Raw genomic sequence first — 82,581 nt, forward strand, 5'->3', positions numbered from 1 at the left:
AAGGGGCGGGTGCTCTTAGCATCGCTCCATTATGAACAAAGCCTCCCGCGTTGGGGAGGCTTTGTCAGCAATCTGAGGGCCGGCATCAGCCGGCCCATTCTTCTTGCGCAGTAACGCTTTCGAGCTTTCGAGCTTTCGAGCGTTACAGGTACACGATCAGCGCCACGCCGGCGGCGATCAGGCCGAACTTGACCACGTAGTAAGCCGGCCGGCTCCACGCCTTGAAACGCCGGCGATACTGGCCGCAAATCCAGACAAAGCGGAACAGGCGGTTGATCATGCCGGTCTGGTCGGACTCTTCGTTGGGCGAGCTCGCCGCGGTCATGACCTTGCGGCCCAGCCAGCGGTTGATCTTGCCAGCCCAGCCGAAGCGCATCGGACGCTCGATATCGCAAAACAGGATCAGCCGATTGCTGTCGCTCTTGTTCTCCGCCCAGTGCAGGTAGGTCTCGTCGAACACCACGCCCTCGCCATCACGCCAGCTATGGCGCTCGCCGTCGACCTCGATAAAGCAGCGGTCGTCGTTAGGCGTGGCCAGGCCCAGGTGATAACGCAGCGAGCCCGCGAACGGATCGCGGTGCGGATTCAGCTTGCCGCCAGGCGGCAGCTCGGCGAACATCGCCGCCTTCACGCTCGGCAGGCCGCGCAGCAGCTCCACCGTGCGCGGGCACAGGACCTCGGCCGACGGATGGCGGGCTTCGTACCATTTCAGGTAGAAACGCTTCCAGCCGTACTTGAAAAACGAGTTGAAACCGGCATCGTTGTTCTTGTCGGCGGCCTTGATCTTGCGCATGGCAGCCAGGGCCAGGCCTTCGTCGCGAATCTCCGGCCACGCAGCGCGGATCTTCTCCAGCTCGGGAAAACGCTCGACGGGGATGTAGGGCGTGCGCGGCACGCCGGAAAAGATGTACATGAAGCAGTTGACCGGGGCCACCAGGGCCGAATGGTCGAGCAACTGGCGCCAGATGCGCAGCCTCACCTTGCCGCGGAAATGCACGTACAGGATCGCTCCCAGGTACGCCGCGACGATTATCCACTTGATCACCCGAAATCCTCCATATCAGCAGTACCGCGCGCAGTTGCATACGCGTAGCAACGCGACGGTGTCGGGGGCGAAAACCCGTAGTGTATCGAAATGGGAGGCGCCCTGCTGGATGATAGCGATACGCCACACGCCGATCCATCGCTCAGGATCGGCGGCGCAAGCGGCCTAAGCCGCCGGAGGGCGGCCCCGCCTCAGGGCGTGCCGCGGGATTGCCGGGCGATGCGCTCGATCAGCGCGTTGGCGTCGTCCGGCAAGCCCTGCAGCGTCAGCAGGCGCGCGTTGAGTACCATGTTCTCCAGCACCAGCTTGGCGGTGGAAGCCCACATGGTCGCCAGCAACGCGTCCACCGGCATGCCGGCCGTCTCCATGGCGCTGGAGCGCTGCGCCACCAGGCGGCACACCAACGCGCGCAGCGTGGCGTCGTCGAAAGGCAGGTCGGCATAGTCGATGGGGTCTTCCTTCTCGACTTCCACCATCAGTTGCAGCAGCATGTCTTCGGTCATCGGCAAGCTCCCAGGAAGGCTTCAAGGGTCGGATGGTCCTGTTGATGACGCTAATCCTCGGCCCTTGCGTTGTCAATGTGGTGGCCGATCGGCACTGGCGCATTGGCACAATGACGCAATGACAACAGGCACCGGGCCCGGCACCCGCACCCGCGCCTGGGACGGGGACAGGGACATCCGATGACTCAGGGTAAGCGATAGACAGGTCCCATCAATCAGCAATGAACAAAGCGTGTAAGCTCCGGTCTGATCTTTACTTCCAACCAAACACCAGAGTTCATGACCGAGCGTTTGTTGTCAGCCATGCGTCAATACGCATGGTTCAGTGGTGTCAAGCACCACGTGGTCCAAGGTGTCGAAGCGCTGGCTACCTTGCTCAAATCTCCCGCAGTCGCAGCCCGCGCAGTGGCTGCCATCGTTGCAGAAACCGAACAGGGCGTGCAGGTGTGGGTGTCCTACTTCGGCAAGCCGATGGATCCGCATACCCAATACGTGTTCTGGCCGATGCAGCGCGCGCTCAAGCCCGCGCGACGACGCGTAGCCATGGCCCCGCTGCCACCGCAGCACCGGGATCGCCGCTAGCCTCGCTGCACCATGCATCGCGAATGGCTGGCCGATGCCGGCGATTCGCGAGTATCAAGCCGAGGCATCCTGCCTCAACATCCCCTCCCCGCTTCGCTCCCCCGTTTCCCTCGTTTCCCACGCCGCCGCTCAGGCGTCGGCCCAGCGCCGCAGCAGGTTGTGATACACGCCGGTAAGCCCCACCACGGCCGCGTCCTTGTGCCCCAGTGCCTGGCCGACACGCTGGATCTGCGTATCGAGCTCAAACAGTACCGAACGCTGACCCTCGTCGCGCACCATGCTTTGAATCCAGAAAAATGACGACACGCGCGCGCCGCGCGTGACCGGGCTGACGTGGTGCAGGCTGGTCGCCGGGTACAGCACCATATGCCCCGCTGGCAGCTTCACGCGTTGCTGCCCGTAGGTATCCTCCACCACCAGTTCGCCGCCGTCGTAGTCTTCCGGCTCCGTCAGGAACAGCGTCGCCGAGAGGTCGCTGCGCACGCGGAAGTTGGTGCCGCGCAGGTGGCGGATCGCGTTGTCGATATGGTTGTCGAACGCGTGCCCGCCCTCGTAGCGGTTGAACAAGGGCGGATAGACCTTGAGTGGCAGCGCGGCCGAGATAAAGAGCGGATTGGCGCCCAGCGCATCCTGGATCAGGTCGCCTACCTGGCGCGCTACCGGCGAGCCTTCGGGCAGTTGGAGGTTGCGCTTGGCCAATGCCGACTGATGCCCGGAAGTGGCGTTGCCGTCGGTCCACTCAGCCGCGTCCATCCAGGCGCGGCATTGGGCAATCTGCGCCTTTGTCAGCACATCGGGGATCTGCAGCATCATGATTTCAATTACCTCGGCAAGACGGTTGGCCTGGGGCACCTTGCCGTGCCCCAGGCGAGCGCCGATTGTAAGAGAAAGCCATCGATCATACAAATGGGAATCATTATCAGTAACGACTGACCTTGACCTGACGCAAGCCCTGTACAGGGGAGCCGCCCTGTAGGCCTTGTGCCGACATGCGTCGGGCATGCGGCCTACTACAATGGATTGCACCCAGTCCACATTGCCAAGGAGACGGAAATGCCCGAACCGGTACACGACGAAGCGTTGGTCAACCTCTACCTCGAGCAGATTTCCGCCCTGTCGATCAGCGCCTTCGATGGCGCGGATGTGACCGAGGAACTGGGACAGGTCGTGCGCGAGGCCGTCGGTCAGTGCGGCGCAAGCAAGACCGCCCCGCAGGGCAATAACCTGCGCGTGCTGATCGAGCGCTTGACGGCCCGGTCCGAGGCAGCGGCGCGCGAAGGCCAGCCGCAAGTGCGAGACACGTTTTCGCGCGCGGCCGAACTGGCCCGGGCGCCCGCCTGAATCTCTGGCAGGCGCTGTGCGGGCGCAAGCCAGCGCGACACTGAACCACTCAGCGGATCACAGTCTCTTATTGTTATCGCCCGGCGCCCGCCGGGCGCGATCCGTTGGCGAACCCGAAGCCCCATGCACCGCGCCTTGCTCCGCTTGTTGTTAACTGTGACAGTGCTGTGCGTGGGCGCATGCGCCGGATACCCTTACTACGACCCTTACGACAGCTACAACCCCTACGATCCCTACGGGTTCCACGAGGGCGGCGTAGCCTATCCCGCTGGTACTTACGCCTACGGGTATGGGTACGACTACGCGCTGCCCTACTATGGCGGGTTCTACGGCCCCGCCTTCTACTACGGTTACGGCGGCTATCACGGCTATCACGGCTATCACGGCTATGGCTACTATCGCGGCCCCGGCTACCACGCGGGCGGGCCACGATACTACGGCGGCTATCACTATCACTCCGGCATGGCGCACGGCTACTACCATGGCGGTGGTGGCTGGAGAGGTACGGGAGGTACGGGAGGCGCACGAGGCGGACGCAGCGGAGGCGGCCGCGGGCGGCACTGATCAGCGCGAACCCATGGCGCACGCAATGCAAAGCGGCCCCGCGCAACGCTCGGGTTTCGTACCTTTGGGAATTTGCAGAACTTGGCCAGGACGGCCCGGAGACTAGCTTCGGAGACCAGAAAAGGTCTTTGGTTGCGGGGGCAGGACTTGAACCTGCGACCTTCGGGTTATGAGCCCGACGAGCTGCCAACTGCTCCACCCCGCGTCCGAGAGGCCGGATTATGGTGGATCCCGCCGCGCATTGCAATCGCTTTGTGACGTCATCGTGAAAAACCCGCCATCGAGCACACCTCGCGCACGGCAAGGACGACATGCCCGCTAGTCCGTCACCGGCCCCACCAGCCTATCCACGAGCTGATAGGCCGCAGCGAACGCAGCAACTTCGGCAGCGTGCCGGGTAGCAAACTGCGCGCCGTCGCCCGACAAGCGCTCAATGTCGCCGGCATCGGAGGGATCCGCGCCCTCCTGGCAGACGCGCACCTCGTACCCCCACTGGGCAACCTTGCCCAAAGCCGGAACGCCGCCATCGCCCGGCCTCGATATGAGGACATAGACGTCCATGCCCCGATAGGCTTCCACCCGCCAGTCCGCATTGCTCATTGGATATCCCCGTGGTTCTTGCCGCAAGCAAGAAGCATAGCGCTTGGCGCCCCCCCCGGCGCTCCTGAACCAGCCTAGGCCGCCAACACCAGCCCCGCAAGACGGTGCGCGCCTATACACCATGGCGCGCAGCGTGATAGCGCACCCCGCGCATAGGACTATCCGAATCGTCGAGGCAATGCCGGACAAACGCCAGCTGCCGCTGCAAACCCGCGCCAGGCCCGGCCCACATTGCCCGGCCCAGCAGGTAGCTCACCGCAACCTCCTGCCAGGACGCCATCTGCGCGAAGACCTGCGACGCCGCCTGCTCGATCACGGCCCAGGACTGCGCCTCGGTTTGCATGCCACAGTCGTAGGCGGCCCGCGCGACATGTATCGCCCGGCTCATGTCCCAGGCCAGCACGCCACGCGCAAGATCGACCCGCGAGCCGAGCAGGCGACTCGCGCGCAGGTCCGGCATGGCGCGCTCGAGATTGTCAATGCAATGGGCAAGGCGCACCGGATCGAAGCGATCATTGAGCAGCACGATCTCACGCTCGCGCGCCGTGCGCGGCACCGAGAACAGGATCCGGCAGACCTGCGGATACAGCGCGCGGTGCCCCTCCTCCAGCAGCCACGCCAGCGTGCCCCGCGCCTCGCCGGCCGTATGGATATGCCAGTCGGCAGCCAGCGCGCCCGCCTGCGTGCGCGAATCCACACCGGTGGCAAGGGTGCTGACGTTAAGGGTCAACCGCGCATCGTGCAAAAAGCCCACCAGCAAACTGCACGTGCGCTCGCCGATGGCCGACGCAGCCTTGCCCTCGATCGCCTGGCTACAGACACGGTCTTGCAAGACCGGCCCGCGCTCCGCCGCTGGCGGCAACGCGGCTGGCGGCATGCCCGGCTTGCGCTGACGGCATGCGGCACTGGCCACAACGGCGAGCACGGCGGCACAGACGAACCACGGCAACGATCGCATCGCAAGACGCTCCAGAGGAAAGCGCGATCGCTCGGCCCGGCAGATCGGGAAGCAGCAGCAAGAGAGCAATCCGGTTATGAACGCGCGAGGATGCGCACCGGAATAGAGATTAGCGAGAGGAAGCTCGGCAGACGATGAGACAAGTCTCAATCGCAGCGATTACCGTCGACGCGCGGCGGAACGCCGTAGAATGGCCAGACTAGGAACCGAGAGTGACAGCAGAAGCCAAAATGAAAAAAGAGCTTCCATTTCTGGAAGCTCTTTTTGCAATGAGTGGTGCGGCTGGCAGGATTCGAACCCACGACCCCTTGGTTCGTAGCCAAGTACTCTATCCAACTGAGCTACAGCCGCACTCGAGAAAGAAATTATAACGTACTTTTGAAATTTGGGAACCCCCCTGCCCCACTTTTTTTGCTTTTCCCGCCGGCAGGCCGCCGCTTCCTATAATGACAGCCCCGCAGATGTGATCGGATCATGAACAAGGCATTTGTCAAAGAGTCACCCGGCGACGAGGACGACGACCTTCCCGAAGGCGCCACCCCGCTGCCACCCGGCACCAAGAACTACATCTCGGCGCAAGGCTACCAGCGCTTGCGCGATGAACTGATGCACCTGATCGACACGGCGCGCCCGGAGGTGGTCCAGATCGTTTCGTGGGCCGCATCCAATGGCGATCGTTCCGAGAACGGCGATTATCACTACGGCAAGAAGCGCCTGCGCGAGATCGACCGCCGCATCCGCTTCCTGACCAAGCGCCTGGAGAAGGCTGAGGTGGTGGACCCGTCCCTGCAGGGCGACAACGACCAGATCTTTTTCGGCGCCACCGTCACCTATGCCGACCAGGCCGGCGAGGAAACCACCGTGACGATCGTCGGCACCGACGAGGTCGACCTCGACAGCAACCACGTGAGCTGGATCTCGCCGATCGCGCGCGCGCTGCTCAAGGCGCGCGAAGGCGATACGGTGCCGCTGCGCACGCCAGCCGGGGTGGAGCAGATCGATATCCTGAAAGTCAGCTATCCCGGCAGGGAAGCGTAACCGATCGCCGCCGCGCAGCCGGAAAAGCACTGAGCCCGGCTCGGCCGGGCTCAGTGCTTGCGTGCGGGAAGGCTGCGTCAGCCGTCGTTGCGGTCGCGGAAGATGCGGATGACGTCGGGGTTGCGCCGCAGAGCCCGCATCACGTTGGCAAGATGCAGGCGGTTCTGCACCTGGATGATGAACTGCATGTAGGTGGCTTCCTGATGGCCGCCCTCCTGCTGCTCCATCGCCACGTGCGCAACGTTGGCGTCGGCCGAAGTCAGGTCGGCCGCCACGCGGGCGACGATGCCCTTGACGTTGCGCACCATCACCTTGATCGACACATCGAACGAGCGCGTGGTCTTCTTCGCCCACATCACATCGATCCAGTGCTCCGGGTCCTTGCTGTGCAGGCGCTTGGCTATCTTGCAATCCTGGACGTGAATCTGCAAACCCTCGCCCTTGCCCAGGTAGCCGACGATGGAATCGCCGGGAATCGGCCGGCAGCATGACGAGAAGATCATCGACATGCCTTCATCGCCGGTGATCGGCACCGCGGGGGCTTCTTCGCCAGCGAAGGTCTGCACGGCCGCCAGCAGCGCGCTGTCGACATCGCCGGAAAGCTCTTGCAGCAGGATCTCCATGCGCTTGGCCACGACGGCCGGCACGCGCCGCCCCAGCGCCAGGTCGGCAAAGATGTCCTCCTTGTGCTTGTTGCCGGTCCACTGCACCATGCGGTCCCACACCGACTGCGGCAGCGCCTTGAGCTCGATGCCGAGCTGTCGCGCCGACTGCTCCAGCAGGCGTTCGCCAAGCTGGATGGCTTCGTCGAGCCGGGTGGTCTTGAGATAGTGGCGGATGGCCGCGCGCGCCTTGCCGGTGCGCACGAACGCCAGCCACGCCGGATTGGGCTTGGAGTACGGTGCCGTCACCACCTCGACAATATCGCCGCTCTTGAGTTCCGTGCGCAGCGGCAGCAGCTCGTTGTTGATCTTGACCGCCACGCACTGGTTGCCGAGGTCGCTGTGCACGGCATAGGCGAAATCGAGCGCGGTGGCGCCGCGCGGCAGCGCGCGGATATGCCCCTTGGGCGTGAACACATAGACCGCATCCGGAAACAGGTCGATCTTGACGTGCTCGAGAAATTCCTGCGAATCGCCGGTCTGGCTCTGGATATCGAGCAGCGACTGCAGCCACTGGTGCGCCTGCTGCTGGATATCGTTGGCCTGGTCGGCCTGATGCTTGTACATCCAGTGCGCGGCCACGCCGGCTTCCGCGATCTGGTGCATGTCGCGGGTGCGGATCTGGAACTCCACCGGCGTGCCGAACGGGCCCACCAACGTGGTGTGCAACGACTGGTAGCCGTTGATCTTGGGAATGGCGATGTAGTCCTTGAACTTGCCCGGCATGGGCTTGTACAGCCCGTGCAGCGCGCCCATCGCCATATAGGTGTGCATCTGGGTTTCGACGACGACGCGGAAACCATACACATCGAGCACCTGCGAGAACGACAGCTGCTTGTCGTGCATCTTGCGGTAGATGCTGTAGAGCGTCTTTTCACGCCCCGACAGCTCCGCCACGATGCCCGCGTCGCCCAGCGCCTTCTGCGCCGTTTCGAGAATGCGCTTGACCACCTCGCGCCGGTTGCCGCGCGCGGCCTTGACCGCTTTTTCCAACGTGGCATAGCGGAACGGCGAACCAACCTTGAAGGACAGTTCCTGCAGTTCCCGGTACGTGGTGTTGAGACCGAGCCGATGCGCGATCGGCGCGTAGATCTCCATGGTCTCGAGCGCAATCCGGCGCCGCTTTTCCGGCGGCACGAAATCCAGCGTGCGCATGTTGTGGGTGCGGTCGGCCAGCTTGACCAGGATCACCCGCACATCGCGCGCCATCGCCAGCAGCATCTTGCGGAAGCTCTCCGCCTGCGCCTGCTCGCGGCTCTGGAATTCGAGCTTGTCCAGCTTGGTCAGGCCATCGACCAGCTCGGACACCTTGGGGCCGAATTTTTCCGCCAGCTCGCTCTTGGTGATGCCCTGGTCTTCCATCACGTCGTGCAGCAACGCCGCCATGATGGATTGGACATCGAGCTTCCAGTCGGCGCACAGTTCGGCCACCGCTACCGGATGCGTGATATAGGGCTCGCCGCTCTGGCGATACTGGCCGAGGTGAGCCTCGTCCGAGAACTGGAAGGCTTCGCGCACGTGCGCCTGATCCGCCGGCTTGAGATAAGCAAGCTTCTCCATCAGCCGGGTGATCGAGATCACCTGCTGGCGCGGGGGCACTGCGGGTTGCGAGGTCGGGCCGAAGAAGTGACGATAGGACTGCGCCAGCACCGCGTCGATGAAGAGCGCATCGCCCGGCGCCGCGCCCTGCGGCGCATCGCTCAGCTCACTTTCGGCGGCGGTCTGGGCGGCTCTTGCCTTGCCTGCACCCATTGCGGGGGCAACGGCACGCTCGCCAACGACATCGTTGCCAAGCGGATCGGGAAGATTGGGAGCGCCGGTACGCGCCGTCACGGTCGACTGACCGGGCACGGCGCGCTTGCGCTGAACGGGTGGCACTGCATCGCCACTCGCGTCACCAGTGGCTTCTCCGCGCGATCGCGCCGGCGTGGCCGTGGGGCTGGCCGTCGCGACAGGGGAGGAAGGCTGGGAGGAAGACATGTGGGCGGCTTCTGTAATCTGGCTGGTTAAGCAAGTACGCGAACAAGTACGTTAGCAGAGTCTCAATGCAAAGGTACGCGTTGCTAGGACTGGCCACCGCCGCCCGAAAATCAGGTCGGTACCTTCTTGAGCATCTCGATGCCGATCTGGCCCGAGGCGATCTCGCGCAGCGCCACAACCGTGGGCTTGTCCTTGGCCTCGACCTTGGGAGTGTGACCCTGCACCAGCTGACGGGCCCGGTACGTTGCCGCGAGCGCGAGCTCGAAGCGATTCGGGATGTGTTTCAGACAATCTTCGACGGTAATACGCGCCATATGTAATCCACCTCGGGACAAAACCTTATGCGATGCCGGCTATTTTACAGCACGCGGCAAGAAACGTTCCCGCCGCGCTCCGGATCAATGAATACCGAGCTCGATGAAGAGGTCGGCGTGACGCGCCTTTTGTGATGAAAAACGCAGACGGGTAGCGCGGATGACGCTGCGAAGCTGTTCGAGCGCCTGCTCGAAAACCTCGTTGATGATGACATAGTCCGACTCGGACGCGTGGGCCATCTCGCTGCCTGCTGCCAGCAGGCGGCGCACGATCACGTTCGGCTCGTCCTGGCCGCGCTTGTTCAGGCGTTCTTCAAGCGCTTGCAGCGACGGCGGCAGGATGAAGATCTCCATGGCGTTGGAAAAACGCTGGTGCACCTGCTGCGCGCCCTGCCAGTCGATTTCCAGCAGCACATCGTTGCCCTGGGCCATCTGTTGCTCGATCCACACTCGCGAGGTGGCGTAGTAGTTGCCGTGCACTTCCGCCCACTCGAGGAATTCGCCGCGATCGCGCGCCGCGCGGAACGCGTCCACGGTGGTGAAGTGGTATTCGCGGCCATCCTGCTCGCCGGGACGCGGCGCGCGGGTGGTGTGCGAGATGGATAGGCGAATGGCCTGGTCCTGCGCCAGCAGCGCGTTGACCAGGGTGGACTTGCCGGCGCCGGAAGGCGCCACCACCATGAACAGGTTGCCGGGATAGGCGGTGTCGATGGCGACGTGGGACGACGTTTCACTCATGATGATTATTCTAGGTTCTGAATCTGTTCTCGCATCTGCTCGATCAGCAGTTTGAGTTCCATGGCGGCATCGGCCAGTTCTTTGGCCGCTGATTTGGAGCCCAGCGTGTTCGCTTCGCGGTTGAGCTCCTGCATCATGAAATCGAGCCGCTTGCCAACCTGCCCGCCCTTCTTGAGGATATGCCGGGTTTCGTTCAGGTGGGCCTGCAGGCGCGACAGCTCTTCGGCGATGTCGATGCGGATGCCGTAGACCGTGGCTTCCTGGCGGATGCGCTCGCCGATTTCGTCTCGGCTCATTGAGGGCATGCCGCCGGGCGCGACCAGGTTGAAGGCCTCCTGCAGGCGTTCGGTGAGCTTGTCCTGGTGATGGGCGATCAATTGCGGGATGGTGGGCGTGAGGCGCTCGACGATGGCCAGCATGGCTTCGATGCGCTCGTCCAGGGTGGCCTTGAGCGCGTCGCCCTCGCGGCGGCGCGCTTCCAGCAACTGGCCCAGCGCTTCCTTGGCTGCGCCCGTCACGGCCTCGCGCAGGGCGTCCTGCGACAACTCGGGCTCAACCAGCACGCCGGGCCAGCGCAGGATCTCGCCCATGCGCAGCGAGCCGGCTTGCGTGAAGGTGGCTGCTACCGTGGCCTCGATCGAGCGGATCTGCGCCAGCAAGGCGTCGTTGAGCGCCAGCGTGGTGCCGCCGGCGCCGGCATCGGCGCGCTGCAGGTTGATGCGGCATTCCAGCTTGCCGCGCGACAGCTTCGCCATGAGCATTTCCCGCAGCGCCGGCTCGAAGGCGCGGCATTCTTCGGGAGCCCGGAAAAACAGGTCGAGGAATCGCGAATTGACTGTGCGGAACTCCACCGAAACGGATGCGGTCCTGCCGGTTGGCGCGCCTTGCGCGTCCGTCAGCGGCGCCTGGCGCGTCGCCAGGCCGTAGCCTGTCATGCTGTGGATCATTAAGTAGTCTCGCGAAATGGCCATCTGGCCGCATGGGTTCAAACAGCCCGGGGAGCCGGCAGCCCCGCAACCACGCTGGTTGAACGCCGAAAAGAGAGGCCAAAATGGCCGCTATTGTGTTCTTTACAAGTCTTCGATTAGTCAGGACAATCCGGAGGCAATCAAGGTCCCGAATCCTATGACAGAGCCAAAGGGCGCATCACCTCCAAAGAGCGCACCGCTGCCCATCGGCACGCTGCTGTCCAACTATCGTATTGTAAAGAAGTTGGCCAGCGGGGGGTTCAGTTTCGTCTACCTTGCCACCGACGAGACTGGCTCCCCTGTCGCGATAAAGGAGTACCTGCCGTCGTCGCTGGCACGCCGCCAGCCCGGCGAGCTGATCCCGGTGGTGCCCGAGGAAAGCGCGGCGTCGTTCCGGCTGGGGCTCAAGTATTTCTTCGAGGAAGGCCGCTCGCTGGCGAAGATTTCGCATCCCAGCGTGGTGCGCGTGGTGAATTTCTTCCGAGAGAATTCCACCGTCTACATGGTGATGAACTACGAGCTGGGCAAGACACTGCAGGAACACATCCTGCACGCGCGCCAGCAAGGCCGCGCCAAGGTGCTGCGCGAACACTTCATCCGCAAGGTCTTCCACGACCTGATGAGCGGCCTGCGCGAAGTGCATATCCACAAGCTGCTGCACCTGGACATCAAGCCCGGCAACATCTACCTGCGCGAAGACGAATCGCCCATCCTGCTCGATTTTGGTGCCGCCCGCCAGATCCTGACCATGGAGGCCGCGCGCTTCCAGCCCATGTACACGCCGGGCTTTGCCGCGCCGGAGCTGTACGGCAAGCATTCCGAGCTGGGCCCGTGGACCGACATCTACAGCCTTGGCGCCACGCTCTACGCCTGCATGGCCGGCATGCCGCCCCAGGAGGCCAACCAGCGCGAGAAGGACGACCGCATGGCGGACTCCATCACGCGACTGCGCGCCAGCTATACCGACGGCCTGGTGGACCTGGTCGAATGGTGCCTGCGGCTGCCCCCTTCCGAGCGGCCGCAGAGCGTGTTCCGGCTGCAAAAGGAGCTGCGCGAACAAACCAATGCACTAGGCGAGCAGGCCGCCGCGCCTGCAGCCGCGGCCGCCGAGCGCCCCCTCGCAAGCCGGTTCCTGACGCTGCTGCGCAAGCGCGAGGAGCCAGCCGCGGCAGTCCAGGCCAAGGAGGCCGGCGCAAGCGGCGAATAAAGCACGTAGTGGCGCCATCCCCCGCGCCATGCGCAGCCGCCTCCGTGCCCCCCTTCTGCCACCATTTACAACTATGATGAGAACCGTCGCCTCGCGGCCCGCCCGCACGCTGTGCCGGTGGAGCGCGCGGATGACGCCGCCGTCTCTCAAGAACTGACTCCTACAGCCACCATGCGATTCTCCGTCTACCAGGAAAGCAGAAAAGGCGGCCGCCGCATCAACCAGGACCGCATGGGCTATTGCTTTACGCGGGATGCCCTGCTGATGGTGCTGGCCGATGGCCTGGGCGGCCACGCGCTGGGCGAAGTCGCCGCGCAGCAAGCCTTGCAGACCCTGGCGCGCCAGTTCCAGGCCCAGGCCCGGCCTTCGATCCGCAATCCTGCCGATTTCCTGCAGGACACCATCATGCTGGCCCACCGGGAAATCCATCGCTACGCCGAGGCCAACCAGCTGGCCGACGTCCCGCGCACCACTGTGGTCTGCTGCCTGGTCCAGAACGGCCAGATCCACTGGGCCCACGCCGGCGACTCGCGCCTCTACCTGGTGCGCAAGGGCAACCTGCTGACCCGCACGCGCGACCACTCCAAGATCGAGAACCTGCTGCAGCAGGAGCGCGTGCTGCCAATGGATGTGGCCAACCACCCCGAGCGCAACAAGCTCTACAACTGCCTGGGTTCGCCCAACCTGCCGCTGATCGATATCGGCGGCCCGCTGCGGCTGGAGCCGGGCGACGTGGCGCTGCTGTGCTCCGACGGGCTGTGGGGCAGCATCGAAGAGCAACTGCTGATCGAGAAGGTCACCAACTTGTCCGTGGTGCATGCCATCCCGGACCTGATCGAGCAGGCGCTGCACAACGCCGGCGACGGCGCCGACAACACCACAGCCATCGCCATGATGTGGGAACTCGACGCCCACCTGTCCAACGAGGACTCGGTCGCCACCGAGACCCTGCCGCTCAACACGTTCACCACCTCGATCCTGGAGAACAACGGCGGCGATACCGACCTGCTCTCCGAGGAGGAGATCGAGCGCTCCATCGCTGAGATCCGCGCGGCGATCGACAAGACCAGCAATTTCATGCGCTGAGCCCGGGCCAAAGTACCGCCCGCGCCGCAATGGCGCGGGAATTCGCACGCCCCCGCGGGGGGAGTTGGCGCAGGACGCGCACGCGCAGCCCGGCGGCGTTAAAATCCGGGTCCTGAATCGATTTCCGAGAAAACCCCCACATGCGACCCAGCGGACGCGCAGCCGATGCGCTGCGCCCTATTGCTCTGACCCGCCACTACACCCGCCACGCCGAAGGTGCTGTCCTGAGTGCCTTTGGCGACACCAAGGTGCTGTGCACCGCCAGCGTGCTGGCCAAGGTGCCCCCCCACAAGAAGGGCAGCGGCGAAGGCTGGGTCACCGCCGAGTACGGCATGCTGCCGCGCGCCACCCACACGCGCTCGGACCGTGAAGCCGCCCGCGGCAAGCAGACCGGGCGCACGCAGGAGATCCAGCGCCTGATCGGCCGCGCGATGCGCTCGGTGTTCGATCTGTCCGCGCTGGGCGAATTCACCATTCACCTGGACTGCGACGTGCTGCAGGCCGATGGCGGCACCCGCACCGCGGCCATCACCGGCGCGTTCGTGGCCGCCCATGACGCTGTTTCCGCCATGCTGCGCGACGGCCAGATCAAGGCCAGCCCGATCCGCGACTTCGTTGCCGCCGTGTCGGTTGGCATGGTGGATGGCGTGGCCGTGCTCGACCTGGATTATGCCGAGGACAGCAACTGCGACACCGACATGAACGTGGTGATGACCGGCAGCGGCGGCTTTGTCGAAGTGCAAGGCACCGCCGAGGGCGTGCCGTTCAGCCGTGCCGATCTCGATGCGATGACGCGCATCGCCGAGCAAGGCATCGCCGAACTGGTGGCGCACCAGCGCCGCGCGCTGGGCCTGGCCTGATACGGTGAACGCCATGCAACGCCTGGTCCTCGCCTCCAACAACCCCGGCAAGCTCGGCGAGTTTGGCGCGCTGCTGGCGCCGCTCGGCTTCGAGGTGGTCCCGCAGGGGCAGCTCGGCATTGCCGAGGCCGAGGAGCCCTACGCCACCTTCGTCGAGAACGCCCTCACCAAGGCGCGCCACGCCAGCCGCCTGGCCGGCCTGCCCGCGCTGGCGGATGACTCCGGCATCTGCGTCGACGCGCTGGATGGCGCGCCGGGCGTCTACTCGGCGCGTTATGCGCAACTCGTGGGCAAGCCCAAGTCCGATGCCGCCAACAACGCGCACCTCATCTCGCAGCTGGCCGGCAAGCTCAACCGCCACGCCTACTACTACTGTGTGCTGGTGCTGGTGCGCCATGCCGAGGATCCGCGGCCGGTGATCGCCGAGGGCGTGTGGGCTGGCGAGGTGGTCGACGCGCCGCGCGGCAACGCCGGCTTTGGCTACGACCCACACTTCCTGCTGCCGCACCTGGGCAAGACCGCGGCCGAGTTGAGCGCCGAGGAAAAAAACGCCGTCAGCCACCGTGCGCTCGCGCTCAAAGCGCTGACCGAGCGCCTGCAGGCCGGCGGCCCCGGGACTGGCTGCCCATGATCCCGATCGTTCCCCTGGCGTCCACGGGCGCCAGCGCCCCCGCCGATACCAAGTCATTGTGGCTGCAGCCGGGCCAGCTCGCGCTGCCCGGCTCCCCGCCGCTGTCGCTCTACGTGCATATTCCGTGGTGCGTGCGAAAGTGCCCGTACTGCGATTTCAACTCGCATGCCGTGCCCGGCGCGGCGGACAGCCACGACATCCCGGAAGACGCCTACCTGGACGCGCTGCGCGCCGACCTGGAGCAATCACTGCCGCTGGTGTGGGGCCGCCAGGTGCACACGGTATTCATCGGAGGCGGCACGCCTAGCCTGCTGTCGGCCGCCGGCATGGACCGGCTGCTGTCGGATATCCGCGCGCTGTTGCCGCTGGACGCCGACGCCGAGATCACGATGGAGGCCAACCCCGGCACGTTCGAAGCAGAGCGCTTCGCCAGCTATCGCGCCAGCGGCATCAACCGCTTGTCCATCGGCATCCAGAGTTTCAACGACCGCCATCTTGCCGCGCTTGGCCGCATCCACGGCGGCGCCGAAGCCCGCGCGGCGATCGGCATCGCGCTGGACAACTTCGACAACGTCAACCTCGACCTGATGTACGCGCTGCCTGGCCAGACGATGGCGGAATGTGCCAATGACCTGGAGACGGCACTCTCGTTCAACACCACGCACCTGTCGCTCTATCACCTGACGCTGGAGCCCAACACGCTGTTCGCCAAGTTCCCGCCGGCGCTGCCGGATGACGACAGCGCGTATGAAATGCAGGACCTGATCGAAGCACGCACCGCGCAGGCGGGCTACGTCCACTACGAAACCTCGGCCTACGCCCGGCCGCACCGGCAAGCGCGCCACAACCTGAACTACTGGCGCTTTGGCGACTACCTGGGCATCGGGGCCGGCGCGCACGGCAAGCTATCGTTCCCGCACCGGGTGCTGCGCCAGATGCGCCACAAGCATCCCGCCACGTATATGGCGCAGGCCATGGCCGGCAACGCAGTGCAGGAGCAGCACGATGTCGGCGCAGCCGACCTGCCCTTCGAGTTCATGCTGAACGCGCTGCGTCTCACTGACGGCGTGCCGGCCAGCACGTTCTTCGACCACACCGGGCTGCCGCTGCACACCATCAGCCGCGACCTGGCCGCCGCCGAAAAGAAAGGCCTGCTGGAAGCGGATCTCGCTACCATCAAGCCCACAGAACTGGGACGGCGCTTCCTGAACGACCTGCAGGAGATGTTCCTGAAAGGTTGATCGCATACCACGCTGCCACAAGCAAAACGGCCACCCGAGGGTGGCCGTTTTGCTCGCGTGCGCGGCGCGAAGGCACGCCGGTCAGTACGGCGTCGCCATGTCGTTGGCCACCTGGGCGCGGGAACCGATGCGCAGACTGCTTACGTTGCGTTGCGTCACGGTAGCCATGCGGCCATCGTCCAGCCGCACGTTGACGCGATACACGGTATCGGTGCTGCTGCCTGCGCGCTTCTCGATCTGGTTGCCCGCCACGCCACCCGCCACGGCGCCGCCGATGGTGGCAATGGTATTGCCGGTGCCCCCGCCGATCTGGTGGCCCAGCAAGCCGCCGGCCACGCCGCCGATTACCGTGCCGAGCAAGCCCGAGCTGTTTTGCTGCGTCGTCACCGGCTCGATCGATTCCACCCGGCCATAGAACACCGAATTCGCGGGCGCCTGGTAGGTGTTGGTGCCCGGGGGCGGGGGCGGTGCCTGATAGGCTGCTTGCTGCGGCGCACCGTAGCCACCACCATAGCCGCCGCCATAACCACCACCGGGCGCCGCGCAACCCGCCAAACCCACCACCGCGGCCGCCGCCGCCACGCCCAACAGAGTCTTGCCGTTCATTGGTTATTCTCCTCGATTGACTGCTACTGCATGGAACAGGAGGGAGCGCCCACATGGGCACGACTCCCCTCACGCATGATAGGAGCATGAATCCGGATTGAAGGTTCCGCCGTGTCCGACAGGCACCGACAAGGCCACAGGCATTTTCTCATGCCCCCAGGCCGCGCGGCCTTGCTATAATGCGCGGCGCTGGCCGTAGCGCCAGCATCGAAGCAGCATGCGGCACGGACAGGGGCCTTCCCTGTTCGCGCTACAATGCCTGCTCTTCCCCCGGGAAGCGTGGCCGAGTGGTTTAAGGCAGCAGTCTTGAAAACTGCCGATGGGGTGACCCATCCGTGAGTTCGAATCTCACCGCTTCCGCCAAATTTCCAGATTAAATCATTGATTTTGAATGGCTTTTTATGCCAAATGGCTGCCATTTGGTATGACATCATCTGCGGGATGGGATTGGAAGTCTTATGCCTCGCGCTCAGGCCACTGATCGCTGATTTGCCCGCTCAAACGTCCGATTGAGGATGGCGTCGTCCGGAAACATGCCGGCCGACCGCACTTGCCGCTCGGCCGCCGCTGGGTCGGTCTAGAAGTAGATGACGACGGGGCCTGAGAGTACTCGGGTACGACTGCCGACCTCCTGCGCTAAGCGCCGCCCCTAGTCGATAATCCCGCGCCAATAAGTACGATAGCGACGACCCAACGTAGGTCCGGACGGCGTGAATACATTGGTGCCGCTGACGGCCGCCTGGTACGTATTGCCGCCGATCTGGACCGAAATCGGGACCGGCGTGGGCGCGTAGCCGCCGCCGGTCAGCACTAGATAGCGATCTGCGGCCGTCAAGCCGCCGTCGCCTGTGAGATCACTGGTGGAAGCGGCGGTTAGGTAATTCATCATGTAGTACCGCGCTTCCCCGAGGTTTCCCGTACACGAATTGGTAGCCGCGGTAGCCGGGATGTTGGTGGTAAACATGACAGTGCCGGACAGTGTGGTGGAGCCACTGACAACCTTCTCCCCCGCAGCAAGCGTCACGTACCAGCCGCTTGCCGTCGATAGCGCCGTCGTGGCGGCGGCGATCTGGGCTGGGGTGCCGACCTGAACCAGATCGGCGGTGGCGTCATAGAGTTGGCCGGCAACGCCCGTCGTGGCGCCTGCCGCTCCTTCGGTGATGGGTGTCGAACGCACGGCGTTCAGGCTGTGGTCATCCTTGATCATGTAATACCGATTCTGGATGGTCGTATCGAACGGGTGCTCGCGGTCACCGGAGCCGATCAGCAGGCTATCGGTCGGGTTCAGCGCGGTGGCGGGCACAATGTCAGGCGCGTAAAGGAATTTGCGCGCAGCGGCCCCGCTTCCCCCGAGCGAGGCAAGTTTGTTCACGGTCCAGTTAGCCGGCGAGGCGTCGCCGATGTTAATGCGCCAGACATTGGCGCCGGTATCGACCGCGTAGAGACGATCGATATAGCCATCGCGGTTGGAATCGTAGATCGCGATATTGGCGGGAATGGCGTAGGTCATAAGAGGCACATTCAAGCCCGTTGAGCCGGTGGTCGCGGCCACGCCAGCCTGCCAGACCAGATTGCCAGTGGCGGCATCCAGCACCATCACACCGCGGCCCTGGGTAGCCGGCCCAGCCGTGCCTTGCACGATGGTGTCGTTGTAGGTGGCATCGTAGCCCAGGCCAAAAACAACTACCGGATTGCCCTGATTGGCCTTCACCTTCGCGACGCGCAGGTCCGACCAGGTCTGCCCCAGCTCACCGAAACCCGTATCGCTGGCGCCATGCTTCCACAGCAGCTTCGGGGCGGTTGGGTTGGTCACATCCAGGGCATAGATGAAGTTCCCGCCCCGACGCATGGTCAGGAACAGATATGCCTTGGTGACCGCCCCGGTGGTGGGGTCCGACTCCGTATAAGCCGTTGACGAGCCATCCACGAAATAAGGCTTTGGCGCAGAACTCGAAATCGACGGCGAGTGGTTGTACATCCTGCCGAACTTCGGGAAATGCTCGGACGGGATGAAGCTCCACAGCTCCGTTCCGCCGGCACTACTCTGGCCACCCTTGACAGCATGCAACATGCCGTCGTTGGCGCCGTAGAAGACCACGATGTCGTCGGCAGTGCGGTTGTAGTTGATCACAGCCGGCCGGGAGTGCAGCGCGTCACCGTGCGCAAAGCCACGAATATTGTAGACAGGCGGGGCGGAAGGATTGGCGACAAGGGGATCGTCCGCCAGGGTATTGCCCCCTCGCACCCAATTGATGACAGGCTCGGTATTGGCCCCGCTGGACAGGCCGAGCATTGTGGCTACGATCGAGGAATTGCTGGTGCTGAATGGCGTGCCAGACAAGGAAGAACCCGTCGTGCAACTGCCGGTGCAGGTATAGACGTTGCGGCTCGCCTGATTCTTCGCAAATGTGGTGCGCAGGTATTGCCCCACTCCGCCTTTTTCCACCAGGTCGCCGTCAGGTGAATCCGAACTGCCTCCCACGCCCTGCGAATCCACGTAGTAATTAGGATCCCAGAAAGTTGAGGGATTGGTCCAGAAGCTAATCACATTTGGGTTGACGAAGCCCGTTGTGCTGCTCAGCACCTTCGCGCCAACGCTATCGGCCATATACACGTTGCCGGTCGAGTCCACAGCCAGTTGGTACTGCTTCAGGTTGCCGACCCAGTTCGGTTTGGCATAGGCGTCCGGGCGGAACGTGCCCAGGTACACCTGGTTCAGATAGGTGCCACGCACGCTTACCGACACCGGCAGGGAAACCGACGCGAAGACTGAGTTCACCGCCTGGATCTGAGCCAGGATATTGCTCAACGCCACCGCCAGAGCGGTATCACTGCCGGCCTGGAAGTAGTCGCCGCCGCCATTGCCGGCGACGCTCTTCATCATGGCCGTGAAAGCGGTGTTCTGCTGCGCGTTGTAAGCGTCGATGGTGAAAGTGGTCACGGATCCGTTCGCAGCGGCCGCGCTACCGGCGCCGAGGTCCGGGCGCAACTTCAGGAAACGGGCCCAGGCAGCCTGGACATTCGAGATCGTGGAATACCCAGGGTATTTCGCCAGCGTGGTGGCGGCCGGGTCCGTGCTGGCAGGCACGGGCGGCAACTGGCCCTGTCGGTTGTTGCCGATGAAGATGATGTAGGTGTGCGCACAGCCGCTGCCGCCGGACGGCCTGTTGTAAGCCGAACCATTGGCAGAGCCCTTGTAGGCATAACCCGAGGACAAGCCGCCGATGGCGGAGGTTGTCAGATTGTCCTTGCTGGTTCCGGCATTGCCAGAGTAATCCGCGAGCGGGTCCATGCCCGCCCAACTGTTGGAACCATTGAGATAGAGCCAGGCTTCATACAAGGCGTTGGCGTAGTCGCCGGACGACTGGTCAATCTTTTCATCCGGAGCATTGACATCGATGCCGCCAACGATGTTCTGTAACGCAGTGTTATTGGCAGCCACGCTCATGTCGCGTATGCCATAGCGCAAGTAGCCGCCATCGCGCTTGTTGGCCAGGGACAACATCATCAGGCCCACATTGGCCGGCTGCTTCAGGCCAGCCACAAAGTTCTTGATGGCCGTCAGTTCCGCCTGGCCCTGCGTTGCCGATCCGACCCACTGTTGCGAGGCCTTCGACCAGTTCGCCGTGTTGTCCAGGATAAACAGGATGTTCGGCGCCGGCGATTTCACGCCTGGCGGCTGATTGAAGATATCGGTGTCATCCGTGCGGCCGGTGATCGACACTAGCGCCAGCGAGGCCAGCAAAACGAGCTTCAGCAGTCTCAACATATTCACGGTGGGCCCCCGGGGCACTACAAGTTGTTGTCTAGGGACAGGTCGCAGTCGCATTCATCCGCACCCTGGCACCTTGATGCACGGTGACGGTGGTGCCGCTTCGATTGTCGGTTGCAACCGCACTGATGTCCCAATAGGTATCCTTCGGCGCCGAGTCCGCGAAGTCGACGCTGTAACCGTCCGCCGCGGTCAACTGCAAGCAAGCCGGCTTGGCGGTCTGGACGGTGTAGTCCGCCACGCCGTCGTTATTGATATCGATGCTGAAAGTCTGCGCGGTGGGCGTGTAGAAATTGCTGACCGAGCCGATGATTTTCTCGATCGCCTGCTGCGCGGCGGCCGTAGCCTCGATTTTGGCTTGCTGGTTGCCCACGACTTTCAGGTTGGTCTTGCTCATGCGCACGGCCGAGACCACCATTAGTGTCAGGACAATCAACATGACCAGCCCCACCACCAGGCTCATACCAGCCTGGCGAAGCCTGCCCCGGAATGATCGAAGCCTCATCTTCACTCTCTCCGGCTGCTGGGGTTGATGACGCGCACGGTACCGGTGTAGACGTGCCGCTTGAAATTGTCCGAGAAGGGGCCTACTGAGCCGGCTACTCCCATGCTGTAGGTCTTCGCCGCCAAACCGCTGTCGACAAAGGCGGACACCTCCGTGTTGCGCGCAAGCAAGTTGACCTGCACGGCCATGACATTGGGCCAGTCGGCGAGCGCTGGCGCGGTGATGAAGGGAACGGCTGGCGCGCCCGCGCCGACAGCGTCGACGCCATAGTCCAGTTGCAGGTTCTCGATACCGTCGACCAGTGGCGTCGTGACCCAGCTCGACGCGCCGCCCGCTACTGCGATTTCCAGGCGTTTTAGCGTCGGCACCGGCTTGCCGCCATCCGCGCCCGCGGTGCACGTAGTGGCGCCAGCGGCCAGGAGGTTGCACGGGCTGATGAAGTAGATATGCTCGATGTAGCGGCGCAGCGCGGCCGGCGTGACACCGTCGTTTTGCACCAGGGTGTACACGGAAGGAGTTGCCGGTGTAGGGTCCGGACCGACAGCCGTCACCGGCGTACCGGTGGGGGTAGTCTGCACATAAACCTGGCCCGCTACGGCAGTGGTAAGCGTTGGCAGTATGTCGGTCGTTTCCAGACGGCGCACCACCAGGATATCCGTCCCTGCCACGTGATTTGCGTTCGGCAGGCAGGCCGACAGCGGAGCCGGTACGGTGGCTGGAGCATCGTAACCCTGCATGGGCAAGGCGAAGGAATTGCCAATGCTGGTCTTGTCGATTGCGCACGGATCCGGCAAGGCAGACAGGGCCGCAAACGTGCCGCCAAACTGGCCATAGTAGCCGGCATGCTGGATATCGTCCTCCAGCAGCGTAAATGCATAGCGACCGTTTTCAATCTGCCGGGCGGACTTGTCGAGCTCGGTGCGGGTGCTGCTCTGCTGGCTGATCAGCGCGGCGACACCTGCCATCAGGAACAGGCCGATCACGATCGCGATCATCAGTTCGACCAGCGAAAAGCCCGCGTTGCGGGAGCGCAAACGTAATGAGGCGGTTGACTTTGCCATGTATCGAGCCTCAGTTCAGGTTGGCAATCTGCAGTGTCGCGCTGACCACCCGCCGCCGCGCTTCGTCAGCGTACAGCCCCTTGCCGCAACCAAGGCCCGCGCCCGGCGCCACCGTCTTCCCCATGCCCAGCCAGGCCACGCTAACCAGATAGACGCCGCTGACGCTGTCATAGCTGACGCAGCCGCGCGCGCCGATCATGGCGCCGACGCTGCCACTGGCACTGGTTTCTGCCGCGCCGGCGAGCAGGCTGCTCCAGGCCGCAAGATCCCCGTTGGCCATGGTGTAGGCCTGGACAGTGCCAAGGGAGCAGGCCGGCGCGGCGGCCGCGCCAGTTCCAAGATAAGGCTGCCCGTTGACCGGATCGGTGGTGAAGGCATAACAGCCAGCGACCGACCGGTTGGCATTGATGCGGCCGATCATGTCCTGTAGCAGGATCAGGGCCTGGGTACGCTGGTACGACTCGGCCTCCGCGCGCTGGCTAGTCAAAATCAGGCCCACAAGACCCAGCAATCCGACCAGCAGGATGATCAGCGTCACGAGCGCCTCGATCAGGCTGAATCCCGACTCGCGGCATATCGGCGATAGCCTGCGCATCAGCAACTCCCTGCCTGGCTGCTTGGCAGCCCGCTCAAATCGACGTTGATGCAGCGCTGCGGTGCGCTGGAACTGGCTGCACTGATGCCAAAAGGACTGATCGTGGCAGCAAGGCGGCCATTGCCGTTGTAGACGAGTCCGGCCACGGGGCCTGTCATGGTCAGCCCCTGCAACGCCTCGTGCTGGCTGAGGGTGATGGTGCCACTTGTGACCGTCCAGCCGTTCTGCCAGCCGCCCGTCGCTGCAGCGACGGTAACACCGCTATTGCGTTTTATCGCCTCGCTGCGGGCGTAGATCAGTGTGGAGACGACATCATAGCCAGCCGCCCGGATCCGCTGCCCCAATATGAAATCTCGAAAATAGGGGGTGGCGATGGCCGCCAGAATGGCGACGATCGTCACTACGGCAATCAGTTCGATCAAGGTGAACCCCCGCTGCGTGCGTCTTCGCGCGTGCCGCGCTTCTACTGGGCTGGGCAAGATTTGTCCCTCCATGATCCACACTCACCAGCAACTGGCAACGGTGCCGCTGCCGCTGACCCCCTTGGCGCCCGCCTGGTCGACGGTGAGATTCATGCATTGGGTATCGTTGGTAGCCTGCGCGCCGGTCGGCGTGGCGGTCACGAGATACGTCGGCGGGGTAGCAGCATTGCTGGCTGCCACAGTGACGTTGTAGTTCTTCGCCACATTCGTGGGAACGGTGGCATAGCCGAGCGCCGTCATGGTGGTAGCGTATTGACGTGCGTCGAGGTTGTACTGCTCTTGCTGGTTGGCCACCCCAAGAATGAAACTCTGGGCGGCGGAGCGGTTGCTCCGGATCACGTATTGGATGTACGAGGGATAAGCGATGGCCGCGAGGATCGCGACGATGACCACCGTAATCATCACTTCGATCAGCGTGAAACCCAACTGTGCGCTGACCATGCGCAAAGCCGCTGCCGTCCTCGGTTCACCGGTGGTAAACAAGCGCGCAGAAACCATCACGCCTGCCGGCTCTCGGCAAGAAGACTGACCCATGATTGACCCCGAAGTACGTTTATTTTTTGTATTCCAGTGCTTCCGGCTGATTTTAATGTGTGCTTCCGGACGGACTGTGCTTAATTTAGCAATTTGTGTGTGCCTCCGCTACTGATTCGTACGGGCCAACAGGATATTTACCCGGCACGTAGCGAATTTCAGACAGCCGCCGGGTGCCGGGTGCCGGCACGCCCATGCCTTCGCGCTGCACGAGCGCAAAAAAGTGATCAAAGAGCATTAAAAGCGTGGGTAACGGAGCAGACGGACGAGCAGCCTCGGCCGATAGTTTTGTCGTTGATGCGCTAAGCTGCCGGCGCAGTCGCAACGCCCGCGCCTGTGAGCACCCAAGGTAACGCCGGATCTCGACAACGGTGGGGCAAACCCGGCCCGAGATTTCTCGGGTGAGCCGCGCCAGGTCGCCCTCCGATCCAGCCTGATGCAAGTCAGGCTCCGTCGTGATCGCCGGAGGCGTCGCGGCCACATGACTCGCCGTGACTTCCACGTGACTGGCGATTACCGCGACACTCGATCGTGGCGGAGCGGGCGTAATCGGAATAATCGACACTGAGTCACTGCCCGATAGCGCCAGCTGCCGGTGCAAGCACGCCGTGCTTTCCCACACCACCACGGTCTTGAGCGGAGGGGCCAAGTACAGCCCAACGATATCGCGCGTCTGCTCTGCAAACAACGGGTTGGTGGAGAATGTGAAGGCCCCATGCCTATGTGGGTACCGGGCGCGCTTGTCTGTTGACGAAAAAGCGCGTTCCTGATCGGCCCCCATGGCCTAGTCGGGCTGCGGCGAGTCATGGTCGCCGCTCAGCCTTCACAGGCGCTTCGGGATCGAAGGCCTGACGTTTTGTTCTGTATAAGGAAATAATCAAAGTCCGTATCGCCACGCTTGCCGGCAACCAGACTGACGCGTAGCGCAGAACCCATTTGCCTTGCCCTTTGGCATTTGATGGGCGGAGCACAAGACCCGTCACGTGCCATTCTCACCTGGATGACGCAGGATCACATTGGGCAGAATTTGGATACAAATTCAGCAATAAATTTCTTTAAAAATTCTTTTAATATTTGATTGGATTGCACTGGCCTGAATTCTCGCGGCCACCGCTTCCGCCAGATTCTTTCTCCACGGCAATGCCGGCGCTTCGTTACTCGTTGGGGATTATCCTCACGGTCCGCGCTGCCCGGTTCACCCTGGCTCGACCGGCGCCGTCAGCAAGCGATACGCCTGCTCCTGCGTAATATCCAGCCGGTAGTGCCGCGCCAGCATGCGCGCGAAGTGATGCGCGGCGCCCGGCTCGCAGTGCCTCAACTGCTCGCGGTAGGCCTCCAACTCGAAACGCAGCCGCCAGCGCGGGCTCGCTAGGTAGAGCACGCCCATCAGGCCGCACCAGCGCCAGAACTGGCGCACGTGCACCTTCTCATGCTCGATCAGCGCGTGGCTCACGCCGGGCCGCACCAGGATCAGCGGCCCCGGCGCGAAGCCATCGAACCCGCGCGGAATCAACCACCGGGACTTGGTCTCGATCAGCAGGCAGAGGGGCGATTTGCAGAAGCGGATCATGGCAGGTGACAGCGGCGAGATAGCGCAAGGCGCGCATGGGCGTGCATAGGCGTGTTAGCCCAAGCCTATCAGGTCGCGCAGGCCCGCGTCCAAACCTACCCGCCAAAATAAAAACGCCCCGCTTTTGGCGGGGCAAAGAGCAATCGTGTGCTTAGTCGATGCTGATCTTGCCGGCTTCGATCACGCCCTTCCAGCGCTGGAGTTCCTGCTTCTCGAACTGCTCGAATTGCTCCGGTGTATTGGCGACCACCTCGAAACCGTTCTCGGCCAGCTTCTGGCGCATCTGCGGCTCGTTGAGCGAGCCGACCAGCGCGGCATGCAGTCTCGTCTTGACGTCCTTCGGCAGCCCGCGCGGCGCGGCCACGGCTTGCCACGAATACACGTCCACGTCCTTCACGCCGCCCTCCGCCATGGTGGGCACGTTCGGCAGCACCGCCGAGCGCTTGTCGCCGGTCACCGCCAGCGCCTTGAGCTTGCCGCTGCGGATATGCTGCAGCACCGCGTTGACGTTCTGGAACGAGACGTCCACCTGGCCGGCGAGCAGGTCGGAGATGGCCGGCGCCCCACCCTTATAAGGAACGTGGAGGCCGTCGGTGCCGGACTTTTGCCAGAACAGCGCGGCCGTCAAATGGTCCGACGAACCTGCCCCGGAGCTGGCGAACGCCACCTTGCCCGGATTCTTCTTCATGTACGCGACCAGCTCCTGCAAGTTCTTCGCAGGGAAGTCCGGCTTGGTGACCAGCACGTTGGGGGCGCGCACGGCCACCGTCAGCAGGTCGAAGTCCTTGGCCGGGTCATAGCCCAGGTTCTTTTGCAGGAACGGGTTCACGGCATAGACGCCGATCGATGCCACCAACAAGGTGTAGCCATCGGCAGGCGCGCGCTTGACCATGGTCGCGCCGATGGCCCCGGTAGCGCCGGGGCGATTGTCGATCACGAACGGCTGGCCCAGCTTTTCATTGAGCGGCACCGCCAGCATGCGCGCGATGGTATCGGTGGAGCCGCCCGCAGGGAACGGCACCACCACGGATACGGCCTTCTGGGGCCATGCCGGCGAGGCGGCCGCGGCACTGGTCACGGCGCCTGCGGCGGCCAGTGCCGCCATGGCAGCGAGCGTGGCTGCGGCAAGCCGGCCGAACTTGCGCCGCGCGGGTGCGGCGAGCATGCCCGCGGCAGCCGGCCGGCCATCAAATTTGTTCATGGTTGTCTCCTTGTGCTTGGTGGTTTTCTTGTCTTGTATTCGTGCGGGGGCCGCAGATGCGGCTCACCGGACCATGCAGGGCGCCTTGTTGTTGAAGGTCCAGCCCGGGATCAGGAATTGCATGGCCACGGCGTCGTCGCGCGCACCCAGCCCCATGCTCTTGTAGCGCTCGTGCGCCAACGCGAGTTGCGCCATGTCGAGCTCCACGCCCAGGCCCGGCTCCGTCGGCACGGCCACCTTGCCGTTCTCGATCTTCAGTGGCGCCTTGGTCAGGCGCTCGCCGTCCTGCCAGATCCAGTGGGTGTCGATGGCGGTGACGCGGCCCGGCGCGGCGGCGGCCACGTGGGTAAACATCGCCAGCGAAATATCGAAGTGATTGTTCGAGTGCGAGCCCCAGGTCAGGCCCCACTCGGCGCACATCTGCGCCACCCGCACCGAGCCCTGCATGGTCCAGAAATGCGGATCGGCCAGCGGGATGTCCACGGATTGCAGGCGCACCGCGTGGCCCATCTGGCGCCAGTCGGTCGCGACCATGTTGGTGGCGGTGGGCAGGCCGGTGGCGGTACGGAACTCGGCCATGACCTCGCGGCCCGAGTAGCCCTCCTCCGCGCCGCAAGGATCTTCGGCATAGGCCAGCACGCCATGCTTGTCGCGGCACAGGCGCACGGCTTCGGCCAGCGACCACGCGCCGTTGGGATCCAGCGTGATGCGCGCCTTGGGGAAGCGCTCGGCGAGCGCCAGGATGGCTTCCATCTCTTCGTCGCCGCGCAGCACGCCGCCCTTGAGCTTGAAATCGTTGAAGCCATAGCGCTCATAGGCAGCTTGCGCCAGGCGTACCACGCCCTCGGCATTCATCGCGGCTTCATTGCGCAGGCGGAACCAGTCGTTGTCCGCCTCGGGCTCGCTGCGATAGGCAAGCGTGGTGCGGTTACGGTCCCCGATATAGAACAGGTAGCCCAGCATCTCCACGGCGTCGCGCTGCTGGCCTTCGCCCAACAGCGCGGCCACCGGCACGCCCAGATGCTTGCCCAGCAGGTCGAGCAGCGCCGCCTCGAGCGCGGTGACCGCATGGATGGCGATGCGCAGGTCGAACGTCTGCAGGCCACGCCCGCCCGCGTCGCGGCTGGCAAAGGCGGTGCGCACGCGATTGAGCAGCGCCTGGTGGTTGCCGATCGACTGGCCGGCGAGGAGTTCGCGCGCATCCTCCAGCGTCTGGCGGATCGCTTCGCCGCCGGGCACCTCGCCGACGCCCATATTGCCCGCGCTGTCTTTCAGGATGACGATATTGCGGGTGAAGAACGGACCGTGCGCGCCGGACAGGTTCATCAGCATGCTGTCGTGGCCGGCCACCGGCACGACGGTCAGCTCGGTGATGACGGGCGTGCCTGCCATGGGCGCGGCGCAAAGGGATGATTGGGTCATGTTGAACTCCAGCAGGAAGAGCGGCTCGCCGCCTTGGCTGCCGGCCCTTGCGGGTTGTCTCGGGTTGGATATGCCGGCTGCTGCCGGATCCTTGTGCGCGGTGCTTGCCAGGTCCCAAAGCGGCTGCTACAGCCCATGCAACGGGAGACACCTGTTATCGGTCGTCATATAACTTACGACGCAGTATAATGAGGCCATTGCTATCCGGTCAAGTCCCAGCCCATCACCATGTCAAACCCGATGTTTGCCTCCACTCCCCCGCTGCGGCGCCGCGGCCGTACGCTTGCCGAAGAGGCGGTGAGCAACCTGAGCGAGCGCATCCAGCAAGGCCAGCTCAAGCCGGGCGACAAGTTGCCGACCGAGTCCGAGATCATGGCCGCGCTCGGCGTCAGCCGCACCGTGGTGCGCGAAGCGCTGTCGCGGCTACAGGCCAGCGGGCTGGTGGAAACCCGCCACGGCATCGGCACCTTTGTGCTGGCGCGCAGCGCCGAGAACGGCTCGCCCTTTCGCATCGATCCCGCCACCATGGGCACTGCCATGGACGTGCTGGCCATGCTGGAATTCCGCGTCAGCCTGGAAGCCGAGGCAGCCAGCCTGGCGGCATCGCGGCGCAGCGATGAGCAACTGACGGCGATGCGTGGCGCGCTCGATGAGCTCAAGCGCACGGCGGCGGGCGGCGAGGATTCTGTCGGTGCCGATTTCGAGTTCCACCTGCTGATTGCGCGCGCCACCGGCAACCGCTACTTCACGGACATCATGGGCCACCTCGGCACCATGGTGATCCCGCGCAGCCGGCTGCATGTCAGCGCGCAGGAGCGGGAGCAGTACCTTGAGCGCGTCAATATCGAACACGAGAACATCTTTGACGCCATCGAGCGGCGCGACCCCGAAGGCGCCAAGGCCGCCATGCGCATGCACCTGACCAACAGCCGCGAACGCCTGCGCAAGGCGTCGGCGGCGGTGGAAGCCGGCTAGGGGCGGGCTGCCGGCGCATCCCGGCGGGATCCGGGATTTCCTGCTTGCCCAACGAGCGCCTCATGTTGTAGGATGTCTTACAATAAAGCGCGGCAAGGCTATGTCCCCATTTATGCGTCCCGCGTGTCAGCCCGGGACCACATACACGCCGCCTCTAGCGCAAGCTATGGCGCACTCCCCACTTGATTGCAGTTGAAAAGCAGGAAACGCTAATGACCATTACCGGCGAAATGCTGATCGGCGCCCGCGCAGTGCGCGGCACCACCAAGATCCTCCATGCCACCAACCCGGCCACGGGTGAAGTCCTGGCACCGGAATTCCATGGCGGCGGCGCCGCCGAGGCCGAGCGTGCCTGCGCGCTGGCCGAAGCCGCGTTCGACACCTACCGCAACACCTCGCCGGAGATCCGCGCCAGGTTCCTGGAATCGATCGCCAGCGGCCTGGAAGCCCTGGGCGACAAGCTGATCGAGCGCGCCCACGCCGAGAGCGCATTGCCTGTTGCGCGTCTGCAGGGCGAGCGCGCCCGAACCGCCGGCCAGCTGCGCCTGTTCGCCAGCGTGCTGCGCGATGGCCGCTGGCAAGCCGCCACACTCGACTCCGCCCTGCCGGAGCGCACGCCGCCGCGCCCCGACCTGCGCCTGCAGAAGATCGCGGTCGGCCCGGTGGCGGTGTTCGGCGCCAGCAATTTCCCGCTCGCGTTTTCGGTGGCGGGCGGCGATACCGCATCCGCGCTGGCGGCCGGCTGCCCGGTCGTCGTCAAGGCGCACTCGGCCCACCTCGGCACCTCCGAGCTGGTCGGGCGCGTGATCCAGAAGGCCGTGGCCGATGCTGGCCTGCCCGAAGGCGTGTTCTCGCTGCTGGTGGGCGCGGGCGTTGCCGTGGGCACGGCCCTGGTCGCGCATCCGTCGATCCAGGCAGTGGGCTTCACCGGCTCGCGCAGCGGCGGCCTGGCGCTGGTGCAAACGGCCAACAGCCGTCCCCAGCCGATCCCCGTCTATGCGGAAATGAGCAGCATCAACCCAGTGTTCCTGCTGCCGGCAGCCCTGGCCGCGCGCGGCGCGGAGATCGCGCGCAATCTGGTGGATTCGCTGGTGATGGGCGTAGGCCAGTTCTGCACCAACCCGGGCCTGCTGCTGGCGGTGGAAAGCCCGGCGCTGGACATGTTCCGCCAGGGCGCGGTTGCGGCGCTGGCGGAAAAGGCGGCGGCGACCATGCTGACGCCCGGAATCAGCCAGGCTTACGACAACGGCGTGGCCCAGCTCAGCGATATCGAAGGACTGGGCCGCATCGGCAGTGGCCAGGCCGCCAGCGGCCCCAACCAGGCCCGCCCCGCGCTGTTCGAGACCACGGCCGCGCGTTTTCTTGCGGACCACCGCATGGAAGCCGAAGTGTTTGGCCCATCCTCGGTGCTGGTCGTATGCCGCGACCACGAGGAGATGCTGGCGGTGGCACGCCGCCTGGAGGGCCAGCTGACCGCCACCGTGCAAGCGGATGCGGGGGATCATGCCGAGGCCGCCATCCTGCTGACCGTGCTCGAGCGCAAGGCCGGTCGCGTGCTGTTCAACGGCTATCCGACGGGCGTGGAAGTGTCGTACGCCATGGTGCACGGCGGCCCGTTCCCGGCTACGTCCGACACGCGCGCCACCTCGGTCGGCGCATCGGCCATCGAGCGCTTCCTGCGCCCGGTGTGCTACCAGAATGTGCCGGCGGAACTGCTGCCGCCCGCGCTGCAGGATGGCAACCCGCTGAACGTGTGGCGCCTCACCGACGGGCAACTGGCCCGCGACTAATCTCGCGCACCCATGGAAAAAGGGCCGGAAATCCGGCCCTTTTTCTATCTCCCTAGCTGAGCATTACGCAGCAATGCGCTCGATGGCAGCCGGCGCCTGCGGCGGCTGGATCACCGGCGCATTCCCGCGCGAGCGGCCCGAGCTGAGATAGTCGGCGATCGACTCCTGCGTGACTTCGCCCAGGTAGACGCCATCGGCATCGACCACCGGCAGCCAGCTGGTGTTGTGCTGGTACATGCGCGAGAGCACGATGCGCAGATGCTCGTCGAACGCGGCGGTCGCCATGAATGGCCGCGTCGCATCCGCGCATATGCCCTGCCCCGCGCGCGCATCGCGCCGCGTGACGTAGCCCAGCGCGTGCTGCGCATCATCCACCACCGGCAGGTGCCGCACGTCGGCCTCGTCCATGATGGCAAACGCCTGCGCCAGCGGCATGCCGGGGCTGCAGGTCTGCGCCATGGTGGCGGCATCGCCGGCGCGCACCAGCAGCAGGCGCTTGAGCGTGTTGTCGTGACCGATGAAGGCCTGCACGAAATCGTCGGCCGGACGCGCCAGCAGTGCGTCGGGATGGTCGAACTGCACCAGCCTGCCGCCGCGGAACACGGCCACGCGGTCGCCCAGCTTGATGGCCTCGTCGATATCGTGCGAGACCATGATCACGGTCTTGCCGAGCTGGCGCTGCATCTGGAAGAACTCGTTCTGGATGCTCTCGCGGTTGATCGGGTCCACCGCGCCGAACGGCTCGTCCATCAGCAGCACGGGCGCATCCGCCGCCAGCGCGCGGATCACGCCGATGCGCTGCTGCTGCCCGCCCGAGAGTTCGCGCGGATATCGTGTGAGCATCTTGCCGGGGTCGAGCTGCACCATCGACATCAGCTCGCGCGCGCGTTCGCGGCAGCGCTTCTTGTCCCAGCCCAGCAGCCGCGGCACCACCATGATGTTCTCCTCGATGGTCATGTTGGGGAACAGGCCGATCTGCTGGATCACGTAGCCGATCTTGCGGCGCAGCGTGACTTCGTCCACGCGGGCGGTGTCCTCGCCGTCGATCAGGACCCGGCCGGAGCTGGGCTGGATCAGGCGGTTGATCATCTTGAGCGTGGTGGTCTTGCCGCAGCCCGAGGGGCCTAGGAAGACGCAGATCTCGCCCTTGGGCACAGTGAGCGAAACGGCATCGACGGCGCGCACTTCGGCGCCGTCTTTTTGCCTGAAGGTCTTGGTGAGTTGGTCGAGTTCAATCATGTTCAGCGAATTCCTTTCGGTGTCAGCGCCCGCTGCAACCACTGCAGGCAGGCATCGGCCACGATGGCGAGCACGCTGACCAGCACCGCGCCGATCGCCAGCTTGCTCATGTTGCTCTGGCTGATCGCTTGCAGGATCAGCACCCCGAGGCCACCCGCGCCGATGATGGCGGCAATGGTGGCCACGCCGATATTCATCACCACGGCGGTGCGCACGCCGCCGAGGATGACGGGCACGGCCAGCGGCAGGTCCACCAGCCGCATGCGCTGCCAGGTGGTCATGCCGATGCCGCGTCCGGCTTCCTGGATGCCGTCGTCGACATTGGCGAGCGCCACGCAGGTATTGCGCATGATCGGCAGCAGCGAATACAGGAACACCGCGGTCACCGCCGGCACGTAGCCCAGCGCGTGGCCAAAGCGCGCGAAGATCGGGATCATCAGCCCGAACAGCGCGATCGACGGCAAGGTCAGCACGATGGTGGCCAGCGTCAGCAGCGGCGTGGCGAGAAAGCGAAAGCGCGCGCACAGGATGCCCAGCGGCACGCCGACGACGATCGCCAGGCCCACCGCGGACCCCACCAGCGCCAGGTGCTGGCCGGTGAGCTTGAGCAGCGTCGGCCAGCTGTGTTGGAGGTAAGTCAGCAAGTCCATGCGGCCCTCTTCAGATCAGGCCGTGGCCACGCAGGAATTCCTGCGCCACCTTGTCGACCGGCTGCTGGTCGATATCGACCTTGTAGTTCATCTCGGTCATGGCCGCGTTGTCGAGCCGGGCCGCCAGCGCGTTGAGCAGGCCCGCGAGCTCGGGATGCGCATCCAGCGTTGCCTTGCGCACCACGGGCACCGCGTTATAGGCGGGGAAGAAGTGCTGGTCGTCTTCCAGCAGCACCAGGTCGAAGCCCTTGACGCGGCCATCGGTGGTGTAGACGAGACCCAGCTCGACCTGGTCGTTCTTCAGCGCGGTGTAGACCAGCCCGGGATCGAGCTGGATCACGTCGCGGCGCGAGAACGGCAGCTTGTAGAGCCCCTTGAGCGGCTCCAGCCCGTCGGGACGCGCGGCGAACTCCATGTCGACCGCGAACGGATGGGCGGTGCCCTCGCCGGCGGCGCGCATCGTCTCGGCGAAGGCCGACAACGTGGTCACGCCAGCGGCTTCGGCGCGCTTTCTCGGCATCGCCAGCGCATAGGTGTTGTTGATGCCGGAAGCATCGAGCCATATCAGGCCGCGCGCGGCGTCGAGCGTCTTGACGCGCTCGTAGCTCTCGGCGGCGCCGAGCTTTTCCTCGACCTTGTTGAACACGATCAGCGCCGTGCCGGTGTAGTCCCACACCACGTCGAGCTGGCCGCTTTCCATGGCCTGGCGCATCAGCGTGCTGCCCAGGCCGGCGGTGAGCTCAGTGGTGAGGCCTTTGGCCTGCAGGTACTGCGTGGTCATCGACGACAGGATCAGCTGCTCGGTGAAGTTCTTGCCGCCTACGCGAACGGTGTCGGCGTGCGCCGGCAGCGCCATGGCTGCCACTGCGGCAAGCACGGCGACACTCGCCAGCATGCGTGCCTGGCCACGGGCCGCGCGGCCCGCGCGGGCCAGCGCGCTTGTGATGAAATGCATCGGTTTCTCCTTCATGTTCGGTGCGCCCTTGCGCGCCTTAGCGCGCCAGCCCGCGGCGGCGCAGGTAGCAATAACCGGCGGCGGCAAACAGGCCATCGAGAGCGAGTGCCAGCAGCGCGGTGGCCGCGGCGCCCAGCAACAGCAGGGGCTGGTTGTTCAGGTAGATGCCGGGGAAAATCAATTCGCCCAGGCTGTTGGCGCCGATCAGGAAGGACAGCGGCACCGTGCCGACATTGATCACCAGGCTGATGCGCACGCCCGCCAGGATCACCGGCAGCGCGTTGGGCAGCTCGACCCGGAACAGGCGCTGCATGGCGGTCATGCCAAGGCCGCGCGCGGCCTCGGTCAGTGCCGGGGAAACGCCGAGCAAGCCCTCGCAGGTATTGCGCACGATCGGCAGCAGCGAAGCCAGCCACAGCGCCAGGATGGCGGGCCGCTCGCCAATGCCGAGCACGGCCAGGGCCAGGGCCAGCACCGCCAGCGATGGCACGGTGTTGCCGATATTGAAGACCTGCATCAGGCGGTCGGCCCAGCGGCGCATGCACGGACGGCTCAGGCCGATGCCAGCCGGGATGCCGGTGACCAGCGCCAGCGCCATCGACCACGCCACCAGGCGCAGGTGGTCGGCAACGTCGTACCACAGGCGGTCCTGATATTGCAGGATGACATCCACGCCGATCCAGGTGACCAGAGCGGCCAGCGCGGCGAGCGTGAGACATCCCCAGGCCAGCGCCTGTACGGATTGCTTGGACATATTCCCCTCTGTCCGCATGCCAGATGTGGGCACGAGAAACCACATCCGGATTGACGGACGAACAAAGTGGGCTCAGGCGGGTACAAATGGGGCCCGCCGGCCCTGACTAGATTGCCTTGCCCGCCATGACCAGCAGATGAGCCGGTGGACGGGCGCCGGGTTTCACGCTGGAGAGCGGGAAACCCAATTGAAAGGACACCGTGCCGGTAAGGGCGGGAGTCCCGGGAGCGGCGCAACCCGCTGCGAGATGCAGGAACGGGAGGCCAGTGGCAGCGCAAATTTGGTGGTTCCGACGCGCCGCCGGATCAATCGGCCGGTGCCACGCTTGGGCAAGCAAGGAGTTGGGGCGGCACTCAAAAACGCCTGCCCGGACCCTGCCAACCCGACTTGATTACGCAGCATCGGATGACAACGAGAGCGCTATTATACCCAACTACAGCGATCTTGTCATCTTTACGCCTTCTCCGCGCTTTCGCGCCACTTTCTGGCCGTATTTATCAGGCTTCGCCCGGCATCCCGGCGTCACTCGCGTTGTTCCAGAATTGAAGCATCACAAGGGATCAGCCGTACCATGGGCAGAACAATCTTTTGCCCGGATGGCCTCTACCGGTTCTGGCCCAAACCCTTAAATTACGAGGGTAGCCTTTGGGGCCGCGCGCCATTGCCGCCATCCCCAGCCAACAGGAGATCGATCATGGAACAACGCACCGCCATCCCTACCGCCCCCACCGTCCCGGCCACCGCCACGGAAACCGTGCAGCGCTCGCGCGCGGTCGACCGCGTGGTGCGCGGCATCGCCACCTCGGACGGCGCCGGCGTCAAGCTCACCCGCGTGCTCACGCAGAACCTGCAGCGCCGCCTGGACCCGTTCCTGATGCTGGACGCGTTTGGCACCGATAGCCGCGACGACTATATCGGCGGTTTCCCCGACCACCCGCACCGCGGCTTCGAGACCATCACCTATATGCTGGCCGGCCGTATGCGCCATCGCGACAGCGCCGGCAACGAGGGCCTGCTGGAAAACGGTGGCGCCCAGTGGATGGTGGCCGGCGCCGGCGTGGTGCACTCGGAGATGCCCGAGCAGGAAGACGGCCGCATGGAAGGATTCCAGCTGTGGCTGAACCTGCCCGCCGCGGACAAGATGACGGCGCCCTGGTACCGCGACCTGCCGGCCGCCGCCGTGCCCACGGTAGCGCTGCCGGGCGGCGCCACGGTGCGCGTGCTGGCGGGCGCCTCGCACGGGGTGGCTGGCGCGGTCACGCGCCCGGTCACGGAGCCGCTCTACCTGGACGTCTCGCTGCCGGCGGGACAGACCTTCTCGCAAGCGCTGCCGCAAGGGCATAACGCCTTCCTGTACACCTATCGCGGCGAGATCGCGGTCGGCGCGGGCAGCAACGCCGCGGTGCTGGAAGCGCAGCGCATGGGCGTGCTGGACAACGCCGCCGGCGCTGACGGGGTCAATGTCACGGCCACGGCCGATGCGCGCTTCCTGCTGATCGCGGGCAAGCCGCTAGGCGAGCCGATCGCGCAATATGGGCCGTTCGTGATGAACACCCAGGAGGAGATCTACCAGACCCTGGCCGATTTCCGAGAAGGCCGCTTCAACCAGATCGCGGTCAGCCACGGCGCCTGACATGCTGTGAAGCACCCGGGGGCGGCATCGCGCCGCCGCCGTTCCGGTGTAGGCCGAGGCGCTCTGCTCTGGCCGCCAATCCGCCCCTTTTTTCCGTTCCGCCCCCTCCCCCTTCCCGCCAATCGGCCGTGCAGGCCGCCGTCGGCCGCCCGGCCGTCCGCGCCCCCGCCCAAATCGCCCGGCATGCGACTTGCAACCTGCCTGTATCCGTTGTGGGGCCGAGAATACTGGCCTGACCAGGTCGTCCGAACCCCACACACTTATATAATCCACGGTTAATAAACGGCATCACCGCCCAGTGATGGTTGCTGCAATGCGTAACGGCGATCCTGCCCCACGCACTGCCGCAGGTGCTGCCCGATACATAACGAACATTGATCCACGTTGCTGCCATAACAACTCGAGCCGCCTCAGTGACCTTAAGCACAACCCCAAGGCTGGCGCTTGCCCATATCAGCAAGCGCTACCCCGGCGTGACCGCCAACGACGACGTGTCCCTCGTTGTCGCCCCCGGCGAAATCCACGCCGTGCTCGGCGAGAACGGCGCCGGCAAGTCCACCCTGATGAAAATCATCTTCGGCGCGGTCAAGCCGGACGCCGGCGACATGCACTTCAACGGTGCACGCGCCGCGATCCACAATCCGCACGACGCACGAAACCTGGGCATCGCGATGGTGTTCCAGCACTTTTCGCTGTTCGATACGCTGACAGTGACCGAGAACATCGCCCTTGGCCTGCCCCGGAGCAGCAAGACGGCCGCCGGCAGCCCGCATGCGGGCACCAATATGAAGCAGCTGGCCGACCAGATCCGCGAGACCGCCCAGCGCTATGGCCTGCCGCTGGAGCCGAACCGCCATGTGCACACCTTGTCGGTCGGCGAGCGCCAGCGCGTGGAAATCGTGCGGGCGCTGCTGGCCAAGCCGCAACTGCTGATCCTGGACGAGCCAACTTCCGTGCTGACGCCGCAAGCGGTGCAGACCCTCTTCATCACGCTGCGCCAGCTCGCGGCGGAAGGTACCAGCATCCTCTACATCAGCCACAAGCTCGACGAGATCCGCGAGCTTTGCCATAGCGCCACGGTGATGCGCATGGGTCGTGTCACCGGCGTGTGCGATCCGCGCCAGGAAAGCGCGGCCTCGCTGTCGCGCCTAATGATCGGCGGCGAGCCGCCGCGCGAGGCGCGCGTGCAGACCGAGCCCGGCGCCTGCCGGCTGGCGGTGCGCGGACTCTCGCTGCCGCGCTCGCATGCGTTCGCGACGGAACTTGCCGGCATCTCGCTGGACCTGCGCGCCGGCGAGATCGTTGGCATCGCCGGCGTGTCCGGCAACGGCCAGCAGGAATTGCTGGCGGCGCTGTCGGGCGAGGATGTGCGCGCCGCGCGCGATGCCATTACGCTGGACAACAAACCGGTGGGCAAGCTGGACGCGCGCCAGCGGCGCCGTGCCGGGCTGGCCTTCGTGCCCGAGGAGCGCCTCGGCCGTGGCGCCGTGCCGGACATGAGCCTGGCCGCGAATATCCTGCTTTCGCACCAGTCCGCGCCCTATGTGCAGCGCGGCATGATTTCGCCCAAAGCCGCCGCCGGCCTGGCGCAGGCCGTGATCGGGCGCTTCCGCGTGAAGGCCAGCGGGCCGCACGCGCTGGCCAAGAGCCTGTCGGGCGGCAACCTGCAGAAATTCATCGTCGGCCGCGAGATCGAAAGCGGCCCGAAGGTACTGATTGTGGCCCAGCCGACCTGGGGCGTGGATGTGGGCGCCGCGGCGCAGATCCACAACGAGCTGCTGGCGCTCAAGGCCACCGGCTGCGCCTTGCTGGTGGTGTCGGAAGAACTGGACGAACTGTTCGCCATCTGCGATCGCCTGCACGTGATCGCCAAGGGCCGGTTGTCGCCGTCGATTCCAACCCAGGACGCCACGCGAGAGCAGGTGGGCCTGTGGATGAGCGGTCTTTGGGAAGGTGGGCCAGGCGGCCGGCGCGAACAAGAGGAGGCCGTGCACCATGGCTGATTTCCTCCTTCGCTCACCGCTGTCGCTGGCACCGCGCGGGCTGCCCTCGCGCCGCATGGCCTATGCCTCGCCCTTCATCGCGCTGGCCTTGACGCTGGCCTTCGGCGCGCTGCTGTTCCTGCTGCTCGGCAAGGATCCGGTAGCCGCGCTCAAGGTGTTCCTGGTCGACCCGCTCAAGGACCGCCGCGCCATCGGCGAGGTGCTGCTCAAGACCGTGCCGCTGGTACTGTGCGCGCTTGGGCTTTCAGTGTGCTATCGCGCCAATATCTGGAACATCGGCGCGGATGGCCAGCTCATCGTCGGCGGCATCTTCGCCGGCGCCACCGTGTTGCACTTCGATGTGCCGGGCAATGGCGTGAACGGCACCGTGGTGCTGGTGCTGGCCTCGCTGGCCGGCGTGGTCGGCGGCATGTTCTGGGCGTCGCTCACCGCCGCGCTCAAGGACAAGTTCAACGCCAACGAGATCCTGGTGTCGCTGATGCTGACCTATATCGCGCAGCAGTTGATGCTGTACGTGGTCAACGGGCCGCTGAAGGATCCCAACGGCATGAACTTCCCGCAGTCCAAGGTGTTCTCCTCCGAGTTCCTGCTGCCTAACCTGATGTCGGGCTCGCGCCTGCACGCGGGCTTTGTGGTGATGCTGGTGCTGGTGGTGCTGATGACCGTCTTCATCTTCCGCAGCTTCGCGGGCTACCGCCTGCAGGTGGGCGGCACCGCCCCGGCGGCGGCGCGCTATGCCGGCTTCTCGGCGCGCCGTTCGCTGTGGAGCGCGCTGATGATCTCCGGCGGCACCGCCGGCCTGGCGGGCGCGTTCGAAGTCACGGGCCCGATCGGCCAGTTGCTGCCCTCGATCTCACCCGGCTACGGCTTCACCGCGATCATCGTGGCCTTCGTGGGCCGCCTGCATCCGGTGGGCACCGTGTTCGGCGGCATCGTCATGTCGCTGTTCTATATCGGCGGCGAAATGGCTCAGTCGCGCCTGGGCCTGCCTTCGGCGCTGGGCTCGGTGTTCCAGGGCATGCTGCTGTTCTTCCTGCTGGCCAGCGATACGCTGATCGACAACCGCCTGCGCTGGCGCGCCAAGACCGCCTGAGCGGAACCCCCAAGACATGGAACAACTCGCCCCTCTTATCGCCACCGCGATCAACGCCGGCACGCCGTTGCTGCTGGCGGCGCTTGGCTTGCTCATCAACGAACGCGCTGGCGTGCTCAACCTGGGCGCCGAAGGCATGATGCTGGTCGCCGCCGCGTTCGGCTTCATGGTCGGCTACCAGACCCAGTCGCCGCTGATCGGCTTTGCCGCCGGCGCGCTGGCTGGCATGCTGATGGCCACGCTTTTCTCGTGGCTGGCGCTGGTGCTGGCCACCAACCAGGTCGCCACCGGCCTCGCGCTGTCGATCTTCGGCACCGGGCTGTCGGCATTCATGGGTCAGCGCTTCGTCGGCTTCGCCATGCCGTCGCAGGCCAAGTCGATTCCCTTCCTGGCCGATATTCCCTTCTTCGGGCCGGCCTTCTTCCAGCAGCACTGGATGGTGTATTTCAGCCTGTTCCTGTGCTGCGCCATCATGTGGTTCCTGTTTCGCACGCGCGCAGGGCTGACGCTGCGCGCGATCGGCGAATCGCCGGAATCCGCGCATGCGCTGGGCTATCCGGTGCGCCTGATCCGCTTTGGCGCGCTGCTGTTCGGCGGCGCCTGCTGCGGGCTGGCCGGTGCCTACCTGTCGTTGGTGTACACGCCGATGTGGGTGGAAAACCTGGTGGCCGGCCGTGGCTGGATCGCGTTGGCGCTGACCACCTTCGCCACCTGGCGCCCGGGCCGCGTCTGGGCCGGAGCCTGGCTGTTTGGCGGCGTCACCATCCTGCAGTTCTACCTGCAGGGCATTGGCGTATCGGTGCCGTCGCAGATCCTGTCGATGCTGCCCTATGCCGCGACCATCGTCGTGCTGGCGCTGATCTCGCGCAACCCGGCGTGGATCCGCCTGAACATGCCGGCCTCGCTGGGCAAGCCGTTCCGCCCGGGTGCCGCCTGACCGATCCCGCCGCCGCGCCTCTCCCGGCGCTGCGCCGTGTTTTCCGTTTTTGTTTCGCTTTTATAAAGTCCGTCAGAGACTTCAGGCTTCAATCCCTCGTTGTTCAGAGCCACAGTTGCAACCTTAATCAAAACATCGGTACTCAGTACCACGGTCATTACAAGGAGAAATCATGATCGTCACGCGCAGGAAAACCCTTGCCGCACTGGCTGCCACCGCCGTGCTGGCTCTCGCGGGCTGCGGCAAGAAAGAAGCCGAAAAGCCGGCGGAAAGCGCGGCTCCGGCCTCCGCTCCCGCTGCCGAGCAAAAGGCCGAGCCGCTCAAGGTCGCCTTCGTCTACATCGGCCCGGTCGGCGATGCCGGCTGGACCTACGCCCATGACGCCGGGCGCAAGGCCGTGGAAGAAAAATACGGCGACAAGGTGAAGACGTCCTTCGTCGAGAACGTGCCCGAATCCGCCGCCGATGCAGAACGCGTGTTCCGCGATCTCGCCGCGCAAGGCAACAAGGTCATCTTCGGCACCAGCTTCGGTTACATGGAATCGATGCTCAAGGTCGCCAAGGAATTCCCGGACGTGAAGTTCGAGCACGCCACCGGTTTCAAGACCGCCGACAACCTGGCCCAGTACGACGTGCGCACCTATGAAGGCGCTTACCTGGCTGGTGTGGTCGCCGGCAAGATGAGCAAGACCGGCAAGATGGGCGTGGTGGCATCGGTGCCCATCCCCGAGGTGATCCGCAACATCGACTCGTTCACCATCGGCGCGCGCAGCGTCAACCCCAAGGCCACCGTCAAGGTGGTGTGGGTGAACAAGTGGTTCGATCCGGGCAAGGAGCGCGAAGCCGCGACCACGCTGATCGGCCAGGGCGTGGACATGCTGATGCAGAACACCGACTCCGCCGCCGTGGTGCAGACCGCGCAGGAAAAGGGCGTGTACGCATTCGGCTGGGACAGCGACATGAGCAAGTTCGGCGAGAAGGCCCACCTGGCCGCCTCGGTGATCTCGTGGGGCGTGTACTACAACAAGGTGGTCGGCGACGTGCTGGCTAACCAGTGGAAGAACGGCACCACGTGGTGGGGCGTCAAGGAAGGCATGATCGACCTGAAGGGCTTCAACGCCGTGGTGCCGGATGACGTCAAGGCACTGGTGGAAGAGCGCAAGAAGGGCATCGCCGACGGCTCGGCTCCGATCTGGAAGGGTCCGCTCAAGGACAACACCGGCAAGGAACAACTGGCCAAGGACCAGGCAGCCGACGACGGCTTCCTGCACGGCATCAAGTTCTACGTCGAAGGCGTGGAAGGCAAGATCCCGGGCTGATCGCCAGCGCCGGTTTAGCGGTTGCCGGCAGCCTGCGCTCGCAGCGCTGCCGGCACGGTGGCGTGGCGCTTCCCGCGCCCCGCCACCTGCCCTGCACGTCCTTCACTGGATGTCCGTCACTGGATGTCCTTCGCGTCACCCCTCCCCCGCCTGAACGCCCCGCGGAACTTGAAGCGCCGAAGATTGGCCCAAGCTATCTGCGAGTGGCGCAATCGGCCACGCCGCTTGGCGTTTGTGAAAAGTGAAGGAGGCCTCTCATGTGGAAACGATTTTCGGCACTGTGGACCCTGGTGCGGCGCGACGGCCGCCTGCTGTGGTACGCGCTGCGCCATCCCGACGCCCCGCGCTGGTTGAAGCCGGCCGCGTTAGGCCTGGTGCTGTACGCCATTTCGCCCATTGACCTGATTCCCGACTTCATCCCCGGCCTGGGCCTGATGGACGACGTGGTGCTGATCCCGCTGGCGGTGCACTTCATCCTCAGGCGCCTGCCCGCGCACGTGCTGCGGCAGGCCGAGGCGCGCGCCGGCGCCCAGACAGTGCGAGCCCGCTAGCAGGCCAGGCGGCTCGCACCAGGCTTGCGCTTCAGGGCAGCAGGACGGTCGTGCCAGTGGTCTTGCGGCCTTCCAGATCGCGATGCGCCTGCGCCACATCCGCCAGCGCGTAGCGTTGGCGGACTTCAATCTTCACACGGCCGCTGGTCACCATCTCGAATAGCTCGGCCGCCATCGGCTCCAGCAATTCGCGATGGACCACATAGGTCATCAGCGTTGGCCGCGTGATGCGCAGCGAGCCCTTGTTGCCCAGCACGGACAGATCGAACGGCGGCACCGGGCCGGATGCATTGCCGAACACCACCATGGTGCCGCGCGGTTTCAGGCAATCCAGCGAGCCATTGAAAGTGTCCTTGCCGACCGAGTCGTAGACCGCGGCGACGCCCTTGCCGCCGGTGATTTCCTTGACTTTGTCGACGAAGGATTCACGCGTGTAGACGATGGTGTGATCGCACCCATGCGCGCGCGCCAGCGCGGCTTTTTCATCGCTGCCGGCGGTGCCGATCACGGTGGCGCCCAGCGCCTTGAGCCACTGGCTGGCAATCAGGCCAACACCACCCGCGGCGGCGTGCAGCAGCACGGTATCTCCTGCCTGCACGCGGTAGCTGTCGCGCAGCAGGTACTGCGTGGTCAGGCCCTGCAGCATCATCGCCGCGCCCTGCTCGAACGAGATGGCGTCCGGCAGGCGCACCACGATATCGGCCGGCATGACCCGCACCTGCGCATAGGCGCCCGTGGGACGGCCGGCATAAGCAACACGGTCGCCCACGTTCAGGTGCCCCACGCCGGCGCCAACCGCCTCCACCACGCCGGCGCCTTCCATGCCGAGGCCACCCGGCAGCGGCTGCTTGTACAGCCCGGTGCGGAAATACACGTCGATGTAGTTGAGGCCGACCGCCTCGTGCCGCACGCGCACCTCGCCGGGGCCGGGATCCCCCACCTCGACCTCAACCCACTGCATCACCTCCGGGCCGCCGGTCTCGAAAATGCGGATGGCTTTGCTCATGTCTCTCTCCTTGTCCTGTTGATGCGTGTTGGTACGGTGGGTATGTGTGGGGGCGGCAATGCCTCGGGCCGAAGCCGCTTACTCCGGATACAGGCGCCGCAGCTCCGCGATCAGCAGATCCGCGGTGGCCACATTGGTGGCACAGGGCACGTTGTGCACGTCGCAGGCGCGCACCAGGGCATTGATATCGGGCTCGTGCGGCTGCGGCGTCATGGGGTCGCGCAGGAAAATCACCACGCCCACGCGGCCTTCGGCCAGTTGCGCGCCAATCTGCAGGTCGCCGCCCCAGGGGCCGGAGAGCATGCGCGTCACCGTCAGCCCGATTTCGTCGCTCAGGCGGCCACCCGTGGTACCGGTGGCGAGCAGTTCGCAACGTGACAGGAAATCGCGATGGCGGCCAGCAAAAGCCACGATGTCATCTTTCTTGTGGTCGTGCGCAATCAGCGCAATACGAGGGGGAGTCATCGGCATCATCCTGGCCAATCAGGGAAAAACCGGGCCGGCATGGCCCGGCCGGAAAACGCCCGCGGCGCCGGCACGGCCGCCAGGCCGCGCGCGCGTCGCGGGTTGGGTGCGGCAGCGGCTTAGAACGTGCCGGGGTAAGCGCCGCCGTCGAGGAGCACGTTCTGCCCGGTCATGTAAGCGGCGTGGCGGCTGCACAGGAAGGCGCAGGTGGCGCCGAACTCGGCCGGCTCGCCAAAGCGGCGGCTCGGGTTCTGCGCGGCGCGGCGCTTCGAGACTTCCTCGATCGACAGGCCAGCCTGCCTGGCGCCGCCTTCCATGGTCTTGTAGAGGCGATCCGTATTGAACGGGCCGGGCAGCAGGTTGTTCACCGTCACGCCGTGCTGCGCCACTTCGCGCGCCAGGCCGGCGACAAAGCCGGTCAGGCCCGAGCGCGCGCCGTTGGACAGGCCGAGCACATCGATCGGCGCCTTCACGGCGCCGCTGGTGATGTTGACGATGCGGCCCCATTTGCGCGCGATCATGCCGTCCACCGTGGCCTTGATCAGCTCGATCGGGGTCAGCATGTTGGCGTCGATCGCTGCCAGCCAGGCATCGCGGTCCCAGTCGCGGAAATTGCCCGGAGGCGGGCCGCCGGCATTGTTGACCAGGATGTCCAGGTCGCCCAGCTTGGCGACGGCTTCCAGCGCCAGCTTTCGCCCCGCCGGGGTCGTGATGTCGGTGGCGACCGCCATCACGCGCCGGCCGTGGCGCGCGCGCAGGTCCGCCGCGGCTTTTTCCAGCGCCTCGGCGCCGCGCGCCACGATCACCACATCCACGCCTTCGGCAGCCAGCGCGTCGGCGCAGGCAAAACCGAGGCCCTTGCTGGCGCCACACACCAGCGCATGCTTGCCGCGCAATCCTAGATCCATCTCATCGACTCCTTGTGTCATCGAGGCGGCCACCCGCCTGCTTGTTATCCAGCGTATCCATCGCCTTGCCGCCGCGACGAGCAGCCTGGGCCTTGCCCGCGGCCCCGCTCTTGACCACCTTGCGCGCCGACAGCAAATATATCCCGCCCATCACCAGCGCGCTGCCGGCGAGCTGCACGCCGGTGATCGGCTCGCCCAGCAGCCAGAAGCCCAGGAACAGGGTGGATACCGGTCCGAGCATACCCGCCTGCGAAGCCATCGGCGCGCCGATGCGCGCCACCGCCACCATCGTCAGCGACACCGGCAGCACCGTGCAAAACACAGAATTGACTAGCGAAAGCCACATCACGGGGGCTGGCTGCAGCAGCTCCGACAGCGGGCGGCGCAGCACCAGATATTGCACCACGCAGCACGCGGTGGAAACGCACATCGCATAGGCCACCAGCCGCAACGAACCGATGCGCTGCACCAATTCGCCTGACGCGATCAGGTAGATGCCGTAGGTCAGTGCGCTGCCGAGCACCAGCGCGGCACCGAGCCACACCTGGCCGCCGCTCACGTCGAGATCATGCGCGAAAACCAGCACGATGCCTATATAGGCCAGCGCCAGGGACAGCCACTGCCGCAAGCTGATGCGCCGCTTGAACAGCACGGCGCTGGCCAGCAGCACGAAGGACGGCGTGAGGAACAGGATCAGCCGCTCGAGCCCGGCCGTGATGTATTGCAGGCCGAGAAAGTCGAGGAAGCTGGACAGGTAGTAGCCGATGATGCCGAGGAACACGATGCGGCCGCGATCAGCCCAGGACAGCGCCGGCAGGCGCCGCGACTGCCACCAGCCGATCGCCATGAACAGCGGCACGGCAAACAGCATGCGCAGGCTGATGACCATGACCGCATCGACCTGGTAGCGGTACATCAGCTTGGCGACGATCGCCTTGCCGGAAAAAAGGATGGCGCCGACGGCAGCCACGGCCAGGCCGGCGCGCTGCGCTGCCGGCTCGGCGGCAGGCACGGTGCGGGAAAGTTGGGATGCAGACAAGGGAGAAGCCGGATAGTGGGGCCGCGCGCCGCTGGACGCGGGCGGCCCGCCAGGGTCGCGAGCCATTGTATTCGAAAAGAGGCAACTGCATCCGAGGCACATTGTGCTGCGCACAGGTGTTGGGCGGCGTACCCCAACCCGCGTGCCCAAACCCATGCAGTGCCAATGGCGGCGGTGCCTGCTTCCCGTGCCTCGGCTTTCGCTATGTGGGACGGCGCACCTTCACGCCGTAGCCGCCCGGCTAAGCTCTGCCAAGGAGAGTCCCGCGCTGCGTGCCGCCTTGTGCCAACCGCAGCCCTGGCGAGCCGGAACCGGGAGACTGGTCGTGGATGGCACGGACCGAAGCAAGCAATACGATGTGCTGGACCTGATCCGGGCGCTGGCCGCGGGCCTGGTCTGCCTTGGCCATGTCCGCGCGCTGGTCATCGTCGACTATGCGGCGAGCGGGCCGCATGGCGGCGCGGCCGGCGTGGCGCTGCAGTTGTTCTATGCGCTGTGCAGCGTCGGCCACGAATGCGTAATCGTGTTCTTCCTGCTCTCGGGCTACCTGGTAGGCGGCACCGTACGCCGCAAGATGACGCGTGGCGACTGGTCCTGGCGCAGTTATCTGGCCGACCGCATGACGCGGCTATGGATCGTACTGCTGCCCGCGCTGCTGCTCGGTCTGTTCTGGGACAGTGCCGGGATCCACCTGGCGTGGGGGCCGTTCTACCAGGGCACCGAGGGCAACGCGGCCCAGCAGATCGATATCTCGCATAACCTCGGCGTCGCGGGATTGGTTTGCAACGCGGCGTTCCTGCAAACCCTTGCCTGCGATACCTATGGCTCCAACGGGCCGTTGTGGAGCCTGGCCAACGAATTCTGGTACTACCTCTGGTTCCCTGCGCTATACGGTGCCTGGCACCTGCGCCGCACGCCGCAGGCGTTGCTGTGCGTATTGGCGGTGCTGGTCACGATGGGCCTGTTCCACGGCCTGGTCGAAGGCTTCCTCTTCTGGCTGCTGGGCGTGCTGGCGCAAGCCCTGGAAGCGCGGCTGGCGCAGATCGCAGCGATCGCGCGGCGCAAGTGGCTGGTGCTGCCGGCGCTGCTGGTGTTCCTGGCCGCCATTGCACTGACCAAGCACAAGCCGTACGCCGATGCCGCTGTCGCGCTGGGCTTCTTCGTGCTGTTGCTGGCCGTGCTGTCGACCCGCATCCGCATCGGCCACGCCGGCTTGTCGCGCCTGGCTACGTTGGCGTCCGGGTTTTCGTACTCGCTCTACCTGACGCATTTCCCGCTGACCCTGTTCATCGCCGCGACCCTGGTCAAGGTCCGCCTGCCTGTCAGCGCCGGCAGCCTGGGCCTGGCCGCGCTGATCCTGCTGGGCTGCTATGCCTACGCCTTTGCCGTCTACTGGGTGTTCGAACGCAATACCCAGCGGGTGCGCGGCCTGCTCGGGCACCCGGCGCTGCCAGCGGCGCAGCGCGGGCAGAATATCTAGCCGCCATGCCGTTGCCTGGCTGGCAACCCTGGCAGCCAGCCTGAAACTGCCGTAAGCTCGCCGGTCGGCGCGTCAAACGCGCGCCGCATAAGAAAAACCAGGAGCATTCATGACGGCAGCACCCCTCGCTATTCTTTCCTCGCGCATTCCCGTTCCAGTCAAAAAGCAGACCGCCGCCCGCCCGCTGCTGATCGCCGCCGCGGTTGCCATGCTCGCAAGCGGCTGGCTGCCCTCGGCCGCCAGCGCAGCCGATTACCCCGTCAAGCCAATCCGCTTCATCGTGCCTTACGCTGCTGGCGGCACCACTGACCTCGTGGCGCGCACGGTCGGCCAGAAGGTGGCGGAGAAACTCGGCCAGCCCGTGGTCGTGGAGAACCGCCCCGGCGCTGGCGGCAATATCGGCATGGAGGCGGTCGCCAAGGCCGCGCCTGACGGCTACACCATCGGCTTCGGCGCCATCTCGACCAATGCGTTGAACCCGCATATCTACAAGCACGTGCCGTTCGACCCGCGCAAGGATTTCACCGCGGTCAGCCTGCTTGGCACCTCCACCATTGTGCTGGAAGTCAGCAACAGCCTGCCGGTAAAGAATGTGGCCGAGCTGGTCAGCTACGCCAAGGCCCATCCCGGCCTGACCTACGCCACCGCGGGCACCGGCACGTCCATGCACCTGGCGGGCGCGATGTTCGCGCAGATGACGCAAACGGGCCTGACCCATGTGCCATACAAGGGCAGCAGCCCGGCCATCAACGACATGCTGGGCGGCCACGTGCAGGTGATGTTCGACAACCTGCCCGCCTCGCTGCCGCACATCCAGGGCGGCAAGCTGCGCGCGCTGGCGGTGGCCGGCAAGAGCCGCTCGCCAGCGCTGCCGAACGTGCCGACGCTGGCCGAGGCCGGCCTGGCGGGCTACGCCGTCGAGCCGTGGTTCGGCGTGTACGGCCCGGCCGGGCTACCCGCGCCGGTGGTGCAGGCACTCAATGCCGCCTTCATCGCGGCGCTGGGCAATGCGGACGTGAAGGACAAACTCGGGCAGGCAGGCTTCAACCCCAAGGGCTCGAGCGCGGCGGACCTGCAGTCGCTGACGCTGTCCGAGTACGAGAAATTCGGCAAGGTCGCCAAGAGCGCCAGCATCTCGGTGGATTGAGCGCAGGCGGGGCTGCGCGCTTGCGGCGGGAGGATCGCCGGGGGCGCGCGGCTCCGCATCCATTACAATCCGGCTGCAACGGGCCCTCGCGCCCACTCCTGCCGACTACCCGCCATGAAGCAAGATCCGCGTTTCCCCAAGCTGTACATCCTCGATCACCCGCTGATCCAGCACAAGCTCTCCCATATGCGCGACAAGGACACCTCCACGCGCACGTTCCGCGAGCTGCTGCGGGAAATCACGCTGCTGATGGGCTATGAAATCACGCGCGACCTGCCGCTGACCACGCGCCGCATCGAGACGCCCTTGGTGGAGCTGGACGCGCCGGTGATCGCCGGCAAGAAACTCACCATCGTGCCGGTGCTGCGCGCCGGCGTGGGCATGAGCGACGGCCTGGTCGAGCTGATTCCCTCGGCCCGCATCGGCCATATCGGCGTCTACCGCGACGACCAGCACCGCCCGGTGGAATACCTGGTGCGCCTGCCCGACGTGGAAGACCGCAGCTTTATCCTGTGCGACCCGATGGTCGCCACCGGCTACTCCGCCGCGCATGCGGTGGATGTGCTCAAGCGCCGCGGCGTCAAGGATGATGCGATTACGTTCGTGGCGCTGGTGGCGGCGCCGGAAGGCGTCGAAGTATTCCAGAAGGCACATCCCGGCGTGAAACTGTTCGTCGCCTCCCTGGACAGCCACCTGGACGAGCACGCGTACATCATCCCCGGCCTCGGCGACGCGGGCGACCGGCTGTTCGGCACCAAGAACTGAGTTTTCCTGGCAAGCCGGGCACTGTCTGCGCCCGGCTTGACCGGCCTCAATCCCGCCGGCCGCGGCGCTCCCTAGACTATCGGCAGCGGCACACCGTCCGGTGTGCCTCGCCTGACCTGGGAGACCCACATGGCAGCCTTGAAGATCCTGTTTTCGACCCCCACCGGGCTGATGAGCCTGGCCGTCATCGCCTTCATCATCGGCATGGGCTGGTTCTTCACCCGGCTGTTCCTGCGCAAGATGCGGGAAGACGAGGCAGCGGCGCAACGCCGCTAAGACGCAAGTCCCGCCCGCTGGCGTTATCGCCGACGGACCGGCTGGCCGATACCACGCCATGGCTATGCGCCGCGCCCGCCGATCTCGCCGGGCGTGGCACACCGGAGCGGCCGACGGCCGGCGCCTCCTACTTCTTCTTGCCCGAGCCCAGCAAGCTGCCCAGCACGCCGCGAATCAGCTCGCGCCCGACCTGCGAGCCCACCGTGCGCGCGGCCGACTTGGCCATCGACTCCAGGATGGAATCGCCGCGCCCGGTCTTGCCCGTGCCCTTGGTCAGCCCGCCGAAGATCTCGCCCGCCTGGTCCAGCCAGCCGCCGCCCTGCGCGGGCGGCGCTTCGGGCTGGCCAGCCGTAGGCGCGGGCGCGGGTGCGCCGCCGCCAGCGGCGGGGGCAGACCCAGGCGCGGCGGCGCGGCCCTTGAGCTTCTCGTAGGCCGACTCGCGATCGATGGTCTGCTCATAGGTGCCGGCCACCAGCGAGTTCGCCAGCAATTGCTTGCGCTCGTCGTCGGTGATCGGGCCGATCCGGCTGCCGGGCGCCAGCACCCAGGCGCGTTCCGTGATGCCGGGGATGCCCTTGGCGTCCAACAACGACACCAGCGCTTCGCCCACACCGAGCTCCCCGATGGCCTTTTCCAGGTCCAGCCCCGGCTTGGCCCGCATGGTGGTGGCCGCCACCTTGACGGCCTTCTGGTCACGCGGCGTGAAGGCGCGCAGCGCGTGCTGCACGCGGTTGCCGAGCTGGCCCAGCACGGTATCGGGGATGTCGACAGGATTCTGCGTAACGAAATACACGCCAACGCCCTTGGAGCGGATCAGCCGCACCACCTGCTCGATCTTGTCGAGCAGGGCCTTGGGCGCGTCGTTGAACAGCAGGTGCGCCTCGTCGAAAAAGAACACCAGCTTGGGCTTGTCAAGATCGCCCGCCTCGGGCAGTTTCTCGAACAGCTCCGACAACAGCCAAAGCAGGAAAGTGGCGTAGAGCTTGGGCGAATTCAGCAGCTTGTCGGCGGCCAGGATATTCACCACGCCCTGCCCGTTCTCGGTCTGGATGAAGTCGTCCAGGTTGAGCATGGGTTCGCCGAAGAACACGTCTGCGCCTTGTGACTCCAGCGCCATCAGCCCGCGCTGGATGGCCCCGATCGAGGCCGCGGAGATATTGCCGTATTCGGTGGTGAACTGCCCCGCGTTGTCGCCCACGTACTGCAGCATGGCGCGCAGGTCCTTGGCGTCGAGCAGCAGCAGCCCGTTGGCGTCGGCGATGCGGAAAACCAGGTTGAGCACGCCCTGCTGGGTGTCGTTGAGTTCCAGCATGCGCGACAGCAGCAGCGGCCCCATATGGGAGACCGTGGCGCGCACGGGATGGCCCTTTTGCCCGAACACATCCCACAGGGTGGTGGGGCAGGCGCCCCACACCGGCTCGGGCAGGCCGAGCTCGGCCAGCCGGGCCTTGAGCTTGTCGGAGAGCTTGCCCGGCTGGGAAATGCCGGTCAGATCACCTTTGACGTCGGCCATGAAGACCGGCACGCCCAGCCGGGAGAAACCCTGGGCCAGGCTTTGCAGGGTCACGGTCTTGCCGGTGCCGGTGGCGCCGGTGATCAGGCCGTGCCGGTTGCCCATCTCGGGCAGCAGGGCAAGTTCCAGCTCGGCGTTCTTGGCGATGATGATGGGTTCGGCCATGGTCTCTCTGGTTGGCAAGCCGCGCGGCGCTTTCGCCGCGACCGTCCCCGCCCTTCCCGGCGGCTCCCGTGATCGGGAGGCCAGCGGCGGCGGGGCCGCGTGATAAAATGCTGGGCTGATTATGCCAGCCCCCAAGGCCGGCTCACAGACACATAAACCACCCGGCGCGCCGCCAGCGAGCACCCGTTGCCCGCCCGGCACAGCCGGCGCGCAAAGCCAAGGCGCGCGCGTCAAACATTTTCCGCTTCGGAGAGAATCATGGCCGGTCACTCAAAATGGGCCAATATCAAACACAAGAAGGCCGCGGCTGACTCCAAGCGCGGCAAGGTCTGGACCCGCCTGATCAAGGAAATCACCGTCGCCGCGAAGCTCGGCGGCGCTGACCCCGACTCCAACCCGCGCCTGCGCCTGTCCATGGACAAGGCAATGGATGCGAACATGCCCAAGGACAACATCCAGCGCGCCATCCAGCGCGGCGTGGGTGGCCTGGAAGGCGTCAACTACGAAGAAATCCGCTACGAGGGCTACGGCCTTGCCGGCGCGGCGATCATCGTCGACTGCCTGACCGACAACCGTACCCGTACCGTCGCCGAAGTGCGCCATGCCTTCTCCAAGAACGGCGGCAACATGGGTGCGGAAGGCTCCGTGGCGTTCATGTTCACCCATTGCGGCCAGTTCCTGTTCGCCCCCGGCACGCCCGAGGACAAGCTGATGGAAGCCGCGCTGGAAGCCGGCGCCGACGACGTTGTCACCAACGACGACGGCTCGATCGAAGTGCTGTGCCCGCCCAATGATTTCGGCACGGTCAAGGCCGCGCTGGAAGCCGCGGGCTTCAAGGCCGAGATGGCCGACGTCACGATGAAGCCGCAGAACGAAGTCAGCTTCGTCGGCGACGACGCCATCAAGATGCAAAAACTGCTCGACGCCCTGGAAAACCTGGACGACGTGCAGGAAGTCTTCACCAACGCGGTGATCGAGGAGTAAGGCGCGGATCGGGTAAGACCTCGCCTCACGGCGGCAGCGCGGTTCGATGAGCCATGGCTGCCGCTTTTCGCATTTCGCATGCGTCATTTTTTCTGGCAGTAGATCATGAAAGTATTGGTTGTCGGCTCGGGTGGTCGTGAACACGCGATGGCCTGGAAATTGGCCCAGTCGCCCAAGGTGCAGGTGGTGTACGTGGCGCCGGGCAATGGCGGCACCGCGCTCGACAAGCGGCTGCAGAACGTTCCCCTGACCGATCCGGAAGTGCTCGCCGCCTTCGCCGAGCGCGAAGGCGTGAGCTTCACGGTGGTCGGCCCCGAGGCGCCGCTGGCGGCCGGCATCGTCGATATCTTCCGTGCCAAGGGCCTGCGCATCTTCGGCCCGACGCAGGCGGCAGCCCAGCTGGAATCCTCCAAGGATTTCGCCAAGGCCTTCATGCAGCGCCACGGCATCCCGACCGCCGCCTACCAGACCTTCAACGACGCCGCCGCCGCGCACGCGTATATCGATGCGCAAGGCGCGCCGATCGTGATCAAGGCCGACGGCCTGGCCGCCGGCAAGGGCGTGGTGGTTGCCGCCACGCTGGAAGAAGCGCACGCCGCGGTCGACATGATGCTGGCCGACAACCGCCTCGGCGACGCCGGCGCACGCGTGGTGATCGAGGAATTCCTTGAGGGCGAGGAAGCCAGCTTCATCGTGCTGGTAGACGGCAAGAACGTCCTGGCACTCGCCACCAGCCAGGACCACAAGCGCCTGCTCGATCACGACGCCGGCCCCAATACCGGCGGCATGGGCGCGTACTCGCCGGCCCCGGTGGTCACGCCCGCGCTGCATGCCCGCGCGCTGCGCGAGATCATCATGCCGACCGTGCGCGGCATGGAAAAAGACGGCATCACCTACACCGGTTTCCTCTATGCCGGCCTGATGATCGACAGCGAAAGCAACCTGAAGACGCTGGAGTTCAACTGCCGCATGGGCGACCCGGAAACCCAGCCGATCCTGGCGCGCCTGAAGACCGATCTGGTCGACGTGATGGAGCACGCCGTCAACGGCAAGCTCGACGAGATCGAACTGGACTGGGACCGCCGCACCGCGCTGGGCGTGGTGATGGCCGCCTTTGGCTATCCCGATGCGCCGCGCAAGGGCGATGCCATTACAGGCATCCCGGCCGAGACCGACGACAGCGTGACCTTCCACGCCGGCACCACACTCACGGATGGCACGCTGCTGACCACGGGCGGGCGCGTATTGTGCGTGGTCGGGCTGGCCGATACCGTCAAGGCGGCACAGCGCGCGGCTTATGGCGCGGCCGAGAAGATCCACTTCGACGGCATGCAGTACCGTACCGACATCGGCTACCGAGCCATCAAGCGGTAACGGACGATAAATCTACTGCACGACCCATGGCGAGCCCTGCGGTGCCCGCCATGGGCCGCCCACTACGATTTCTTCGCCCTTTACGATGGTTCGTGCTGAATTTGCCGAATCCGGCCAGGCGTTGCCTCAGCCAGTACAATCATGACATCGCTATGACGGCCGGGCAGGTTGACTGACCTGCCCGGCCGTCACCGCTCCGGCTCACCCGCCCGCATACCATGATCGATTCCCAGGCAGTCCGTGCCTATCTGCTCGGTCTGCAAGACCGTATCACCGACGCTGTTGCCGCCATCGACGGCAAGGCGTTTTCGACCGATGCCTGGGAGAAGCCGCCCACCGAGCGCCTGCGCGGCAGCGGCCGCACCCGGATCTTGGAAGGCGGCGCCGTGATGGAGCGGGCCGGCGTGGGCTTCTCGCATGTGCGGGGCGATGCGCTGCCGCCATCGGCTACCGCCAACCGGCCGGAGCTCGCCGGGCGGGGCTTCGAGGCAATGGGCGTGTCGCTGGTGTTCCACCCGCGCAACCCCTTTGTCCCCACCGTGCATATGAACGTGCGCTGCCTGATGGCGGTGAAGGAAGGCGCCGAGCCGGTGTGGTGGTTCGGCGGCGGCATGGACCTGACGCCGTACTACGGCAACGCTGGTGACTGCGCACACTTCCACGCCACCTGCCGCGACGCCCTCGCCCCCTATGGCGATGACCTCTACCCGCGTTTCAAGCAATGGTGCGACGAGTATTTCTTCCTCAAGCACCGCGGCGAAGCGCGCGGCATTGGCGGCATCTTCTTCGATGACTTCTCCGCGCTCGGCTTCGAGCGCAGCTTTGCCATGATGCAATCGGTTGGCGACGCCTTCCTGGACGCCTACCTGCCGATCCTGCAGGCGCGCAAGGACACGGCTTACGGCGAGCGCGAGCGCGAGTTCCAGGCCTACCGGCGCGGCCGCTATGTCGAGTTCAACCTGGTGTTCGACCGCGGCACGCACTTCGGGCTGCAATCGGGCGGCCGCAGCGAGTCGATCCTGATGTCGATGCCGCCGCTGGCCAGCTGGCGCTATGACTGGCAACCGGAACCGGGCAGCGCGGAGGCAGCGCTGTACACGGACTTCCTGCCCGTGCGCGAGTGGGCCTGACGGCAACCCCATGGCACACGACATCGCACGATCGCTCACCGCCAACGCGGCAGACGCAGCAGGCTCGACCAAGAGCCACCGCCCCTACCGCCTCGGCATTCTCGGCGGCACCTTCGATCCGCCCCACATCGGCCACGTGGCGCTCGCCCGCCTGTGCATCGAACATCTCGAACTCGACGAGCTGGTCTGGATCCCGACCGGCCAATCGTGGCAAAAAGGCGACGACGTCACCCCTGCGGCCGACCGCCTCGCCATGACCGAACTGGCCGCGCAGGCATTGTCCGACACCCGCGCGCTGGTCCATGCCAGCCGCATGGAAGTCGACCGCGCCGGCCCCAGCTACACCGTGGATACCGTGCATGAACTGCGCGAGCACTATGGCCCCGATGCCTCGCTGGCGTGGCTCATGGGCGCCGACCAGTTGCTGCGCCTGCACACCTGGCATGGCTGGCAAGAACTGTTCGCGCACGTCCATCTTTGCGTGGCGACGCGGCCCGGTTTCGACCTCGCGGAACTGGACGGTCCGGTGCGCCAGGAGCTCGCGCAACGGCGTGCGTCCACCGACCTGATACAATCCATGCCCTCCGGCCGCATGTGGATCGACCAGACGCTCGCCGTCGACCTCTCCTCCACCGCCCTACGCCAACGCCTGGCTGCCGGACAACCGGCAGATGACCAGCTGCCGTCCGGCGTGGCACACTACATCGCGAGCCGCGGCCTGTATCGGCCGACGCAGTCGGATCTGCCCATCCCGGCCCGCCCCCAAACCGATCTCAGCTGAACTGAAAAAAAGCACCATGGATATTCGCAAACTGCAACGCGCCATCGTCGACGGCCTCGAAGATGTCAAAGCGCAGGACATCAAGGTGTACGACACCACCCACCTGACCGAGCTGTTCGACCGGGTGGTGATCGCCAGCGGGAGCTCGAACCGCCAGACCAAGGCGCTGGCCGCCTCGGTCCGCGATACCGTCAAGGAAGCCGGCGGCCATATCGTTGCGGTGGAAGGGCTGGAAACGGGCGAATGGGTGCTGGTCGACTGCGGCGACGCCGTCGTCCACATCATGCAGCCGCAGCTGCGCATGTACTACAACCTGGAAGAACTCTGGGGTGACAAGCCGGTACGCCTGAAGCTGTCCACGGCCAAGAAGGGCCTGGCCAAGGCCAGCGAGCCGATCGACGGCGAAGATGAAGACGACGCCCCGGTCGTACGCACCGCGCGCCGCGCCACCGGCCTGCGCCCGGCATTGGCCCGTCTGCCCGAAGGCATGAAAGAGCCTTCGCCGCCGCTTGGCCACGAAGATACGGACCCGGACGCCATCGCCACCAACCGCGCCCCGACCGTGCAAAAACGCCTGACCAGCGCGCTGGGCTCGGCACCGGCACGCAAGGCGCCGGCCAAGACGGCCGCGCCGCGCAAGACCGCAGCCGGCACCGGCGTGGCACGCAAGACCGCCACCAAGACGGCTGCGACCAAGACTGCCGCCAAGGCGCCGGCCAAGACGGCGGCCGCCAAGGCTCCGGTCGCGCGCAAGCGCACCACCCGCTCGGCCTGAGCCGGACCGGTCCGCTTCCCGCCATGCAGTTGCTGATCGTGGCCGTTGGCCACAAGATGCCCGGCTGGATCGAAACCGGATTCGCGGAGTACGCGAAGCGCATGCCGCCCGAGCTGCGCATCGAGCTGCGCGAGATCAAGCCCGAGACACGCTCGTCGAGCAATAACGCCACCACCGTGATGCAACGCGAGGCGGCCCGCATCGAGGCAGCACTGCCCAAGCAATGCCGCATTGTGGCGCTGGACGAGCGCGGGCGCGACCTCACCACGGTGCAGCTCGCCGCCCAGCTGGGCGACTGGCAGCGTGAAGGCGGCGATGTCGCCTTCCTGATCGGCGGCGCCGACGGCCTCGATCCCGCCCTGAAGGCTCGCGCTCAGACCCTGCTGCGGCTGTCCAGCCTGACCATGCCGCACGGCATGGTGCGCGTGCTGCTGGCTGAGCAGCTCTATCGCGCCTGGTCGGTCACGCAGAACCACCCCTACCACCGCGCCTGAAACCAGGCGCGCGCCCGTGTCGCGCACCGGGCGAGGCCGAGGGTACAATGCGACCGAAGCGGCGCATGCGCTGCAGCCGCATTTGGCGTGCCCTACCCCCCACTGCCCTGCCGTGACCCATACCTTCCTCTATCTCGCCTCCCAGAGCCCGCGCCGGCGCGAGCTGCTGACCCAGCTTGGCGTTGCCTACGAACTGCTGCTGGCCGACGGCGACGAAGACGCCGAGGCGCTGGAAGTTGTTTTGCCGGGTGAGAGCCCGGACGACTACGTGCAGCGCGTATGCGCGCTCAAGGCCGAAGCCGCGCTGCGCCGGCGCGAGCGGCGCGCCCTGGCCGATGCCCCCATCCTGACCTCGGACACCACCGTCTGCCTGGACGGCGAAATCCTCGGCAAGCCCGCCGACAATGCCGATGCCGCCCGCATGCTGGGCGCCCTGTCCGGGCGCACCCACCGCGTGCTGACCGCGGTAACCGTGGTTTCCGCGCTCGGCCAGCGCCACGCGCTGTCGGTTTCCGAGGTGAGCTTTCGCACCATGGCCGCCGACGAGATTGCCGCCTACGTCGCCAGTGGTGAACCGGCCGGCAAGGCCGGCGCCTATGGCATCCAGGGCCGCGCCGCCGAGTTCGTCGAGCGAATCGACGGCAGCTATTCGGGTATCATGGGTTTGCCCCTGTTCGAGACGGCTTCGCTGCTCAGACAGGCCCATCTGCGGTTCTGAGAACCCCGCCGCCGCCCATCCGTTCGCGCTTCAAGCTGCTGCCACCCTGGCCACGGCAGCGCCCGCGGGAAGCATGGCAGCACACTGCGGACAACCACCTGGCCGGTCAGCCGGCGACGAGTTTCATCCACTATGACTGAAGACATCCTCGTCAACATCACACCGCAGGAAACACGCGTGGCCATCGTGCAGCAGGCCGCCGTGCAGGAACTCCACGTCGAGCGCACGCTGTCGCGCGGGCTCGTCGGCAATATCTACCTTGGCAAGGTCGTGCGCGTGCTGCCCGGCATGCAATCCGCCTTCATCGATATCGGGCTGGAGCGCGCCGCCTTCCTCCACGTCGCCGACATCTGGCACCCGCGCGATCCGGACAAGAACGCCAACGCCGCGCCACTTGCCATCGAGAAGACACTCTACGAAGGCCAGGCCCTGATGGTCCAGGTCATCAAGGACCCGATCGGCACCAAGGGCGCGCGGCTGTCCACACAGGTCAGCATTGCCGGGCGCACCCTGGTCTACCTGCCGCAGGACCCGCACATCGGCATCTCCCAGCGCATCGAGGGCGAGGTCGACCGCGAAGCCCTGCGCGCCCGCGTGCAAGGGCTGGTACCGGCGGATGAGCGCGGCGGCTTCATCGTGCGCACCATCGCCGAGGAATCCAGCAACGAAGAACTCGGCAACGACATTGCCTACCTGCGCAAGATCTGGGCTTCGATCCGCCAGAACGCCACCACGCTGCCCGCGCCCAACCTGCTTTACCAGGACCTCAACCTGGCCCAGCGCGTGTTGCGCGACTTCGTCAACGATGCCACCAACGTGATCCAGGTGGACTCGCGCGAGAACTTCCAGAAGCTGGTCGAGTTCGCCCAGGAGTACACCCCCGCGGTGCTGCCACGCCTGTCGCACTACACCGGCGAGCGCCCCGTCTTCGACCTCTTCAATATCGACGCCGAGATCGAGAAGGCGCTGTCGCGCCGGGTCGACCTGAAGTCCGGCGGCTACCTGATGATCGACCAGACGGAAGCCATGACCACCATCGACGTCAACACCGGTGGCTACGTCGGCGCGCGCAACTTCGACGACACGATCTTCAAGACCAACCTGGAAGCGGCGCATACGATTGCGCGCCAGCTGCGGCTGCGCAACCTGGGCGGCATCATCATCATCGATTTCATCGATATGGAAAACACCGAGCACCGCGACCAGGTGCTCTCGGAACTCAAGCGCGCGCTGTCGCGCGACCGCACCCGCATCACAGTCAACAGCTTCTCGCAGCTCGGGCTGGTGGAGATGACCCGCAAGCGCACGCGCGAGTCTCTCGCGCACGTGCTGTGCGAGCAGTGCCCCGTGTGCACGGGCAAGGGCCAGGTCAAGACGCCGCGCACGGTCTGCTACGACATCCTGCGCGAGATCATGCGCGAATCACGCCAGTTCAACCCGCGCGAGTTCCGCATCCTTGGCTCGCAGCACGTGATCGATTTGTTCCTGGAGGAAGAAAGCCAGCATCTGGCCATGCTCGGCGACTTCATCGGCAAGCCAATCTCGCTGCAGGTGGAATCGACGTTCCACCAGGAACAGTACGACATCATTTTGATGTGATCAGGAACGGCATCAGGCACCCCTCGCGGCTGCCTGATGCTGCGCGGCACCCTCATTCAGGAATCCCCGGATCAAGCGCACCAGGTTGTCCTCCAGTTCAGGATCGGCCAGCAGGGTTTCGTCCGCCGCCAGCGCGCTGCGCATCACGCCCATGACGGCCTGCGTCAGGACGAAGGCGGCCATCGGCCGCATGACAAGCGCGCGGTTCTCGGCGTCCACGGCGTGGCCCGAACTGAGCCACTGCGCGACCTGCGCCGCGGAGCCTTCCAGCGCCTGCCTGCTGCCCGAGGCCAGCGCTACCTCCAGCAAGAGCTTGCGCACGCGGTGACGGCCGCCAAACGCACTTAGCAATGCACGCACCAACAGCCTGGCGCGCGCCGTCGGATCGGGCGTGCCGGGCTTGCTGAGCAAGAGGCCCAGGCGCCCCATCACGCTCTCGATCTCCCGACGCCCCAGTGCTTCCATCACTTCCTGCTTGTTCGAGAAATACTGGTAAAGCGTACCGATGCTGATACCGGCCACCTCGGCAATCCGGTTGGTGCTCACCCCCTCCAGCCCCTCCTTGTCCAGGAGGCGGATGGTCGACTCAAATATGAGTTCCAGCTTCTCCAGGGACCGCGCTTGCATCGGCCGGCGCCGCTTCGGGCCGTTGTCTACAGGGGTTTGCAGGGTCATGGCGTGGACTCCGGAACGCGAGTAAGCAAACATGATACTAGCTCATATAATCATCCGCATACTATCCCCTTCATGCTCCGGGAGCGGTCATGACCCGTCTGGAAATCCTTCAGCTCTATGCCTTGCCGGTGGTGGTCGGCGCGTCCCTGATGGAAGCGCTGGTGCTGCACTGGCGCAAGCCCGGCACGTTCGACTGGCATGAGGCGTGGCTGTCGCTGGTAGACCTGGCCGGGCGCAAGATCCTGGTCTTCCTGCCCTTGTCGCTGGCGGCGCCCATATTCGCGCTAGCCTGGGAACACCGCCTGCAAACGATCGTGCTCAACAGCTGGCTGCTGGGCGTGGCCTTGTTCATCGGCCAGGAGTTCTGCTACTACTGGTACCATCGCGCGGCGCATCGCGTGCGCTTCTTCTGGGCCACGCATGCCGTCCATCACTCGCCTAACCAGCTCACCTTGTCGACGGCTTACCGCCTTGGCTGGACCGGCAAGCTGACGGGCACCACGCTGTTCTTCACACCCCTGGTGTGGCTGGGCTTTCCGCCCGAGGTGGTGATCGCGACCTTGTCGCTGAACCTGCTCTATCAATTCTGGATTCACGCGACCTGGATCCCGCGGCTCGGCTGGCTGGAATATGTCCTGAATACGCCGTCCGCGCATCGGGTTCATCACGCCGCCAATATCGAATACCTGGATGCCAACTTCGGCGGCGTGCTGATCGTCTTCGACAGGCTCTTCGGCACCTACGTGGCAGAGCGCGACGACGTGCCGTGCCACTATGGGCTGGTCACCCCGATGCGCTCGCGCAATCCGCTGCGTGTCGAGTTCCAGCAGTGGCTCGACCTTGGACGGGACCTCGCGCAAGCACGCAGCCTGGGGGCGATGCTCGGCTTTCTCTTCCTGCCGCCCGGCTGGCGCCCCGACGGACAGGGCCACACCACCGAAGCGCTTCGCCGTCAGCTCGCGCTTGTCCGCCCGCTTGCCTCGAAGGGCAGCGGCGCCTCGCCGAAGTAGCGAGAGCGGTGCGCGTGCGCACGCTTTCCTCTCGCCTTCCTTGCCCCATCCTCTATAAATATGGAGACAGGTGGCCGCATTCAGATTGCCTCGCGGGCACCGGGCGCAAGGAGTCACCATGAAGAAGAAGCGCTTGCTGTTGTGGCCGTTAGCTGCCGCATTGGCGGCATGCACGGTGACATTGCCTCCCCCCTCCCCACCGGCTGCGCGCGTACCCGAGACACAAAAGGCCCCCGCCCCCGTGGCGCGGGAACGCGCCACGCCTATTCCCCCGCACGACATCGATATCGCCGCCGATTGCCAGCGCACGGAGGAAGACGGCTTTCGCGAGGATGCCCATATGCGGGTGGCCAGCAACGATGTGCGCAGCCTGAGCTGGAAGCTGTGGGTGGGCCGGCATGGTTCCTGCCACTTCGATCTCACCGAGTTCCGCCAGGTGCGCAAGACCCCGCATATCGAACTGCAGGCGATCGATGGCAGCGGTTGCACGCTAATGGTCTGGCAGGACCCGCGGCGCGTCACGCTGGCGCATGCGCATTGCGAGCAGCATTGCACCCCGGGTATCTACGAACAGGCGTGGCCGGTGCTGTTCGATCCGCGCAGCGGCACATGCGCGCAGATCCGCTAGCGCTGCCGGGCTGTTGACGGCAAGCGCGGCTCAGCGCTCGCGCAAGCGCGCCGCCGTGCGCGTCAGCGGCTTGGCCAGCACGGTGGTGGCCAGCGCCATCAGCAGCAGGCCGGAGAAGGCCGTCATGCCGATCAGCCCGGCTTCGAACAAGATTCCCAGCACAACCACTTCCATCAGCCCCTTGGTCTGGACCAGCGCGCCCAGCATCCAGGCCTCGCGCCGCGGCAGGCCGGCCAGGCGCGCCGGCAATGCGGTTCCGACCACCTTGCCGGCCACCGCGACCATGGTACTCAGGCCGAACACCAAAAGCGTCGCCTGACCGCCGATGGCGATGTCGGTACGCAGCCCGGTCATCAGGAAAAAGAACGGCATCAGGACCACCACGGTGGCGGGCTCGAGCTGGCGCCGGAGCTCGCCGGCCGCATCGCGCGGCAGCACGACGCCAGCGAGAAAGCCACCGAGGATGTAGTGCAGGCCGATCGATTCGGAAATCAGCGCCGAGCCGAAGATCAGCACCGCGACCAGCGCCAGGCGCGCGTCGTTGGTGGCCATCCGCGGCAGCATGCGCGCCAGCAGCGGGCGTACCAGCCACAGCATCGCACCAACGTAGGCAAGGCCCAGGCAAGCCAGCCGCAGGAAGTCATAGGTAGAGGAACGGCCCGCGCTGGCAAGGATGCCCGACAGCACCAGCCAGATGGCCGCATCGCTGAAGGCGGCGCAGCCGACCGCCAGCTGGCCGGGCACGGAGTCGGACAGCTTCATTTCCCGCAGGATGGCCCCCAGCACCGGCAGCGCCGTCACCGCCATGGAAACCCCCACGGCGAAAGCGAATTGCCAGGCGGATGCCGCATGCCCCACGGCACCCGGCGTGGCGTAGGCCAGCCAGGCGCCGGCTGCCGTGCCGAGCGCGAACGGCACCAGCACGCTGCCCAGCGCGGCCGCCATCGCTATGCGCCGTATCCCTGGCTGCTGCGCGCCACCGATGTGCAAGCCAGAGAGAAAGGCAAACAGCACCACCGCCAGCCATTGCAGCCCGGAGAGCGCGGATAGCTGCGCCGGCCCGAACAGGGCCTGCCAGCCTTGCGGCCACAGCGCGCCAAGCAGGGATGGCCCGAGCAGGATACCGCCCACGATCTGCATGGCCACCAGCGGCACAATGCTGCCGATGCGCAGCCCGCGCCACAGGATGAACGGTGTACCGACCACAAGGCAGGCCTGGGCAAAGAAGAGCGAGACGGGATTCAAGGCGACGGGCGGATCGAGAGAAGTGGAACAAGGAGGCGGGCGCGCCAGGCGCCCACCGAGCGTGCATCCAGAGGCGCTACTTAGCCTTCGGCACGCGCCCCATCAGGTAGAACTCTTCGTTCGGCCGCATGCTGATGGTATTCGCCATGCGGTTGGACAGGCCGAAGAAGGCGGTGATGGCAGCGATATCCCAGGCATCCTCGTGGCTGAACCCATGCTTGGCCAATGCCGCGAAATCGGCATCGCCAACCTCGGCCGAGGCCTCGCAGACCTTGAGGGCGAAGTCGAGCATGGCGCGCTGGCGCGGCGTGATGTCGGCCTTGCGGTAATTGACGGCCACCTGGTCGGCCAGCGTCGGCTTTTTCTCGTAGATGCGCAGGATGGCGCCGTGCGCCACCACGCAGTACAGGCACTGGTTGGCGCCCGAAGTGGCCACCACGATCATCTCGCGCTCGCCCTTGGAGAGGCCGCCCTCCTTGAGCATCAGCGCATCGTGGTAGGCAAAGAAGGCGCGGAACTCATCCGGCCGGTGGGCCAGCGTCAGGAACACGTTCGGCACGAAGCCGGCCTTGTCCTGGACTTCCACGATGCGAGCCCGGATGTCCTCGGGCAGGTCGGCGATGGCGGGAACCGGGTAACGGCTCAGTGGCGGCGATGCGGTCATGGTGGTCTCCTTCGGGGTGTTCCCCTCTTTGCACTGCGCATGAACCGCCCGCGCTAGCTGCCGCGGGCAGCGGGAATCTGGCCGGCTGCGCCGGCTTACTGGGTGGCGAACTGGATCCTGTGCAGCCCGGCGTAGAGTCCCTCGGCCGAGAGCAGTTCGTCGTGGGTGCCATGCTCCGCCACCCGCCCGTGGTCGAGCACCACGATGCGATCGGCGTTCTCGATGGTGGACAGGCGGTGCGCGATGACCAGCGTTGTGCGGCCAACCATCAGGGCTTCCAGCGCGGCCTGCACCTGGCGCTCCGATTCGGAGTCGAGCGCCGAGGTGGCTTCATCGAGAATCAGGATCGGCGCGTCCTTGTACAGCGCGCGCGCGATCGCCATGCGCTGGCGCTGGCCGCCGGACAGCTTCATGCCGTTGTCGCCGATATTGGTCTCGAGCCCTTGCGGCAGGCCCTTGATCACATCGGTCAGGTAAGCGGCGGCCAGCGCGCGCTCGACACGCGCCATGTCGATCTGCGCCGCCGGATGCACGCCATAGGCCACATTGGCGGCAACCGTGTCGTTGAACAGCACCACGTCCTGGCTGACAAAGGCAATCTGGCGGCGCAGGTCATGCAGCGAGAACGCGTCGATGGTCTTGCCGTCCAGCAAGATGCGGCCCTCGGTCGGGTCGAAGAAGCGCGGCACCAGGTTGACCAGCGTGGTCTTGCCGCTGCCCGACGGCCCCACCAGCGCCACGACTTCACCGGCGCTGACGTTGAAGTTGATGTTGTCCAATGCCGGGCGGGCGGCCTCGCCGTAGCGGAAGCCCACCTTCTCGAACACCAGTTCGCCACGCGCGCGCTCGAGCGGCAGGCCGCCATCTTGCGGCTCGATCGGCTCATCGATCAGGCCGAAGATCATCTCGGCCGCGGTCAGGCCGCGCTGCAGCGGCTGGTTCAGGTCGGTCAGGTGCTTGAGCGGCGAGACCAGCAGCAGCATCGCCATCACAAAGCCGGTGAAGCTGCCCACCGTGGTGTGGTTGGTCTGCGACTGGATCATCGCTATGGTGAGGATGACAGACAGCGCCAGCGCCGCCAGGAATGCCGTGACGGGCTGGTTCAGCCCGCCTGCCACTGCCATGCGCATGGAATAGCCACGCAGGCGCTCGGCCATGGCCGCGAAACGCGACGTCTCATAAGCCTCGCCGCCATGCAGCTTGACCACCTTGTAGCCACCAGCGGCTTCCTCGACCACGTAGGCGGCGGTGTTGGTCAGCGCCTGGTGATCGCGATTAAGGCGCCGCAGGCGGCGATTGACCTTGGCCATGACGAAACCGATCACCGGCAGGATCACCGCCACCACCAGCGTCAGGCTCCAGTTGGTATAGAACAGGTAGACCAGCAGCGCCAACACGGTGAGCGAATCGCGCACCAGGGTGATCAGCACGCCGGTCAGGATCTGCATGACCTGGTTGACCTCGAAGATCACCGCATTGATCAGCGAGGCCGCGGTATTGCGGTGGTAGAACAGCGCGGGCGCATGCAGCATGCGCTCGAACATCTGCATACGCATTTTCAGCAGCACCCGGTTGGAGATCAGGGCGAGCAGGTAGCCGGAGGCGAACTGCGCCACCCCGCGTACCAGCGCCACGCCAATCAGCAGGGCCGGCACGTGCCAGAGCTTGCCGGCATATGCGCCGCCGAAACCGTTGTCGAGCAGGTCATTGACGACCTTGGGCATGATCCCTTCGGCGCCAGCCACTGCCGCCATCGCGATAATGGCAACGATGAAGACGCGCATTTCCGGACGCAGGTAGGACCAGACTCGCTTCAGGGTGTCGGCTTCCTGTGCCGGGGGCGCATTTTGTTCTTGGACTTTCACGTTTTCTCCACCCCGTCGGCGCGGGGATACTTTGCTTGTACCGCGGCCAGCCCGAGCAACAGCCCGATGATGCCGGCATAAAAAACAATATTTGCCTGGTGCGCCATCGTCACCTGTGTCAGGCCGCTGATCAGGCTGGCCATGACGACGGCCAGGCCGGAGGCTGCGAGGCATTCGCCCCGCTCATCGCCCTGGCGGCGGCTATGGCACAAGAGTCCGAAGAACAGCCAGGCCGGCACCAAGAAGATGGACATGACTGCCAACAGACCAGGCAAGCCCATGGTGGAAAGCGCCTCCATCACGTCGTTGTGGGCATGCTCCAGGCAATATTGGTGGCTGTGATCTGCCTGGCAGGCAGGCAGCGCCTCCGTGAGATCACCGAAGCGGCTCAATCCTATCCCCGTCCAGGGATGCGCTTCGAACGCCTTCGCCGCCAGTTGCCACATGAACAAGCGCGCTCCCGTGGAGGAGTCTGCGTTGCCGGCTTTAAACCCTGCGATCTCCTGTCCGACCGCGTCTACACGCGTGGCGACAGGGCTGCCGGGCAACGCATAGAGCGCAGCGGCAAGCGCCACCATCAACACCACCATGCCGAGAAATGCCGGCAGCCTGATCTGGCGATAGCGCACGACCAACATCGGTACCGTGGTCACGGCCAATGCCAGCCAAGCGCCGCGCGAACCATTGAGGATCAGCACCGTACTTGCCACCAGCAGGCTCCCCCAGGCCAGCGCGTGGTCGCGCCGAAGCCGGCCGGGCCGGGCGAAACCGATCAGACCAAACGCGGCAACCATGCTCGCGAAGGCAATCGGCTGAGTCCAGGCCGCAGGCCGTGGGATGTGCAGCACCAGCAACTGATACACCACAATCAGTAAGCAGGACACCAATGCCACCGGGATGCCGTACCAGAGCATGCGGCTGTCCGGGCGAAAGCGCAGCACCGCCAGGCAGGTCAGGAAGGCAAGCAGCACGCGCGTCGGGTTATCGACCGCACTCCAGCGCAAGCCGAAGATCACCTTGGATGTTAGGCACACCACGAGTACCGCTAGAATGGCTAGCCCCAGGGGAACAAGCAGGCCGCGATAGCGCGCCATGGCCGGGCCCATGCCTCGCCAGCCCAGCAGCACGGCCAGCACCACCGCGGCGACGAAAACACCCGCGCCTCGCGGCACGCTCAGTAGCAGTATGGGGAAAGCAAAGACCAGCCCGTTAGCCAGCCATGCCTGTTTGGTCGCACGAAACACCATAAGCAAGCTCTATGAAAATCTCAGTCGTACTGATTACAAAAAACGAGGCACACAACATCCGGGAGTGCCTGGAAAGCGTGTCCTGGTGCGACCGCGCGATTATAGTGGATTCAGGTAGCCGGGACGGCACGGTCGAGCTGGCCCGGAGCCTGGGCGCGGAGGTCTTCGAAACCGAGCACTGGCCTGGCTTCGGCGCCCAGAAAAACCTGGCGGTATCCAAGGCCGACGGCGACTGGATCTTCTCCATCGACGCGGACGAACGGGTCACCCCCGAGCTGCGCGACGAAATTCTCGCCGCAGTGGCGTCCGGCCAGTCCGATGCGTACGAGGTACCTAGGCTGTCGCGCTTTTGCGGCCGCTTCATCCGCCACGGCGGCTGGTACCCCGACTACGTCACACGGCTGTTCCGCCGTGGCCACGCCCGCTTCACCGACGATCTCGTGCATGAGCGCGTGATAGCCGATGCACCAGTCGGCAGGCTCAATTCGCCATTGCTGCATTACACCTACGACGATTTCTCGCAGGTGCTGCAAAAGATCGACAAATACTCCAGCCTCGGCGCCCAGCAGGGCTTCGCGCGCGGCAAGACGGCGTCGCCCGCCAGCGCCGTGCTGCATGGCGCCTGGGCGTTCCTGCGCACCTACCTGCTGCGCCGCGGTTTCCTGGACGGCGCGCAGGGGCTCGGTGTGGCGCTGATGAATGGCCAGGCCAGCTACTACAAGTACATCAAGCTATGGTACCTGCAGCAGAAGAGCGAGCAGCAGGCGCCCCCACGGTAGGGGCTGCCGCGCCTGCCTGAGGCACGCCCAGCAAGTCCTCAACGCAAGCGCTGAAGGCCGCCGAGGTGGGGCCAAAGCCCATCTGCTCGATGTGCACAGCCGCATAGGCCAGCAGCCGGGCGCGCAGCGGCGCGTCCTCGAGCCCGCGGCGGATCGCCTCCGCCAGCGCGGGCACATCGCCAACCGGCGTCAGCAGGCCAGCCTTGCCCTCGGCCAGGATCTCGCGCGGGCCCACCGGGCAATCGGTACTCACCACCAACTGGCCCAGCGCCATGCCTTCAAGAAGCACATTGGGCAGCCCCTCCATCTTGGAGCTGAACGCCATCAGCCGCGCATGGTGGATCCATGCATAGGGATTGGCCTGGAAACCGGCAAAGCTGACGCGCTCGCTGATGCCGAGCTCGCGCGCGAGCGCTTCGAGCCGGCCGCGCGAAGCGCCGTCGCCCACCAGCACAAGCCGCTCGCACAAGCCCGTGCCCCTGACCAGCGCCGCGTAGGCCCGCAGCAGCGTGGTGAAATCCTTCTGGCTTTCTTCCAGCCGCCCCACCGAAACAATGTAGGGATGCGCCGGCGGCTTGAACGGCGCCTTGCCGAGCGCACGGATGCGATCGAGGTCAGTGGCGTTGTACAGGCGGATGAATTTGTCGGCGGCCTCGGGAATCAGCGCCCGCGCATCGGCCAGCATGCTGTCGTTGAGCACCACGATGCGGTCATAGTGCTCACGGCACTGGCGTCGCAGCTTGCGCAGCTTGCGGCGGTTCTCGCGCTCCAGGTGTGCCACGCTGAAATGCTGGTAGCCGATCATCGGCACCGGCAGGCGACCGGTCAGCCGCGACAGCGACATGTCGTAGTCGATCACCAGGTCATAGTCCCGCGCGATACCGCGAAAGCGCCGGTTGACCAGCGGCTTGCGCAGCGGCGGCAACAACACTTCTTCATAGATCTTGCCCAACGGGCCCAGCTTGCCGGCTTTTTTCAATTGCCGGCAGCGCGAGAGCCAGGCCTCCGGCGCGAGGATATGGATCTTGACGTCCGGCGGCAACATGGCGCGGAAATGCGTCTCCAGCGCTTCGGTCGGATAGGTCAGCGTCAGGCCGATCTCGAAGCGCTCTCGATCCAGCGAGGCCAGCAGCGACACCAGCGAGGTCTCGATGCCGCCGCGCAGGAAGTGGGTCAGGTGGAAGAGGATGCGTTGCTTGGCCATGCGGGGCTTGTGTGATCCATGAAAAGACGGGATGGACGGCAGCAATGCCGGTCAGGGCGGCGCTATGCCGGTACCGCCCCGCCGGCAAGCCCCGGGTCAGCCGTAGAGCATGCGGACGTTCTCGCCCGACAGGGCCGCGCGGAAGCTTGCCAGGGCATCGTCGGATGGCGTGACCAGCCACTGCCGCCCCAGTTCCGCCTCGCAGCGCGCGCCGGTGGTGGCGTAGCTCACGCGCACCGGCACGCCTGGCGCATTGGCCACACTCGCCAGGTAGGGCGTGAGCAACTCGCGCAGCAGTTCCGTGGAGGCATTGCCGTTGAACGCCAGGCCGACCGCCTCGGCGTACTTGGCGCGCGCCGCCACCAGGTCCATTACCGATTCAGCGGTGAAGCGCACGCCACCGGTAAAGGTGTCGTGACGGGCGTTGCCTTGCACGATCACCATCTCGTCCTCGCGGAACATATGGCGGTTGGCATCGAACAATTCGTTGAACACCGTCATCTCGACCTGTCCGGTACCGTCGTCAAGCAAGACAATCAGCATCTTGCCGCGCTGCGTCATCTGGGTGCGCATGCCGGTGATGACACCAGCGATGACTTTGCCACGCACGTCGCGGCCGTAGCCGCCGCCATTGCCTTGCACTTCCTTTTCCAGGCCGGCCAGCGTGCCCTTGAGGAAGCGGCCGACTTCGTCCCGATAGGCGTCGAACAGGTGGCCGGAGAAGTAATAGCCCAGCGCCTGCTTTTCTTCCTGCAGCATGCGCTTGGGCGCCCAGGCCGGTTCGTCGACCAGCGAGGGGCGGTGCGATTCGCCGGCGTCAGCCATCAGGTCGAACAGCGACACCTGGTTGGCTGACTCGGCCTTCTGCTCGGCGGCTTCCATGGCACGCGACACCGAGGCCAGCAACTGGCCGCGATTGGCGTTGAGGCTGTCGAAGGCGCCGGCGCGAATCAGCGCCTCGATGGTGCGGCGGTTGACCTGGCGGCGGTCGACGCGCTCGCAGAAATCGAACAGGTCGGCAAAGGGCTTTTCCTCGCGGGCGCGCAGGATGTCCTCGATGGCACCCTGCCCCGAGCCCTTGATGCCGCCAAGGCCGTAGCGGATGGTCTTGGCATCGGTCGGCGCGAAGCGGTATTCGCTGGCGTTGACGTCAGGCGGCAGCACCTGGAGCTTGTTGAGCTTGCAATCGTCAAAGAGGATCTTGACCTTGTCGGTGTCGTCCATGGCGAGCGACATATTCGCAGCCATGAACGCGGCTGGATGGTGCGCCTTGAGCCAGGCCGTGTAGTAGGCCAGCAACGCGTAAGCGGCCGCGTGCGATTTGTTGAAGCCGTAGCCCGCGAACTTTTCCATCAGGTCGAAGGTGTCGTCCGCCTTCTCGGCGGTCAGGCCGTTCTTGGCCGCACCCTCGCGGAACAGCTCGCGGTGCTGGGCCATTTCCTCGGCCTTCTTCTTGCCCATGGCGCGGCGCAGCAAGTCGGCGCCGCCCAGCGAGTAGCCGCCGATGATCTGCGCCATCTGCATCACCTGCTCCTGGTAGACCATGATGCCATAGGTCTCCTTGAGCACCGGCTCGACGCGCGGGTCCGGGTACTCCACCTTCTCGCGGCCGTGCTTACGGGCGCAGAAGCTGGGGATCAGGTCCATCGGGCCTGGGCGGTAGAGTGCCACCAGCGCGATGATGTCCTCAAAGCGGTCAGGCTTGGCGTCCTTCAGCATGCCCTGCATGCCGCGGCTTTCCAGCTGGAACACGGCGACCGTGTTGGCCGTCTTGAGGATGTCGAATGCCTTGCTGTCGTCGAGCGGGATGTGGCTGCAGTTCCAGTCCGCCATGGACGGATCGAGCCTGCGGATATAGCGCTCGGCCCAGTCCAGGATGGTCAGCGTGGTCAGGCCCAAGAAGTCGAACTTGACCAGGCCGGCGGCTTCCACGTCGTCCTTGTCGTACTGGCTGACCACACCGCTCATGCCGTCGTTCTGCGCGCCCTGGGTATAGAGCGGGCAGAAATCCGTCAGCTTGCCCGGGGCGATCAGCACGCCGCCGGCGTGCATGCCGACGTTACGCGTCATGCCTTCCACGCGCTGCGCCAGCTCCAGCAGCTGGCGCACTTCTTCTTCGTTCTTCTCGCGCTCGGTCAGGAGCGGCTCTTCCTTCTTGGCTTCCTCGATGGTGACGAGCTTGCCCGGCTTGAAAGGAATCAGCTTGGCGATGCCGTCGACAAAGCCATAGCCCAGGTCGAGCACGCGGCCCACGTCGCGCACCGCGGCCTTGGCGGCCATGGTGCCGAAGGTGGCGATCTGCGATACCGCGGCGTGGCCGTACTTCTCCTTCACGTACGTGATAACGCGATCGCGCCCCTGCTGGCAGAAGTCGATGTCGAAGTCGGGCATTGAAACCCGTTCCGGGTTCAGGAACCGCTCGAACAGCAGCGCGTACTTGAGCGGATCCAGATCGGTAATACCGAGCGCATAGGCCACCAGCGAACCAGCGCCGGAGCCCCGTCCCGGCCCGACCGGCACGCCGTTGTTCTTAGCCCAGTTGATAAAGTCCGCCACGATCAGGAAGTAGCCGGGGAAGCCCATCTTGATGATGGTACCGGTCTCGAACTCCAGCCTCGCGTAGTACTCGGGGCGCTTGGCCTCGCGCACGGCTTCGTCGGGGAACAGCACCACCATGCGCTTTTCCAGGCCTTCCTTGGCCAGGTGCACAAGGTAATCGTCGAGCGACATGCCGTCGGGCGTCGGAAACAGCGGCAGGCGCGGCTTGCCCAGTTCCAGCGTGAGGTTGCAGCGGCGCGCGATCTGCACCGCGTTTTCCAGCGCGGACGGGATGTCGGCGAACAGCGCGCACATCTCGTCCTGGGTCTTGAAATACTGGTCGGTGGTGAAGCGCCGCACGCGGCGGGGGTTAGCCAGCAGCTCCCCTTCGGCGATGCAGGTGCGAGCCTCGTGCGCCGTGAAATCGTCAGGCGTCATGAACTGCACCGGGTGCGTCGCCACCACCGGCAAGCCCAGCCTGGCCGCCAACTGCACCGCCTGCTGCACATAGGCATCAGTGCCGGGCAGGCCTGCACGCTGCAGCTCGATATAGAAGCGCTGCGGGAACACCTTTGCCCAATGCGCGGCGGCCTGCGCCGCGGCCGCATCGTTGCCATTGGCCAGCGCCATGCCGATGTCACCGCCCATCGCGCCAGACAGCGCAATCAGGCCGGTGGCCAGCGGCTGGCCCTCTTCGCCGGCTTCGTCGAACCAGGCGGGGTCGATCTCGGCGCGGCCGCGGTACTGGTTGGAAAGCCACGCGCGCGACAGCAGCACGCAGAGATTGAGGTAGCCAATCCGGTCCCGGACCAACAGCAGCAAGCGCGTCGGCTTGTCGCGATCGTCGGCGTTGGTCAGCCAGACGTCGGCGCCAACCACGGGCTTGACGCCGCCGCCGCGCGCTTCCTTGTAGAAGCGGATCAGGCCGAAGGCATTGGCCAGGTCGGTCAGGGCGAGCGCGCCCATGCCATCGGCGGCCGCAGCCTTGACGGCATCGTCCAGGCGCACGATGCCGTCGACGACGGAGTATTCGGAATGAAGACGGAGATGAACGAAGCGAGGTGCAGACATGGCCGTAATTGTACCGGCTCGGCATGTCCGCGCCTGCCTTCTTTGCGCTACGAGCCCGACGGCAATACTGAGCCAGGCGCTCGGAAAAGCCCGGCAGGAGGCCTGCGAGGCGCTATAATTTCGCCTTTCCAATCAGGCAGTTACCGCGCGCTCGCAAGGCGCGGTCCCGTCGCGCGCCACCTATGCAGATCGTAAACATCTCCGCTTACAAGTTCGTCTCACTGGACGATATCCCGGTCTTGCGCCCGGAAATGCGCGCGCGCTGTGAAGCACACGGGCTCAAGGGCACGATCCTGCTCGCGCCGGAAGGCATCAACCTGTTCCTCGCCGGCGTGCGCGAGGCCATCGACGGCTTCCTCGCCTGGCTGCATGCCGACCCGCGCTTTGCCGATATCGAGCCCAAGGAGAGCCTGTCGGAAAACCAGCCCTTCAAGCGCATGCTGGTGCGTGAGAAGAAGGAAATCATCACCATGAAGATGCCGCTGATCCGCCCCGAAGCCGGTCGGGCGCCGGCGGTGACGCCAGTCGAGCTCAAGCGCTGGCTGGACCAGGGCCACGACGATGCCGGCCGCCCTGTGGTGATGCTGGATACACGCAACGCCTTTGAGGTCGCCGTCGGCACGTTCGAGCAGGCGGTCGATTACGACATCGCCAAGTTCAGCGATTTTCCGCCAGCCATTGCCGCGCACAAGGCGGAGTTCGCGGGCAAGACCATCGTGTCGTTCTGCACCGGCGGCATTCGCTGCGAGAAGGCCGCCATCCACATGCAGGAAGCCGGCATCGAGCATGTCTACCAGCTAGAGGGGGGCATCCTGAAGTATTTCGAGGAAGTGGGTGGCAGCCACTATCAGGGCGACTGCTTTGTCTTCGACTACCGCACCGCGCTGAACCCCAACCTGGAGCCGGCTGGCCCCAAGCAGTGTTTTGCCTGCCGCGCCGTGGTCACCGCCGAAGAGCAGCAAAGCCCGCACTACGTGGTGGGCCAGAGCTGCCCGCACTGCATCGGGGAAGGCACCGGGACGGCAGCGGCGGCCGCCTGAGCGCGCTGGCGTCCCTCAGGCGGCCAGCAAGTGGTAGAGGTTGCGCAGCATGCCGGCGGTGGCGCCCCAGATAAACCGGTGGCCGCCATCCTCGCGCGGGAACGGCATGGCGTAGAACAGCCGCTCGCCGTCCACCCAGCGAAACAGGCGCTGCTCGTGATGCGACGGGTCCATCAGGAAACCTAGCGGCACTTCAAACACATCGGCAACCTCGCGCGCATCGGGCCGCAGCGTGAAGCCGTCGCGGACCAGGCCCACCACCGGGCTCACATGGAAGCCGGTGCCGGTGATGTAGTCGGGCAAGCTGCCCAGCACCTCCACATAATCGCGCGCCAGCCCCACCTCTTCCTCCGTTTCGCGCAGTGCCGTCGCCGTCCGGTCGATATCGAACGCTTCGTGGCGGCCGCCGGGGAAACTGATTTGCCCGGCGTGCGCGCTCAGGTTGGCGTTGCGCTCGGTCAGCAGCACGGTCAGCCCATCCTCACGCTCCACCAACGGTACCAGCACGGCTGCATCGCGCAGCTTCAGGCTGCGGTCATAGGCGCGCGACTCATCGGTCAGCTCGGGGTCCCAGGCAGGGGGCGACTGGAGCCGATGGCGGATGAATTCCGGGCGCAGGCGCACGTCGGCCAGCGGCGGGTGCCGCGTGTCGGTGGCGACGATGGGGAGGGATTCGGGATCAAAGGCAGGACGCATAATCGTTGCGAGTATGACAGAAGCCGGCCAAACCGTTTGTGCTGCGACGCGGCAAACGTGGCACGCGGAGATGCAAAAAGGGCACCCGAAGGTGCCCTTTTTGCGCAGCCTCGACCGGCAAGCCGATCGAGGCGACTGGCGGCTTACTGAGCAGCAGCAGCCTTGGCAGCAGCCTTGGCCGGTGCCGACTTGTATGCCAGCTTTTCCTTGATCCGCGCGGACTTGCCCGAACGCTGACGCAGGTAGTACAGCTTGGCGCGGCGGACGTCGCCACGGCGCTTCACTTCGATCGCTGCGATCAGCGGCGAGTACAGCTGGAACGTACGTTCCACGCCTTCACCCGACGAAATCTTGCGCACGATGAAGGACGAATTCAGGCCACGATTGCGCTTGGCAATCACGACGCCTTCATAAGCCTGGACGCGCTTGCGGTTACCTTCCACCACGTTCACGCTGACGATCACGGTGTCGCCGGGTGCGAATGCGGGGATGGTCTTGTTCGCGGTCAGACGCGCGATTTCGTCTTTCTCGATCAGCTCGATGATGTTCATCGTTTCTTCTCCTTGTCCATCATGCCGACGTTGTATGCCCCAGGCATGGCCTGGGCCCCGGCAGAGGATGGGGTTTCACTTGGCGGGAGCGAGCTCCCGCCCTTCTTTCGCCAGCCATGTCGACAGGAATTTCTCGTCGACCCGGCTCAGCAACCCTTGACTGCGCGCTGCCTCGATCAGATCGGGGCGCTTCTTCGCAGTATTGGCCAGCGCCTGCTGGCGCCGCCACTTCTCGATCTCGGCATGATGGCCCCCGAGCAAGATATCGGGCACCCGCACACCTTCGTATTCTTCTGGCCGCGTGTAGTGCGGACAATCCAGCAGCCCGTTGACGAAGCTGTCCTGAACCGCCGACTGGGCATCGCCCAACACACCCGGCAAATGCCTGACCACCGCGTCGATCACGGCCATGGCCGGCAGCTCGCCACCGGATAGCACGAAATCGCCGAGGCTGATTTCCTCATCGACCCGACGCTCGATCAACCGCTGGTCAATCGCTTCGTAGCGTCCGCACAGCATCACCAGGCCTGGACGCTGTGCCAGTGACATCACCTTTTGGTGCGTCAGCGGCGCGCCTTGCGGCGACATCAGCACCACGTGCGGCCGCACCGGCGCCTCCTGGCCCTCCGGCTTGGCCTGCGCCGCCTGCTGGGCGGAACACGCCGCGTCGATGGCATCTTCCAGCGGCTTGGCCAGCATCACCATGCCAGGGCCGCCGCCGTAGGGGCGATCGTCGATGGTACGGTAGTTGTCGCTGGTGAAGTCGCGTGGATTCCAGGTGCGCAACGTGTAGCGCTGCTGCTTTGCCGCCCGGCTGGTAATGCCCCAGTCGGTCAGCGCGCGAAACATCTCGGGAAACAGCGTGATCACGTCGAACTGCATCCGCCTCTCCCTTTACTTGCCCACCACTCGCCCACCGGCTATCGCCGGCCAAGCGCCCTTGCCTTCAGCAGCCCGGGCCGCTCAGTAATCCAGGCCCCAGTCCACCACCACGCGCCGGGCCGAGATATCGACCGAGCGCAGGAATGCGTCGACAAAGGGAATCAGGCGCTCACCCGCCTTGCCATCGGGCAAGGCATGCGCCACCTGCAGGATCTGGTGCGCACCGTTGTCGATCAGCCCGGACACTTCGCCCAGCGACTCGCCCTGCTCATTGAACACGGCACAGCCAATCAGATCGACCCAGTAGAATTCGTTCTCATCCGGCGCGGGGAAGTCCTCGCGACGAATCCAGACACGGCGCCCCTTGAGCGCCTCCGAGTGGTTGCGCTCGGACACGCCGCTCGCCTGGGCCACTACGGTACCGCTGTGCTCGCGGGACTGCACGATCTTCACGCACAAGGCCTCGGAGGCCACGGCATCTGCCGCGCCAACCAGGCCGGTTGGCGGCGGTTTGAGCAGCCACCAGCGGCGCGCGTGCAACAGCGCGCTTGCATCGTCGGCATGCGGCTGGACCTTGATCCAGCCCCGTATCCCATAAGCCGCACCGATATAACCGACCTCGATCAGGTCGTCCGGCAGCTTATCGGTATACGCCAGCGCAGCCGGCAACCCGGTTGCACCGCGCTTGAGACTGGGCTTTTCCTGCTCACCGGCCTCGCGCCGGGCCGAGGGCTCGAGCGGCACATTGAGTGGCCGCCGCGCCGGGGCGCCTTGCTTGCGTTCTGTCACGTGTCGTTTGCCACGCGTCGCGAAACGCGCGTCACAACAATCAGGCTGCAGCCTTGGCGGCGTTTTGCTTGACCAGACGGGCAACCGTCGGCGACAGCTGGGCGCCAACGCCGGTCCAGTACGTCAGGCGGTCTTGCACCAGACGCAGGCCTTCTTCGCTTGCCGAAGCCAGGGGGTTGTAGAAACCAATACGCTCGATGAAACGGCCATCGCGACGATTACGCGAGTCAGCAGCGACGATATTGAAGAAGGGGCGCTTCTTGCTGCCACCGCGAGCCAGACGGATTACGACCATGGGTTTGATTCCTCAGAAAACTTGATGTTCGAACACGAAACGCAAGAGTATAGACCAAATTCCGAGGCCAAACAAACACTTAGAGCGATTGACGCGACACCCGGCCGCAGGCATCGTGGTGAAAACCCCGACAGGAGAGCTCGCCATGCGATTTCATCTTCACATTCGCAGCTTCCGAACCCTGCTCGCGAGCACTTTCTCGGCGTTCGCAGCCGCGATCTGGTTCAGCCCCAATGCCAACGCCGCCCTGCCGCTGGATCAGATCCAGCTGCCCCCAGGCTTTCACATCGAATTGCTGAGCGCGGAGGTGCCGGAAGCCCGTGGCATGACCCTGTCGCCGGCAGGCACGCTCTTCATCGGCACCCGCAGCGAAGGCAAGGTGTATGCGATCCGCAACCCGCTGGCGCCCGCCCCGAAGGTGAAGACTATCGCCACCGGCCTGACCATGCCGGTGGGCGTGGCCTTCCGCAACGGCGCGCTGTACGCCTCCTCGACCTCGCAGATCGTCCGGCTGGATGATATCGATGCCCGCCTGGACAACCCGCCCAAACCCATCGTGGTAAGTGATCGCTTTCCCTCCGAAACGCACCACGGGTGGAAGTTTATCGCCTTTGGCCCGGATGGATATCTGTACGTGCCGGTCGGCGCGCCGTGCAATATCTGCGCGCCCGACGAGAACCGTTACGCCAACATCATGAAGATGAAGCCGGACGGCACCGACTTGCAGGTCGTGGCCAGGGGGGTGCGCAACTCGGTAGGCTTTGACTGGCACCCGGCCACCCGGCAGCTCTGGTTCACCGACAACGGGCGCGACATGTTGGGGGACGATGTGCCCGACGACGAGCTCAACCACCTTACCCGGGCGGGCCAGCATTTCGGCTACCCGTACTGCCACGCCGGCAGCGTCCCCGACCCCGAGTTCGGCAAGCAGCGCGCCTGCTCCGAGTTCGAGCCGCCGGCCGCAAAGCTGGGCGCGCATGTCGCCGCGCTCGGCATGCGCTTTTATACCGGCACGCAATTCCCCGCCGAGTACCGCAACAGCATTTTCATTGCCGAACACGGCAGCTGGAACCGGACCAAGCCGGTCGGCTACCGCGTCGTCCGGGTGGTACTGAATGAGCGCGGCCAGGTGGTGCGCCAGGAGGTGTTCGCGCGAGGCTGGCTGCAGGGCGACAAACCCTGGGGCCGGCCTGCCGATGTCCAGGTTGCCCCGGACGGTTCGCTGCTGGTCAGCGACGACATGGCGGGCGCGGTCTATCGCATCCGCTACGCACCCTGAGCCCTTGCCGCGCGCCGGATACAGCCCGGCCCCCAGGACAGTGGAGAAACAATCCGTTACACCGGTAACGGCTTTAGCATAGGCGCACCGAAGACGCGTGCGTACCATGAACCCATATCTCGAACAACCTCACCACGCGACAGGATACTGGGATTCCGCATGCTCCCCCGCACCCTCCTGCGCGACTCGGTGGCTGGCATCCTGTTGGCCGTTTCCTTGCTCGGCCTCAATGCTGTCAGCCATGCACAGGTCGCGTTTTGGCAACATGGCCGGCCCGAAGGCCGGATTGTGAGCAATGCGCATGGCCAGCCAGGCCACGGCGCATGGGAAATGGCGAGTGTACGCGCGGAACGGCAAGACCATGTGCGTGCCCAGATCGAACGAATGGAAGCCCGCGCGCGCGCCGATGACCGCCTGAATGGCCGCCCCCTGCCACCTCAGGAACGCGACGATGAACGCAACCGGCAGTCGGATCGCAATATGCAAGGCGACAACGGGCGTGGCGAGCAGCGCGGCTCCGGCATGGGCCCGGGCTGGCAAGCGCGCGGACGAGACGGCGGCCGCTAGGCACGCCCCCCCCCTCCTCACTGTCTTCCATGGCTGATTGCCGTGCCCACGGCAATCACGCTCTACTCTCTACTTGCCCCCTCCTCGACGATATGCCGCGAAAGAAACTCTCGCGGGCATCCGCGTCCGACCCGCAAAGCTTCCTGCCCTGCTCCGCCGGAGTCCGCCCTCGGTTGAGGCCGGCGTACAATGAGCGCCGGCGCCAGCCTGGCTGGCATTCACCTGAATTGCGCTTGCCGGCCGCCCCTGCCGGTCATTAACCTAGCTGTCGCCCCATGCCCGCCGCTACCCAAGTTTCAGCCACCGCTGCCCCCAAGCCGCTTCAGGGCAAATCCAAACTGATCACGGTCGCACTGGCCTTCCTGTTCGGCACCGTGGGCCTGCATCGCTTCTACCTGGGTGGCTTGCGCGATAAGTTTGCCTGGGCGCACCTGCTGGCGGCACTCGCCGGGGTCATCGGCGTCATGTCGATGCAAACTGGCGCCGGCTCGCCGGCCCTGAACTGGACCTTCGCCATTGCCGGCGGCACGTCGGTGATCAGCGCCTTCCTGGCGGCCATCGTGTATGGCCTGCGCCCCGACGACAAATGGGATGCCCGCTTCAACCCGCATGGCACGCCAACCCGTTCGGGCTGGCCCGTCGTGATCCTCGTCATCCTGTCCCTGCTGATCGGCACCGGCCTGCTGATGGCGGGCTTGGCCATCAGTTTCCAGACTTTCTTCGAATCCCAGGTCGAAGCCGCGCGCGCCTTGTCGCAATAAGCCTCAGGTCCCAGGCCCAGCCCCCCCCCCCGGCGCCGATGCACTTCGACCTGCTGGACATCGCCGTGTTCGTGCGCGCAGCGTCGCTGGGCAACCTCTCGGCAGCGGCGCGCGATCTCGGGTTATCCACCTCCTCGGCCAGCAGCCGCCTGGCCCAGCTCGAGCAGCGGCTCGGCACGCGGCTGCTGCACCGGACCACGCGCCGCATCTCCCTGACCGGCGAGGGTGAGCGCTTCCTCGAACATGCCGCGCATTTGCTCGACACAGCCGGCCAGGCCGCGCAATCAGTGGGCCGCGGCGCGCAGGCGCCCCAGGGGCAGTTGCGGGTCACGGTGCCCGCCTCTTTTGGCCGCCAGCACGTCTCGCCGGCCATCCCTGCCTTTCTCGCCGCCTACCCGGGACTGACGCTGGACCTGCGCCTGACCGACCAGGTGATCGGCCTGGTCGAGGCCGGCGTCGACGTGGCATTACGCATGGGTGCGTTGCCGGACTCATCCCTGGTGGCACGCCCCCTGGCCCCTAGCCATCGCGCCGTTTGCGCTTCGCCTGGCTATCTTGCTGCGCACGGCACGCCCCGGCATCCCGAAGAGTTGCGCCACCACAATTGCATCGTGCTGGGCGACCAGTCCTCCTGGCAGTTCGACACGGCGCTAGGCAAGACAGCAGTAGCGGTCGCCGGCAACCTGCGCACGGACAACGGCGAAGTCATCCGGGATGCGATCCTGGCTGGCATGGGGCTGGCGCTCAAGTCGACCTGGGACGTTGGCCCTTACCTGCGCAGCGGCGCGCTGGTCCGCGTGCTCCCCGATTACCCGGTGCTGCCGGCCGTGTCGATCTGGGCGGTCTATCCCAGCCGCCGCCAGGTGCCCGCGAAGACGCACGCATTTATCGATTTCTTTGCTGCGCGCTTCGGCTCCCCACCCTACTGGGATAGCCCAGAGGCCACGGCTCCCGCCCCGTAAAAAACACAGCTTGGCTCCCTACGCGAAGTACTGTATAAATATACAGTATCAACTGTAGCCACAGGACCGCCGACGTGCCGACCCGACCACCCTCCTCCAGCCCGCTGAAAGGCCGGGCGGCGCGCTCGAACGACGTCAGCCGGTTCGACGCCTGGACCCGCGAACGGGTCGCCGACGAGTCCCAAGCCTTCGATGAGCCAGAGACACCCCAAATCCAGACCATTGTCTTCACGGAGAAGGCCAAACGCATCGTCTCGCGCAACCAATCGCCAGACCTGCCGTTCGACGCGTCCATCAACCCGTACCGCGGGTGCGAGCATGGCTGTATCTATTGCTATGCCCGGCCCAGCCACGCCTATCTGGGGCTTTCGCCGGGCCTCGACTTCGAAACCCGCCTGTACGCAAAAGACAACGCCGCCGCCTTGCTCGAGGCCGAACTGGCTCACCGCAACTACGTACCGACGGTAATCGCGCTGGGGGCCAATACAGATCCTTACCAACCCATCGAGCGGGATCTCAAGATCACGCGCGGCATCCTGGAAGTGCTGGAGCGATTCAACCATCCGGTGGCCATCACGACCAAGTCGGGCGTGGTCACGCGCGACATCGACATCCTGCAGCGCATGGCGGCCAAGAACCTGGTCCGGGTCCATATGTCGGTCACATCGCTCAAGAACGAGATCGCCCGCACGCTGGAGCCCCGCGCAAGCGCGCCGGCGCGCCGCCTGGCCGCCATCGCTTCCCTGAGCGAGGCCGGCATCCCGGTGGGGGTGATGGTGGCGCCAGTCATTCCGAGCCTGACCGATCCGGAAATGGAGTCCATCCTTGACGCCGGCGCCAGGGCCGGCGCGAAAACCGCGGCGTATATCCTGCTGCGCCTGCCGCGCGAGGTGGAGCAGTTGTTCTCAGAGTGGCTGGCCACCTACCATCCGCTGCGCGCCCGGCACGTCGAAAGCCTGGTCGCGCAAATGCGCGGAGGCCGGGCCTACGACTCACGGTTCGGCACGCGCATGACCGGCACCGGCATCTTTGCCGAACTGCTGCGCAAGCGCTTCAAGCTGGCCTGCCAGCGCTTCGGGCTCAATGCTGAGCGCCACCCTCTCACCATCGAACATTTCTCCCAGGCGAGCGCCGCGCCGCAGATGTCGCTGTTCTAGGCCGGATGCGCAGGACAGCGAGGCTTCAGGCGTGCGGCGCCTTCTCGTCGACCGCGATCGCCAGCGTTTCCTTGATCTCTTCCATCACCACGTAACTCTTGGACTGGGCGGCGCCCGGCAACTGCAACAGGATGTCGCCCAGCAGGCGGCGGTACTCGCCGATCTCGCGGATGCGCGCCTTGATCAGGTAGTCGAAATCGCCCGAGACCAGATGGCACTCCAGTACTTCCGGAATGCGCGACACCTCGCGGCGGAACTGCTCGAACATATTGCCGGACTTGTTGCCCAGCGAGATCTCGACAAACACCAGCAAGCCGCTGCCGAGCAGCGCGGGATTCAGGCGCGCGTAGTAGCCCATGATGACGCCGTCACGCTCCATGCGCTTGACCCGCTCGATGCATGGCGTGATGGTCAGGCCAACCGCTTCCGCCAGTTCCTTCATCGACATACGCCCGTCCGCCTGGAGCAAGGCCAGGATCTTCCGATCCAGCCGGTCCAGGCTACGCACGGGCTGACGACTCGTTCTCATTAGTTATTCCTGTTTCTCTGAAAATTACAATAACTATGACTGCTCATATTTAAATAGTATAGATGTAAATACTTTATCCACTCTATTTCTTGGTTGCGAGCCCCCGACTATGCGCGTTCTCGTTCTTGGCAGTGGCGTAATTGGCGTTACCAGCGCCTGGTACCTGGCCCGTGCCGGCCATGAAGTCACCGTGATCGACCGAGAGGCCGCACCCGCGCTGGGGACCAGTTTCGCCAACGCCGGCCAGATCTCCCCGGGCTATGCGTCGCCCTGGGCCGCACCCGGCGTGCCGCTCAAAGCCATCAAGTGGATGTTCCAGGAGCACGCACCGCTGTCCATCAAACCGGACGGCACGCTGTTCCAGCTGCAATGGATGTGGCAGATGCTGATGAACTGCAGCGCTGAGCGCTATGCGGTCAACAAGGAACGCATGGTGCGCCTGGCCGAGTACAGCCGCGACTGCATCGTCGCCCTGCGCGCCGATACCGGCATCGCCTACGAAGGCCGCCAGCAAGGCACGCTGCAAGTCTTCCGCACCGCCGAGCAGCTCGACGGCGCCGCCAAGGACATTGCCGTGCTGGAGCAAGCCGGCGTGCCCTACCAGTTGCTATCGCGCGAGGAACTCGCCGCCAGCGAACCGGCCCTGGCCGCCGTCAGCCACAAGCTGACCGGCGGCCTGCGGCTACCCAACGATGAAACCGGCGACTGCCAGCTGTTCACCCGGCAACTCGCCGCCATGGCCGAAGGCCTGGGCGTGCAGTTCCAATACAACCGCTCCATCGACGGGCTGCTGACCAAGGGTGATGCCGTTACCGGCGCCATGGTGGGCGGCGAGCCTGTCATGGCCGACCTGGTCGTGGTGGCATTGGGCAGCTGGTCGACACCGTTCGTGAAGAATTTCCTGCCGGGCCTGTCGAACCTGCCGGTGTATCCACTCAAGGGCTTCTCGCTCACGGTGCCGATGACCAATGCCGATCGCAGCCCCGTTTCCACGGTGCTCGACGAAACCTTCAAGGTGGCAATCACCCGCTTCGACGATCGCATCCGCGTGGGCGGCATGGCGCAGATCGTGGGCTACGACCGCACGCTCGACCCGGCCAAGCGCCGCACCCTGGAGCATGTGGTCACGGACCTGTTCCCGGGCGCGGGCGATGTCAGCCGTGCCAGCTTCTGGACTGGCCTGCGCCCGATGACGCCGGATGGCACGCCCATCGTCGGCCCCACGCAGGTCAAGGGCCTGTGGCTCAATACCGGCCATGGCACGCTGGGCTGGACCATGGCCTGCGGCTCGGGCAAGCTGCTGTCGGACCTGGTGTCCGGCACCTCGCCGGCGATCCGCGCGGACGACCTCTCGGTGGCTCGCTATCTCAAGCCAGCGAGAACGCACGCCGCCCCGCGCCACGCAGCGGCCTGATCCGCGCATCGGTTTCGAGGAAGTAAAAAAGGCGACCCGCGGGTCGCCTTTTGCTTGCCTGGACCAGGAAGACCTCAGAACTGCGCTTCGCTCAACGCATTGACCGGCACCGCGCCCGCCACGATGGCATCGCGCAAACCCGATGCCTGT

Annotated in this window: 81 protein-coding genes and 3 tRNA genes; 40 read left to right on the forward strand and 44 right to left on the reverse strand. The window is 65.4% G+C overall.

Annotated features, from left to right (window positions below):
• Nucleotides 1-142: 142 nt before the first annotated feature.
• Together lpxO and AC07XB_RS28330 are read right to left on the reverse strand one after the other, a co-directional pair.
• A complete protein-coding gene (lpxO, locus tag AC07XB_RS28325; protein WP_492375016.1) occupies nt 143-1,045 on the reverse strand; it encodes a lipid A hydroxylase LpxO in 903 nt (300 codons plus the stop codon).
• 191 nt (nt 1,046-1,236) lie between these two features.
• A complete protein-coding gene (locus AC07XB_RS28330; RefSeq protein WP_150986268.1) occupies nt 1,237-1,548 on the reverse strand; it encodes a hypothetical protein in 312 nt (103 codons plus the stop codon).
• Between the two features lie 279 nt (nt 1,549-1,827).
• Between AC07XB_RS28330 and AC07XB_RS28335 the strand changes: the two genes are divergently transcribed.
• Nucleotides 1,828-2,130, forward strand: a complete 303-nt coding sequence (locus AC07XB_RS28335) for a hypothetical protein (protein ID WP_492375015.1) — start codon at nt 1,828-1,830, stop codon at nt 2,128-2,130.
• 129 nt (nt 2,131-2,259) lie between these two features.
• Here AC07XB_RS28335 and AC07XB_RS28340 read toward each other — a convergent pair whose 3' ends face one another.
• Complete coding sequence (locus tag AC07XB_RS28340; protein ID WP_492831795.1) at nt 2,260-2,943, reverse strand: Fe2+-dependent dioxygenase; 684 nt, start codon at nt 2,941-2,943, stop codon at nt 2,260-2,262.
• Between the two features lie 240 nt (nt 2,944-3,183).
• Here AC07XB_RS28340 and AC07XB_RS28345 point away from each other — a divergent pair, with 240 nt between their 5' ends.
• A complete protein-coding gene (locus AC07XB_RS28345) occupies nt 3,184-3,471 on the forward strand; it encodes a hypothetical protein (RefSeq protein ID WP_492375013.1) in 288 nt (95 codons plus the stop codon).
• 123 nt (nt 3,472-3,594) lie between these two features.
• Nucleotides 3,595-4,035, forward strand: a complete 441-nt coding sequence (locus AC07XB_RS28350) for a hypothetical protein (protein WP_492831797.1) — start codon at nt 3,595-3,597, stop codon at nt 4,033-4,035.
• A gap of 129 nt (nt 4,036-4,164) precedes the next feature.
• On the opposite strand, the gene AC07XB_RS28355 is transcribed toward AC07XB_RS28350, so the two are convergent.
• The 4 genes from AC07XB_RS28355 to AC07XB_RS28370 form a co-directional block, all read right to left on the reverse strand.
• Nucleotides 4,165-4,240, reverse strand: a tRNA-Met gene (locus AC07XB_RS28355).
• Between the two features lie 113 nt (nt 4,241-4,353).
• Nucleotides 4,354-4,635, reverse strand: a complete 282-nt coding sequence (locus tag AC07XB_RS28360) for a hypothetical protein (protein ID WP_492831799.1) — start codon at nt 4,633-4,635, stop codon at nt 4,354-4,356.
• 112 nt (nt 4,636-4,747) lie between these two features.
• Nucleotides 4,748-5,593: a DUF1266 domain-containing protein gene (locus AC07XB_RS28365; protein WP_492831801.1), complete on the reverse strand. Its 846-nt coding sequence runs from the start codon at nt 5,591-5,593 to the stop codon at nt 4,748-4,750.
• A 274-nt stretch (nt 5,594-5,867) separates the two neighbouring features.
• A tRNA-Arg gene (locus tag AC07XB_RS28370) sits at nt 5,868-5,944 on the reverse strand.
• Nucleotides 5,945-6,067: 123 nt separating this feature from the next.
• On the opposite strand from AC07XB_RS28370, the gene greB reads away from it, so the two are divergent.
• Nucleotides 6,068-6,631: a transcription elongation factor GreB gene (greB, locus tag AC07XB_RS28375; protein WP_492375010.1), complete on the forward strand. Its 564-nt coding sequence runs from the start codon at nt 6,068-6,070 to the stop codon at nt 6,629-6,631.
• Nucleotides 6,632-6,708: 77 nt separating this feature from the next.
• Here the strand turns inward: greB and AC07XB_RS28380 are convergent, their stop codons facing one another.
• The 4 genes from AC07XB_RS28380 to AC07XB_RS28395 all read right to left on the reverse strand — a co-directional run bounded on the left by AC07XB_RS28380 (nt 6,709) and on the right by AC07XB_RS28395 (nt 11,272).
• Nucleotides 6,709-9,126 carry a RelA/SpoT family protein gene (locus AC07XB_RS28380; protein WP_492375025.1) on the reverse strand — a complete coding sequence of 806 codons (2,418 nt, stop codon included), beginning with the start codon at nt 9,124-9,126 and terminating at the stop codon, nt 6,709-6,711.
• A 257-nt stretch (nt 9,127-9,383) separates the two neighbouring features.
• A complete protein-coding gene (gene rpoZ, locus AC07XB_RS28385; protein ID WP_006162413.1) occupies nt 9,384-9,587 on the reverse strand; it encodes a DNA-directed RNA polymerase subunit omega in 204 nt (67 codons plus the stop codon).
• A gap of 84 nt (nt 9,588-9,671) precedes the next feature.
• Nucleotides 9,672-10,325, reverse strand: a complete 654-nt coding sequence (gene gmk, locus AC07XB_RS28390) for a guanylate kinase (protein WP_043344606.1) — start codon at nt 10,323-10,325, stop codon at nt 9,672-9,674.
• Nucleotides 10,326-10,330: 5 nt separating this feature from the next.
• On the reverse strand, nt 10,331-11,272 hold the full coding sequence (locus AC07XB_RS28395) for a YicC/YloC family endoribonuclease (protein ID WP_150986275.1): 942 nt from the start codon (nt 11,270-11,272) through the stop codon (nt 10,331-10,333).
• Between the two features lie 178 nt (nt 11,273-11,450).
• Here AC07XB_RS28395 and AC07XB_RS28400 point away from each other — a divergent pair, with 178 nt between their 5' ends.
• From AC07XB_RS28400 to hemW, 5 genes are all read left to right on the forward strand, one after another.
• Nucleotides 11,451-12,500 carry a serine/threonine protein kinase gene (locus AC07XB_RS28400; RefSeq protein WP_492375008.1) on the forward strand — a complete coding sequence of 350 codons (1,050 nt, stop codon included), beginning with the start codon at nt 11,451-11,453 and terminating at the stop codon, nt 12,498-12,500.
• 171 nt (nt 12,501-12,671) lie between these two features.
• A complete protein-coding gene (locus AC07XB_RS28405; RefSeq protein ID WP_492375007.1) occupies nt 12,672-13,586 on the forward strand; it encodes a PP2C family protein-serine/threonine phosphatase in 915 nt (304 codons plus the stop codon).
• A 140-nt stretch (nt 13,587-13,726) separates the two neighbouring features.
• Nucleotides 13,727-14,446, forward strand: a complete 720-nt coding sequence (gene rph / locus AC07XB_RS28410) for a ribonuclease PH (RefSeq protein WP_150986278.1) — start codon at nt 13,727-13,729, stop codon at nt 14,444-14,446.
• 13 nt (nt 14,447-14,459) lie between these two features.
• The gene (gene rdgB, locus AC07XB_RS28415) at nt 14,460-15,077 is read left to right on the forward strand and encodes an RdgB/HAM1 family non-canonical purine NTP pyrophosphatase (protein ID WP_492375006.1); all 618 of its coding nucleotides are present in this window, start codon (nt 14,460-14,462) and stop codon (nt 15,075-15,077) included.
• Nucleotides 15,074-16,318: a radical SAM family heme chaperone HemW gene (gene hemW / locus AC07XB_RS28420; protein ID WP_492375005.1), complete on the forward strand. Its 1,245-nt coding sequence runs from the start codon at nt 15,074-15,076 to the stop codon at nt 16,316-16,318. Before rdgB ends, hemW begins: the two co-directional genes overlap by 4 nt.
• Nucleotides 16,319-16,399: 81 nt before the next feature.
• Here hemW and AC07XB_RS28425 read toward each other — a convergent pair whose 3' ends face one another.
• Nucleotides 16,400-16,924: an outer membrane lipoprotein gene (locus tag AC07XB_RS28425; protein ID WP_492375004.1), complete on the reverse strand. Its 525-nt coding sequence runs from the start codon at nt 16,922-16,924 to the stop codon at nt 16,400-16,402.
• Between the two features lie 273 nt (nt 16,925-17,197).
• Between AC07XB_RS28425 and AC07XB_RS28430 the strand changes: the two genes are divergently transcribed.
• A tRNA-Ser gene (locus AC07XB_RS28430) sits at nt 17,198-17,287 on the forward strand.
• 286 nt (nt 17,288-17,573) lie between these two features.
• Here the strand turns inward: AC07XB_RS28430 and AC07XB_RS28435 are convergent.
• The 10 genes from AC07XB_RS28435 to gudD all read right to left on the reverse strand — a co-directional run bounded on the left by AC07XB_RS28435 (nt 17,574) and on the right by gudD (nt 28,066).
• Complete coding sequence (locus AC07XB_RS28435) at nt 17,574-20,693, reverse strand: pilus assembly protein (protein WP_492831804.1); 3,120 nt, start codon at nt 20,691-20,693, stop codon at nt 17,574-17,576.
• A 37-nt stretch (nt 20,694-20,730) separates the two neighbouring features.
• Nucleotides 20,731-21,201 (reverse strand): pilus assembly PilX family protein, encoded by a 471-nt coding sequence (locus AC07XB_RS28440; protein ID WP_494752809.1) that lies wholly within the window; start codon nt 21,199-21,201, stop codon nt 20,731-20,733.
• Nucleotides 21,202-21,203: 2 nt separating this feature from the next.
• On the reverse strand, nt 21,204-22,262 hold the full coding sequence (locus tag AC07XB_RS28445) for a PilW family protein (RefSeq protein ID WP_492831808.1): 1,059 nt from the start codon (nt 22,260-22,262) through the stop codon (nt 21,204-21,206).
• Nucleotides 22,263-22,272: 10 nt separating this feature from the next.
• A complete protein-coding gene (gene pilV, locus AC07XB_RS28450; RefSeq protein WP_492831810.1) occupies nt 22,273-22,857 on the reverse strand; it encodes a type IV pilus modification protein PilV in 585 nt (194 codons plus the stop codon).
• Complete coding sequence (locus AC07XB_RS28455; RefSeq protein ID WP_492831813.1) at nt 22,857-23,279, reverse strand: GspH/FimT family pseudopilin; 423 nt, start codon at nt 23,277-23,279, stop codon at nt 22,857-22,859. Before AC07XB_RS28455 ends, pilV begins: the two co-directional genes overlap by 1 nt.
• 81 nt (nt 23,280-23,360) lie before the next feature.
• Nucleotides 23,361-23,873 (reverse strand): type IV pilin protein, encoded by a 513-nt coding sequence (locus tag AC07XB_RS28460; RefSeq protein ID WP_492831815.1) that lies wholly within the window; start codon nt 23,871-23,873, stop codon nt 23,361-23,363.
• Between the two features lie 85 nt (nt 23,874-23,958).
• Nucleotides 23,959-24,654, reverse strand: a complete 696-nt coding sequence (locus AC07XB_RS28465) for a hypothetical protein (protein ID WP_492831817.1) — start codon at nt 24,652-24,654, stop codon at nt 23,959-23,961.
• A 414-nt stretch (nt 24,655-25,068) separates the two neighbouring features.
• Nucleotides 25,069-25,443, reverse strand: a complete 375-nt coding sequence (locus AC07XB_RS28470; protein WP_492374998.1) for a hypothetical protein — start codon at nt 25,441-25,443, stop codon at nt 25,069-25,071.
• 151 nt (nt 25,444-25,594) lie between these two features.
• Entirely contained in the window at nt 25,595-26,548 is a 954-nt protein-coding gene (locus tag AC07XB_RS28475) for a Bug family tripartite tricarboxylate transporter substrate binding protein (RefSeq protein WP_492809995.1), read from the reverse strand.
• Nucleotides 26,549-26,707: 159 nt separating this feature from the next.
• Nucleotides 26,708-28,066: a glucarate dehydratase gene (gudD, locus tag AC07XB_RS28480; RefSeq protein WP_492831819.1), complete on the reverse strand. Its 1,359-nt coding sequence runs from the start codon at nt 28,064-28,066 to the stop codon at nt 26,708-26,710.
• Between the two features lie 228 nt (nt 28,067-28,294).
• Between gudD and AC07XB_RS28485 the strand changes: the two genes are divergently transcribed.
• Both AC07XB_RS28485 and AC07XB_RS28490 read left to right on the forward strand, forming a co-directional pair.
• Nucleotides 28,295-29,041, forward strand: a complete 747-nt coding sequence (locus tag AC07XB_RS28485) for a FadR/GntR family transcriptional regulator (RefSeq protein ID WP_254615405.1) — start codon at nt 28,295-28,297, stop codon at nt 29,039-29,041.
• Nucleotides 29,042-29,253: 212 nt separating this feature from the next.
• Nucleotides 29,254-30,831, forward strand: coding sequence for an aldehyde dehydrogenase (NADP(+)) (locus AC07XB_RS28490; RefSeq protein WP_492831821.1), 1,578 nt, complete (start codon nt 29,254-29,256; stop codon nt 30,829-30,831).
• Nucleotides 30,832-30,894: 63 nt separating this feature from the next.
• Here AC07XB_RS28490 and AC07XB_RS28495 read toward each other — a convergent pair whose 3' ends face one another.
• The 4 genes from AC07XB_RS28495 to AC07XB_RS28510 form a co-directional block, all read right to left on the reverse strand.
• A complete protein-coding gene (locus AC07XB_RS28495) occupies nt 30,895-32,070 on the reverse strand; it encodes an osmoprotectant ABC transporter ATP-binding protein OsmV (RefSeq protein ID WP_492831823.1) in 1,176 nt (391 codons plus the stop codon).
• 2 nt (nt 32,071-32,072) lie between these two features.
• Nucleotides 32,073-32,720 (reverse strand): ABC transporter permease, encoded by a 648-nt coding sequence (locus AC07XB_RS28500; RefSeq protein ID WP_006162433.1) that lies wholly within the window; start codon nt 32,718-32,720, stop codon nt 32,073-32,075.
• 10 nt (nt 32,721-32,730) lie between these two features.
• A complete protein-coding gene (locus AC07XB_RS28505; protein ID WP_492809997.1) occupies nt 32,731-33,615 on the reverse strand; it encodes a glycine betaine ABC transporter substrate-binding protein in 885 nt (294 codons plus the stop codon).
• A gap of 97 nt (nt 33,616-33,712) precedes the next feature.
• A complete protein-coding gene (locus AC07XB_RS28510; protein ID WP_174423121.1) occupies nt 33,713-34,429 on the reverse strand; it encodes an ABC transporter permease in 717 nt (238 codons plus the stop codon).
• A gap of 694 nt (nt 34,430-35,123) precedes the next feature.
• Here AC07XB_RS28510 and AC07XB_RS28515 point away from each other — a divergent pair.
• The 6 genes from AC07XB_RS28515 (at nt 35,124) to AC07XB_RS28540 (ending at nt 41,964) form a co-directional block, all read left to right on the forward strand.
• The gene (locus AC07XB_RS28515) at nt 35,124-36,062 is read left to right on the forward strand and encodes a pirin family protein (RefSeq protein WP_492809908.1); all 939 of its coding nucleotides are present in this window, start codon (nt 35,124-35,126) and stop codon (nt 36,060-36,062) included.
• A 413-nt stretch (nt 36,063-36,475) separates the two neighbouring features.
• Complete coding sequence (locus AC07XB_RS28520) at nt 36,476-38,065, forward strand: ABC transporter ATP-binding protein (RefSeq protein WP_492831825.1); 1,590 nt, start codon at nt 36,476-36,478, stop codon at nt 38,063-38,065.
• The gene (locus AC07XB_RS28525; protein ID WP_492831827.1) at nt 38,058-39,158 is read left to right on the forward strand and encodes an ABC transporter permease; all 1,101 of its coding nucleotides are present in this window, start codon (nt 38,058-38,060) and stop codon (nt 39,156-39,158) included. Before AC07XB_RS28520 ends, AC07XB_RS28525 begins: the two co-directional genes overlap by 8 nt.
• A 16-nt stretch (nt 39,159-39,174) precedes the next feature.
• The gene (locus AC07XB_RS28530; RefSeq protein WP_492376125.1) at nt 39,175-40,095 is read left to right on the forward strand and encodes an ABC transporter permease; all 921 of its coding nucleotides are present in this window, start codon (nt 39,175-39,177) and stop codon (nt 40,093-40,095) included.
• Between the two features lie 172 nt (nt 40,096-40,267).
• Complete coding sequence (locus AC07XB_RS28535) at nt 40,268-41,413, forward strand: BMP family ABC transporter substrate-binding protein (RefSeq protein WP_006162440.1); 1,146 nt, start codon at nt 40,268-40,270, stop codon at nt 41,411-41,413.
• A 257-nt stretch (nt 41,414-41,670) separates the two neighbouring features.
• A complete protein-coding gene (locus AC07XB_RS28540) occupies nt 41,671-41,964 on the forward strand; it encodes a YkvA family protein (RefSeq protein ID WP_043344566.1) in 294 nt (97 codons plus the stop codon).
• 31 nt (nt 41,965-41,995) lie between these two features.
• On the opposite strand, the gene AC07XB_RS28545 is transcribed toward AC07XB_RS28540, so the two are convergent.
• The 4 genes from AC07XB_RS28545 to AC07XB_RS28560 form a co-directional block, all read right to left on the reverse strand.
• Nucleotides 41,996-42,970, reverse strand: coding sequence for a quinone oxidoreductase family protein (locus AC07XB_RS28545; protein WP_492831829.1), 975 nt, complete (start codon nt 42,968-42,970; stop codon nt 41,996-41,998).
• A 78-nt stretch (nt 42,971-43,048) separates the two neighbouring features.
• A complete protein-coding gene (locus AC07XB_RS28550) occupies nt 43,049-43,435 on the reverse strand; it encodes a methylglyoxal synthase (RefSeq protein WP_006162443.1) in 387 nt (128 codons plus the stop codon).
• 119 nt (nt 43,436-43,554) lie between these two features.
• Nucleotides 43,555-44,343, reverse strand: coding sequence for an SDR family oxidoreductase (locus AC07XB_RS28555; RefSeq protein ID WP_043344562.1), 789 nt, complete (start codon nt 44,341-44,343; stop codon nt 43,555-43,557).
• A gap of 1 nt (nt 44,344) precedes the next feature.
• Nucleotides 44,345-45,355, reverse strand: coding sequence for a DMT family transporter (locus AC07XB_RS28560; RefSeq protein ID WP_492376129.1), 1,011 nt, complete (start codon nt 45,353-45,355; stop codon nt 44,345-44,347).
• A gap of 352 nt (nt 45,356-45,707) precedes the next feature.
• Here AC07XB_RS28560 and AC07XB_RS28565 point away from each other — a divergent pair, with 352 nt between their 5' ends.
• From AC07XB_RS28565 to AC07XB_RS28580, 4 genes are all read left to right on the forward strand, one after another.
• Nucleotides 45,708-46,862 (forward strand): acyltransferase family protein, encoded by a 1,155-nt coding sequence (locus AC07XB_RS28565; protein WP_492376123.1) that lies wholly within the window; start codon nt 45,708-45,710, stop codon nt 46,860-46,862.
• 208 nt (nt 46,863-47,070) lie between these two features.
• The gene (locus tag AC07XB_RS28570) at nt 47,071-48,009 is read left to right on the forward strand and encodes a Bug family tripartite tricarboxylate transporter substrate binding protein (protein ID WP_492376128.1); all 939 of its coding nucleotides are present in this window, start codon (nt 47,071-47,073) and stop codon (nt 48,007-48,009) included.
• Nucleotides 48,010-48,123: 114 nt separating this feature from the next.
• On the forward strand, nt 48,124-48,774 hold the full coding sequence (gene upp / locus AC07XB_RS28575; RefSeq protein WP_043344561.1) for a uracil phosphoribosyltransferase: 651 nt from the start codon (nt 48,124-48,126) through the stop codon (nt 48,772-48,774).
• A 129-nt stretch (nt 48,775-48,903) separates the two neighbouring features.
• A complete protein-coding gene (locus tag AC07XB_RS28580; protein WP_006158366.1) occupies nt 48,904-49,050 on the forward strand; it encodes a DUF3149 domain-containing protein in 147 nt (48 codons plus the stop codon).
• A 127-nt stretch (nt 49,051-49,177) separates the two neighbouring features.
• Here AC07XB_RS28580 and AC07XB_RS28585 read toward each other — a convergent pair whose 3' ends face one another.
• The gene (locus tag AC07XB_RS28585) at nt 49,178-50,728 is read right to left on the reverse strand and encodes a helicase HerA-like C-terminal domain-containing protein (RefSeq protein WP_492376122.1); all 1,551 of its coding nucleotides are present in this window, start codon (nt 50,726-50,728) and stop codon (nt 49,178-49,180) included.
• Nucleotides 50,729-50,986: 258 nt separating this feature from the next.
• Between AC07XB_RS28585 and AC07XB_RS28590 the strand changes: the two genes are divergently transcribed.
• The 8 genes from AC07XB_RS28590 (at nt 50,987) to rng (ending at nt 58,583) form a co-directional block, all read left to right on the forward strand.
• Nucleotides 50,987-51,712, forward strand: a complete 726-nt coding sequence (locus AC07XB_RS28590; protein WP_416047880.1) for a YebC/PmpR family DNA-binding transcriptional regulator — start codon at nt 50,987-50,989, stop codon at nt 51,710-51,712.
• 105 nt (nt 51,713-51,817) lie between these two features.
• Entirely contained in the window at nt 51,818-53,086 is a 1,269-nt protein-coding gene (purD, locus tag AC07XB_RS28595; protein ID WP_477134028.1) for a phosphoribosylamine--glycine ligase, read from the forward strand.
• Nucleotides 53,087-53,304: 218 nt separating this feature from the next.
• Complete coding sequence (gene hemF, locus AC07XB_RS28600; protein WP_174423134.1) at nt 53,305-54,216, forward strand: oxygen-dependent coproporphyrinogen oxidase; 912 nt, start codon at nt 53,305-53,307, stop codon at nt 54,214-54,216.
• 10 nt (nt 54,217-54,226) lie between these two features.
• Nucleotides 54,227-54,997 (forward strand): nicotinate-nucleotide adenylyltransferase, encoded by a 771-nt coding sequence (locus tag AC07XB_RS28605; protein ID WP_253930161.1) that lies wholly within the window; start codon nt 54,227-54,229, stop codon nt 54,995-54,997.
• A 16-nt stretch (nt 54,998-55,013) separates the two neighbouring features.
• Entirely contained in the window at nt 55,014-55,772 is a 759-nt protein-coding gene (gene rsfS / locus AC07XB_RS28610) for a ribosome silencing factor (protein ID WP_183036055.1), read from the forward strand.
• Between the two features lie 23 nt (nt 55,773-55,795).
• The gene (gene rlmH / locus AC07XB_RS28615) at nt 55,796-56,266 is read left to right on the forward strand and encodes a 23S rRNA (pseudouridine(1915)-N(3))-methyltransferase RlmH (RefSeq protein ID WP_043344552.1); all 471 of its coding nucleotides are present in this window, start codon (nt 55,796-55,798) and stop codon (nt 56,264-56,266) included.
• A 112-nt stretch (nt 56,267-56,378) separates the two neighbouring features.
• Nucleotides 56,379-56,984: a Maf family protein gene (locus AC07XB_RS28620; RefSeq protein WP_492376119.1), complete on the forward strand. Its 606-nt coding sequence runs from the start codon at nt 56,379-56,381 to the stop codon at nt 56,982-56,984.
• A 132-nt stretch (nt 56,985-57,116) separates the two neighbouring features.
• Entirely contained in the window at nt 57,117-58,583 is a 1,467-nt protein-coding gene (gene rng / locus AC07XB_RS28625) for a ribonuclease G (protein ID WP_043344550.1), read from the forward strand.
• A gap of 12 nt (nt 58,584-58,595) precedes the next feature.
• Here the strand turns inward: rng and AC07XB_RS28630 are convergent, their stop codons facing one another.
• Nucleotides 58,596-59,258: a TetR/AcrR family transcriptional regulator gene (locus AC07XB_RS28630; RefSeq protein ID WP_492830486.1), complete on the reverse strand. Its 663-nt coding sequence runs from the start codon at nt 59,256-59,258 to the stop codon at nt 58,596-58,598.
• Nucleotides 59,259-59,347: 89 nt separating this feature from the next.
• Between AC07XB_RS28630 and AC07XB_RS28635 the strand changes: the two genes are divergently transcribed.
• Together AC07XB_RS28635 and AC07XB_RS28640 are read left to right on the forward strand one after the other, a co-directional pair.
• Nucleotides 59,348-60,268: a sterol desaturase family protein gene (locus AC07XB_RS28635; RefSeq protein ID WP_492830484.1), complete on the forward strand. Its 921-nt coding sequence runs from the start codon at nt 59,348-59,350 to the stop codon at nt 60,266-60,268.
• 118 nt (nt 60,269-60,386) lie between these two features.
• On the forward strand, nt 60,387-60,896 hold the full coding sequence (locus AC07XB_RS28640) for a hypothetical protein (protein ID WP_492830482.1): 510 nt from the start codon (nt 60,387-60,389) through the stop codon (nt 60,894-60,896).
• A 30-nt stretch (nt 60,897-60,926) separates the two neighbouring features.
• On the opposite strand, the gene AC07XB_RS28645 is transcribed toward AC07XB_RS28640, so the two are convergent.
• The 4 genes from AC07XB_RS28645 to AC07XB_RS28660 form a co-directional block, all read right to left on the reverse strand.
• The gene (locus AC07XB_RS28645; RefSeq protein ID WP_492809921.1) at nt 60,927-62,141 is read right to left on the reverse strand and encodes a cation:proton antiporter; all 1,215 of its coding nucleotides are present in this window, start codon (nt 62,139-62,141) and stop codon (nt 60,927-60,929) included.
• A gap of 76 nt (nt 62,142-62,217) precedes the next feature.
• Nucleotides 62,218-62,805, reverse strand: coding sequence for a peroxidase-related enzyme (locus AC07XB_RS28650; RefSeq protein WP_492373987.1), 588 nt, complete (start codon nt 62,803-62,805; stop codon nt 62,218-62,220).
• Between the two features lie 95 nt (nt 62,806-62,900).
• On the reverse strand, nt 62,901-64,670 hold the full coding sequence (gene msbA / locus AC07XB_RS28655; protein ID WP_492373986.1) for a lipid A export permease/ATP-binding protein MsbA: 1,770 nt from the start codon (nt 64,668-64,670) through the stop codon (nt 62,901-62,903).
• The gene (locus AC07XB_RS28660; protein WP_492830480.1) at nt 64,667-65,917 is read right to left on the reverse strand and encodes an O-antigen ligase family protein; all 1,251 of its coding nucleotides are present in this window, start codon (nt 65,915-65,917) and stop codon (nt 64,667-64,669) included. Before AC07XB_RS28660 ends, msbA begins: the two co-directional genes overlap by 4 nt.
• An 11-nt stretch (nt 65,918-65,928) precedes the next feature.
• Between AC07XB_RS28660 and AC07XB_RS28665 the strand changes: the two genes are divergently transcribed.
• Nucleotides 65,929-66,696 carry a glycosyltransferase family 2 protein gene (locus AC07XB_RS28665; protein WP_492373984.1) on the forward strand — a complete coding sequence of 256 codons (768 nt, stop codon included), beginning with the start codon at nt 65,929-65,931 and terminating at the stop codon, nt 66,694-66,696.
• On the opposite strand, the gene AC07XB_RS28670 is transcribed toward AC07XB_RS28665, so the two are convergent.
• Nucleotides 66,644-67,900 carry a glycosyltransferase gene (locus AC07XB_RS28670; protein WP_492373983.1) on the reverse strand — a complete coding sequence of 419 codons (1,257 nt, stop codon included), beginning with the start codon at nt 67,898-67,900 and terminating at the stop codon, nt 66,644-66,646. The genes AC07XB_RS28665 and AC07XB_RS28670 overlap by 53 nt on opposite strands.
• Nucleotides 67,901-67,996: 96 nt before the next feature.
• Nucleotides 67,997-71,509 (reverse strand): DNA polymerase III subunit alpha, encoded by a 3,513-nt coding sequence (gene dnaE / locus AC07XB_RS28675; protein WP_492373982.1) that lies wholly within the window; start codon nt 71,507-71,509, stop codon nt 67,997-67,999.
• Between the two features lie 182 nt (nt 71,510-71,691).
• On the opposite strand from dnaE, the gene AC07XB_RS28680 reads away from it, so the two are divergent.
• The gene (locus AC07XB_RS28680) at nt 71,692-72,549 is read left to right on the forward strand and encodes a sulfurtransferase (protein ID WP_492809929.1); all 858 of its coding nucleotides are present in this window, start codon (nt 71,692-71,694) and stop codon (nt 72,547-72,549) included.
• Between the two features lie 15 nt (nt 72,550-72,564).
• On the opposite strand, the gene AC07XB_RS28685 is transcribed toward AC07XB_RS28680, so the two are convergent.
• The 5 genes from AC07XB_RS28685 to rpsP all read right to left on the reverse strand — a co-directional run bounded on the left by AC07XB_RS28685 (nt 72,565) and on the right by rpsP (nt 75,762).
• A complete protein-coding gene (locus tag AC07XB_RS28685) occupies nt 72,565-73,245 on the reverse strand; it encodes an NUDIX hydrolase (RefSeq protein ID WP_416047866.1) in 681 nt (226 codons plus the stop codon).
• A gap of 143 nt (nt 73,246-73,388) precedes the next feature.
• Complete coding sequence (gene rplS, locus AC07XB_RS28690) at nt 73,389-73,796, reverse strand: 50S ribosomal protein L19 (protein ID WP_150986317.1); 408 nt, start codon at nt 73,794-73,796, stop codon at nt 73,389-73,391.
• Between the two features lie 75 nt (nt 73,797-73,871).
• A complete protein-coding gene (gene trmD, locus AC07XB_RS28695; protein WP_043344527.1) occupies nt 73,872-74,678 on the reverse strand; it encodes a tRNA (guanosine(37)-N1)-methyltransferase TrmD in 807 nt (268 codons plus the stop codon).
• A gap of 81 nt (nt 74,679-74,759) precedes the next feature.
• Nucleotides 74,760-75,347, reverse strand: a complete 588-nt coding sequence (rimM, locus tag AC07XB_RS28700; RefSeq protein ID WP_241754494.1) for a ribosome maturation factor RimM — start codon at nt 75,345-75,347, stop codon at nt 74,760-74,762.
• A 160-nt stretch (nt 75,348-75,507) separates the two neighbouring features.
• On the reverse strand, nt 75,508-75,762 hold the full coding sequence (gene rpsP, locus AC07XB_RS28705) for a 30S ribosomal protein S16 (RefSeq protein ID WP_043344523.1): 255 nt from the start codon (nt 75,760-75,762) through the stop codon (nt 75,508-75,510).
• Between the two features lie 145 nt (nt 75,763-75,907).
• On the opposite strand from rpsP, the gene AC07XB_RS28710 reads away from it, so the two are divergent.
• The 5 genes from AC07XB_RS28710 to AC07XB_RS28730 all read left to right on the forward strand — a co-directional run bounded on the left by AC07XB_RS28710 (nt 75,908) and on the right by AC07XB_RS28730 (nt 80,488).
• Nucleotides 75,908-77,041, forward strand: a complete 1,134-nt coding sequence (locus AC07XB_RS28710) for a PQQ-dependent sugar dehydrogenase (RefSeq protein ID WP_492830477.1) — start codon at nt 75,908-75,910, stop codon at nt 77,039-77,041.
• Nucleotides 77,042-77,200: 159 nt separating this feature from the next.
• Nucleotides 77,201-77,608: a hypothetical protein gene (locus AC07XB_RS28715; RefSeq protein WP_492373979.1), complete on the forward strand. Its 408-nt coding sequence runs from the start codon at nt 77,201-77,203 to the stop codon at nt 77,606-77,608.
• A gap of 275 nt (nt 77,609-77,883) precedes the next feature.
• A complete protein-coding gene (locus AC07XB_RS28720; protein ID WP_492830475.1) occupies nt 77,884-78,369 on the forward strand; it encodes an NINE protein in 486 nt (161 codons plus the stop codon).
• A 38-nt stretch (nt 78,370-78,407) separates the two neighbouring features.
• Nucleotides 78,408-79,331, forward strand: coding sequence for a LysR family transcriptional regulator (locus AC07XB_RS28725; protein ID WP_492809933.1), 924 nt, complete (start codon nt 78,408-78,410; stop codon nt 79,329-79,331).
• Nucleotides 79,332-79,405: 74 nt separating this feature from the next.
• The gene (locus AC07XB_RS28730) at nt 79,406-80,488 is read left to right on the forward strand and encodes a PA0069 family radical SAM protein (RefSeq protein ID WP_492373976.1); all 1,083 of its coding nucleotides are present in this window, start codon (nt 79,406-79,408) and stop codon (nt 80,486-80,488) included.
• Between the two features lie 25 nt (nt 80,489-80,513).
• On the opposite strand, the gene AC07XB_RS28735 is transcribed toward AC07XB_RS28730, so the two are convergent.
• Complete coding sequence (locus tag AC07XB_RS28735) at nt 80,514-81,017, reverse strand: Lrp/AsnC ligand binding domain-containing protein (RefSeq protein ID WP_006158394.1); 504 nt, start codon at nt 81,015-81,017, stop codon at nt 80,514-80,516.
• A gap of 109 nt (nt 81,018-81,126) precedes the next feature.
• Here AC07XB_RS28735 and AC07XB_RS28740 point away from each other — a divergent pair, with 109 nt between their 5' ends.
• Nucleotides 81,127-82,431: a D-amino acid dehydrogenase gene (locus tag AC07XB_RS28740; RefSeq protein WP_492809936.1), complete on the forward strand. Its 1,305-nt coding sequence runs from the start codon at nt 81,127-81,129 to the stop codon at nt 82,429-82,431.
• Nucleotides 82,432-82,581: the final 150 nt, after the last annotated feature.

Source organism: Cupriavidus sp. GW821-FHT02F09 (genome assembly GCF_059421605.1).

Excerpts from the sequence above, each read along its gene's own strand:
- AC07XB_RS28330 (WP_150986268.1), bottom strand. The coding sequence starts at position 1,548 with ATGACCGAAGACATGCTGCTGCAACTGATGGTGGAAGTCGAGAAGGAA.
- AC07XB_RS28335 (WP_492375015.1), top strand. The coding sequence starts at position 1,828 with ATGACCGAGCGTTTGTTGTCAGCCATGCGTCAATACGCATGGTTCAGT.
- AC07XB_RS28340 (WP_492831795.1), bottom strand. The coding sequence starts at position 2,943 with ATGATGCTGCAGATCCCCGATGTGCTGACAAAGGCGCAGATTGCCCAA.
- AC07XB_RS28345 (WP_492375013.1), top strand. The coding sequence starts at position 3,184 with ATGCCCGAACCGGTACACGACGAAGCGTTGGTCAACCTCTACCTCGAG.
- AC07XB_RS28350 (WP_492831797.1), top strand. The coding sequence starts at position 3,595 with ATGCACCGCGCCTTGCTCCGCTTGTTGTTAACTGTGACAGTGCTGTGC.
- AC07XB_RS28360 (WP_492831799.1), bottom strand. The coding sequence starts at position 4,635 with ATGAGCAATGCGGACTGGCGGGTGGAAGCCTATCGGGGCATGGACGTC.
- AC07XB_RS28365 (WP_492831801.1), bottom strand. The coding sequence starts at position 5,593 with ATGCGATCGTTGCCGTGGTTCGTCTGTGCCGCCGTGCTCGCCGTTGTG.
- greB (WP_492375010.1), top strand. The coding sequence starts at position 6,068 with ATGAACAAGGCATTTGTCAAAGAGTCACCCGGCGACGAGGACGACGAC.
- rpoZ (WP_006162413.1), bottom strand. The coding sequence starts at position 9,587 with ATGGCGCGTATTACCGTCGAAGATTGTCTGAAACACATCCCGAATCGC.
- gmk (WP_043344606.1), bottom strand. The coding sequence starts at position 10,325 with ATGAGTGAAACGTCGTCCCACGTCGCCATCGACACCGCCTATCCCGGC.
- AC07XB_RS28395 (WP_150986275.1), bottom strand. The coding sequence starts at position 11,272 with ATGATCCACAGCATGACAGGCTACGGCCTGGCGACGCGCCAGGCGCCG.
- AC07XB_RS28400 (WP_492375008.1), top strand. The coding sequence starts at position 11,451 with ATGACAGAGCCAAAGGGCGCATCACCTCCAAAGAGCGCACCGCTGCCC.
- AC07XB_RS28405 (WP_492375007.1), top strand. The coding sequence starts at position 12,672 with ATGCGATTCTCCGTCTACCAGGAAAGCAGAAAAGGCGGCCGCCGCATC.
- rph (WP_150986278.1), top strand. The coding sequence starts at position 13,727 with ATGCGACCCAGCGGACGCGCAGCCGATGCGCTGCGCCCTATTGCTCTG.
- rdgB (WP_492375006.1), top strand. The coding sequence starts at position 14,460 with ATGCAACGCCTGGTCCTCGCCTCCAACAACCCCGGCAAGCTCGGCGAG.
- hemW (WP_492375005.1), top strand. The coding sequence starts at position 15,074 with ATGATCCCGATCGTTCCCCTGGCGTCCACGGGCGCCAGCGCCCCCGCC.
- AC07XB_RS28425 (WP_492375004.1), bottom strand. The coding sequence starts at position 16,924 with ATGAACGGCAAGACTCTGTTGGGCGTGGCGGCGGCGGCCGCGGTGGTG.
- AC07XB_RS28435 (WP_492831804.1), bottom strand. The coding sequence starts at position 20,693 with ATGTTGAGACTGCTGAAGCTCGTTTTGCTGGCCTCGCTGGCGCTAGTG.
- AC07XB_RS28440 (WP_494752809.1), bottom strand. The coding sequence starts at position 21,201 with ATGAGGCTTCGATCATTCCGGGGCAGGCTTCGCCAGGCTGGTATGAGC.
- AC07XB_RS28445 (WP_492831808.1), bottom strand. The coding sequence starts at position 22,262 with ATGGCAAAGTCAACCGCCTCATTACGTTTGCGCTCCCGCAACGCGGGC.
- pilV (WP_492831810.1), bottom strand. The coding sequence starts at position 22,857 with ATGCGCAGGCTATCGCCGATATGCCGCGAGTCGGGATTCAGCCTGATC.
- AC07XB_RS28460 (WP_492831815.1), bottom strand. The coding sequence starts at position 23,873 with ATGGGTCAGTCTTCTTGCCGAGAGCCGGCAGGCGTGATGGTTTCTGCG.
- AC07XB_RS28465 (WP_492831817.1), bottom strand. The coding sequence starts at position 24,654 with ATGGGGGCCGATCAGGAACGCGCTTTTTCGTCAACAGACAAGCGCGCC.
- AC07XB_RS28470 (WP_492374998.1), bottom strand. The coding sequence starts at position 25,443 with ATGATCCGCTTCTGCAAATCGCCCCTCTGCCTGCTGATCGAGACCAAG.
- AC07XB_RS28475 (WP_492809995.1), bottom strand. The coding sequence starts at position 26,548 with ATGGCGGCACTGGCCGCCGCAGGCGCCGTGACCAGTGCCGCGGCCGCC.
- gudD (WP_492831819.1), bottom strand. The coding sequence starts at position 28,066 with ATGACCCAATCATCCCTTTGCGCCGCGCCCATGGCAGGCACGCCCGTC.
- AC07XB_RS28485 (WP_254615405.1), top strand. The coding sequence starts at position 28,295 with ATGTCAAACCCGATGTTTGCCTCCACTCCCCCGCTGCGGCGCCGCGGC.
- AC07XB_RS28490 (WP_492831821.1), top strand. The coding sequence starts at position 29,254 with ATGACCATTACCGGCGAAATGCTGATCGGCGCCCGCGCAGTGCGCGGC.
- AC07XB_RS28495 (WP_492831823.1), bottom strand. The coding sequence starts at position 32,070 with ATGATTGAACTCGACCAACTCACCAAGACCTTCAGGCAAAAAGACGGC.
- AC07XB_RS28500 (WP_006162433.1), bottom strand. The coding sequence starts at position 32,720 with ATGGACTTGCTGACTTACCTCCAACACAGCTGGCCGACGCTGCTCAAG.
- AC07XB_RS28505 (WP_492809997.1), bottom strand. The coding sequence starts at position 33,615 with ATGCTGGCGAGTGTCGCCGTGCTTGCCGCAGTGGCAGCCATGGCGCTG.
- AC07XB_RS28510 (WP_174423121.1), bottom strand. The coding sequence starts at position 34,429 with ATGTCCAAGCAATCCGTACAGGCGCTGGCCTGGGGATGTCTCACGCTC.
- AC07XB_RS28515 (WP_492809908.1), top strand. The coding sequence starts at position 35,124 with ATGGAACAACGCACCGCCATCCCTACCGCCCCCACCGTCCCGGCCACC.
- AC07XB_RS28525 (WP_492831827.1), top strand. The coding sequence starts at position 38,058 with ATGGCTGATTTCCTCCTTCGCTCACCGCTGTCGCTGGCACCGCGCGGG.
- AC07XB_RS28530 (WP_492376125.1), top strand. The coding sequence starts at position 39,175 with ATGGAACAACTCGCCCCTCTTATCGCCACCGCGATCAACGCCGGCACG.
- AC07XB_RS28535 (WP_006162440.1), top strand. The coding sequence starts at position 40,268 with ATGATCGTCACGCGCAGGAAAACCCTTGCCGCACTGGCTGCCACCGCC.
- AC07XB_RS28540 (WP_043344566.1), top strand. The coding sequence starts at position 41,671 with ATGTGGAAACGATTTTCGGCACTGTGGACCCTGGTGCGGCGCGACGGC.
- AC07XB_RS28545 (WP_492831829.1), bottom strand. The coding sequence starts at position 42,970 with ATGAGCAAAGCCATCCGCATTTTCGAGACCGGCGGCCCGGAGGTGATG.
- AC07XB_RS28550 (WP_006162443.1), bottom strand. The coding sequence starts at position 43,435 with ATGACTCCCCCTCGTATTGCGCTGATTGCGCACGACCACAAGAAAGAT.
- AC07XB_RS28555 (WP_043344562.1), bottom strand. The coding sequence starts at position 44,343 with ATGGATCTAGGATTGCGCGGCAAGCATGCGCTGGTGTGTGGCGCCAGC.
- AC07XB_RS28570 (WP_492376128.1), top strand. The coding sequence starts at position 47,071 with ATGCTCGCAAGCGGCTGGCTGCCCTCGGCCGCCAGCGCAGCCGATTAC.
- upp (WP_043344561.1), top strand. The coding sequence starts at position 48,124 with ATGAAGCAAGATCCGCGTTTCCCCAAGCTGTACATCCTCGATCACCCG.
- AC07XB_RS28580 (WP_006158366.1), top strand. The coding sequence starts at position 48,904 with ATGGCAGCCTTGAAGATCCTGTTTTCGACCCCCACCGGGCTGATGAGC.
- AC07XB_RS28585 (WP_492376122.1), bottom strand. The coding sequence starts at position 50,728 with ATGGCCGAACCCATCATCATCGCCAAGAACGCCGAGCTGGAACTTGCC.
- AC07XB_RS28590 (WP_416047880.1), top strand. The coding sequence starts at position 50,987 with ATGGCCGGTCACTCAAAATGGGCCAATATCAAACACAAGAAGGCCGCG.
- purD (WP_477134028.1), top strand. The coding sequence starts at position 51,818 with ATGAAAGTATTGGTTGTCGGCTCGGGTGGTCGTGAACACGCGATGGCC.
- hemF (WP_174423134.1), top strand. The coding sequence starts at position 53,305 with ATGATCGATTCCCAGGCAGTCCGTGCCTATCTGCTCGGTCTGCAAGAC.
- AC07XB_RS28605 (WP_253930161.1), top strand. The coding sequence starts at position 54,227 with ATGGCACACGACATCGCACGATCGCTCACCGCCAACGCGGCAGACGCA.
- rsfS (WP_183036055.1), top strand. The coding sequence starts at position 55,014 with ATGGATATTCGCAAACTGCAACGCGCCATCGTCGACGGCCTCGAAGAT.
- rlmH (WP_043344552.1), top strand. The coding sequence starts at position 55,796 with ATGCAGTTGCTGATCGTGGCCGTTGGCCACAAGATGCCCGGCTGGATC.
- rng (WP_043344550.1), top strand. The coding sequence starts at position 57,117 with ATGACTGAAGACATCCTCGTCAACATCACACCGCAGGAAACACGCGTG.
- AC07XB_RS28630 (WP_492830486.1), bottom strand. The coding sequence starts at position 59,258 with ATGACCCTGCAAACCCCTGTAGACAACGGCCCGAAGCGGCGCCGGCCG.
- AC07XB_RS28635 (WP_492830484.1), top strand. The coding sequence starts at position 59,348 with ATGACCCGTCTGGAAATCCTTCAGCTCTATGCCTTGCCGGTGGTGGTC.
- AC07XB_RS28640 (WP_492830482.1), top strand. The coding sequence starts at position 60,387 with ATGAAGAAGAAGCGCTTGCTGTTGTGGCCGTTAGCTGCCGCATTGGCG.
- AC07XB_RS28650 (WP_492373987.1), bottom strand. The coding sequence starts at position 62,805 with ATGACCGCATCGCCGCCACTGAGCCGTTACCCGGTTCCCGCCATCGCC.
- AC07XB_RS28660 (WP_492830480.1), bottom strand. The coding sequence starts at position 65,917 with ATGGTGTTTCGTGCGACCAAACAGGCATGGCTGGCTAACGGGCTGGTC.
- AC07XB_RS28665 (WP_492373984.1), top strand. The coding sequence starts at position 65,929 with ATGAAAATCTCAGTCGTACTGATTACAAAAAACGAGGCACACAACATC.
- AC07XB_RS28670 (WP_492373983.1), bottom strand. The coding sequence starts at position 67,900 with ATGGCCAAGCAACGCATCCTCTTCCACCTGACCCACTTCCTGCGCGGC.
- dnaE (WP_492373982.1), bottom strand. The coding sequence starts at position 71,509 with ATGTCTGCACCTCGCTTCGTTCATCTCCGTCTTCATTCCGAATACTCC.
- AC07XB_RS28680 (WP_492809929.1), top strand. The coding sequence starts at position 71,692 with ATGCAGATCGTAAACATCTCCGCTTACAAGTTCGTCTCACTGGACGAT.
- AC07XB_RS28685 (WP_416047866.1), bottom strand. The coding sequence starts at position 73,245 with ATGCGTCCTGCCTTTGATCCCGAATCCCTCCCCATCGTCGCCACCGAC.
- rplS (WP_150986317.1), bottom strand. The coding sequence starts at position 73,796 with ATGAACATCATCGAGCTGATCGAGAAAGACGAAATCGCGCGTCTGACC.
- trmD (WP_043344527.1), bottom strand. The coding sequence starts at position 74,678 with ATGCAGTTCGACGTGATCACGCTGTTTCCCGAGATGTTTCGCGCGCTG.
- rpsP (WP_043344523.1), bottom strand. The coding sequence starts at position 75,762 with ATGGTCGTAATCCGTCTGGCTCGCGGTGGCAGCAAGAAGCGCCCCTTC.
- AC07XB_RS28710 (WP_492830477.1), top strand. The coding sequence starts at position 75,908 with ATGCGATTTCATCTTCACATTCGCAGCTTCCGAACCCTGCTCGCGAGC.
- AC07XB_RS28715 (WP_492373979.1), top strand. The coding sequence starts at position 77,201 with ATGCTCCCCCGCACCCTCCTGCGCGACTCGGTGGCTGGCATCCTGTTG.
- AC07XB_RS28720 (WP_492830475.1), top strand. The coding sequence starts at position 77,884 with ATGCCCGCCGCTACCCAAGTTTCAGCCACCGCTGCCCCCAAGCCGCTT.
- AC07XB_RS28725 (WP_492809933.1), top strand. The coding sequence starts at position 78,408 with ATGCACTTCGACCTGCTGGACATCGCCGTGTTCGTGCGCGCAGCGTCG.
- AC07XB_RS28735 (WP_006158394.1), bottom strand. The coding sequence starts at position 81,017 with ATGAGAACGAGTCGTCAGCCCGTGCGTAGCCTGGACCGGCTGGATCGG.
- AC07XB_RS28740 (WP_492809936.1), top strand. The coding sequence starts at position 81,127 with ATGCGCGTTCTCGTTCTTGGCAGTGGCGTAATTGGCGTTACCAGCGCC.